This window comes from Brevundimonas sp. TWP2-1, assembly GCF_049897645.1.
Taxonomy (GTDB): Bacteria; Pseudomonadota; Alphaproteobacteria; order Caulobacterales; family Caulobacteraceae; genus Brevundimonas.
Map to the genome: position 1 here is coordinate 1,898,873 of NZ_JAFCWR010000001.1, position 111,908 is coordinate 2,010,780.

Genomic DNA, 111,908 nt, shown 5'->3' on the forward strand with positions numbered 1-111,908 from the left:
CCAGCGTCGCGCCGTGGCGGATGTATTCGTCTTTGTCGACCGTCACGTCGCCCTTGCGGCCTGGAATGACCACGGGAACGATCTCGTCGTCGAACTTGCCGGCGTTCTGGGCCGCCTCGGCCTTGTGCTGGCTGGCCAGGCCGAATTCGTCTTGGGCCTCGCGGCTGATCGACCATTTGTCGGCGATGTTCTCGGCCGTCTGGCCCATGTGATAGCCGTTGAAGGCGTCCCACAGCCCGTCCTTGACCATGGTGTCGACCAGGGCGACGTCGCCCATCTTGTGACCGTTGCGCAGGGCCTGGGCGTGCGGCGCCTGGCTCATGCTCTCCTGTCCGCCGGCGACCACGATCTTCGCATCGCCCAGGGCGATCTGCTGGGCGGCGATGGCGACGGCGCGCAGGCCCGAGCCGCAGATCTGGTTCAGGCTCCAGGCGGCGGCTTCCTTGCGCACCCCGGCGCCGACGGCGGCCTGGCGCGCAGGCCCCTGTCCGGCGGCGGCCTGAAGCACATGGCCCAGGATCACCTCGTCCACCTCATCGCCCGAGACGCCGGCCCGCTCCAGCGCCGCCCTAATGGCGATCTCGCCCAGTTTCGAGGCGGGCAAGGACGACAGGGCGCCCAGGAAAGAACCGACCGGCGTGCGCGCGGCGGAAACGATGACGACGTCGGTCATGGGATTTCACTCTCTGCTGAATAGGTCTGCGTGGCCGTTTTGCCGCATCGCAGCGTCTTCGTCACCTGCGACGATAGGAGCCCGGCCGGATTCAGCCAATCGTCATCCTGTCGGCGCATTATCCGGGAACGATAGACGCGATCCACGGATTGGAAGGGCCATGCTTCGCACGCTGAAACGTCTCGTCACCCACGTCTGCACGCCGGACGAGCTGGACATGATCGAGCACTATCCGACCCGCGCCGAGAAACTGGCGGACCTGTGGGTCCATGTCGTCGGCCTGATGCTGGCGGCGGTCGGCGGCATCATCCTGGCGGGTCTGGCGGGCGTCTATACCGGCATCGGCGGCGTCATGGCGACGGCCATCTATGCGTTGTGCCTGGTCGGCATGCTGACGGCCTCGACCATCTACAACTGGACCAATCCCTGCGCCGCGCGCCCCGTACTGCGGCGGCTGGACGAAGCGGCCATCTTCCTGATGATCGCGGGCAGCTACACCCCCTTCACGACCCAGCGGTTCGAGGGCCTCTGGTCCGTCGGCTTCACCACCCTGATCTGGACCCTGGCCTTCATGGGCGCCGGGGTGAAGCTGTTCGCGCCGCGCATCTCGGACAAGTTCTGGAGCGGCGTCTATGTCGTCTTCGGCTGGCTGGCGGTCGCCGCCCTGAAGCCGATGGTCGAGACAGTGCATCCCGTCGCCCTGGCCCTGCTGGTCATCGGCGGCCTGATCTATACGGCCGGCGTCTTCGTCTTCGTCAGCCCGCGCGTGAAGTTCCGCCGCGCCATCTGGCACGGGTTCGTCGTCACCGGCGCGACCGTGCACTGGACGGCGGTGCTGGTGGGCGTCGTCCTGGCCCCGGCCATGAGCCACGGCTGATACGTCCGCACCCGGCGCATTGACGCGGTTCTCCGCCCCCTCTGGCGCTTCGCGGCGCAAGGGGGGATAGTGACGCGTTGCAACATCGCGAGAACAAGCGTGGCTGACGAAAAAACCAAGGGTGGAAACAAGAACGAGGCGAACGCGGTCGTCATCAAGAAGTATGCGAACCGCCGTCTCTACAATACGCGGACCAGCACCTATGTGACGCTGGAAGACTTGGCCGCCATGGTGCGCGAGGGCGTCGATTTCGTCGTCTATGACGCCAAGACCAACGACGACCTGACCCGCCAGATCCTGACCCAGATCATCTTCGAGGAAGAAAGTCGGGGCGAGGCCCTGCTGCCCGTCCAGTTCCTGCGCCAGCTGATCGGCTTTTATGGCGGGTCGATGCAGGGCGTCCTGCCCTCCTATCTGGAGATGTCGCTCGCCAACTTCGGCCGCCAGCAGGAACAGTTCGCAGACCAAATGAGCCGAGCTTTCGGCGCCGGCTCCGGCGCGACCCTGATCGAGGAGACGGCCAAGGCCAATATGGCCATGTTCGAGCGCGCCATGCAGATGTTCCCGGCCTTCGGCTATCCGCGCGCCGAACCGACGGCGACGCCTGAGGCCAAGCCGGACGCAGCCCCGCCCGCCGAGGCGCCCGACGCCCTGGACGAAATGCGCCGCCAGATGGACGAGATGCGCCGCCAGATCGACAAGCTGGCGGGCGCCAAGCCCAAATGACCGACCGGATCCAGGCTGTGGGCGGACCGGAGCGCGTGGATCGTCGCGAAGGCGACCGCCGCGAACGCGAACGGCGCGCCCAGTCGGCCTCGCGCGCCCTGGTGCCGGTCGATACGCCCGAGATCGTCGAGCCCCAGCCTGCCCCGGCAAGAGCTGCCGTCCTCCCGGCGATCGAGCCGGGCGCCGCCGCCTTCGTCGCCCAGCAAATGGGCCAGAGCGGGCAGAAGCGCGGCCTGCGCGGCGGCCCGCCGGTGCTGGATGCGGCGCGCTCCGCCTATCTCGGAACCGAATACTCCGGCGCGGCCGAGCGTCGTCCGGTTGCGGGCAAGGCGGCCAAGACCAAAATCTGATCCGGCGGCACGAGGTTTGCTGGAGGCGCGGCAGAACGCCCTCAGCCGGACCTGCCCATGCCCGCCGCCTTCGCCGCCAAATTCTTCGACGTCGCCGTGGTCGCCCTGATCTTCACGGCTTTTTCGTAGGCCTACCGGCCTTCGGCCTGCTTGAGGCCGAGAATCTACCCCAAGTTCGTCACCCTCGGGCTTGTCCCGAGGGCCTACGTTTAGGCAGGACGCGACGGATTAATGGGGCTCACAAGCCTCAATGCCCGTCCGTCCGTTAAGCGCCGCCGTAGGCCCTCGGGACAAGCCCGAGGGTGACGGGCATGATCAGGTTCCGAAATCGAAATCCTTGCGGGACGAGATGATCGTCACGATGAAGCCGGCCAGCACGTCCAGCAGGATCATGATCACGATCAGGAAGAAGGTCGAGGTCGCGAACCCCGGCAGCAGCAGGAACTCCACCAGCACGGCGATGAACAGGATCATAGACAGGGCGTGATTGATGATGGCGACCCGCTGGCTGGACGTCGACTTCACCAGCTCGAAGAACAGCAGGATCAAGCCGAGGAACAGGATCAGGTCGCCCGACCCGATGGTCCATTGCGCGCCCGAAGTCATGGTGATCGAGAACAGCGGATCGCGCAGCAAGGCGTCCGCCTGAACCACCGCGTCGTCGCCCGATCCGCCGAACAGGACCACGACATTGTAGAGCACCACGGGGATCAGCAGCAGCGGAATGGCGATCAGCATGGTCGGTCCCTCTTCGCGTCCGACCTGACGGCCACGCTTGTTCATCATGAATAGCGCCGTTCTTCGTCGCCCGCCATCGCCGGCTCAGTCCCTGGGGAAACCGCCCGCGCGGCTGAGCGCCGACGGCGCAGGCCGGCCGATGGCCTCACCGATCCAGCGCGCCGCAGCGATCAGGGCGTCCAGGTCATAGCCCGTCTCGAACCCACCCCGCGTCAGCATATAGACCAGGTCCTCGGTGGCGATATTGCCCGTTGCGCCCGGCGCGAACGGACAGCCGCCGATGCCGCCGACGGAGGCGTCCAGCACGTCGATCCCGGCCTCGACCCCGGCGTAGGCGTTGGCCAGGCCGGTGTTGCGCGTATCGTGGAAATGCAGGCGCAGGGTCGCGTTCGGCGCTGCGGCCCTGGCCGCCTCGACCTTCTTCGTCACCGCCCAGGGATCGCCCGCGCCGATGGTGTCGGCCAAGCCGATCTCACCTACGCCCATCTCGGCGATGGCTCCGACCATGTCCGCGACCTGATCGACCGAGACCTCGCCGTCGAACGGACAGCCCCAGACGCACGAGATCATGGCCGACAGCGACGGCGCGCCGTCGCTGGCTTCGGCGTTGTGCCTGCGCGCGACGATCTCGCCCAGCATCGCCAGCTGATCCTTCACCGCCAGCCCCTGGTTCTTCAGGCCGAAGCCGTCGGTGGCCGCGACCGAGACATTGACCTCGTCCACACCCGTCGCCAGCGCCCGGTCATAACCCTTGCCGTTCAGCACCAGGCCGATGCGGCTGCGGCCCGCCTCGTGCGGCAGGGCGGCCATGACCTCTTCGGCGCCGGCCATCTGCGGCACATATTTGGGATGGACGAAGGAGACGGCCTCGATCCGTTTCGCCCCCGCCCCTTCTAGCCGCCGCACCAGATCGGCGCGGACGGCGGGCTCCAGCACGGCCTTTTCGTTCTGCAGCCCGTCGCGCGGACCGACCTCGACGATCTGGATGAACCGGCCCATCACGAGCCTCCTGCGCCCGACCCGTTCCGGGGCGGCGGCGCATAGAGGGTCAGGTTGACCTCGTCCCCGCCCGAATAGTTGAAGCCGTTGACCGTCCCGACCGCGCGCCCCGACACGCCCAGTCGGGCCGCCGCCGCACGGAAGGCGTCGGCGTCGCGCCCCTCGACGATAGCGGGACGCCCTTCGGCCAGGGCCTGAGCGGCGCCTTGCGCGTCGGTCAGATCGGTGTCGCGCCCGGTCAGGAAGACGAAGCTGGGTTCATGGAAGCCGGTGATCGCCACCGGCCCCGGCGTGCGGCCCTGGCGCGGATGCAGGTCAGCCGCCTCCAGCGCCTTTTCAAGCTGCGGCGCGACAGCCAGCGGCCGAAGTTGCCGGATCGTGCCGGCCAGGGCCGCATGGGCCACGATGCCGAAGGCCAGAGACGCGACCAAGGCCGCGACGGGCGCCCGGTTCAGCAACAGGAAACCCCCCATCGCCCCCGCCGCCAGCGCCATGACCACCGTCAGCGCCGCCCAGGTCTGGGCCGTCGAGGTGCCATAGACCGTCAGGCCATAGACGGTGATGCCGATGACCAGCAGGGCCGCAAACGCCGCGAGCGCCGCGCCGGTGATCCTCGACACCTTGCCGATCGGCTGGGCCAGGGCGGCGGCGGCCAGCAGGGCCAGCGCCCCGAAAGTCGGCAGGGTGTAGTGCCACAGCTTGGTCGGGGCCAGTTCGAACATCAGCCAGCCGGGCACCAGCCAGCAGACCAGGAACCGGATCGCCGGCTCGGCCCGCCGGCTCCAGCCGGTCGCGACTGCGGCGGGCAGCAACAGGGTCGAGGGGAAGAACAGCAGAGGCGCCAGCAGCAGATACATGCCGGGGAAACCCGAATGGCTTTCGTGCGCGCCGGCGATCTTGGGCGCCAGGTCGCCGCCGATGGCCTCGCGCCAGAAACCGCCGTCGGTGGCGATGGTGATTGCGATGGCCCACGGCCCGACCATCAGGGCGACCAGCGGCAGCCCCCAGCCCCAGCCGAGGCGATAGAGCCATTTGACGTTCCGGTCCCAGATCGACAGGGCGATGATGGCCAGGGCGATGACCAGGAACCCGATCGGCCCCTTGATCAGGGTCGAGAGGCCGATGCCGATCCAGAACAGCAGCTTGTGCAGCCGGATTGGTCGTTCGCCCGCCCGTGTCGCCATATAGATGCGCGCCAGCGCCGCCATGGCCAGGGTGGTCGCCCCGCACAGCATGGCGTCGGTCTTGGCGATCCCCGCCTCGGTCGACAGCAGGAAGGTCGCCCCCATGATGGCCCCGCCGAAGAAGCCGACCCGGCTGCCCAGCATGGCCGACCCGGCCCAGGCCACGGCCCAAGCCGCCAGCATGGCGCCCAGCAGGGAGGGGATGCGATAGGGGGCGATCTCGCGGTCCTCGACATCCGAGGTCAGGCCGACGGCGACGGCCTGCATCCAGTAGATGCCGACCGGCTTCTTCCACCGCGGCTCGTCCTGATAGCGGATATCGACATAGTCGCCGCTTTCCAGCATCTGGGACGTGGCCTGGGCGAAGCGGCTCTCGTCGCGGTCCAGCGGCGGCAGCAGCAACAGGCCGGGCAAGCCCGCGATCAGCGTCAGCAGGGCCGCGAGGAGCGGGCCTCGCCAGCCGGCGATGCGGCCATCCAGATCAAAAGTCTTCATTCCAGACTCCTTACACGGCGACCGCGCCGTCGTCAGCCGTCTCCCCTAAGCCGTCGTTATCCTCTATGGAGCGGCGATGACCGTCGAGACACCCGAGATTTCCGTCGTCGTTCCCGTCCATGACGAGGCCGGCGCCGCCGTGCCCCTGGCGCGCGAGATCGCCGCCGCCTTCGACGGACGATCCTACGAGATGATCTTCGTGGACGACGCCTCCAGGGACGCCACCCTGGCCGAGCTGAAAGCCGCCATGGCCGAACTGCCGGCCCTGCGCGTCTTGGCCCACGGGACCAATGCGGGCCAGAGCCGCGCGGTCCGCACCGGCGTGCTGGCGGCCCGCGCGCCGGTCGTCGTGACGATGGACGGCGACGGCCAGAACCCGCCGGCCGACGCGCCGCGCCTGGTCGACGCCCTGCTGGCCGCCCCCGCCGACGTCGGCCTGGTCGGCGGCCGCCGCGCCAAGCGCCAGGACACCGAGGCCAAGCGCCAGGCCTCGATCTGGGCCAACCGCATCCGTCGCCGCCTGCTGGGCGACGACGCCGACGACACCGGCTGCGGGCTGAAGGCTTTCCGCCGCGACGTCTTCCTGCGCCTGCCCTACTTCGATCACATCCACCGCTACCTGCCGGCCCTGATGATCCGCGAAGGGTTCAGGAACCAGTACCTCGACGTGGACCACCGCCACCGCGAGGTCGGCCGCTCGAAATACACCAACTGGGGCCGGCTTCGGGCGTCCTTCTCGGACCTGCTGGGCGTCATGTGGCTGAAGACCCGCTCACGCCGGCCGGGCGCGATCTCGGAGTTTTGAGACAATAACCCTCACCTCCCCATCGGCGCAGGCCGATGGGGAGGACAGATCGCGTAACGATCAGGAGGGGGCGACTTGGACGGCAACGATCTCTCTGCCCGCTTCTGACACCCGGTCGCCCTCTCCTGGCGCTCGCTGACGCGACCGCCTGTCCTCTCCGTTCGCCTTCGCGAACAGGGAAGTGAGCCAAACAAAAAGGGCGGGGTCTCGCGACCCCGCCCTTCTGCATTTCAGCGTCGGCTGGCTTGGACTTAGAAGTCCATGCCGCCCATGCCGCCCATTCCACCCATGTCGGGGGCGCCGCCGGAGCCACCCTTCTTGGGAGCGTCGGCGACGGCCGCTTCGGTCGTGATCAGGATCGAGGCCACCGAGGCGGCGTCGGTCAGGGCGGTGCGAACCACCTTGGCCGGGTCGATCACGCCCATGGCGACCAGGTCGCCGTACTCTTCCGTCTGGGCGTTGAAGCCGTAGGTGGCGGAGCTGTTTTCCAGCACCTTGCCCACGACGATCGAGCCTTCGACGCCGGCGTTTTCCACGATCTGGCGGATCGGGGCCTGGATGGCGCGACGGATGATGGCGATGCCGGCGGTCTGGTCGGCGTTGTCGCCGGTCAGGCCGTCAAGCGCCTTGGTCGCCTTCAGCAGGGCGATGCCGCCGCCGGGGACGATGCCTTCTTCAACCGCTGCACGCGTGGCGTTCAGGGCGTCGTCGACGCGGTCCTTCTTTTCCTTCACTTCGACTTCGGTCGAGCCGCCGACGCGGATGACGGCGACGCCGCCGGCCAGCTTGGCCAGACGTTCCTGCAGCTTTTCCTTGTCGTAGTCCGAGGTGGTGTCCTCGATCTGGCGCTTGATCTGGCCGATGCGGGCCTCGATCTCTTCCTTGCCGCCGACGCCGTCCACGATGGTGGTGTCGTCCTTGGTGATGGTGACCTTCTTGGCCTTGCCGAGCATGTCGATCGTGACGTTCTCAAGCTTGATCCCCAGATCTTCCGAGATGACCTGGCCGCCGGTCAGGACGGCGATGTCCTCCAGCATGGCCTTGCGGCGATCACCGAAGCCCGGCGCCTTGACGGCGGCGACGCGCAGGCCGCCCCGCAGCTTGTTGACCACCAGGGTGGCCAGGGCCTCGCCTTCGATGTCCTCGGCGATGATCACCAGCGGACGGCCCGATTGCACGACGGCTTCCAGGATCGGCAGCATGGCCTGCAGCGACGACAGCTTCTTCTCGAACAGCAGGATCAGAGGCTCTTCGAGTTGAACCTCCATCTTGTCGGCGTTGGTGATGAAGTAAGGGCTCAGGTAGCCGCGGTCGAACTGCATGCCTTCGACGACGTCCAGCTCGGTCTCGGCGGTCTTGGCTTCCTCGACCGTGATGACGCCTTCGTTGCCGACCTTGGCCATGGCCTTGGCGATCATTTCGCCGACTTCAGCGTCGCCGTTGGCCGAGATGGTGCCGACCTGGGCGATCTCGGAGTTGTTTTCGACCTTCTTGGCCGAGGCCTTGATGTCGGCGAGGACGGCGGTGACGGCCTTGTCGATGCCGCGCTTCAGATCCATCGGATTCATGCCGGCGGCGACGGCCTTGAGGCCTTCCTGCACGATCGATTGCGCCAGGACGGTTGCGGTGGTGGTGCCGTCGCCCGCCTTATCGTTCGTCTTCGAAGCGACTTCGCGGATCATCTGGGCGCCCATGTTCTCGAAGGCGTCTTCCAGCTCGATCTCTTTGGCGACCGACACGCCGTCCTTGGTCGAGCGCGGGGCGCCGAAGGACTTCTGGATCACGACGTTGCGGCCCTTGGGACCGAGCGTCACCTTGACGGCGTTGGCGAGGACGTTGACGCCGCGCAGCATCTTGTCGCGCGCGTCGGTGTTGAACTGTACGATTTTAGCGGCCATGCGGGCAGCTCCTATCTAGATGGATTGATTGAAGAAACGCGAACGTCGGGTGCTTAGGACAGCACGCCCAGGACGTCGGATTCCTTCATGATGATCAGGTCGTCGCCGTCGATCTTCACTTCCGTGCCCGACCACTTGCCGAACAGGATGCGGTCGCCGGCCTTCAGCTCCAGGGCGTTGACCTTGCCGGATTCGTCACGAACGCCGGGGCCGACGGAGACGACTTCGCCTTCCTGCGGCTTTTCCTTGGCGGTGTCGGGGATGATGATCCCGCCCTTGGTCTTGGATTCTTCTTCAACGCGCTTAACAAGCACGCGGTCGCCGAGCGGACGAAACGCCATCGGTTCTCTCCTTATGTACCCCCGGACGGGGGCGACTTGAAAACGGTGGGTCAGCCTCTCTTCGATCACCGTTTTGGCAGCCGACCGTCGAGAGTGCTAACGCGAGCGGGAGGTAGTCAGAGCGCAGGGCGACGTCAAGCGCGCCGTCGCCGGCCGTCTGCGAAACTTCCGCGACAAATGAACCGAAAATGAATGGCGGGCTCCGGGGCTGTTCAAGCGGGGGCTGGCAGAACCGTTTCAACGCTGGAGGCATTTCCTCTCTCGGAAACGCCGAACCGGTCGGAAAATAAAAGGAGACGACCATGTCCAACTTGCTGAAGATCACCGCCGCCGTCGCCGCCCCGGTCGTCGCCATGAGCCTGATGGCCGCCCCGGCCTCGGCCCAATCGCGTGATCGCGACGACACTGGTCGCAACGCCCTGATCGGCGCCGCCGTCGGCGGTCTGGCCGGCGCCATCTACGGCAACGGCGACGGCCGCTACATCGCCGGCGGCGCCCTGGGCGGCGCAGCCATCGGCGCCGTGGCGTCGTCCTCAAACCGGGGTTCGGGCTGCGAATATTATCGCGGCGGCCAGTGCTACCGGAACCAGGGCCACTGGGAACGCGAGCACGGCATCAACAGCCGCGACTCGCGCTACGAACAGCGCCGCGACTACCGCGATTATCGCCGCGAGCAACGCTATGACCGCCGCGACGATCGCCGGGATTACCGCCACGACCGCCGCTGGTAGTCGCTCGACGGTTTGAAGACAATGAAGGGCTCGGCCGCAAGGCCGGGCCCTTTCTTGGTCAGCCCATCAGCCGCGTCATCAACCCCGCCGTGGACGGATCCAGGTCTGCGGACGGCCCCCCGGCGTCCACGTCCTTCAGGATCGCCTTGGCTAGGACCTTGCCCAGTTCGACGCCCCACTGGTCGAAGCTGTTGATGTCCCAGATCACGCCCTCGACGAAGGTCTTGTGCTCATAGAGGGCCAAGAGGGCGCCCAGGGTCTCGGGCGTCAGGCGGTCCATGACGATGGCCGTCGAGGGGCGGTTGCCGGTGAAGGTGCGGTGGGACGCCAGACGGGTCGCCTCTTCCTCCGACAGGCCCTGGGCCAGGCCCTCGGCCTTGGCCGCCTCGGTCGTCTTGCCCAGCATCAGAGCCTGCCCTTGCGCCAGGGCGTTGGACCACAGAGGGCTCTCCGGCGCGTCGGCATGGGTTTTGGCGACGATGACGAACTCGGCCGGGACGATCTGCGGTCCCTGGTGAATCTGCTGGAAGAAGGCGTGCTGGCCGTTGGTGCCGGGCTCGCCGAACACGACCGGACAGGTCTGACGCGTCACAGGCGTGCCGTCGCGATGCACCCGCTTGCCGTTCGATTCCATCTCCAGCTGCTGCAGGAAGGACGGCAGGCGGCGCAGGGCATGGGCGTAGGGGGCGACGGTGCGGGCCGGTCGGTTCAGGCCGTCGACGTTGAACACCTGGGCCAGGGCCAACAGGATCGGCGCGTTCTGCTCCAGCGGGGCCGAGACGAAATGGTCGTCCATGGCCGCAGCCCCGGCCAGCATCTGTTCGAACACGTCCCAGCCCAGGGCGATGCCGCACGACAGGCTGACCGCCGACCACAGCGAATACCGACCGCCGACCCAGTCCCGGAAGGCGAAGGTGCGGCCGCAGCCGAAGGCCGCCGCCTTGTCCGGCGCCGCCGTCACGCCGATGAAATGTCTGGTCATGCCCTCGGCTGGCAGGGACGCGGCCAGCCACGCCTTGGCCGCCTCGGCGTTGGCCAAGGTCTCCTGGGTGGTGAAGGTCTTGGACACGACCACCACCAGGGTGGTTTCGGGGTCCAGGCCGGTCAGGGCCTCGGCCATGTCGCGCGGGTCGATATTGGCGACGAACCGCAGGTCGATGGCCGGGTCCAGCGGGCGAAGGGCGTCCCAGACCACGCGCGGCCCCAGGTCCGATCCGCCGATGCCGACATGGACGATGGCCTCGAACTTTTTGCCTGTAGCCCCCGCCTCTGCGCCCGAGCGCACGGCGTCGGCATAGGTCTTCATGTCCGCCCGCACGGCGTCCACCTCGGCCGAGACCGGTTCGCCCAAGGCGTGAAAGTCGGCGCCCGGTGCGGCGCGCAGGGCCGGGTGCAGCACGGCCCGCCCCTCGGTCAGGTTGACCGCCTCGCCGGCGAACAGGGCCGCGCGACGTCCCTCGACGTCGGACGCCCGCGCCAGATCCAGACAGGCGTCGAAGGCGGCCTTGGTCCAGCTCTGTTTCGACAGGTCCAGATACAGGCCCGCCGCCTCGACCGACATCCGCGCCAGCCGATCAGGATCGGCGGCGAACTGATCCACGATCCGGGTCTGGCCCGCCTCGGCGGCGGTGCGATCGAATGTCTTCCAGGCGTCGTCGCGGCTCATGGCGTCCTCGGTCGATGATGTGGGCGTTGGAGAAGGTAAACACTCGTTTACGGGTCGGGGGTAAAGAGGTTCAACGTCCTAGCGGACGGTGAAACAGGAAGTCATCCCCATGTCTTGCGGCCTCGCGCTTTCGATCGCCCTGGCGATGTCCAATCCCGCCGTCGCCCTGGCGGCCGATCAGCCGCCGGCCGCCGTCGGCGCGCCGATCTCCGTGGCGGGCGAGCCCTTGTTCGCCGACATCATCTCGCGCTCGACCAGCCTGAAGGCCATGGTCGACGGCTGGGCGGCCGCCAAGGCCGCCGACGACGCCGCCTTCTTCACCAGCCAGGCCTTCACCGGCTTCAAGGCCCAGGCCGAACAGCTGGCCGCGCTCGACATGCAGGGCCACCTGATCCTGAAGGAACGCGGCACCGACGGCGACCTGAAATGCATCCTGCGCGGCATCTCCGAGGACATGCCCAAGAAGGTTCAGGCCGTTCAGGCCGCCGCCAACCCAGCCGAACGCGCCACAGCCCTGTCGGAACTGTCCTATCTGCTGAACGACAACGTCGAAGTCATCACCGCCCCGCCGCAGCCGGAAGTCTGACGCCATCTAAAGGGCGTTCAGCGTCTCCAGAACGCCCTTGCCGTAACGATCCAGCTTGGACTGACCGACGCCGGAGATGGCGCCGAGGCTGTTCAGGTCGCCCGGCTCGGCCTGGGCGATTTCCAGCAGGGTCTTGTCCTGGAAGATGACATAGGGCGGGACATGCTGTTCCGAGGCGCGGTCGCGGCGCCAGGCTCGCAGGGCCTCGAACCGGGCGCGGACGTCGGCGTCCATGGTCTCCAGGGCGGCGTTGCGGCCCTCGCCGGTGCGGTCGCGGCGATTGCGCGAATTGCCCGAGCGCGTGCCGGCGTCGAAGCCTGCGGGAACGCGCCGCACTTCGATCTTGCGTTCGGCCTTGTAGACGGCGCGCACCGCCTCGCCGTCGCCCAGACCGACCAAAGGCTTGCCGTCGTTGGCGTCCTCGACCAGCAGGCCTTCGAACAGCAGGTGATCGACGATGTCGCGCCAGCCGTTGGGCGAGATGTCGGCGCCGATGCCCCAGGTCGACAGCTGTTGCTCCCACGGCTGGACCGCTTTGGTGCGGCCGGTCAGGTGGTCGACGATCCGGCCCCGTCCGAACCGGCCGCCCAGCCGTTGGACCGCCGCCAGGGCCTTTTGCGCGGGGACGGTGGCGTCATAGAGCTGAGGCGGGTCGCCGCAGATGTCGCAGACGCCGCAAGGCTCCGCATCGGTCTCGCCGAAATAGCGGCGCACGGCCTGGGCGCGACAGACGGCGCCGTCCAGCATGGCGAACAGCTGGCGAGCCTTGCGCACCTGGACCTGTTTGACCTCCTCGGCCATCGGGCGGCTGTCCAGCCGACGCAGGGCCCAGGCGATGTCGGAGGGGCCATACAGGGTGATGCCCTCGGCCGGTTCGCCGTCGCGGCCGCCCCGGCCGATCTCCTGCCAATAGGCCTCGAGGCTGCCCGGCGGATCGGCGTGGATGACGAAGCGCACGTCGGCCTTATCGACCCCCATGCCGAAGGCGATGGTGGCGACCATGACGGCGCCCTCCTCGGCCAGGAACCGTTCCAGCCGGCGGTCCCGCTCCTTGTTGTCCATGCCGGCGTGATAGGCGATGGCGTTGGTCCCGGCGTCGCGCAGCGCCTGGGCCACGCGGTCGCAGCCGTCGCGGCTGCCGCAATAGACGACGCCCGGCTTGCCGCGCCGCTCGCGCACCAGTTCGATGACGCGGGCGTCGGTCTTGGCGCGCGAGGCGCTTTCCTTGCGCTCGGCCGACAGTTGCAGGTTCGGGCGGGCGAAGCTGTCGACGAAGACCTTGGCCTCTTCGAGCCGCAGCGAGCGCAGGATGTCGTCGCGGGTGCGGGCGTCGGCCGTGGCCGTCACCGCGATGCGCGGCACATGGGGAAACCGCTCGGCCAGCAGACCCAGGTTGCGATAGTCTGGGCGGAAGTCGTGGCCCCATTGCGAGACGCAGTGGGCCTCGTCGATGGCGATCAGGCTCAATGGCAGTTCGGCCAGCCGGTCCATCATGGCCCCGGCCGCCAGGCCTTCGGGCGAGACGTAGAGCAGGTCCAGATCGCCGGAGCGGGCGGCGGCCCAGATGGCCGACCGTTCGTCCATCGAGACGCCGGAATCCAGGCGAGCCGCAGCGACGCCCTGTTGTTTCAACGCCTCGACCTGGTCGGTCATCAGGGCGATCAGGGGCGAGACCACAAGGCCCAGGCCGGGGCGCAGGATGGCGGGGATCTGGTAGCAGACGCTCTTGCCGCCGCCGGTCGGCAGGACGGCCAGCACATCGCCGCCGGACAGGATCTGCTCGACCACCTGACCCTGCATGCCCCGGAAATCGGCGTGCCCCCAGACGCGCGACAGCAGGGCCCGCGCGTCGTTCAGGTCAGGCGTATCGGTCGATGAGAACTGGGGCTGCGTGGCCGGCATCCTTAAGCTGTGCACTCTTTGTTCCCGCAAGCGAAGTCCTACAGGCGGCGAGAGGCGGCCTGTGGTCTCATCGGATGGGGATTAATTCAGTGGCCCGTTCAGTGCGCGGGGGCTTCGGCGAACTGGCCGCCGACGCGGTAGCGCCACAGATAGGACGGGGCGATGGCCGCCATGCCGGCCGGATGATCGATGCCCAGGTCGCCGAGGCCCAGAGCGTCGGGGGCCACGACATTGTCCTTCTCCAGCATCAGCACCTGATCGCGGGTCAGCGGCGGGGTGACGCCGACGAACCGGCTCAGTTGCAGCAGCGAGCCCAGGGGCCTGGCGACGGCGAAGGGCACGGGGACCAGCATCCGGTCGCGCCCGGTCTCGCGGCGCACCAGCTCCAGCACTTCGCGGAAGGTGTAGAGGCTCGGCCCGCCCAGTTCGAAGGTGCGGCCCGCCGCATCGACGCGGGTCACGCCGCGCGCGATGGCTTCGGCGACGTCGCCGACATAGACCGGCTGAAACTGGGTCTCCCCGCCGCCGATCAGCGGCAGGACCGGCGACATCGTCGCCATGGACGCAAAGCGGTTCAGGAAGCCGTCGCCGGCGCCGAACACCAGCGAAGGCCGCAGGATCACCGCATCGGGATAGACGGCGCGCACGGCTTCTTCGGCCTTGGCCTTGGTGCGGCCGTAGGCCGAGGGGCTGGCGGCGTCGGCGCCGATGGCCGAGATCTGGACCAGACGCTGGACGCCCGCCGCCCTGGCGGCCGAGGCGATGGTCTTGGCGGCTTCAGTGTGCACGGCGTCGAAGCCGCGCTTGCCGCCCGCGTCGTGCAGGACGCCGACCAGATTGACCACGGCGTCCGCGCCGCGCACGGCGGCGGCCACATCCTCGGCGCTGGTGATGTCGCAGCGCATGAACTGGATCTGGCCGGGATCGCCCAGCGGCTGGATCTCGATGGCCAGGACCGGGTTGCGCACGGCCACGCGAATGCGCCAGCCGCGACGCGCCAGGGCGCGCACCGCCTGCGACCCGATAAAGCCCGATCCTCCGAAGAGAGTCACGACGCCGGGGGCGAGGTCAGCCATGGGGAAAGCTCCAGTCGAAATCCGTGTCGGCGGGATAGACGATAGGGCGCCGCACCGCAACGCGGGCGTTCACGGCGACGCTGGCGATCCGCCCGTCGTCGCCCATCTGATGTGTATGAAGCTTTTCACCATCGGTTACGAAGGCGCGACCCAGGCGGAGGTGATCGCGCGCTTGAAGACGGCGGGAGTCGAGACCCTGGTCGATGTCCGCGCCGTCGCCGCCTCACGCCGCGCCGGCTTTTCCAAGACGATCTTGGGCGAGAGCCTGAAGGCGGAAGGGATCGACTACCTGCACCTGCGCGGCCTGGGCACGCCCAAGGCCGGCCGTGACGCCGCGCGCAAGGGCCGGGTCGCCGAGATGCGCGCCATCTTCGCCGATCACCTGGCCGAGCCTCAGGCCCAGGTGGAATACGAGCGGGTGAAGGCGCTGGCGGGCGAGAAACGCGTGGCCCTGCTGTGCTTCGAGGCCAACCACGCCGGCTGCCACCGCGCCGTCCTGGCCGAGCGGCTGGTGGCCGAGGACGGCGCGACGGTGGTCAACCTATAGGATCAGAACCGGGCAGCCCCGAGCCGTCTCCTCCCCATGAAATGGGGAGGAGGCGCGGCGCGCCTTCGCGCCGTGACGGAGGGGCTATTCGACGCATCGCAGGCGTCCGTGGGACTTCAAGAGCCCCTCCACCACGCTGCGCGCAGTCGCCCTCCCCGCTTCGCAGGGAGGAGACGATTTCACTTACGGACGTCCCACCAGTTGATCGACCGAACCGCTGGTGACCGGGTGATACAGAGGCCGGGCCTCGGCGTAGATGCGGCGGGCGATGGGGCGGCCCCAGTCGCCTTCGTTCCACAGGGTCTGGAACAGGGGCAGGACGAACTTGCGGCGGCCCTGGCTGGTCAGGAAGGCGTCCGCTGTGGCGACGGCGGGCTGATAGCGATGCGCCAGGGCGATCTGAAGCCAGCCGAAGGTCAGTTCGGCATTGCCCTCGTTCGCCAGGTTCAGGGTGCGTTCCAGATCGGCCAGCTGCGCGTTGGTCAGCCAGTCGGCGCCGGCAGCCAGCCCCTCGGGACGCCAGCCCAGGAAACGCTGGCGCTGCTGGGTGTTCCAGTCGGCCCACGGGATGGCCGAGGCCGGTCCCTTGTCCTTGAAGAAGGCGACGGCGGCGGCATCGACGGGCGTGAAGGCGTTCGACACCGGGGCCATGGCGTTCGACGGCAGACCGGGCTGATAGACCCAGGAGTCCAGCTGCAGTTCGGATTCCAGGGCTGCGTCGCCGTTCACCAGATGGGTGCGGATGTCGGCCAGGAACATGGCCGTGGTCATCGGCCGATAGGCGTTGCGGTCGAAATAGCCGCGCAGCCAGGCGTCGAACCGCTCACGGCCGACGATGCGTTCGATGGTGCGCAGGAAGGCTGAACCCTTGTCATAGGCGATGGTGTTCATGCCGTCGTCGGGATCGCGACCCAGCAGGTTCAGGTGCAGCCGGGTGTCGTCGGCGGGCAGGGATTTCAGTTCGTCCTGAAACCCGTCCCAGCTCAGCACCTGTTCCTGAACCGCGCGATCATAGCCGTAGACCGACTCCATGATCCGGTTCTCGAAATAGGTGGTGAAGCCCTCGTTCAGCCAGAAGTCGTTCCAGGTGGCGTTGGTGACCAGATTGCCCGACCAGCTATGCGCCAGCTCGTGCGCCACCAGCGACACCAGCGACTGGTCGCCGGCGATGATGGTCGGGGTGGCGAAGGTCAGTTTGGGGTTTTCCATCCCGCCGAACGGGAAGCTGGGCGGCAGGACCAGCAGGTCGTAGCGGCCCCACCGATAAGGGCCGTACAGCTTCTCGGCCGCGTCCACCATTTCGGCGGTCGGCTCAAGCTCGGCGGCGGCGGCGCGCAGGCGGCTGGGCTCGGTCCAGACGCCCGAACGCTCGTCGAAGGGTGCAAAGGCGATGTCGCCGACGCCGATGGCGATCAGATAGGGCGGGATCGGATTGTTCATCCGGAAGCGCCAGGTCTTCATGCCGCCCCCTTCAGAATTGGGTGCAGCCGGCTCGCCCTTGGGCGTCAGCTGGTCGGCGCTCATGACCACGGTCAGGTCGGCGGGGGCGGTGATGCGGGCCGAATAGGTCTGGCGGATACCGGGGCTGTCCTGGGTCGGGACCCAGGTCCGGGTCAGGATCGCCTGGCCCTGGCTGAACAGATAGGGTTTCTGGCCGCCCGCCGTCTGGGTCGGGCTGAGCCATTGCAGGGCCGCCGCATCGGGACGGGTCGAGTAGCGGACGGTGATCTTGCGGCGTTCGTTGGCGGCGAAGGCGGGGAAATAGACGGTCAGGGGCTGGCCCTTGATGGCGTCGTTGTCGCCAACGACATAGCGCAGCGGCTGGCCGGCGGCGTCGCGCACGTCCTGGATGTCCAGGTTGCGGATGTCCAGGATCACCTCATTGGCGCCGGGGACGGCCAGGATGTCCAGGGTCGCCGTGCCCGACAGGGTCTTGGCCTCGAAGTTCGCGGTCAGGTCCAGCGCGACGTCGACGACGCGGGCGATCTCGGGCCGGGCGTAGGTGTGGCTGTCGACCGCATCGGGACCGGGCGCCGGAGCGACGGCGGGCGGCGTCATCGAGCCGCCCCCGGTCGTGGTGGAGCAGGCGCTCAGCCCCATTGCGGCGGCAAGGGCGAGGGCGGAGACGAGACCGAGAGCTTTGCGCTTCATCGAGGCTTTCCTGGGCTGACCGTAACGATTGGCCGGAGAACGCGCGGAAACGCCGAAAAGATCAAGTCTCGGTCAAACCGACCTCATGCCGCAGCAGCAGGCGGCAGATAATGGGAGCGGAACAGCCGTCCCCGCTCGGCGAACAGCACCCAGCCCAGGGCGATCAAACCAAAGACGGTGAAGCCCACCGACATCGGTATGGTCGTGCCGTTGAACTGTTGGCCCACTGCAAAGCCCAGCAGCGAGCCGACGATGGTGGAGATGAAGCCCTGGATCGAGGCGGCGGTGCCGGCGATCTTGCCCATCGTCTCCATGGCCATGGCGCCGAAGTTGCCGGCCAGCAGGCCGAAACAGAACATGGTCAGGGTCTGCAGCACGGCGAAGGTCCAGATCGATTCATGCCCGCTGATCGCTACGCCGGCATGGACGGCGGAAATGGCGGTGAAGCCGATCAGGGCCGTGTGCGAAATCTTGCGCGAGCCCAGTTTCACCACCAGCCGCGCATTGACGATTGAGGCCACGGCGATGCCGCCCGCGATCAGGGCGAAGATGGCCGGAAACGCCGCCTCGGCCTGGAAGACATCGGCGAAGATCTGCTGCGACGAGTTGATGAAGCCGAACAGGGCCCCGGTGATCGCCGTCATGGCCAGGGTGTAGCCGATGGCCGTGCGGTCGGTCAGGGCGATCTTGTAGGCCGCCGTCAGACGCTTGAACTGGATCGGCAGGCGATCCTCGGGCTTCAGCGTCTCGGGCAGGCGCAGGGTCGCCCACACGATCAACGCCACGCCGATCAGGCCCAGGCCCGCGAAGATCCAGCGCCACGGCCCGACCAGCATGATCAGTTGTCCCAGCGACGGCGCCAGGATCGGCACGCCCAGGAAGACCAGGAAGCTGAAGGACATGACCCGCGCCATGGTGCGGCCCTCATAGCGGTCGCGCACGATGGAGACGGCCAGCACGCGGGTGCAGGCGCTGCCCAGGCCCTGGCCGATGCGGGCCAGGATCAGCATGTCGAAGGTGGGCGCCAGGGTCGCCAGCAGGCTGAACAGCACATAGACGCCGACGCCGAACAGCAGGACGGGCTTGCGTCCGAACCGGTCCGCCAGCGGGCCGTAGAACAGCTGGGCCCCGCCGAACCCGAGCAGATAGGCGGTCACGACCCACTGGCGGTCGTTGTCGGTCGCCACATTCAGGTCCGCGCCGATGTGCGGCAGGGCCGGCAACATCGAGTCGATCGCCAGGGCGTTCAGCGCCATCATCAGGGCGATGAGACAGACGAACTCGACGAAGCCGAGCTCCTTCTTGGCGGGCGCTGACGCGAGGGAAGAAGACATTTGGGCCAGATGCGCCGTCACGCCCCGATCCGCAACCGCAGCCCTGTCACAAATTGCTGCAATGCAGCGAAGTCGGGGCAGCGAAATCAAGCTTGAACGCCAGGCGCCTCGCCAAAGCCAAGAAGCTTCGCTAGAGGAAGTCATGACAGAACAGATGACAGCACAGGCGGCGCTGGACCGCCTCGAAACCCTCTACACCCAATCCGTGACCAACCTGCGCGACGCCGTGCGGGATTTCGTCAACACCGGCGCGCGGCCCGATCCGCTGAAACGCGCCGAAGGGGTGTTCGCCTATCCCGAACTTCGCATCCGCTGGGACGGGGATCGCCCCCAGGACCTGGAGCCGCGCGCCTATGCCCGGCTGTCGAAACAGGGAACCTACGCCACCACCATCACGCGGCCGGACCTGTTCCGCCCCTATCTGACCGAACAGCTGGGCCTGCTGGAGCAGGAGTATAATGCGACCTTCGAGGTCGCGGTGTCCAAGCAGGAGATCCCCTTCCCCTATGTGACGGACGGGCTGGAGGTCGCGCTGGACCGGTCGATGACGGCCGCCCTGGCGCGCTGGTTCCCGACCACGGACCTGGCCCATATCGGCGACGAGATCGCCGACGGCCTGTTCGAGATGGGCGGCGACTTCCCCCTGTCGCACTTCGACGGCTTGCGGACCGACTTCTCGCTGGCGCGGCTGAAACACTACACCGGAACGCCGGTGGACGACGTTCAGTCCTACGTCCTGTTCACCAACTACAATCGCTATGTCGACGAGTTCGTGCGCTGGGCCATCGAACAGCTTCAGACGCCGGGTTCGCCCTACGAGACGCTCTCCTGCGCGGGCGGCGTCGTTATCACGCGCGACACGCCGAACCCCGAGGCTGCGATCAGCGACACGGCCTGGAAGAAGCACCAGATGCCGGCCTATCACCTGACCGCGCCGGGCCATAAGGGCGTGACCCTGGTCAACATCGGCGTCGGCCCGTCCAACGCCAAGACGATCACGGACCACCTGGCCGTCACCCGCCCGCACGTCTGGCTGATGATCGGTCACTGCGGCGGCCTGCGCGCCAGCCAGACCATCGGCGACTATGTGCTGGCCCACGCCTATCTGCGCGACGACCATGTGCTGGACGCGGTCCTGCCGCCCGATATCCCCATCCCGTCGATCGCCGAGGTCCAGCGCGCCCTTTACGACGCCACCAAGTCCGTCAGCGGCATGCCGGGCGACGAGGTCAAACTGCGCCTGCGCACCGGCACCGTGGTCACCACCGACGACCGGAACTGGGAGCTGCGCTATTCCAAGTCGGCGCTGCGCTTCAACCAGAGCCGCGCCGTCGCCATCGACATGGAAAGCGCCACCATCGCCGCGCAAGGCTATCGGTTCCGCGTGCCCTACGGGACCCTGCTTTGCGTGTCGGACAAGCCGCTTCACGGCGAGATCAAGCTGCCGGGCCAAGCCAACCGTTTCTACGAAGGCTCGATCTCCGAACACTTGCAGATCGGCATCCAGGCGGTGGACCTGATGCGCAAGGAAGGCCCGCGCCTGCACTCGCGCAAACTCCGCGCCTTCGACGAGCCGCCGTTCCGTTAAGGCTTGGCGTCGGGAAGAAAGGCCTTTTCCAATGCGCCCGGCTCGACAGGGCTGGGCGCGGTGGCGGCGTTTCGGGTGTCCTGACGACGCGGCAGTCGCCAGACCTGGTGCGAGCGATAGCTGGCTCCGTCCCAGGCCAGGGCCGTGACCGTGATCGTCTTGGCGTCCCAGTCGATCTGGTTGAAGCCTGGGGGCGCCCCCCGCTCGCGGTGCGACAGGGTTCCGCATCCGACTGCGTAGGAGCAGCGGTCGGCCAGAGGGATCGGCATGGCGAAGGGCACATGGACGTGGCCCGTCATGATCAGATCAACGCCGGCTTCAGCGAAGATCAACGCGGCCTCGTCGCCGCGCTTGACGTCGCCGGTCATCGGCGTGCCGACCATCTCGATCAACGGATGGTGGCAGGCCAGAATTCTCAGCGTGCCGATCGGCGCCTGACGCAGGGCCTCGGCCGCACGCCGCGTCTGGTCCAGGTCGATGACGCCCTTGGACCAGTTGGGTCGGGCCTGCCAGCCGCGCGCGGTGACCACGCCGCGGACCATGACGTCCTTGCCCAGGAACTGACCGTCGTGGGCGGGAAAGCCCGTCGCGGTCTCGAAGGCGCGCCACGGATGAAGCACCCGCGCGACGGCGTCCCAATAGGGCACGTCATGATTGCCCACGATGACGAAGCGCGGCTCGGGCATGGCCCGCATCCATTCGCCGGCCGCCGTGAACTCGTCCGGGAACCCCTTTTGCGTGATGTCGCCGGTGATCAGAACCAGGTCGTTGGGCGTGGCGTGGGCGTAGTCCAGGGCGGCGGCGCAGGCGTGTTTGTGTTCGCAACCGAAGTGAACGTCGGAAAACTGGAGAATACGACCCACTAGATGCTGTCCTCGGCCGACGGCGGTCGGGGCGCCAGGGCCTTGAAGGCCTTGGGCACGAAGCGGATGACGGCCTCGGGCTTGAGCAGCAACGGCTCGCCGTCGATCACGGCGGGGATCTTGGAGCGGGCGCGCACCTCGATCAACTTGGCCGGCCGGGTCGAAACGGCCGGATCCTGGCGCCAGTCGCTGAACAGCGCCGTGGCGGCGAGACGGAAGGCCTGGGTCGTGTCGCTGGGGTCCATGGCGGCCGCCTCCAGCCCAATGGGATCTTCCATCGCCTTGGAGATCATCGGGCTGATGAGCACAAGCGCCTCGGTGCGACGTTTCTCGCCGCCGTCCAGGGTGAAGCGCAGTCGGCCCGAGAAGGCGCGTTTCAACGCGCGCCGCCCATATTGCCAGGCCAGCTTGATCTTGCCGGTCCGCATGGCCTCGCGCGCCGGCGCCCACAGGGCGGGCGATCCCAGGATGGCGGCGCAGTAGAAATATTCGCCCTGGACCTCGCCGCCCGAGACGGCCTGGGGCTCGCCCTCCTCCAGCGCGCGCTTCAGGGCCAGCTTCCAGTCGGCCGTGCCATACAGCGCCTTGGGCAGCATATTCATGGTCCCGCCCGGCAGGGGGGCGATCATCGGACCGTTGGGGCTGGCCTTGGAGGCCACCGAGCGCGCCGTGCCGTCGCCGGCCAGAACGAAGATCACGTCAGGCTTGGCCGCAAAGGCGTCGGCGATGATTTGATCGAAGTTCCCGCCCTCGAACGTCATGATCTGTGCCTTCAGATTATAGCCGGCCAAGATCGTCTCGGCCTCGGCCGCAGCGCGTGGCCCGACACTGCCGGACAGCGGATTGACCAGCATCACGGCGTGTCTGATCTGGGCATGAGGCGTCAACGCAGGGCGTTCGTCGGCGTCGGAAAGGGTTTGAGTGACATCGGTCATGGCGGCCGAACGCCTCGCGGACGCCGCCGTTCCGTCCAAGCGTCACCATATTTGTGCACACAGCTGCGCGATGCGGAACCTAAGCCGCGAGGATACGTTTGCTGCCCACAGGGGCGAACACCCAGGGACAAAGGATTTCACCATGAACAAGGCGATTATCGCAATTGCCGGCGCCGGCCTTCTGGCTTCGGCCTGCGCCAGCGACCCGTACGGCTATAACAACGGCGGCACCAACCAGACCGTCCGCCAAGGCGCCATCGGCGCCGGCCTCGGCGCCGTCGCCGGCGCCATCATCGGCAACAACGTCGGCGGCGGCAACGCAGCCACCGGCGCCCTGATCGGTGGCGCCCTGGGCGGCGCAGCCGGCGCGGTCCGCGGTTCCAACCAGGACCGCAACAACCAGCAGCGCTACCGCGACAATCAAGGCCGTTACTACTACTGCTACGATAATCGTCAGGACGAGTGCTATTGGGACAACGGTCAGCGCCGTTATTGATCAATGATCAGTTGCCGGTCGCGAAAGTCAGCGACCGGCGCTAGGTTGAAGGGGCGGTTTGTCGAAGGACGGGCCGCCTCTTTTGCGTAATGGGCCGGCAAAGCCGGGGAGGGCTGTGATGAAGCGATCGACTGGGCTGGCCATATTGGCGATGGGACTGCTGGCGGCGTGCGCGCCGACGCCGAAGCGCGAGGCGCTGGTGGTGGGGGAATCGCCCTGCGTCTCGGGCCGGTTCGACGTCTATTTCGTCGAGAACCAGGCGCGACTGACCGACGCCGCCACCGTGCTGCTGCAGACCGCCGCCGAAAAGGCCAAGGAATGCCGCGTGAACCATGTTCGGGTGCTGGGCTTGGCCGATGCGACCGGCACGGTCGAGGCCAATCTGAGCCTGTCGCAACGCCGTGCGCTTGCCGTGGCCGACGCTTTGACCCGCGCGGGCATGCCGGCGCCGGCTTTTGAAGTGAACGCCGCCGGCGATGCGGGCGCCGTCAACGCCTCGGGCGCGGACGAACTGCTGCGCCGCCGCGCCGAGGTGTTCATCGAGACGTCGCCGCGTTGATCTGCGACGACTGATCTGCGGCGATGAGGTGATGGCGCGGGGGCGACCGAGGGACTAGGTTGCGGCCGCCTGCAACGTCGGAAATCGCCCTTTGCGCCCCCTCGCCTTTCTCGCCGGTCTGTTGCTGTGCCTGCTGTCGCTCTCGACGGTTCAGGCCCAGCCGGTCCAGAGCCAGCCTTCCGGCCTCGTCGCCTTCGGCCCGCAAAGGACCGAGCGGATCGAGGCCGAACTGGTCCCGATGTCGCAATGGGTCGCGCCCGGTTCGACCACCGTGGTCGCCGTGCGCCAGAAGATCGCGCCGGGCTGGCACACCTATTGGCGCAATCCGGGCGACAGCGGCGGGGCGACCAGCCTGGTCTGGACCCTGCCCGACGGCGTCACGGCCGACCCCATCCTGTGGCCCCTGCCCAGCCGCCAGCGGCTGATGAGCCTGATGAACTACGGCTATTCGGGCGCGGTCCTGCTGCCCGTGCCGATCCATGTGCCGGCCTCGGCCCGGCCGGGCGAGGTGCTGACCCTGACCACGGATGTGCTGTTCCTGGTGTGCAGCGACCAGATGTGCGTGCCCGAGCCGCTGACCCTGTCGCTGGCCCTGCCGGTGCGCGAGGGCGCTGCGCCGCTGGCCAAACCCTGGGGCGCCGAGATCGAGCGGCTGGTCGAGACCGCGCCCCGCCCGGCCGGGATCGAGGCGCGCGTCGCGGTCGAGGCCGGCAAACTGGTCCTGACCGCGACGGGCGGACCGCTGGCCGGCGCCGACATCGGCCAAGTCTATTTCTATCCTTACGAGGGCGGACGGATCGACCATGCGGCGGTGCAGCCGGGGACCAAAGGGCCGAATGGCGTGAGCGTGACGCTGACGCCCGGTCGAGAGGCGGCGACGGCGCCGCTGGCCGGCGTCCTGGCGACCGACAGGGGCGCGTGGGAAATCACGGCCCAGCCCGGTCCGCCGCTAGCGGGCGCGCAGGGACAGGGCGCATTGGCGCCGCTGGACGAGGCGACATCGGCGCCGGCCAGGACAGGCGTGCTGGTCTTTCTTCAGGCCTTGGGTCTGGCCCTGCTGGGCGGGCTGGTGCTGAACCTGATGCCCTGCGTCTTCCCCGTCCTGGCGATGAAGGCGGCGTCGCTGTCGGCGGCGGCGCACGATCCGGCGCGGGCGCGGCGTGACGGCCTGGCCTTCACCGCCGGGGTGCTGGTCAGCTTCCTGGTGCTGGCGGGCGCGCTTCTGGCGCTGAGGGCGGCCGGTCAGGCGATCGGCTGGGGGTTCCAGCTTCAGTCGCCGGGCGTGGTCGCGGCCCTGGCCCTGATCATGCTGCTGGTCGGGCTGAACCTGTCGGGCGTCTTCCATGTCGGGGCAGGGATGCAGAACGCCGGGTCGGGGCCGCTGTCGCGCCTGCCCGGCGCGGCCGGCGCCTTCTTCACCGGCGTTCTGGCCGTGGTGGTCGCGGCGCCCTGCACCGCGCCCTTCATGGCGGCGGCCCTGGGCGCGGCGTTGGTCCTGCCGTGGCCAATGGCCTTGGCGGTCTTCCTGATGCAGGGCCTGGGTCTGGCCCTGCCCTATTTGGCGATCAGCCTGTCGCCGGGCCTGCTGTCGCGCCTGCCCCGGCCGGGCGTGTGGATGGAGCGGCTGAAGGGTCTCCTGGCCTTTCCCATGTACGGGGCGGCGCTGTGGCTGCTGTGGGTGTTCACGCGACAGGGCGGGGTCGATGCCCTGGGTCTGTTGCTGACGGCGGCGCTGCTGCTGGCTTTCGCCGCCTGGCTGCTGGGGCTGGCCCAGGCCGCCCGCCAGCGGGGCGAGCGGCCCGTGCTGGCCACGATCTGCGCGACTGTCGCCGGCGTCATGGCCATCGGGTTGGCCGGAGCTGCGGCCGGCGCTGCGCGGGATGCGGACGCCGCGCCCCAGGGCGAGAGCGGACCCCTGGCCGCCCAGCCCTGGTCGGTTGAGGCGGTGGCGCAAGCGACGGCGGCGGGACGGCCGGTGCTGGTCAACCTGACCGCCGACTGGTGCGTGACCTGCAAGATCAACGAGCGGGCGGCCCTGTCTTCGCCCCGCGTCGCCAAGGCGATGACGCAGGCGAACGCGGCCTATCTGGTCGGCGACTGGACCCGTCGCGACGACGCCATCACGCGCGAACTGCAGGCGCACGGCCGCTCGGGCGTGCCGCTGTATCTGCTGTATCGACCGGGTCAGGCCGAGCCGGAAATCCTGCCGCAACTGCTGACCGAGGGCGTCGTGATCGACGCGCTGACGGAGTAACGAGTCAGCTCAGGAAGCGCTGAACCGCCGCCAGGAAGCGCTGCGGCTGTTCGATCATCACCTGGTGCTGGGCGCCTTCGATCCGTTCGAACCGGGCGGTGCGCGGCAGGCCCTGGAAGCCGTAGCGATAGAGGCCCTCCAACCGATTGCGGGGACTGTCGGCGTCGCGGGTCCAACCATAGACCACCGTCACCGGGGCGTTGATCTGGGACAGGCGCGGGCGCAGGTCCACGGTCAGGGCTTCATAGAGACCCTGGGCCAGGACGCGCCGGTCGCCGCCCTGAAGGCCCAAGCCCTGAAACACCATGTCGCCGGCCAGCCCCATGTCCACGCCGAAGGCCGCGACCTGGGACTTCAGCGCCTGGTCGCCGAACAGAAGCAGGGCCTGATAGCCCAGCCGGGCCAGGGGCTCGACCTGGGCCGAGGTCGCGCGGGCGTCCACCAGAGACGGGAAGAAGGGCGAGGAATCGACCACCATCACCCGCCCGATCCGGTCGCCCATATCGGCGGCGACGCGCAGCGCGATCTGACCGCCCAGCGAATGGCCGATCACGGCGGGGCGGTCGATCCGCTGCTCGCGGATGTAGCGGTCGATCTCGCTGGCGGCCGGCCCGGCGAGACCCCCGCCGACATTGTCGCCGATATCGGTTTCGCCGAAGCCGCGCAGGGTGACCAGATGCACGCGGTAGCGATCATCCAGCCGATCCGCCGTCGAGCGCCAGGCCGACCCCGTCGAGCCCAGGCCGGGGATGAAGATGATGTCCGGCCCGGTCCCGCGCGTCTCGACGATGATGCGGCTGGAACTGAAGGCCGGCACCTGTACCGGCAGCCGACCTTGGGCCTGGGCCTGGGCCGCAGGGACGAAAACGAACAGGGTCGCCACAAGCGAAACGAAGAGACGGGTCATCATTCGTCCCTAACGCCCGATCACGGCGATCGGTTGACGGCGCGCTTGCGGCTTATCGCCCCTTGAAGTCCGGTTTGCGCTTTTCGACGAAGGCGGACATGCCCTCCTTCTGGTCCTCGAAGGCGAACAGGGAGTGGAACAGGCGGCGTTCGAACTGGACGCCTTGCGTCAGGGTGGTCTCCAGCGCGGCGTTGACCATCTCCTTGTTGGCCATGACCGCCAGCGGGCTTTGCGAGGCGATCTTCGCGGCGATCTTGCGGGTTTCCTCCAGCAGGGTGTCGTGCGGGAAGACGCGCGAGGCGAGGCCGGCGCGCTCGGCTTCCACCGCGTCCATCATGCGGGCGGTCAGGACCATGTCCATGGCCTTGGACTTGCCGACGAGGCGGGTCAGGCGCTGGGAGCCGCCGATGCCGGGGGCGACGCCGAGGTTGATCTCGGGCTGGCCGAACTTCGCCTTGTCCGACGCGACGATGAAGTCGCACAGCATGGCCAGCTCGCACCCGCCGCCCAAAGCAAAGCCGTTGACTGCGGCGATGATCGGCTTGCGGAACCGGGTGATACGGTCGTGGCCGAGGGCGAAATAGTTGCCCGTGTACATCTGGGCGTAGGTCTGATCCGCCATCTCCTTGATGTCGGCCCCGGCGGCGAAGGCCTTTTCGCCCGAGCCGGTCAGGATGAGGCAGCGCACGCTGTCGTCGTGCTCGACGCTGTCGAGGAAGTCGGCGAGGTCCTTGAACAGGGCCGAGTTCAGGGCGTTCAGCGCCTCGGGCCGGTTCAGGGTCACCACCGCATAGCCGTCGGCGTGGCGTTCGATCAGCAGGTTGGAATAGGTGTCGGCCATGGTCGGTCTCCTTTGACGGCGGTCATACAGGGGCGAAGGCGACCCGACTAGCGCATGGACTATCGTCGGGGCATCAACGCCAGGGTCAGGCCCGCCCGCACCAGTTCGGCGACGACGACCATGGCCAGCAGCAGATTGGCGGCGATCACCTGACCCCGCGCGCCCGACAGGTCCAGCGTCCAGCCGAAGACGGACGACAAGGCCAGAACCAGGGCCGCGAGCAGGATCAGGCCGACCAGCAGCATCAGGGCGACATGCCCCGCCTTCAGCGCCGCCTGAAGCGTCGGCCCCTCGTCCAGCACGCGGGCGCGGCGGCGGAACAGGCGCGCGATCAGGCCGGTGGCGGCGGCCTCGGCCACAGCGGCGACGATCAGGGCGGCGACGAACCACCATACCAGACCGCCCAGGTCGCCGGCGCGCAGCCCCTGAACGAAGTGAAGGAAATAGGCGCCCCAGACCAGGACGCCGACCACCAGACTGATCCAGAGATGGATCTTGCGCATCGCTCAGCCCTCCAGCCCGACCATGGCGGCCAGCTTCTGCACCGTGTTCCAGTTGCGGCCGGTGCCGACGCCGATCAGGCGCGGCTGGGCCTTTTCCGCCATCTTCGACCGACCGAGGCCTTCGGGATGCCAGAAGAACAGGTCGCCGCCGACGGGTTCGACCCGTTCGTCGCCGGCCGCGAAGCCGCGCAGCGCCTCGACCGCTCCGTCCTTAATTCCGGCCTTCATCACCATGACCAGCAGTTTGGACCCGTCGAGACCGGCTTCGTCCGTGAACGGATTGGCGGCCATCAATGCCGACCACTGCTCGGGCGTGCGTACGATCACGTCGATGGGGCGGCCGAAATGAGCGGCGATCCCTCGCTCCAGCCGCGCCTCGACATCGGCCGGTCCGGCGTCGCTCTCGACCACCAGATTGCCGCTGGCCAGCAGGGTGCGTGGATCACCGAAGCCGGCCTCGACGGCGATGGCCTTCAGCTCGGCCATCGGGACCTTGACCCCGCCGACATTGACGCCGCGCAACAGACAAATGCGGTCGCTCATGGCGTCACGCCTTCTGGCAGGAGGGGCAGTAGAAGGTGGAGCGGCCGCCCTGGACGATGCGGGCGACGACGCCGATGCATTTCTCGCCGCGACACGGCTCGCCCTCGCGGCCATAGACGTCGAACCGGTGCTGGAAATAACCCTGGCCGCCCTCGGCGTTGGCGAAGTCACGCAGGGTCGAGCCGCCCGCCGCGATGGCGTCGTTCAGCACGTTGCGGACTTCGGTCGCCAGACGCTCCAGCCGGGCCTTCGACACCTTGCAGGCTGCGACCAGGGGCGAGATTCGGGCTCGATATAGCGCCTCGCACACATAGATATTGCCCAGGCCGGACACGATCCGCTGATCCAGCAGACTGACCTTGATGTTCTGCTTCTTGCCGGAGAAGGCCTCGACCAGATGGGCGCCGGAAAAACCGTTGCCGAGGGGTTCGGGACCCAGGCCGGCGAACCAGGGATGGGTCTCGACCTGGTCGGTGGGGATCAGGCCCATGAAGCCGAACCGGCGGGCGTCGGCATAGCCGATGCGGGTCGCGGCGCCGTCGCGGATGGCGCAGCCGCTGAAATGTTCGTGCTTGCCGGCGATGGGCGCGGCCTCCTCGAACTCGCCCAGCAGGGTTCCGTCCAGGGTGAAGCGGCCGGTCATGCCCAGGTGCGTGATCCAGGTCTCGCCGATCGACAGGGGCATGAGCAGATATTTGGCCCGGCGGTCGATCTGCTGGACCGTCGCCCCCTCCAGCCGTTCGACGAACCGCTCGGGGAAGGGGAACCGCAGGTCGGGCCGGTTGATCCGGACCCGCGACAGCCGCGCGCCCTCCAGCACCGGCGTCAGGCCGCGTCGGACGGTTTCGACCTCGGGAAGTTCAGGCATGAGCGGTCCTAGCCCGCCCGTGCGGCCCCGCCAAGCCAGGTCGCACATCATGGGGTCGTCGCAAGATCGACACGGCGCCGACACGCCTAGAGGGCATGGAGGGCGGACGACGATCCGGGGGGACGATCATGACGGACTTCACCGCCGACGCCATCCCGCCGACCCATCGAAAGCCTGTCGCCTTTCGATGGCGGATACGGCTGTCCAGCGAGGAGACGGCCATCCTCGCCGCCGCCGCCATCGTGGGACTGAGCGCCGCCTTTTTGCTGTTCCCCGGCGTGGACCTGGCGGTCAGCGGCCTGTTCCACCGGGCGCGCGACGGTTTCTATCTGTCCCACGATCCGATGCTGCGCGCCCTGCGCAAGAGCTCGACCCTGGTGATGTCGATGATGCTGCTCGCGGCGGTGGGGCGGTGGATCTGGCGGTTGCTGCGGCGGCGAAAGGCCGATCTGGCGGGGCGCAGGGCGTTGTTCGTGATCGCGGGTCTGGCCCTGGGGCCGGGACTGGTGGTCAACGGCCTGTTCAAGGACATCTGGGGTCGGGCGCGGCCGATCGACGTGCGGGTCTTCGGCGGCGACGAGGTCTTCACCGCCGCCTGGCTGCCCAGCACGGCCTGTCAGTCCAACTGTTCCTTCATCTCGGGCGAGGGGGCGGGCGCGGCCTGGATGGTGGCGGCGGCCCTGGTGCTGGCGCCGCGTCGCTGGCGGCCTGTCGCGGGAGGGCTGGCCCTGGCCTACGCCGTCAGCCTGTCGGCCAACCGCATCGTCTTCGGCGGCCATTTCCTGTCGGACGTTCTGCTGTCGTGGGCGGTGACGGCCCTGGTGCTGGCCCTGCTTTATCGCGGCCTGAAGATCGCCTCGGCGGCGCTTCGGCGACGCAAGCTCCGCGTCCTGAACATCGCGATCGCCTGAGACCCGTTGCCGCCTGCGACATAATGCGCTTACGTCCGCGCGAACGTGGGAATTCGCCGATGACAGACGCTGCCGCCGCCCCCAAGGGTCGGCTTGAACTCACCCTCCGCGCCCTGGTGCTGGGCGTTTTGCTGGCGGTGGTCTTCACCGCCGCCAACACCTATCTGGGCCTGAAGGTGGGCCTGACCTTCGCCTCGGCCATTCCCGCGGCGGTCATTTCGATGGCGATCCTGCGCGGTTTCCGCACCTCGACCATCTGGGAGAATATGACGGTCCAGACCGTCGCCTCGGTCGGCGGCGCCATGAGTTCGATCATCTTCGTCCTGCCCGGCCTGGTGATGATCGGCTGGTGGCTGGAGTTTCCGTTCTGGGAATCGACCCTGATCTGCATCTTCGGCGGCATCCTGGGGGTGACCTTCTCGATCCCGCTGCGACGCGCCCTGGTGACCAACGGCGGCCTGCCCTACCCCGAGGGCGTCGCCGCCGCCGAGGTGCTGAAGGTCGGCTCGCGCGGCGCCGAACAGACCGAAAGCGCCCTGCGCGAGAACAAGTCCGGCCTGTGGGTCGTGGTCGCGGGCGCTGTCGTGTCGTCGGGCTATGCGTTGCTGGTCGCGGGCCGCGTCTTCGCGGGCGAGGCGGCCAAGTTCTTCAAGCTTCCGGCCGCCTTGGGCGGCGGCGCGACCGGCGTCGGCTTCGGCATGCAGTTTGCGCTCTTGGGCGCCGGGCACCTGATCGGCCTGACGGTCGGCCTGGCGCAACTGTTCGGCCTGATCCTGGCCTGGGTCATCGCCGTGCCGATCCTGACCAGCCCCGACACCATCGCCTGGCTCACGTCGCACGGCCTGCCCTCTATCGCCGCAACATTGCCCGCCGGAACGCCTGCCGAAGAACTGGCCATGACGGTCTGGAGCCGCGAGGTCCGTTTCATGGGCGCCGGCGTCATCGGCGTGGCGGCCATCTGGACCCTAATCAAGCTGGCCGGACCGCTGATCGGCGGCCTGACCTCGGCCCTGGCGGCCCAGTCCAAACGCTCGCACGGCGAGGTGCTGGAACGCGCCGAGCAGGATATTCCGATCAAGATCGTCGGCGCCGTGTCAGTGGCCGCCCTGATCGCCATCGCCGGCCTCTTGACCTGGATCGCGTTGGCGTCGCCGACGCTGGCGGCGTCCGCCCCCCTGCTGGTCATCGGCGGCCTGGTCTATGTGGTGCTGATCGGCTTCGCGGTGGCAGCCATCTGCGGATACATGGCCGGGCTTATCGGCTCTTCGAACAGCCCGGTGTCCGGCGTCGGCATCCTGGCCATCATCGTCGCCTCGCTGCTGATGCTGGGCGTGATGAAGATCGCGGGCGTGCCGGCCGACGGCTCCATCATCGCCTTCGCCCTGATCGTGACGGCCGTGGTGTTCGCCGTCGCCGTCATCGCCAACGACAACCTTCAGGACCTGAAGACCGGCCAGCTGGTCGATGCGACGCCGTGGCGCCAGCAGTTGGCCCTGATCGTCGGCGTCATCGCCGGCGCCCTGGTCATCCCCTTCATCCTGAACAAGCTGAACGGCGCCTTCGGGTTCGAGGGCGGCCCTCCCGGCATCGCCAACGAGCCGCTGGCGGCGCCCCAGGCGACGCTGATCTCGGCCCTGGCGCGCGGCGTCATCGGCGGCGACCTGCGTTGGGACCTGATCGGTCTGGGCGCGGTGATCGGCGTGATCATCATCGTGCTGGACGCCGTCGTGTCCAAGTCGACCAAGGGCAAGGTCAAGTTGCCGCCTCTGGCCGTGGGCATCGGCTTTTATCTGCCGGCGGCGGTGACGACCATGCTGGTCATCGGCGCCGTGGTCGGCTGGGTCTATGACAAGGCGGTCAAGACGACCCGGTTCGCCGATGTGGCGCGCCGCATGGGCGTGCTGCTGGCGTCCGGCCTGATCGTGGGCGAGAGCCTGTTCGGCGTCTTCTACGCCAGCGTCATCGTCGGCACGAACAGCGAAGCGCCCTTCGCCATGATCCCCGAAGGCTCCGGCTGGCCCGCCATGCTGGCCGGGATCGTCGTCTTCGCGGCGGCGGTGTTCGGCCTCTACAGCTGGACCCGCAAACGGGCCGAGAAGGTCTGATTTTCTCCCTCCCCTTCATGGGGAGGGACGATCGCGAAGCGATCAGGGTGGGGCTGGATAGGGCGAGCGCAACGTCCTGACGACCCCACCCGGGCTCCGCTCCGCTTCGCCGTCCCTCCCCATGAAGGGGAAGGAGAGGACCGGGTCAGCCCCGCGTAGCCACCATCATATAGTTGATGCCCGCGTCGTCGGTCTGGCTCCAGCGGTCGTGAAGCGGGTCGTAGTTCAGGCCGTAGGGCCCCTCGACCGTAACCGGCTCGGCGGCCAGCATCGCGCGGATCTCTTCGGGCTTGAGGAATTGACGCCAGTCGTGGGTCCCGGCCGGCACCCAGCGCAGGATATATTCCGCCGCGACCTTGCCCAGGGCCAGCGACTTCAGCGTGCGGTTCAGGGTGGCGACCATCATGATCCCGCCCGGCCGAACCAGGCGCGAACAGGCGCGCACGAAGGCCTCAGGGTCGGCGACGTGCTCGATCACCTCCATGGTCAGGACCACGTCGAACGGCCCCGCGCCCTCGGCCTCGATCTGTTCCACCGTGGCGGCGCGATAGGCGATGTCCAGGCCGACCATCTCGGCATGGGCGCGCGCCGTGCCGATATTCTCGGACGAGGCGTCGATGGCCGTGACGGTGAAACCCATCCGCCGCATCGGCTCGGCGATCAGTCCGCCGCCGCAGCCGACATCCAGCAGGGTCAGGCCCTCGAAGGGCGCACGCGCCTTGGGATCGCGGCCAAGGCGGGTGCAAAGCTGGTCGCGGATCAGGGCCAGACGCGCCGGATTGAACCGGTGCAGAGGCGCGAACGGCCCCTTAGCGTCCCACCATTCGGCCGCCTGGGCCGAAAAGCGGGCCACATCGGCGGGGTCGATCGATGCGCCGAACGCGCCTTCGGACGAATTTTGCGGAAAACCATGCCCTTCGCGGGGTAGGCGAGACGGTGCGGCGTCGCTAGAAGCGGTCATGCGCGAGGGATGAACCTTCGCGCCCTTTCACGCAAGCAGGGGGCGGAACGCCACGATGACGCGGCCCGATACGACACGACTGGTGATGAAGTTCGGCGGCACCTCGATGGGCGACCTCGAACGCATTCGTCGCGCGGCGCGGATCGTCGCCGCCGAGGCCGCCTCGGGCAAGAAGATCGCCGTCGTCGTTTCCGCCATGGCGGGCAAGACCAACGAACTGGTCGCCTGGACCGACGGCGCGGGACCGGCCGCCGCCGGCCTGCCGCTGAGCGATGACGAATATGACGTGGTGGTCGCCTCGGGCGAGCAGGTCACCGCTGGTTTGCTGGCCCTGACCCTGCGCAACATGGGCCTCAACGCCCGGTCGTGGATGGGCTGGCAGGTGCCGATCATCACGGACGACGCCCACGCCCGGGCCCGCATCGTCGACATCCCCGGCGAGAAGCTGGGCGCGGCCGTCGATTCGGGCGAGATCGCCATCGTCCCCGGCTTCCAGGGCGTGACGACGGACGGCAAGATCACCACCCTGGGCCGAGGCGGCTCGGACACATCGGCGGTCGCCGTGGCGGCGGCCCTGGGCGCGCCGTGCGACATCTATACCGACGTGGACGGCGTCTATACGACCGACCCGCGCATCGAGAGCCGCGCGCGCCGCCTGGCCAAGGTGTCGTACGAAGAGATGCTGGAGATGGCGTCCCTGGGTGCCAAGGTGCTGCAGACCCGCTCGGTCGAGCTGGCCATGGCCAAACAGGTGCCGGTGCGCGTGCTTTCAAGCTTTATCGAACCCGACGCAAATGGCGTCATGCCCGACAAGGGTGGAACCCTGATCTGCGACGAGGAGGAGATCGTGGAAAAACGTATCGTGTCCGGTGTGACCATGAGCCGTGACGAGGCCCGCATCACCCTGCTGGGCCTGTCCGACCGCGTGGACGCCCCCGCAGACGTCTTCACGCGCCTGGCCGAGGCCAACGTCAATGTCGACATGATCGTGCAGAGCCAGTCGCGCACGGCCGGCACCGTCAACCTGACCTTCACCACGGGCCGCCGCGACGCCGTGCGCGCCGCCGAGCTGATGACGGCCAGCCAGGCGCAACTCGGCTTCGAGGAAATCCGCATCGACGAGGACGTGGCCAAGGTGTCGGTCGTCGGCGTCGGCATGCGCAGTCATGCGGGCGTCGCCCAGCTGATGTTCCGGGCCCTGGCCGAAAAGGGCGTCAAGTTCCAGGCCATCTCGACCTCCGAGATCAAGATCAGCGTCCTGATCGACGCCGCATACGCCGAACTGGCGGTTCGGGCGTTGCATTCGGCTTACGGCCTGGACGCGGTATAGGTGATCTGAACAGGGCGCCTATATCCACGAAAAGGGCGCGGGAGACATGATGCCGGCAGGCGGCGCGATGACCAGGGGACCTCGGATCCTCCTGCGCCAGATCCGCGAGGCTCTGGGCGGGGCCGGCGCGGGCGCGACCCCCGCGCAGGACCGCCTGAACATGGTCGTCAGGATCATCGCCCGGTCGATGGTCGCCGAAGTCTGCTCCATCTATCTGCGCCGCGCCTCGGGCGAGCTTGAGCTGTTCGCCACCGAAGGCCTGAACCCCGACGCCGTCCACAACACCCGCCTGCGCCCCGGCGAGGGCCTGGTGGGCGAGGTGGCGCGGATGGCCCAGCCCATCAGCCTGTCGGACGCGCCGTCGCACCCGTCCTTCTCCTATCGGCCGGAAACGGGCGAAGACCCCTATCACGCCTTCCTGGGCGCCCCTTTGCTGCGGGGCGGCCGGGCCATCGGCGTCCTGGTCGTCCAGAACCGCACCGAGCGGCGCTATGACGAGGAAGAGGTCGAGGACATCCAGACCATCGCCATGGTCCTGTCCGAGACGGTGTCCTCCGGCGAACTGCTGGCCCTGGACGAGTTGCGCGACGTCGAACTGGCGCCCCACCGGCCCGAGCGGCTGAAAGGACAGAAGTTCTCGGACGGTCTGGCCTTTGGTCATGTGGTGCTGCACGAGGCGCCCCTGCCCCCCGAAAAGCTGCTGTCCGAAGACCCGGCGATGGAGGAGGCGCGGCTGAAGCTGGCGCTCGCCACTCTGAAGACCGGCCTGGATGTCATGCTGGACAAGGGTCAGGGCCTGGCCGGTCCCTCGTTCGAGGTGCTGGAGACCTATCGCATGTTCGCCGACGACCGGGGCTGGAACCGGTCGCTGGAAGAGGCGGTGCGCAACGGCCTGACGGCCGAGGCGGCGGTGGACCGGGTCAGGAACGAACACCGCGCCCGCTTCGCCCAGGCGCGCGACCCCTATATCCGCGAACGGCTGCACGATTTCGAGGACCTGGCCAACCGGCTGCTGCGCGTGTTGGCGGGCGACAAGCCGGGCGAGCGCGAACTGCCCGACGACGCCATTCTGGTGGCGCGGAACCTGGGGCCTGCCGACCTGCTGGAGTATCCGCGCGACAAGCTGAAGGGCCTGTTGCTGGAAGAAGGTTCGGCCGCCAGCCACGCCGCCATCGTCGCGCGGGCTCTGCAGATCCCCTGCGTCGGCCGCCTGATGGGCCTGCGCGACCGGCTGTCGGAAGGCGACATGGTCATCGCCGACGGCGAGACCGGCGAGACCTATCTGCGGCCCCGCCCCGACATGCTGGAGGCCGTGCAGTCGCGCATGGCCGTGCGCGAACAGCGCCAGGCCGAGTTCGCCCAGCTGCGCGACGTGCCGGCCGTCACCCTGGACGGTCAGCGGATCACGGTCCTGACCAATGCAGGTCTCGCCGTCGATCTGGAGAACATGGCCGAGACGGGCGCCGAGGGCATCGGCCTGTTCCGCACCGAGTTCCAGTTCATGGTGTCGGACGAACTGCCCCGGCTGAACGCCCAGACGGCGCTGTACAAGCTGGTGCTGGACGCGGCCGGCGACAAACCCGTCACCTTCCGCACCCTGGACATCGGCGGCGACAAGGTCCTGCCCTATCTGGAAGCCGAGCGCGAAGAGAACCCGGCCCTGGGCCGCCGCGCCATCCGCCTGGGCCTGGATCGGCCGTCGCTGCTGCGAATGCAGCTTCGTGCGCTGCTGGCGGCGGGGGCCGGGCGCGAGCTGCGGGTCATGTTCCCGATGATCGCCACGGTCGATGAGTTCCGGGCCGCGCGCGAACTGGTGGACATCGAATGCGCCTGGGCCAAGCGTCGCGGGCGCGCCCTGCCGGCCCTGCTGCGCGTCGGGGCCATGGTCGAATGTCCGTCGCTGCTATGGCACTTGGACGCCCTGTTGCCGCTGACGGACTTCGTCTCCATCGGCACCAACGACCTGTTCCAGTATATGTACGCCGCCGACCGCACCAATCCGCTGGTCTCGGACCGTTACGACCCCCTGTCGCCGCCGACCCTGCGCGCGCTTCAGTCGATCCAGAAGGCCTGCGCCGACACCGGCACGCCGGTGTCGATCTGCGGCGAGCTGGCCGGACGTCCGCTGGAGGCCTTCGCCCTGATCGTCTTGGGCTTCACGCGTCTGTCGGCGCCGGCCGGCGGGGTCGGGCCGGTCAAGCGGATGATCCTGTCGGCGGACCTGAGCGCGGCGCGGCGCGGCATGGCCAATCTGCTGAACCTGTCCACCGGCTCGGTGCGCAACGAGATCGAGTCCCTGGCGCGCAAGCTGAACGTCGCGGTCTGACCAGCGCCCGATGGCCCAAGCGCGGCGTTGCTGGCAGGGCCGCAATCGTCTATCTGCGGCGACATAGACGGCGCTCGGGCGCAGTGTTTTCCCGAACATGGGGTCAGGCCTAATGGCGCTGAATGCGGGGGCCGCCCCCGACGCGATCAAGACCATATCGGACGGGCAGGATCCGACGGCCGAGTTCGCCGGCGCCGCGAGCCTGGGCGAGGGCCTGCGTCATACGCGCGAGCGGTCGGGCAAGTCCCTGGCCGAGCTGGCCGCCGAGACCAAGGTGCATCGCCGCTTCCTGACCGCCCTGGAACAGAACGACTGGTCGTCCCTGCCCTCACGCGTCTTCGCCCTGGGCTATGTGCGGGCCTACGCCTCGGCCCTGTTTCTTGACGAGCAGCTGGCGGTCGAGCGGTTCAAGCGCGAAAGCCCCGACACCTCGGTGCCGCTGAAGGCGCCCATCGGCATCGCCTTCGAGGACGTGAAACGCCATTCGCCGCGCATCGTCGCCGGCGTCGTCGCCGTGGTGGTCGCCGTCATCGGCTGGAACGTGTTCCAGCGCGCCAGCCTGCATCAGGCGGCGCACCCGTCCGACATCGCTGCGGTGCCCAAGACCTGGGTCAGCGGGGTCGATCCCGATCCGCAACTGGCCCTCAGTGCGCCCATGGCGGCGCCGCCCGACCAGACCACGCCGCAGCTCTACATCACGCCTGGCCTGGAGGCCCAACTGACCGGCGTCGATCCGACCGATCCCGCCGTCATCGCCGCCGCCGCCAATCCCGAGCCGGTGCAGAAGGCCTTCAACCCGCGCGGCGCCGTCTATGGCGCCCCGGCCAACGCGTCGATGGTGGTGATCCAGGCCAAGACGGCCGGCGCCCTGGTGGTGCGGCTGGGCGACGGGCAGGCCCTGTTCGCGCGCCAGATGGCGCCGGGCGAGGCCTGGCGCGCGCCGATCGGCGTGGCGGCGACGGTGGACGTGTCCGACCCGGCCGCCTTCGACGTCTATCTGAACGGCGAGTACGGCGGGCCGCTGGCCGGCGTGCTGACGCCGCTGGCCCAGCTCAACAGCCGCGCCGACCAGGCCGCCAAACAGCTGGCGGCGACCCAGGCGCGCGCGCAGGTCGAGGCCCAGGCGGCTCAGGCCCGAACCCAGGCCCAAACGCAGACGTCCGCCCCGTCTCCCACGCCCACGACGCCGAACTGAAACGTCGGCCGTGGTCCCGCCGTCATCATCGGCCTATATGATGCTTCCATGAGCGATCACACGCACGTCCGACCCTGGCGCCATATCGAGCGTCGCAAGAGCCGCCAGATTCGTGTCGGCTCCGTTCTCGTGGGCGGCGACGCCCCGATCAGCGTCCAGTCGATGACCAATACGCCGACGACCGATGCGGCGGCGACGATCGACCAGATCCGCCAGCTGGAAGAGGCCGGCGCCGACATCGTGCGCGTCTCCTGCCCCGACGTGGAATCGACCGCCGCCTTCAAGACCATCGCCCGCGAGGCCAAGGTCCCCTTGGTCGCCGACATCCATTTCCACTACAAGCGCGGCATCGAGGCGGCCCAGGCCGGCGCCGCCTGCCTGCGCATCAATCCGGGCAATATCGGCAGCGCCGACCGCGTCCGCGACGTCATCCAGGCCGCCAAGGACCACGGCTGTTCGATGCGGATCGGCGTCAACGCCGGGTCGCTGGAAAAGGAGCTGCTGGAGAAATACGGCGAGCCCTGCCCCGACGCCATGGTCGAGAGCGCGCTGAACCACGCCCGCATCCTGCAGGACCACGACTTCCACGAGTTCAAGATTTCGGTGAAGGCGTCCGACCCCTTCCTGACCGTCGCCGCCTATCAGCAGCTGGCCGAGGCCATCGACTGCCCGCTGCACCTGGGCGTGACCGAGGCGGGACCGCTGCGCACCGGCACCATCAAGTCGGCCATCGGCATGGGCAATATGCTGTGGTCCGGCATCGGCGACACCATCCGCGTGTCGCTGGCCGCCGATCCGGTCGAGGAGATCAAGGTCGGCTTCGACATCCTCAAGTCGCTGGGCCTGCGTCACCGGGGCGTGAACATCATCGCCTGTCCGTCGTGTGCGCGTCAGGGCTTCAACGTCATCGAGACCGTGACCCTGCTGGAAGAAAAGCTGGCCCATATCTCGACGCCGATGAGCCTGTCGGTCATCGGCTGCGTCGTGAACGGCCCCGGCGAGGCCCTCTATACCGACATCGGTTTCACCGGCGGCGGCAAGGGGGCGGGCATGATCTATCTGAACGGCAAGATCGCCCACAAACAGGCCAACGACGGCATGATCGACCACATCGTCGACCTGGTCGAACAGAAGGCCGCCGAACTGGACGCCGCGCGGGCGGCGGAGCTTCAGGCGGCCGAATAGGCCTGCACCATCCGCCGAGGCGGCGCGTTAAACTTCACCGTTCCGTGATTGACGCTCGATAATGAACGTGCAACCTAGGCTATAGGTCCGCCTGGGGAGGCCGGACCCTATTTCATCGAGGGTTCAATGATTTCCAAAACTGTCGCGCGCTTTGGCGCGCGTGCGTTCACGCTGGTCGGCGTGGCGCTTTCTCTGCCTGCGTGCGCCACCATGACGCGCGGCACCACGCAAGAGTTCACCGTCGAGAGCACGCCGCCCGGCGCTCAGGCGACCACCTCGAACGGTTTCGAGTGCGCCGCGACACCTTGCACCTTCCGCATGTCACGCAAGGACGCGTTCAACATCACCGTGTCCAAGGAAGGTTATGTTTCTCAGACGCACGAAATCACCAGCAGCATGTCCGGCGCCGGCGGCGCGGCCCTGGCCGGCAACGTCCTGATCGGCGGAATTATCGGTGGGGCCGTCGACGCGTCGTCCGGCGCCCTGAACGATCTGAAGCCCAATCCGCTGACCGTCGTCCTGCGCACGCCTGCCGAGGAAGCGGCGGCTGCCCGCACGCCCGCCGCAACTCCGGCCGGTGGCGAATGATGATCCGCCGCATCGCAGTTGCTGGCCTGCTTGCTGCCCTCATGGGCGTCGCGGCCTGCGCCACGCCGTCGAACCCCGCCATGATGACCCTCTCCGCCACGCCGGGCCTGACGGCCTCGGCCGGGGACCTGGGCTATCGCTCGGTGACGAACGTGAACGTATCCGGAGGTCAGAGCACCAATCCGCTGTGGACCTCGCAGGTCTCCAATGCGGACTTCAAGACCGCGCTCGAAGGCTCCCTGGCCGCAGCCGGCTATATGGGAACCGAAGGCCAGCCCATGAGCGTTTCGGCGTCGTTGATCAACCTGAAGCAGCCGCTGGCCGGCTTCGACATGACGGTCACCAGTCAGGTTCGCTACACGGTCGCCCGTGGCGAACGCACCGTCTTTGACGAAACGGTCTCTGCGACGGGAACGGCGACGATGGGTCAGGCCCTCGTCGCCGGTGAGCGTCTACGTATAGCCAATGAGGCGGCGATCCGCGAGAACATCAAGGAATTCCTGACCCGCTTCCGCGCCCGCGCGCGCTGAGCCCCAGAACATGACAATGAAGCGGCGGGTGTGAACCCGCCGCCGATTTTCATTTCAGATGATCTTGAACAGCCGCAGGGCCTGATAGCCGGCGGACAAAAGCACCACGGCGCCGACGCCGTAGGTCAGCACCCGGCGCGGGGCGATGCGGGCGATGATCCCGGCGAAGGGGGCCGCGATCAGGCCGCCGAGGATCAGACCCAGAACCGCCATCGCATGGCTCGAAATGCCCTCGGCCTCCTGCCAGTGGCCGGTCAGCAAGGCGGCGAGGAAGGTCGCGGAAATGGCCGAGGTGACGAAGAACTCGGCCGTGTTGGTGGTGCCGATGGACACGCGGGGATCCTGACCCGTGCCGACCAGGGTGGTGGTGACCGTGGGCCCCCAGCCGCCGCCGCCGACCGCGTCGAAGAAGCCGCCGACCAGACCCAGAGGTCCGGCGAATTTGCGCGGGAAGATGCGCTCGCGCGTCTGACGCGTGGCGCGCCAGATGATCACCAGACCCATGACGGCCAGATAGGCGGTGATGAACGGTCGGATCACGTCGCCGTCGATACTGGTCAGGACGAAGGCGCCGAGGCCGCCGCCCACCACGCCGCCCAGGGCCAGGGGCACGAACAGCTTCCAGTTCACGTTCTTGTTGACCGTATGCGATCCGGCCGAGGCCGCCGTGGTGAAGACCTCGGCCGCGTGGACGCTGGCCGACGCCGTCGCGGGCGGCACGCCGAAGGACAGCAGCACCGTCGAGGAGATGACGCCGTAGGCCATGCCCAGCGCCCCATCCACGACCTGGGCCAGGAAACCGACGAGGAGGAACAGAAGGAAGTCTTGCATGGGCGGCCCCTGAAACGCGGACGAACGGTGCGGTTTATTTCCCTAGTCGGTCAATAGGAGAAGAATTGGCGGCGGCTTGCAGAAGGGTTCGCGCCTCGAACACGGCCGCGATGGCGTCGCGACCGTCCTGAAGCACGGGCTGAAGCGGACAGGTCTCGACATCCGGGCAGGTCTCGCAGGGGCCATAGGCGGTGCGGGAGGCGCAAGGCGCGAGAGCCAGCGGCCCTTCCAGCGCCCGGATCACGTCGGCGAAGCTGATGGCGTCGGCAGGCGCGCCCAAGGCATAGCCGCCCGCCCTGCCCCGTTTGGACACCAGCAGGTGGTGACGGCGCAGGTCCAGCAGGATGGCCTCCAGGAACTTGCGCGGGGCCGCCGCAGCATCTGCGATCTCGGCGATGGTCGCGGGCCCGCCGCCGGGCAGACCCGCCAGATGGACCATGGCGCGCAGGGCGTAGCGGGACCGGTTCGACAGCATGGTCCGTGATCGCCCGCCCGGAGGCCGGACGCAAGACGCCGTTCGCCGGTGGGGACGCTCTCAGGCCGAGCGGCCCAGCCGGGCCACGGCCTCAAGGATCTGGGCGCCGTTGTAGGGTTTCAGCACCAGGGCCTCGGCCATGTCGGCGTTTCGGGCGGCGGCGGCGACGTCGCCGGAGATGAAGATCACCCGCACGTCCCAGCGCCCGGTCAGCACCTGGGCCAGCTCGACGCCGGTCATCTCGCCCGACAGATTGATGTCCAGCAGGGCCGCGTCGATGCTGTGCAGCGCCGCAGCCGCCTCGGCAGCCGCCGCGTTGTGGAAGGGGCCGACGACGCTGTGGCCCGCCTCGGTCAGCAGTTCGGTCAGGGAGGCGGCGGCGTCGGGATCGTCCTCGACCACCAGCAGGGTCAGGGCCTCGACATCGGTCGGCGGCGCGGCATCGAGCGGCGCCTGGCGGGTGACGACGGCGCGCAGGTCGCGCCAGACCTCGGTCGAGGGGCGGTCGGTGTCCAGATCGTAGATGGCGGCCATGGCGTTCAGCTCCCGGGCGTCTTCAGGTGAGAGGTCTCCGCCGGTCTCGACCAGGCGGGTGTCGTACAGGCGGCAAAGGCGTTCGACGCTGTCGGCGACAGGGTCGGTTTCGGGTTGAGCCCTATGGGGTCCAGACGGGGGCGGGCGGTCGAACATGGCGTCCTCCTCACGGTTGCCTATTCAGGGTTCTGGGCGCCAGCTAAACGGTTGCACCCCTCTTTCGTAACCGCACCTGACGCCATCGTGACCCTGGCGTCATCGCCGATCACAAGCGCGGCGCCCGGCGCTCGCAGCGGCTTGCAATCGACACGACCGCCCCCGCCGGGTAAGGACGGCCCCTCTCGTTTCTTCAGGATATTTCTGTCTTGCGACTGCCCCAGGCCCGTCTCGATCAAGTGCTCGACCGCTTCCATGAGGTGGAGGCGCGAATGAGCGCGGCGACCGACGGCGTCGAGATCGTGCGCCTGTCCAAGGAACATGCCGAGCTGAAGCCGGTCGCCGACGCGGTTCAGGGCCTGGCCCGCGCCCGCGCCGAGATGGCCGATCTGGAAGCCATGACGGCCGATCCCGAGATGGCGGCGATGGCGCAGGACGAGCTGCGAACGCTGGGCGAGCGCCTGCCCGATCTGGAGCGCGAGGTCGCCCTGCTGCTGGCGCCGCGCGACGCCGACGAGAACGCCTCGGCCGTGCTGGAAGTGCGCGCCGGCACCGGTGGCGACGAGGCGGCTCTTTTCGCCGGCGACCTGTTCCGCATGTATTCGCGATACGCCTCCACGCGCGGCTGGCGGGTCGAGCTGGATTCGGCGACCGAGGGCGACGCCGGGGGCTACAAGGAAATCATCGCCACCGTCACCGGCGACGGCGTGTTCGGCCGGCTGAAGTTCGAGAGCGGCGTCCACCGGGTGCAGCGCGTACCGACGACCGAGTCGCAGGGGCGCATCCACACCTCGGCGGCGACGGTCGCGGTCCTGCCCGAGGTCGAGGACGTCGAGATCGAGATCCACGACAAGGACATCCGCATCGACACCTTCCGCGCCTCCGGCTCGGGCGGCCAGCACGTCAACACGACCGATTCCGCCGTGCGCATCACCCACCTGCCCACCGGCATCATGGTGACGTCGTCGGAGAAGTCCCAGCACGTGAACCGCGACAAGGCGATGAAGAACCTGCGCGTGCGCCTGTACGACATGCAGCGTCAGGCCAAGGACCTGGCCCGGTCCGATACGCGCAAGTCCCAGGTCGGATCGGGCGACCGGTCGGAACGGATCCGCACCTACAACTACCCGCAAGGCCGGGTCAGCGATCACCGCATCAACCTGACCCTGCACAGCCTGCCCCAGATCATGGAAGGCGACATCGACCCCCTGCTGAACGCCCTGATCGCCGAAGATCAGGCGGCGCGCCTGGCAGACCTGGAAGCCGAGTTCGGCTGATCAGCCCAACACGCCGGCGACCGGCAGCCACATCACCAGGCCGGTGGCGGCGGTGTAACCCGCAAAGGCGTGAACCGAACGCTGTCGGCCGGAGGCGACGGGATCGTTCAGATCGGAACGGTTAGCCCAGAGCAGATAGGCGGCCTGGATCGCCCATCCCGCCAGGAAGGCGACGACCGCCCAGGCGCTGAGCGCCGCCAGCGCTGCGCCGGACGCCAGGACCAGCAGCCCGCCCAGGGCGATCACGCCGTCAGCGACCTGTTCAGTCATGGGAACGGAGATCAGGCCGGACAAGGCCCGTTGCAGACGCCAGTTGAGCCAGGCCTGATACAAAAGCATCAGTCCGCCCAAGACGTAGAACATCCCTATCGCGCGCGCCGCCCACTCCATGGCAGGAATAAGGCACCATTTTCGGCCGTTGTAATCGCTGAAAATGCCGGGCGATTCGGATCGTTAACGACCGGCGCAAAATAGACACAACCGATGGTCTTCGAGCGCGCCCGCTAGGCCTTGGCGGCCAGGGCGCGCTGGACGGCGGGACGGGCCTGCATCCGTTCGAAATGGGCCTGGACCCTGGGAAACTCGGCGATGTCGACGCCGTCGGTTTCCAGCCAGCCTGCGAAGGTGAACAGATAGGGGTCTGCGACCGTATAGGCGTCGCCCATAACCCAGTCGCCGGTCAGATCCGCCTCGATCAGGGCGAAGCCCTCGCGCATGTTCTGCGTCACCTTGGCCGCCATCGACGCCTGGGCGGTGGCGTCATCGCTCCAGCGCGAGGCGCGACGACCATGGGCATGGGCGACGTGGACCGTCGTGGCCAGATAGAGGTTGAAGGCCTGCATCCGGGCAAAGGCGAAGGGGTCGGCCGGCGCCAACAGGCCCGGCGGCGCAAGCGCGGCGATATAGGCCAGTATGGCCGGGCTTTCGGTCAATACGCCAAGATCGGTCGCCAAGGCGGGGACGCGCCCCTTGGGATTGATCGCAAGATAGGCGGGCTGACGTTGGTCCGACTTGGCGAAATCGACCAGATGAACCGCATACGGCAGGCCGGACTCTTCCAGCGCGATATGGCTGGCCCGGCTGCATGAGCCAGACGACGTATACAGGGTCAGCATCGGCGAACCTCGGGTCAAAGAAAAAGGCGGCGAGATCGTCGCCGCCTTTCAGGGTCTTTACAGGTCGAGCAAGGCCCGCGCCGGATCTTCCAGCAGTTCCTTGACCCGGACCAGGAAGGTCACGGCTTCCTTGCCGTCCACGATGCGGTGATCGTAGCTGAGGGCCAGATACATCATCGGGCGGATCTTGACCTCGCCGTTGATGGCCATCGGGCGCTGGACGATGTTGTGCATGCCCAGGATGCCCGATTGCGGGGCGTTCAGGATCGGCGTCGACATCAGCGACCCATAGGTGCCGCCGTTGGTGATGGTGAAGGTGCCGCCCTGCATCTGGTCCATGGTCAGGGCGCCGTCACGGGCGGCCTTGCCCAGGGCGCCGATGCCCTTTTCGATGCCGGCGAGGCTCAGGGTGTCTGCGTCGCGCAGGACCGGAACCACCAGACCCTTGTCGGTGCCGACGGCGACGCCGATGTCATAGTGGTTCTTGTAGATGATGTCCGTGCCGTCGATCTCGGCGTTGACGGCCGGGATCTCGTGCAGGGCCGCGACGACGGCCTTGGTGAAGAAGGACATGAAGCCCAGCTTCACGCCGTGGCGCTTCTCGAACACGTCCTTGTACTGGGCGCGCAGGGCCATGACGTTGGTCATGTCCACCTCGTTGAAGGTGGTCAGCTGGGCGGCCGTGTTCTGCGATTCCTTCAGGCGACGGGCGATCGTCTGACGCAGGCGCGTCATCTTCACCCGCTCTTCGCGCGGCTGATCGGCGCGCGGGGCGGCAGGCGCAGCGGCGGCGGCGGCCGGAGCAGCAGCCTGGCCGATGGCGGCGATGGCGTCGGCCTTGGTGATGTTGCCCTTGGGGCCCGTGGCGGTGATGGCCTTCGGGTCCAGGTTGTTCTCGCCGACGACGCGGGCGACGGCGGGCGACAGGGTTTCGTTCTTGGCGCCCGAGACCTGGGCCGAGCCGGTGTTGGCCGGGGCGGCGGCGGCAGGCGCCGGAGCAGCAGCCGGTGCAGCGGCGGCCGAGCCGGAACCCGAGATCGAGCCGATCTTCTGGTTCGGGGTGACGGTCGCGCCTTCGTCGGCGGCGATGGTCAGGACGCCGTCAGCCGGGGCCGACACCTCGACCGCGACCTTGTCGGTCTCGATCTCGACCAGCAGTTCGTCCTTCTTGACCGCATCGCCGGACTTCTTGAGCCACTTGCCCATCGAGCCTTCGGCGACGCTCTCGCCCATGACCGGCACCATGATGTCGATAGCGGCGGCGGCAGGGGCGGCGGCGGCGGCGGGAGCCGACTTGGTCTCGGCCTTGGCGGCGGGTGCGGCCTTTGCCTGAGCGGGGGCGGAAGCCGGAGCGGCGGCGGACGCGCCTTCGGTCACCGAACCCAGGATCGTGCCGGGAACGACATTGTCGCCCTCGGCCGCCTTGATATCGCCCAGCACGCCGTCGGCGGGCGAGACGACTTCCAGCGAGACCTTGTCGGTCTCCAGCTCGACCAGCAGTTCGTCCTTCTTGACCGGATCACCGACCTTCTTGGTCCACTTCGCGATGGTGGCTTCGGTGACGGATTCACCGAGGGCGGGGGTCAGGATATCGGCCATGTCAGGTCCAGCTCGTCTCTAGGTCGGTCTTTTATACGTGTATCAGGCGAAGGCTTCGGTCGTGAAGGTGTCGAGTTCCTTCAGGTGCCGGCTCATCAAACCGGCGGCGGTCGAGGCGGAACCGGGACGGCCGACGTAGCGGGCGCGCTTGGAGGCGACGTCCAGCTTGTCGAGCGTCAGCTCCAGCCACGGATCGACGAAGGTCCAGCCGCCCATGTTCTTGGGCTCTTCCTGGCACCAGACGACCTCGGCCTTCGGGAAGCGGGCCAGTTCCTTGCGCAGGGACTGGATCGGCCACGGATAAAACTGTTCCAGACGCAGGATGTAGACGTCGTCCACGGCCTGGCCGTCCTTGGCCTTCTTCTCGCGGGCGTCCAGCAGGTCGTAATAGACCTTGCCCGAGCACAGGATGACGCGGCGGATGTCCTTGTCCGCCTTGATCGTGATCCCGGCGATCTCGGGACGCGTCTGGGCGTCGTCGTGCAGGACGCGGTGGAAGGCCGAACCCTCCGCCAGGTCCGCCATCGACGAGACCGCCTTCTTGTGACGCAACAGGGACTTGGGCGTCATCAGGATCAGCGGCTTGCGGAACGGCCGGTGCATCTGGCGACGCAGGATGTGGAAATAGTTGGCCGGGGTCGTGCAATTGGCGACCTGCATATTGTCTTCGGCGCACTGTTGCAGGAATCGCTCCAGACGGGCCGAGGAGTGTTCCGGTCCCTGGCCCTCGTAGCCGTGCGGCAGCAGCATGGTCAGGCCGCTCATGCGCAGCCATTTGCGTTCGCCCGAGCTGATGAACTGGTCGATCACCACCTGGGCGCCGTTCACGAAGTCGCCGAACTGGGCTTCCCACATGACCAGCGTATTGGGATCGGCCAGCGAATAGCCGTACTCGAAGCCCAGCACCGCCTCTTCCGACAGGGCCGAGTCGATGACCTCGAAATTGGCCTGGCCTTCGCGCAGGTTGTTCAGCGGGATGTAGCGCTCTTCGGTCGTCTGATCGATGATGCCCGAGTGGCGCTGAGAGAAGGTGCCGCGCACCGAATCCTGGCCCGACAGGCGGATCGGGAAGCCTTCGTCGACCAGCGAGGCGAAGGCTAGGCTCTCGGCCGTGGCCCAGTCCAGGCCTTGGCCCGAGGTGATGGCCTCGCGGCGACCGTCGATGACGCGTTTCAGCGTCTTGTGCATGTCGACGCTGTTGGGAATGGTGGTCAGGCGGTGGCCCAGGTCGGTCAGCTTGGCCAGCGGCACGGCGGTGTCGCCGCGCAGCTCGTCCTTGGGCGCCTGGAAGCCCTGCCATTGGCCGTCCAGCCAGTCGGCCTTCTCGGCGGACCAGGTCTTGCCGGCCTCGAACTGCTCGTCGAGGAATTTCTCGAACCGCTCGACCTCGGCGTCCACGTCGGCCTGGGTGATCACGCCTTCGGCGACCAGACGCTGCGAATATAGTTCGCGGGTCGAGGGCTGGGCGCGGATCTTCGAATACATCAGCGGCTGGGTGAAGGTGGGATCGTCGCCTTCATTGTGGCCGAAGCGGCGGTAGCAGAACATGTCCACCACCACGTCCTTGTGGAACTTCTGGCGGTATTCGGTGGCCACCTTGGAGGCGAAGACGACCGCTTCGGGGTCGTCGCCGTTGACGTGGAAGATCGGCGCCTGGACCATCAGGGCCACATCCGACGGATAGGGCGACGAGCGCGAGTTGCGCGGGCTGGTGGTGAAGCCGATCTGGTTGTTGATGACGAAGTGAAGCGTGCCGCCGGTGCGGTAACCCTTCAGCCCCATCAGGGCGAAGCACTCCGCCACCACGCCCTGGCCGGCGAAGGCGGCGTCGCCGTGGATCAGCAGGGGCACGACCTTGGAGCGATCCAGCGCCCACTGGCCTTCCGGCACGCCTTCGTTGGCCTCGCGGATGTCGAACGCCTGTTTGGCGCGCGCCTTGCCCAGAACCACCGGGTTGACGATTTCCAGGTGCGACGGGTTGGCGGTCAGCGACAGGTGGACGTGGTTGCCGTCGAACTCGCGGTTCGAGCTGGCGCCCATATGATATTTGACGTCGCCCGATCCCTCGATGTCGCTCGGCACGGCCGAACCGCCCTGGAACTCGTGGAAGATGACCTTGTAGGGCTTGCCCATTACGGCAGCGAGCACGTTCAGGCGGCCGCGGTGGGCCATGCCGAGAACAACCTCGTCGACGCCCAGCGAGCCGCCGCGCTTGATGACCTGCTCCAGCGCCGGGACCATCGCCTCGCCGCCGTCCAGGCCGAACCGCTTGGTGCCGGGGAAGCGCTTGTGCAGGAAGCGTTCGAAGCCCTCGGCCTCGACCAGCTTGGACAGGATGGCCAGCTTGCCTTCCTTGGAGAAGGCGTTCTGCTCGAACTTGTCGGGCCCCTCGAACCGCTGCTGCAGCCAGGATTTCTCTTCCGGCTCGGCGATATGCATGAACTGGATGCCGACCGTGCCGCAATAGGTGCGCTTCAGGATGTCCAGAACTTCGCGGATCGTGCCCGTCTGAAGGCCCAGGACGCCGTCCAGGAAGATCGGACGGTCCAGATCGGCGCCGCTGAAGCCGTAGAATTCCGGCGTCAGCTCGGGGTTCTCGACCGGTTGTTCGATGCCCAGCGGGTCCAGCTTGGCCTGCAGGTGGCCGCGCACGCGATAGCTGCGGATCAGCATCAGGGCGCGGATGGAATCATGGGCGGCGGCGCGGATGACGTCGGCCGAGACATCGGCGGGCACAGCCTTGGCGGCCGGAGCGGCAGGCGCGGCGCCGGGCTTCTTGGGATCGGGCTTGGGGGCAGGCCAGCGGCCGTCGAAGACGCCGGTCTCCTCGGTGGGCTCGGTCGCCGTGCCGCGGCCCCAGCCGCCGGCCTCGGCGGAGGCGGTCACCAGCGCGGCGTTGTCGCGCAGTTGGTCGAAAAAGGCTTTCCATTCGGCCGAGACGGAGCCGGGGTCTTTCGCCCACTTCTCCTGCAGCTCCTCCACATAGGCCGCATTGGACCCGTAGAGGAATGAGGTCTCGGCAAAGACCTGGTTCAGCCGACCGGCATCGTCCGCCATCGTTTCGCAATCCCTGGGCCCCGACGGACACATCTCCGTGAGGGGCGCGCCCGTCATATAGGCGTCGTTTCCTTATGGGTCATGACCGAAACGGGGCAATTCGGTGAGAAATTGGTCGCAGGCCCAAAGAAAAACGCCCCCGGCCTGAGCCGAGGGCGTCCATTCCTGCGTCACACGGCATTTTTGATGCCGAAAGGCGCTCAAGTCGCGAGCCAGAGCCTGTCCTCCGGCTGATCGAAGATCAGGCCGGGGGCGCGGCGAGCATAGCGCCCGCGCGCAGCGCGAAGGATCAGCCCTTCAGCACTTCGACCAGGGTCTTGCCCAGGCGAGCCGGCGATTCCGACATGCGGATACCGGCAGCTTCCATGGCGGCGATCTTGGATTCCGCATCGCCCTTGCCGCCCGAGACGACGGCGCCGGCGTGGCCCATGGTGCGGCCCTTGGGCGCGGTGCGTCCGGCGATGAAGCCGGCCATCGGCTTCTTGCGGCCCTTCTTGGCTTCGTCGATCAGGAACTGGGCGGCCTCTTCTTCGGCGCCGCCGCCGATTTCGCCAATCATGATGATCGAGGTGGTTTCCGGATCGGCCAGGAACAGCTCCAGCACGTCGATGAACTCGGTGCCCTTGACCGGATCGCCGCCGATGCCGACGGCCGTGGTCTGGCCCAGGCCTTCGTTGGTGGTCTGGAACACGGCTTCATAGGTCAGGGTGCCCGAACGCGACACGATGCCGACCGAGCCCTTCTTGAAGATATTGCCCGGCATGATGCCGATCTTGCACTCGTCCGGGGTCAGGATGCCGGGGCAGTTCGGACCCAGCAGGCGCGACTTGGAGCCTTCCAGGCGGCGCTTGACGTTGACCATGTCCATCACCGGGATGCCTTCGGTGATGCAGGTGATGAAGGGGATCTCGGCGTCGATGGCTTCGATGATGGCGGCGGCCGCGCCCGACGGCGGGACGTAGATCACCGAGGCGTCGGCGCCCGTGGCGTCGCGGGCCTCGGCGACCGAGGCGTAGATCGGCAGGGTTTCGCCATGCGAACCGGTCCAGCTGGTGCCGCCCTTGGTTGGGTGCACGCCGGCGACCATCTTGGTGCCGTGATAGGCCAGGGCCTGTTCGGTGTGGAAGCCGCCGGTCTTGCCGGTCAGGCCCTGGACGATGATCTTGGTGTCTTTGTTGACGAGGATGGACATGAGGTCTCGTTTCGCTTGCTAGACTTGGGGGTTAGACGGAAAGGAAAGGGTTTTCGACCCGGACCGACCCGTAGGTCTGACCGTGATTGAGGTCTTCGGAATAGAGGATTTTCGCGCCAATCTTTTCAGCGGCGGCGATGATGGCGCCGTCCCAGTAGGACAGCTGATAGCGGCGGGCGTTGTCGATGCCGGCCAGGACAACTTCAGGCGTCACCGGCTGGCAAGGCTTCAAGGCGACGACCCGCACCCACTCGCGCGCTTTGTCCGGAGACAGCGGCGCTTCGCCCTTCCTGATGGCGTTGTTGTAGAACTCGGCCAAGACCTGCCCCGAGGTGCAATAGTCCTCGGTCAGCACGATCTCGCGCGCACGCTCCCACCTATGCCCCGCATGGTCGCGACCAAGAGCGGCGTAGAGCAGAATATTGGTGTCGAGAAAGACCTCAGAACTCGCGATCAAACCGAGGTTCCCCGCTGTAGGTCTCTTCGCGCGTAGGCGGACGCCAGCCTTCGCCGCCCCGGCCCTCGGATTCGTCGATCAGCTTGAGCAGCGCCTCGCGCGCCTCGTCCTTGGAGGTTTCCTGCTCGACCAGCCGGGTCAGGAAGCCGCGCACCATCTCGTTGACGCTGGTCCGCTTCATGGCCGCCAGCACCCGCACCTTGTCGAGCAGGTCGTCGTCGATGGCGAGGGTCAGGTTGCGGGTCACGCGCGGCGCTCTACACGGGTTATGTGTAACACATAGCCCGTGGGCCCGGGTTAGTCGAGCCTCGGCAACATATAGATCAGCGTGGATCCGGGGCCCGTCCGGTCCAGCCCGAGAAGCCGCATTTGCCCTGTTCGAGCCATCGCCACGAACTGGGCGTCAGAAAGGCTTCGCGCCGGCGCCCGGCCCTCGGGGGTCTGCAGCCAAGCATAGGCGTCAAAGCCGACCGTATTGATGGAATCGAACTTCATGAGGTCGCTCAGCCGTTGGGCCAGGGCGCGATGATCGGTGGGGCGGACGGCGACCCCGCAGAAATCCAGCACAATCGTCTCGCGCCCGACCCGTCGCGTCATCCGGCCCGTCATGACGATGCTCATGTCGGTGGCGTTGGTGCGCATGAAGCCTGCGCGTTCCGTGGCGTTGCGAAGTCGCGGCGTCATGCTTTCCGGCACCGGCGAAAAGCCGGCTTCCGCCGCCAAGGCTGCAGCCTGGGCGCGGTCGCCCTGCGCCGCGACACAGATCGCGTTCAAAGTCGCAATGATGTCGGTGGGTTCAGGCGCCACTACAGACTGCGCCGCCACAGACTGCGCCGACAGCGCAGGGGGCGCACACAGCAAGACCAACGAGGCCGTCAAGGCCTGAATAACCCGATGAGCGCCCATAGAGAACACGGTTCACCAGGGTTGCGGCCGTGTCAACCATTCCCCCCTGAACGCGTCAGGGAGGAATGCTGGAGCCGAGGGTGAGCCCTGCGCCGCCCAAAGGCGGCGCCGACCTACACGAGCGTGGTTAGCCGACCGCCGCGACGATCTTCTGGGCGGCGTCGTCGAGGTCGTCGGCGGCCGTGATGGCCAGGCCCGACTCGTTCAGGATTTTCTTGCCCAGTTCGGCGTTGGTGCCTTCCAGGCGCACGACCAGCGGCACCTTCAGACCCACTTCCTTCACCGCGGCGACAACGCCCTCGGCGATGACGTCGCACTTCATGATGCCGCCGAAGATGTTGACCAAGATGCCCTGGACGTTCGGGTCGGCGGTGATGATCTTGAAGGCCGCAGCGACCTTCTCCTTGCCGGCGCCGCCGCCGACGTCGCAGAAGTTGGCGGGTTCTTTGCCGTACAGCTTGATGATGTCCATCGTCGCCATGGCCAGGCCCGCGCCGTTGACCATGCAGCCGATGTTGCCGTCCAGCGAGACGTAGGCCAGGTCCCACTTGGAGGCTTCGATTTCCTTGGCGTCTTCCTCGGTCTCGTCGCGCAGGGCCTTGATGTCGTGGTGGCGGAACAGGGCGTTGCCGTCGAAGCTGACCTTGGCGTCCAGGACGCGCAGATGGCCGTCCTTCATGACGATCAGGGGGTTCACCTCCAGCATGTCCATGTCCTTCTCGACGAAGGCCTTGTACAGCGCCGGGAACAGGGACTTGGCGTCTTCGGCGGCGGCGCCGGTCAGGCCGTAGGCGGCGCTGATGGCGGCGACGTCGGCGTCGGTCACGCCCGAGTTCGGGTCGATGACGATGTTCTGGATTTTCTCGGGCGTGTCATGGGCGACGGCCTCGATGTCCATGCCGCCCTCGGTCGAGACGACGAAGGCGATGCGGCCGTATTGGCGGTCGACCAGCAGCGAGCAATACAGTTCGCGGTCGATGTCGGCGCCGTCCTCGATGTAGAGGCGGTTGACCTGCTTGCCGGCGTCGCCCGTCTGGGCGGTGACCAGGGTGTTGCCCAGCATTTCCTTGGCGTGGGAGACGGCCTCTTCGACCGAGAAGGCCAGGCGAACGCCGCCCTTGGCCTCGGCCGGCAGTTCCTTGAACTTGCCCTTACCGCGTCCACCGGCGTGGATCTGCGACTTCACGACATAGAGCGGGCCGGGCAGGGATTTTGCGGCCGCCTCGACCTGATCGACCGACGTCACCGCGACGCCTTCGGCGACCGGGGCGCCGAAACCTTTGAGGACCTGCTTGGCCTGATATTCGTGGATGTTCATGAGGGACCGTCGCAACCGCTGCTGGGAGAGTTGCGGGGCTTATAGGCCCCGTCCCTTCGCGGGTGCAACCGTCCACAGCCTCCCTTTAGTCGACCCAGTCCCGCTTCAGCGTCCGCGAGGCCCCGATCAGCAGGATCGCCGCCAGCACATAGAAGCCCATGCCGGTGTAGATCGCCCACCTCAGGCTCTCCTCCCCGAACCGCGGCGACAGCAGGTCGCTCATCCAGCCGAAATAGTAGAAGCCGACCGCGATCCCCAGCAGATTGTTCAGCAGCAGGAACAGGGCCGAGGCGGTGGAGCGCATGGCCGCCGGGACCAGATGCTGGACCGCCGCCGTGATCGGACCCAGCCAGGCTAGGTTCAGTCCGGTCGGCAACAGGAAGATCAGGAAGGCCAGCACCAGCTGCTGGGTGTTGCTGCCCCCGCCCGGCAAGACCAGGCCGATCAGCCATGGCGAGTTCATCGCCAGGATGAAACAGGGCGCCGAGATCAGGAAAGCGATGGCCGGCGTCATCGGATAGGCGCCCTTGCCCTTCTTCGACAGCTTGTCGGCGATCATGCCGCCCAGCCAGATGCCCAGGATGCCGCCGATCAAAGCGATGCCGGAATAGTAGATGCTGGTCTGGCGCAGGGTCAGGTCGAAGCTGCGCATGAAGAACAGGGGCAGCCAGCCGGCGACGCCGTAACCGCACACCGACGACGAAGCCGCGCCCAGGCCCAGCAGCCAAAAGCTGGGCTTACGGATCACCACCGAGGCCGTGCGGCGCGCGATCATCAGCGATATGCCGATCACCACCGCCAGAAGGCCGCCGAAGGCCAGCACCAGCGGATTGCCCAGCGATGTGCCCATCAGCCAGCTCAAGCCTCCAAGGATCAGCAGGCCTATCCCCAGTCCCAGCATGATCTGGGCGGCGATCTTGCCCGCCCGGTCCGTGCCGACGGGGGCGGCGGCCAAGGCCGCGACCTGGGCCTCGGTCTTGATCGCATCGGTCCCTCCCCGCTTGGGGTCCTTCACCGTCAGCCGCAGCAGCGGCGCGACCAGCACGCCCAGCAGGCCGACAACGATGAAGGCCGTGCGCCAGCCGTATGTCGCAGCCAGCAGGCCGCCGACCAGGGTGCCCGCCGCCATGCCCAGTGGAATGCCGAAGGCGAAGGCGGCCATGGCGCGCGCCCGCTGATGCGGCGGGAAATAGTCGGCGATCAGCGAATAGGCCGGGGCCACGCCCCCCGCCTCGCCGATGCCCACGCCCATCCGACACAGGAACAGCTGTCCGAAGGAGCCCGCCATGCCGCACAAGGCGGTGAAGCCCGACCAGACCGTCAGGGCGCCGGTCATGATCCAGACCCGGCTGTAGCGGTCGGCCAGCCAAGCCAAGGGAATGGCCAATGTCGAATAGACCGAGGCGAAGGCGATGCCGCCCAACAGGCCGAACTGGCTGTCGGACATGCCGAACTCTTCCTTCAGCGGCGCGGCCAGGATGCCGATGATCTGGCGATCCAGGAAGTTCAGCATGTAGATCAGAATCAGGACCGCCAGCACATAGTAGCGGTAGCCGGGCCGTTCCGGCCGCTCGGGCCGCACCTTGTCCTCGACCGTCAGCATATCCGTCGTCATCGGCGTTTCCCTCGGCGTCTTTTTTATTCGTTGAGGCGAGCCTAGCCGCAACTCTGCTCACTGCAAACAAAAGGGGCGGCGGCCCGGAGACCGCCGCCCCTCGTCGTCAGGCGTATCTGATCGGGATCAGAACTTCAGACCCAGGGTGGCCGTGACCGTGCGCGGCGGGCCGTAAAAGCCGATGATCGAGTCGCCGGTCAGGGCGCCGGGGAAGGTGTAGCCACCGACCTTGTAGCGCTCGTCGCCCAGATTCTTGCCGTGGACGCCGAAGGTCAGGCGGTCGTCGGACGAGGTCCAGACGATGCTGGCGTCATACATCCAGTAAGCGTCCTGATCGAGCAGAGGCGCCGCTGTCTCGAACTGCTGATAGGCGCCGCGATAGGCCACCGATGGAATGAAGGCGATCGACGAACCGTTCTCCATGAACCAGTTGTAGGTGGCGCCGATCGAGCCGGTCCATTCGGGGGTGTTCTGGAAGTCGCGCTGCGACGACACGTCGACGAAGCAGCCGACCGCCGTGGGGCAGGTCGTGTTCAGCGGGCCGGTCGGGATATAGGCCAGGAACTGGTCGAACTGGGCGTCGATATAGCTGAGCGAGGCGTTGATCGTCAGGGCGCTGGTCGCGCGCAGACGGCCCTCGAACTCCCAGCCGCGGATCGACGACGACCCGACGTTGTCCACCACCGAGGCGATGGTCGTGCCGGCCGGATACTGGGTCGTGATCTGCTGGTCTTCGTAGCTGGAATCGAAGATCGCCGTAGCAAACGTCAGGCGACGATCCAGCAGCGAACCCTTCAGCCCGATCTCATAGGTCTCGACGGTCTCGGGCGCATAGCCGTTGACGGTGGCGGGATACAGGACCGCATCGCCGCGCATGTCGAAGCCGCCCGACTTGAAGCCCTCGCCCCACGAGGCATAGGCCGTCAGATCCGGGCCGAACTTGTAGTTGACCGAGACGCGCGGGGTGAACTTCTCGAACTCGCGGGTGCGGGTGTAGTTGGTGCGCGGCGCGCCCAGCGGCACGGCGGCGTTGTTGCCGAAATAGGGGCTGCGGATGCCCAGATACTGCTGGCGGAAGACCGTGCCTTCCTTCTCGTCCTTGGTGAAGCGACCGCCGACCGAGACCGACAGGGCGTCGGTCACGTCGTAGCTGAAGTCGGCGAAGGCGGCGTAGCTCTTGGTCGCCACCGAACCCGAGGTCAGGGTGGTCAAATTGGCCAGGCCCACGACGGTGTCGAAGGCGCCCGAGGCGTTGGCGTCCATGTAGAAGACGCCGGCGACGCCGTTCAGGCGGCCCGCGCTGACCAGAACCTGGAACTCCTGGCTGAACTGATCGTCGTCATAGGCGGCGGGGATGTCGAGGATCGGCCCCGGCAGGTTGTCGAAGTCGATGTTGCCGCGCGTGAAGCCGTCGCGATAGGCGGTGATCGACTTGAAGGTCAGCAGGTCGCTCATCTCCCATTCGCCGGTCAACGACACGCCGCGCGTCTGGACGCGGTTCTTGTCGCCCGCGCCGGCGTTGGTGTCGTACGGATCGGCCGGCGACGGGGCGAACTCGCGGTGGCCGTGCCGGGCGTTGGAATCGTCGTTCACCAGATCGCCGGCCAGACGGAAGAACAGGCTGTCCGTCGGGGTCCATTCCGCACTGGCGCGGAAGGCGGTGACGTCCTTGTTGTAGTGTTCGTTGCCGGTGTTCAGGTTCTTGCCGTAGCCGTCGCGCAGATAGCGGGCCAGGGCGGCCGAGACCTTGAATTCGTCGCTGAAGGGCAGTTGGGCGCTGGCGATCACGTCGCGCTGGTTATAGCTGCCGTAGGAGGCGCGCAGGCGACCTTCGGGCTCGTCCGCGTCGATGCGGCTCGTGACGTATTTGATCGCGCCGCCGATGGTGTTGCGGCCATAAAGGGTGCCTTGCGGTCCGCGCAGAACCTCGACCCGCTCCACATCGAAGATGTCCAGAACGGCGGCCTGCGGACGGGCCACATAGACGTCGTCGATATACAGACCCACGCCGGGATCGAAGCCCCACAGCGGGTCCTGTTGGCCCACGCCGCGGATGAAGGAGATCAAGGTCGAGTTGGAGCCCCGCGCGGCGTTCAGCGTCAGGCTGGGCGTCGAGCGCGCCAGTTCGGTGATGTCCAGGGCGCCGCGCGCCTCAAGCTGTTCGCCGCTGACGGCGGTGACGGCGACGGGCACGTCCTGCAGGCTTTCCGCACGACGACGCGCGGTGACGACGATGTCATCGACGGTGGCGGCATCCTGATTGTTGGCGGCCTGAGCGGCGGCCTCCGCATCCTGGGCGACCGAAGCCCCCGCAAGCACGCCCCACGCCGCGCCGGCCAGCAGCGCGCACTTCACATGACGGTTCATGATCCTAGACCCCTTGTTGTCGTTTCCAGCCCGTTGACGCTTTTATTCAGCGTTCAATGATTTTCGTGAACCTACCCGGTTTCGCCCGGCTGTCAAACGCCGTGCTGACGCAGCGTCACATCAGGCGTCCAGCGTGGCGCCGTTGCACCGGCCCCGTTGCACCGGGGTTGGGTCGCGCCTAAGCCTTGCCGCATGAGCAAGCCGGACGCCGCCCTCCCGACACCCCGCCCCGTCGCCGCCGCGCGTCGCAAGGCGGCGGGCGCGGCGCCGGCCCGCCGGGGCCGTCCGCCCAAGGCCCAGGCCAATGCGGCGGGCGAGACCCGCGAGCTGATCTTGGACGCCGCCGAGGACCTGTTCTCCAAACACGGCTTCTATGGCGTGACCATCCGCGAGGTGGCGCGCGAGGCGGGCGTGGATACCGCCTTGGTCCACTATTATTTCGGGGCCAAGCGCGACCTGTTCGACGCCGTCTTCCTGCGTCGTGCGGCGGTGTGGAACGACGAACGGGTCGCAGCCATCGACCGCTATGCCGAGACGGCGGGCGAGGCCATGACGCTGGAGGGGCTGCTTGAGGCCTTCCTGCGGCCGCCGTTCGAATGGTCGCTGAAGGGCGGGCCGGGCTGGAAACACTATGCCGCCCTGGTGGCCCAGACCAACGCCAATCCGACCTTCGGCGGCGAGACCATGGCCCGCTATTTCGACCCGGCGATCCACCGGCTGATCGAACTGATCGCCGTGGTCCTGCCGGACGCCAGCGAGGTCGATCTGTACTGGGGCTATCACAATCTGTCGGGCGCCCTGACCCTGACGCTGGGGGAGACGGGGCGGCTGGACCGACTGTCGAACGGACAGGCGCGGTCGGGCGATCTGGAGACGGCGGGCGACTATATGGTCCGGTTCGCGGCGGCCGGATTCCGCGCCGTGGTCGGGATGTCGCCGCGCCAGCCTTAACCGAAGAAGATCGCCCACATCAGCCGGCCGGGCAGGAAGGTGAAGGCGCCGGCGACGATCAGGCCGCCGACGAACATCCCCGTCATGGCGCGCCGGTGGTCGGCGATGCGGTGGCGACGCGCGGCATGGACGGCCATCGGCAGGGCGATCACGGTCCAGCCGGTGAGCAGGTGGATCAGGGAGAAGCCGCCCGGACCGCCCGGATTGAGCCGGTGGATGAAGAAGGAGCTGACCGCCGTCGTCGCCATGGCCAGCACCCAGATCCAGCCCAGGGTCCGATGCAGCCGGCTTCCCTTCACCCCCATCAGCAGGACGATGCCGATCGCCAGGGCCGTCAGGGCGGCGGCGACATGGACCTGGATCGCCGGCGGCGAAGTCAGCAGCAGCCGCCAGTCGGGGGCGTGCGGCGTGAATCCCATCCGCGCCAGCCGCCCATCATCGACCGCCAGATAGGCGACGACGGGGACGATCAGCAGAGCGAGGGCCAGGACGGACGGCAAGTGGCGAGACAGGCGAGGCATTGAGTTTCTCCGTTTCCCCGCTCCTGCCGCAGCGCCTCGCCGGCGGCATCCGAGCTTTCGCCAACGGCCATCTCGGCTGCGTCAACGCCCACCTGTCTTTCGCCCGCCTCCTTTCACCGGGCGGAAAATCATGGTCTCAAGTGGCGATCTTCCGATGCCGAAAGCCGCCATGACGCCCCTTGCCGCCGACCGCCGCCGCACCTTCCTGCGCGGCCTGATCGTCGCCGTTCTGGGCGGCGTCTTCCTGGCGGTCACCGGGGCGTTCGGGACGGCGGGAGCGAGCTTGGGACCCCGGATGGCCTATTGGGTCATGGTCATGGTGCTGGGGGGTCTGTGGGGTCATCTGTGCGGCGCATGGGTGAGCCGATTTTTGGACGTGGGCCAGCGGCCGTGGCTGACCATCGCGGTGATGGTGGTGGTGATCACGGGACCGCTGTGCGTCATCGTCTGGGCGGCGACGGGCCTGTTCTTCGCCCAGAGGCTTTATCCGCTGGGCGTCCTGCCCCAGCTGATCGTGCCGGTCGTGGTGATCACGGCGGCGGTGACGACGCTGAACGTCTTCCTGGGGCGCGCGCGGCCGGTCCAGACCCATGCGACGCCGCCCGAGACCGCGGCCCGGCCCGTGCGGTTTCTGGAGCGCCTGCCGATGAAGCTGAGGGGCGCGGCGATCCGGGCGGTGCAGGCCGAGGACCATTATCTGCGCATCCACACCGATCGGGGATCGGACCTGATCCTGATGCGGCTGTCGGATGCCGTCGAGGAGCTGGAAGGGCTGGAAGGCGCCCAGACGCATCGCAGCTGGTGGGTTGCGCGCGACGCGGTGCGCGGGGTCGAGCGCGGCGACGGCCGGGCGACCCTGACCCTGGACGGCGGCCTGTCGGCGCCGGTCAGCCGCCGCTACGCCCGGATGCTGCGCGACGCCGAATGGTGGTGAGCGATCAGGGCGCCGGCTGGGCCGTCAGCATCGACGCCGGGGCCGCGCAGCCGGTCAGGGTGTCGTCGCCGATCTCGACCTTGGCCGTCAGCGGATAGGTGCGGTCGCTCATGCCGTCCGAGCATTCGGTGGCGATCAGGACGACGTTCAGGGCCTGGTTCAGGTCGGTGGAGCTGGCGAAGTTGGCGACCGTGCCCTGAACCGTCGCGCCGCGATTGGGCGCGCGCTGGGTCGGCTGATCGACACGGGTGTAGATCAGGGCGTCGGGCGTGATCTCCACGCCCCAGAAGGGTTCTGTGCCGAGCGCCCGAACCGGCTTGCCAAGATCGACGCCGCCCAAGGTCGCGGCGGCCTGCGGCTCGGGCGCGGACTGAGGCTTGGCGTCGTTGCGGTCATAGCAGCCGGCCAAGGCGGCGCTGGCCAGCAGAACGGGCAATATGAAACGCATGGACGGCCTCCCTTTCGTCCCAGCGCAGGTGTGGTCGCGTGCGGCCTCGGTCAAGGGCGGAGCCTGGGTTATGCTGGCGGGATGTCGATTCGCCTTAGCGCATACGAGTTCTTCGCCGGGGGCGGTCTGGCGGGTCTGGGCCTGTCGGCTGCGGGCATAGACACGGTCTTCGCCAACGACATGGACGCGGCCAAGGCGCAGGCCTTCACAGCCAACCATCCGCAGACGCCGTTTCGTCAGGGGGATGTCTGGGGCCTGACCGTCCAGGATTTGCCGGGACGGCCGGACATGGCCTGGGCCTCGTCGCCCTGTCAGGACGTCAGTCTGGCGGGCGCGCGGGGTGGGCTGGAGGCCGGAAGATCCGGCGCCTTCTGGGGCTTCTGGCGGTTGATGCAGGGTCTGGCGGCCGAAGGACGCGGCCCGCGCGTGATCGTGCTGGAGAATGTGATCGGCCTGCTGACTTCAGGTCACGGACGGGACTTCGCGGCCGTCTGTGCGGCCATGGCCGATGCGGGATACACGGTTGGGGCGCTGGAGATGGATGCGGCCCACTGGCTGCCCCAGTCGCGGCCGCGCCTGTTCGTGGTCGCCGTTCGGGGCGAGACGCCCCACGCGCAAGGGCTACAAACGGCGGGACCGGTCGCGCCCTTCCATTCGCCGCGCCTGATCGCCGCCCATGCTCGCCTGCCCGAGGCGGTGAAGGCGGCCTGGGCCTGGTGGTCCCTGCCTACGCCGCCGCAACGCAATCTGGACCTGGCCGCCGTGCTGGAGCCGGACGACGCCGTGACCTGGTTGGAGGATGCGGACGCCATCCTGGCCCTGGCCGGGCCGCTTCACCGCGCGCGGATCGCGGCGGCGCTGGCCTCGGGCCGGCGCTGCGTCGGGGCCGCCTATCGCCGGGTGCGGACCGAGGACGGCGAGAAGGTCCAGCGGCTGGAGGTGCGGTTCGACGGCCTGGCCGGATGTCTGAGGACGCCGGCCGGCGGGTCGTCGCGGCAGTATGTGGTTGTGTGCGATCAGGGCCGGGCGCGGGTGCGGCGCCTGACCGGTCGCGAGGCGGCGCGGCTGATGGGGGTGGGCGAGGACTATCGCCTGCCGTCCAGCGAGAGCGCGGCGCTGAAGCTGATGGGCGACGCCGTCGCCGTGCCGGTAGTGCGGGCGCTGGCGGAGGGGCTGTTGCTGCCCGCGCTGTCGGATCGGCGCGCGGCGGCCTGACCCGGCGCGGCTAAACTCCGGCGGATGCCGTTCGTCGCCGCATCCGCCACAGGCCCTCGGGACAAGCCCGAGGGTGACGGTCTTTTAGCTTAGCGCTGGACCCACTGGCCCTGGGCGTTGCGGTACCACTGGCCCGAGGAGATGCGGGGCAGGAGCTGGGATTCGAACATCCGGGCGCCGGCGACATCGGCCGAGGTGCCGGCGTCGGTCGCGCTGCGGGTGTAGGCGGCGCGGCGGCCGGCGTTGGTGGCGTCGACGGCGGCGCGCAGGCCGGCGTCCGAGGTCGGAGTGCGGAAGCCCAGGTAGCCGTCGGCCTGTTCGCCGACGACGCCGGCGGCCTTGGCCTGGTCGATCTGGGCCTTTTGGGCGCCGGTCTGGGCGATGGCGGCGCTAGCCACGCCCATGGCGGCGACGGCGGCGCCGATGACGAAGAGTTTGCGGAAGGTCATGTCAGCCTGTCCCTTTCAGAAGAGAAGCGGGAGATCAGAAGAGGTTGGGGTTCTGCTGGAGGAGGGTTTGCAGTTCCTGGTCCAGACGGACGCGCACGTCGGCGTCCAGCTTGGCGTAAATCTGGATCGGCGCGACCTCAAGACGGATGGTCGGGGCGCAGGCCGCGAGGGCGACGACGACCGCTCCGAAGCCGAGGCCGGCCAGTTGGCGCTTGTGAATCATGACGTGGGCTCCGGTTCGGCCGAGAATGATGGCTCTAATAGCACGTCGCCAAGTGAACGCGCGCTGAATGGTGAAGTTCAATCGACGGTGGCAGGCGCCGGCGTCGGTGCAGGCGTCGACTCCGGCTCCTGCTGACCCTGCCGCGCCCGATTGACCGCCAGCAGGTCCGAGATCAGTTGGTTGGCGTTCAGGGTCGTGTCCAGCGTCAGGTCGATCTGGGTGTTCGACGGCAAGGGCAGTTTGCGGTTCAGGAACTCGCGGCTGATCAGCTCGGCGATCGTCAGGCGCAGCTCCTGGCGCTGGGGCGGGTCGTGACGACCGCGAATGCGGAACAGCACCGAGACCCGGCCGCCGTCCAGACTGTTCACATCGGCGCTGAGCACGTCGAAGGACAGGTCCTCCATCGCCTGATAGGCCAGATCCTCGACCATGCCGGAGGGCAGTTCCTCGCCGCCGCCGCCCGCATTGACGTCGGTCAGGACCTCGCGCTTGATCGACAGACGGCCCGGCTGGACCGCACCCAGGGTCCCGGCGGTGATGCGCAGGCCGGTCTTGGGATCCATGATGAAGGGCAGACGGCCCGAGACCACGGCGTCCAGCGTGACCTTGTCGTCGAAGCCGGTGTCGGCGACGATGTCGCCCAGTTGCACCCGGTCCAGCACGATGACGCCGCTGTAGGGCTGGGTGGCGTCCAGCGGAACGGTGAAGGGCTCGACCGAGACGGTTCCGCCGCCGGCGGCGACCTGGGCGCCGTCGATCAGGACGCCGGATTCGTTGACCGAGAAGGTCACGTCCAGGGCCGTCACCGCCGTGCCGATCGCCAGACTGTCGGCCGTCAGCTTCTGGTTCGGAGCCGTGATCAGAGGCGTCAGGCTGCTGAAGGCCACGTCGCCGCGCAGGCCCTTGACCGCGCCCGCCGGGCTGACGAAATCCAGGCCGGGCGTGATCAGACGCCCGCTTGAGGTCGGCTCGGCGTCCTTGGTCCAGTCGAAGCGGCCGTCGAAGCTGACGGCCCCCGTCACCGGCGACTGGAGGAAGGCGGCGGCCAGGGGGCTGAGCATGGCCGGCTGGAGGCCGTTCTCGGCGAAGGTCACGTTGGGGGCGGAGATGACGATGCCGCCCGAACCCGTGCGGCCGTCGTGCGCCAGGGTCAGGCGGCCTAGCGTATGCGCCGCCGCCTCGCCCGTGCCCTTCAGGTCGAAGGCGCCGCTCCAGCGTTCATTGGCCAGGGTCGCGGAGCCGGTCGCGGCCAGGGGTTCGAACCGCGCAGGCGTCAGGGCGTCGATGGCGCGGGCGGCCGTGACGTTCGCCGTCAGGCCGACGCCCGCCTTGGTTCCATCGACCGTGACCCGGCCAGACGCGTCGGCGAACCGCATGCCCAGGAAGGGCGCCTGGGCCGAAACCTGATCGAAGGCGCCGACGACGCGCCAGACGCCGTCCTTCGATGTCAGCAAGGGACCGCCGGCGGGGCACAGTTCGCCGGCGACCTGATGCACGTCGTTCTCGTCCAGTTCCAGCCGCTCGACGGTCAGGTCCACGCAGTCCGGCGTCGCATAGGTCAGTCGGCCGTCGCTCATGGCCAGGACGCCGCGCGTCTTGGCGTCGATGCCGCGCGCCAGGTCGAAATCCAGACGGGCGCGGCCGTCCAGGGTCGCCTCGAAACCGGTCTGGGTCAGCCGCCAGTTCGGCACGGCGACGGCCATTTCCGGCAGGCCCTTGCCGCGTGTGGCGGTGACACTCAGCGCGCCGCCGCCCAGGCGGCCGGCCTCGGCCTGATAGGCGCCCTCCCCGGCCTGGGCCACCGTCAGGACGCCGCCGTTGGCCGGGGTCAGGGTCACGGGACGCGCCAGGGCGACCGTCGTGCCCGCCGTGCCGGTCGCGAACCGGATCGCGGGGGCGTGCAGGGCGAAGCTTCCCAGCGCCCGCTTCATTTCGGCCAGTTCGGCGATGTCGTCGGGACCGGCAGGCCCGAACAGGGGCCAGGCGCCGTCGGCGGCGCGCAGAGACCCGTCGGCGCCGATCTGGATCACGCCGTCGCTGACGACATCCAGGTTCAGGTCGGCGCGTCCACGTTTCAGCGCCAGGTCGCCGAAGCCGAACTGGTCGAAGGTCGCGCTGACCGGGCCGGTCGCCTCGAAGGCCGCGTCCTTGCCGCCTAAGCTGAGGGCGCGCGAGGTCAGCGACAGGCGGCTGATATTCGTCTGGCCCATGCGACCCGAGCCGGCCGTCAGGGACAGGGGCGCCTGCACGCTCCAGCGCAGGGCGTCGTCGCGCGAGACGGTCAGCTTGGCCTGGGTCGCCTTCGCCGCGACATCGGCGATGCGCAGGTCCGCGCCCTGGACCGCCGCCACCTTCAATGCGGTCGTCGCGGCACCCTCCAGACGGAAGGTCTCGATCCAGCCGGAGACGACGCCGTCAAACTGGGCCGTCACGTCGGCGTTGCGGGCGCCGAGGGTTTCGGTCCCCAGGCTTTCGCCGGTCAGACGGCCGTCCAGCACCACCCGGCCGTCGCCGCGTCGGGTCTTCAGATCGGGATAGGGCAGGTCGCCGGTCAGGGTCAGATTGGCCCCCTGCCCTCTTGCGGCGGGTGTCGCAAAGGCGTCGGCCGCCGCCAGCAGGCGCAGCGCCACCCGGTCGCCCGTGGTGGTCAGGTCCAGCGTGGCGGACAGGCCTCTCGCCTCGACCTCGCCGCTCTTCAGCGCCGCAGACGGAAGGCGCGCCACCAGCCGCATCAGCTTGCCGTCGTCGATCCGCGCATCGGCCAGGATCTCGACCGGGCCATATTCAGTGTCCAGCCGTCCGCGACCGCTCTCGACGATGACCAAAGGACTGCGCTGGTCCGGGCGCGGCGGGCCGCCGGTGAATTCCTTGACCAGCGGGTCCAGCGAACTCAAGGACAGCTTGCCGCCCTTCCAGCTGGCCCGCACCACCGGCCGGACCAGACGGATGCGGCTGGGCGTGACGCCCAGGCCGGTCTTGGACCACGGCAGGGCGACGGCGTAATCGACCTCGGCCCGCTCGACCACGACGTCGGGATTCTTGGGATCGCCGATGCGGATGCGGCCGACGAAGCCGTCGATCTCGACCCGCTCGACCTCGACATCGGCCTGGATGCCGCGCTGGTCCAGCCAGCCGACCAGCACGTCGCGCGCCACCGCCCGGCGATTGAGATAGAGCAGCGCCGCCGCGATCCCGACCAGCAGCACCGCGATCAGCACGACGACCGCAACGACGCGCAGAACACGGCGACGCGGCGGCGTCCTGGACGACGGAGAAGGCTTCGTGGGGGTGTCGGTCAAGCGGATCGATCGCGTGATTGAAACAGGTCGCCGATCACCTTCGTTATCCTGATCCCAAGCACAAGATCAAAGCGTCACCGGCGGCATTCAAAGGCGCGTTCCTTGACGGTGAAGCTGGGCGATAAAGGGGCGCAGGCGCAGGCGTCCGTCCACAGCGGATTACTGCTCCCGATTCGGACGTTAACCGTTTGTAACGGTCTGTCTTCCCAAAGTGAGACAGGCAAGCTATAGGACCGCCCTCGCGCCATGGGCGATCGGCGCGAACTTCGAGAACGAGTAACGCTTTGGCGCCGCAGGCGTCGCAATACGACGGGGACCGATGGCTCAGTTCGACCCACGCCGCCAGCCTACACGGCTCGCGCCGCACATGCTGACTGCGGTAGCCGCAATCTCGGTGGCGATGTTCGCCGGTAGAGCCTATCAACCCGCTCAGGCCGAAGAGGTTCCCGCGCTGACCTCGGCCCAGATGGCCGCCATGGAAGCCCAGGCCTTCGCCTCCGCCAACGCCCCCGCCGGCATGACCGCGCCCGAGGCCGTCAACGTCCAGATTCGCCGCGGCGAAACCTTCGAGCAGGCCGTCGCCCGCACCGGCGTCGCGCCGGAAGAAGCCAGCGCCGTCGCCGCCACCGTCGCCAACGCCTTCGACCTCGCCGACCTGCGCGCCGGTCTGAAGTTCGAGACCGCCATCGCCAAGCCGCGCGACGGCCGGGGCGACGCCCGCCTGATCGGCCTGACCATGCGCACCGGCCCGGCGTCGCAGCTGACCGTATCGCGCAGTTTCGACGGCGCCCTGCGCCTGCGTTCGCTGGAAGAAAAGGTCACCCACGAGACCGTCGTGCTCAAGGGCGACGTCGAGCGGTCCCTGTCCGCCAGCGCCCGCGAACTGGGCGCCACCGCCTCCATCGTCCGTTCCGCCAGCCGCCTGTTCGCCACCAAGTTCGACATGCAGCGCGACATCCGGTCGTCTGACGAGTTCACCATGGTCTTCGACCGTGAAGTGACCGAGGCCGGCCGCACCGTCGATGTGGGCGACCTGATGTACGCCGAACTGCGCGGCGTCACCTTCTATCGCTTCAAGGCGGCCGGCGCGAAAGAGGCCCAGTTCTTCGACGCCAACGGCAAGAACCTGCGTTCGGCCATGATGCGCACCCCCCTGCAGAGCTTCCGCCGGGTGTCGTCCAGCTTCGGTTTCCGCACCCACCCGATCTCGGGCTACAAGAAGATGCACCAGGGCATCGACTTCGCCGCCGGAACCGGCACGCCGGTCGTGGCCCCCGCCGACGGCGTGGTGGTCGAGGCCCGCCGCTGGGGCGGCTATGGCAACTGGTTGCGCATCCGTCACAACAACGGCCTCGAAAGCGGCTACGGCCACCTGTCGCGCTATGGCTCGGGCATCCGCGCCGGCCAGCGGGTCAGCCAGGGCCAGATCGTCGCCTATGTCGGTTCGACCGGCGCCTCGACCGGTCCGCACCTTCACTATGAGCTGTGGCGCGGCGGCCGACGGATCAATCCGGCCGGCGTACGCACCCAGGAAGGCACCGAACTGTCGGGCGCCGATCTTGCCGCCTTCCGCGCCGAGAAGGCCCGCATCGACCGCATCATCGCCTCGGGCGGTCAGAAGCGCCCGGCGATGCAGCAGGCCTCGGCCGAGGGCCTGCGCCCCGCGCACGGCTGAGGTCTCAAGGCTGAGTTCAGCCGACAAGGCGCGGCGTCGATCGCCCTTCGCTCGGGCATGACAGGCCGTGAACCGCTACATCGGCCTCGCCAAGCCTGAGCCCCAGCACATCCAGCACCGGGTTCAGCACGCCGTCCAGCACCGGCCCCAACGGCTCCAGCAGCCGACCCAGAGCCTTGGTCAGGTCGCCGAGACCCAAGCCCAGTCCGACCACGTTCACATCCACGTCCAGCCGACCCAACAGGCTGGACACCAGACCGCTGGCGAAGCTGCGCGAGGCCACGGTCTTGATCCGCTGCGCCTCGATGTCGGCGTCGTCGAACCTCAGCGGTTTGAACCCGGCATCGGCCGCCTCCACGTCCGCCTTGCCGGTGATGCTCACCAAACCCAGGACCGACAGCAGGGTGGCGCGTTGCGGCGACAGACCCGTCTTGAAGTCGTCCAGCTTCGCCTCGTCCACGGAGCCGATCGAGGCGCGCGCCAGACCTGGCCGCACCTCGACCTCGACCGACCGCGCGGGATCGCAGGACAGGGATTTCAACCGCGCCTCGGACGCCGCCAGCTCGACCAGAATCGGCAGTTCGACCCGCGTCAGGCCAGACAGGGCCTGTGCCGTCCGCGCACGGACATAGAGCCGCGCCTGGGCCGTGCGGATGATCGGCTGGCCATCCGCCGTCACCGTCAGCCAGGGCGAGCGGTTTGGCCGTTCGCCGATGGCCAGGCTGGTCTTCAGATCGGCCAGGCCGGCGGGCACGCCCAGGTTCAGCGCGATCTGGCGGTCCCCGCCTCCGACCTCCAGCATCGCCATGGCCAGGTCCATGGCCGAGACGGACGCATCCAGACCCTCGCGGATTCCTTGCGGCGACTGGGCCTCGACGCCGATCAGGTCGCCCAGCTTCACCTTCTTCCCGACCGAGGCCGAGGCCAGCCGGCCCAGGGCGCCGCCGTCGTCGCCGCCCGCCAGCCGTTCCAGCACCTTCAGCGCCCGCGCCGCATCGACATCGGCCGCCACCAGCCGGTCGTAGTCGCCGATGGCGATGTCCAGATCCGCCGCCAGGGCGTCGGTGAAGCCCAGCAGATTGACGTCCAGGTCCGCCAGCCGGCGATAGTCCATGAGGCTGAGCGAAACCTTCGAGCCCGTCAGGCCGCTCAGGACCTGGTTCGCCACCCCGTCGTCCAGCCGCACCAGACGCGATCCGATGGAGAACATGGCCTTGGGTGGCGCGCCGGTCGCGATCGAGGCCGTGGCGCGTCGCGTCACCCGCACCTCGTCCTTGCCTAACAGCAGGTGGGTGAAGAACAGGGGTGCGCGGCTGGTCACCTGAACCCGCGCAGCGTTGGGCGTCTGACCCCCTGCCGTGAATCGCTCGTCGCGCGCCCTGGCCGGGTCCGGCGCATAGACGCCGAGCGTGGTCGCCACGGTGACAGAGAGATCCGGGGCCACATTGGCCTGGACCGTCGCTTGGGCCGCGCGGCCGACAACGGCTTCGCCCTGGCCTAGACTGTGCGCCGCCGACAGGGCCGCCAGATCCGCCGCACCCTGGACCCGGCGCGTGTGCAGCACGAGCATGCCCAGATCGATGGTCACGGCCGTCACGATGCACAGCAGGCCGCCGGCGACGGCTGCGATCACGGCGACCGCCCCACGCCGATCCGCGCCGAAGCGGCCGATCCAGCTCCTCATGCGCCGGGCGCTCACGAGTATTCACCCACATGGATCACCGCCGAGCGCCGGATCACGACCGGCGGACGAGGCAGCATTCCCCCCAGCGCCATGACCAGACTGTCGCCGGTGTCATAGACGACCACGACCCGCAGCCGCCCGGCCTCCTCCGCAACCTCGATCGTGGTTCTATCGGGATCCAGCGCCACGCCCCGGACGGCCGCCGTCACCTCGCGCCGCGCCAGCGAATCGCGCTCGACCGCGTCCAATCCGCCGACCGCCGCCCGCGCCCCCTCCGACGCCAGGGCCTGAACCGACTGCGCCATCAGGAACCAGCCGCCATAGACGACGATGCCGATCAGCAGCAACACCAGGATCGGCCCCACTAGGGCGAACTCCACCGCCGCCGCACCTTCGCGACCGCGCCGGTTTTTCTGAAGGATGGGGCCAAACGTCCGCATGGCAACCTCACAGCTACTCGCCTGGGTTGTATATCATCGCAGTTAAAGGATCGTGTAGCCGCCACGCCGTCTCGCGAGACCCTTCTCCGCCCGAACCGGGCGCCGCATTGATGGCGTGATCAGTCGAACAATATCGTTGGGAGAGCGGCGCGTCCGGAGCCATTCGAGCGCGATGCCAGATTCGCCGGCTGGCGCAAGCGCATCCTGCAATCCGTCGCTTCCCACTGGAACTGTGTAACGTCGCCATTGAGCGCCAGCGCCGATTCGTGACTGACCGACCCTGCATGTGGTGGGTCATGATGAGAGAAAGACGCTGACCGTGGCTGTTGCGGCCGCTATTCGAGAGCCCGAAGCCGGGCGGCGCGAAGCTGCTTGATATAATCCATCACCGCCGTCGGCTCATATGGGCGCTTCAGGTGCGGCCCCGTTTCGCACAGGTCAGCGGCGGTCTTGACCGCGCCTTCAAGAGTGCCCGAGAGTCGGACCTCTAGGCCCGGCCGATTTTTGCGCACCCACCGAGCGAGTTCGAACCCTGAGCGGACGCCGAGCGCGGCGATATCGCAGACGATCACGTCAATGCCGAGAGCGGCTTCCTCAAGCGCCGTCATGGCTTCGTCCGTGCTGGCCGCCTCGACGACGACATAGCCGCAACGCCTCAAATAGTCGGAGATGGCATGCCGAGAGATAACGTCGCCATCGACGATGAGGACGGCCTGGGCGGGCGTTACCGGGTCAGTACGCAGGCTCATTCGGCTGCCTGCAGAACAGCCTGTATGGCGAGGACGACCTCATCCGACGTGCAGGGTTTGGGCAGGAAGGCGGCCGCGCCGCCGACATAGGCCTTTGCGGGATCCAGATGACCCGAGGTCATCACCACCGGCAGGTGCGGCTGCACCCGCTTGATGTAGGCGAAAGCGCCACCGCTTCCTCGCCGTTGCACGCCTCGACGACCATGTATCCCGACTCGCGCAGATGGCCGGCCAACAGCATTCGGATCAGAAACTCGTCTTCGACGAGAAGGACGCCTCGCGGCGTTTCAGCCACGGCGACCGGATTTACCATTGATGTCAAATGCCTGTCCCCGTCTCAAGTCCAACCAAACGGACCCCCGATGGTTCCGCATTCAATCCGCCCAATCACGCACTGTGCGAGACAGAGATCACACCTCGCAAGCTCACGCCCTTCGCCCGTGTGTCCAAACGCTGAAGCTCAGAGCTCGGGTTTGGGACAACTGTTGCGTCAGGTTCCTCTGCATGAAGCTGAAACTGATCCGACCGAATAGATTGGTCGGCCCGATAGGCCCTGGCCGGGCGCCTGCGGTTGACTCCGTTTCCCCGAACGGTATGGCTTGGCTGTCAAGTAGGGGTGCGTTCGCAAGATGCAGGATAGGGCTTCGGTCACAGATGAGGCCCTGGCCAGGGCGCACGCCCGCCTTCTGAAGGACGATTCCCTCCAGTTCGACCGCATCGGCTTTGATCGCCCGGACATCAAGACGCCCGGCTGGCTGCACTGGATCGGCGATGTCCTTCAGTTCATCGCGCCGGTGCTGCAGTGGGTGTTCTGGATCGGCCTGGCCCTGGTCGCCGGTTTGATCCTCTACGCCATCGTCCGCGAGATTCTGCGGATGCGCGCGCCGCCGGCCAAGCCCGTGAAGCCCAGGATCGTCGCCGAGGCGCAATGGCGGCCGGACGAACAGGTGGCGCGCGATTTGCTGGCCGACGCGGACGCCCTGGCGGCGCGAGGCCTCTATGCCGACGCCGCACACCTGCTGCTGCTGCGCAGTGTGCAAGACATCGAACAGCGCCAGCCGCGCGCGGTGCGCGTCTCGCTGACGACTCGCGAGATCGCCCGGCTGAAGGCTTTGCCCGAAGCCGCCCGTCCCGCCTTCGACCTGATCGGCCGGATGGTGGAACGCAGTCTGTTCGGCGGCGCGCCGGTCGGCGCCCAGGAGTTCGCCGATTGTCGTCAGGCCTATGAGGCCTTTGCCCTCCCCGAGGGCTGGCGCGCATGAGTCGATCGAGCAAGGCCGGCGACGGCGGCTTCTCGCCTGTCACCATGATCGTCGTCCTGCTGGTCGGGGTGGTGGCGCTGGCGGGGCTGGGGGTCCTGTCCGCCTATGCGCCGGAACTGCGATCGGGAAACGACGGCGGCGGCCATGCCCTGTCGCGGTCGTCCACCGGCTTCGGCGGCCTGCCTTTGCTGTTGCGCGGTGTGGGCGTGCCGGTGGTGCTGAACCGGGGCGTCCTGACCGAGGCGTCGGACGAGAGCCTGCTGATCCTGACGCCTTCAGCCCAGACCGAGCCCGAGCAGATCGACGATATCGAACATTACGGCGCCACGCTGGTCGTCCTGCCGAAATGGACATCCATGCCCGACGCGGACCGCCCCGGCTGGGTGCGCACGATCGGCGTCCAGCCGCCGCCGCTGGTGCTGGCGTCCCTGCCGGACGACCTGCGCAAGGACCTGAAACTGATGGAGCGCAAGGGTCGCGCCACCGTGACTCTGCGCGGTCCAAACGGTTTGCCCTTCGGCAAACCGGTCCAGATCGAAAATCTGCGCACGCTGGGCGGTCCCGACTGGATTCCCATGGTCCTGGACGATCAGGGCCGTGCGGTGCTGGCGATGCACCGAGAGCTCCGGACCTATGTTCTCGCCGATCCCGACCTGGTCAGCACGGCGGCGCTCAAGACCCTGAACGGCGCGACCACCGCTGTCGCCCTGATCGACATCGTGCGCGCCGACGACTCGCCCGTGGTGTTCGACCTGACGCTGCATGGCTTCCAGCGGACCCGCAATCTGCTGCGGCTGATGCTGGAGCCGCCGCTGGTCGGAATGACCCTGGTGCTGGTCGCTTTGGCCGCCTTCGCCGGTTTCCAGGCCGCCGTCCGGTTCGGCCCGGCGCGCGAAAAGGGGCGGGTCATCGCGCTGGGCAAGCGCGGGCTGGCGGACAATACCGCAGGCCTGGTCCGGTTGGCGCGGCGCGAACATCGCATGGCGGCGCCCTATGCCCTGCTGGTGCGCGCCGCCGTGGCCCGCGCCATCGGCGCGCCGCGCAATCTGGACGAGGCCGCGCTGGACGCCTTCCTCGACCGCGTCGGCCGCACCGGCGGCGCGACCGAATCCTACACCGCCCTGGCCGAACAGGCCCGGGCCGCCAAGTCGCCGGCCGATCTAATGCGGGTCGCCGGCGCCCTTCATCGCTGGAACCAGGAGCTGACCCGTGCACGTCAATGAGGTGAAGACGATCGCCGAGCGCATCCGCGCCGAGATCGCCAAGGCCGTGGTCGGCCAGGAGGACGCCGTCGACATGCTGCTGACGGCCCTGTTCGCCGGCGGCCACGTCCTGCTTGAAGGCCCACCCGGAACGGCCAAGACCCTGCTGGCCCAGACGTTCGCACGGACGGTGGGCCTCGACTACGGCCGCATCCAGTTCACGCCCGACCTGATGCCCGGCGACATCATCGGCTCCAACCTGTTCAACTTCCAGACGTCCAGCTTCACCCTGACGCGCGGGCCGATTTTCTGCGAACTGCTGCTGGCGGACGAGATCAACCGCACCCCGCCCAAGACCCAGGCCGCCCTGCTGGAGGCCATGCAGGAACGCCAGATCACCATCGACGGCGAGGCCCATGCGCTCAGTTCGCGCTTCACCGTCGTCGCCACCCAGAACCCCATTGAGCAGCAAGGCACCTATCCGCTGCCCGAGGCCCAGCTGGATCGCTTCCTGTTCAAACAGGTGCTCGACTATCCCAGCCTGGAGCAGGAGCGCGCCATCGTCGCCGCCCACGGCTCGCGCACCGGCCTGATGGACCCCATCGCTCTGGGGGTCGAGGTCGTCGCCGACGCCGCCGTCATCGATGCGGCGGTGAACACCGTCGCGGACGTGCGCCTGACGGATGAGGTGATCGGCTACATCACGGGCCTGGTGCGCGCCACCCGGACCTCGGCCGACGTCGAGACCGGCGCCTCCCCGCGCGCCGGGGCCATGCTGGCCGTCGCGGCGCGCGCACGCGCGGCGCTGGACGGTCGCGACTATGTCATTCCCGACGACGTAAAGGCCCTGGCCATTCCGGCCCTGCGTCACCGCCTAGTTCTGTCGCCGGCGGCCGAGATCGAGGGACGCCGGGTCGAACAGGTGCTGGCCGGCCTGGTGGATCAGGTGGCGGCGCCCCGGTGATCTATCCCACCCGACGTGCGGTGACGGCGATGGCGGCGGGCGTTCCCGTCGCCCTGCTGGCCGGCGTCCTGACGCCTCTGGGCTGGATCGCAGGCCCGGTCTGGATCGCCGTCCTGCTGTTGCTCGCCGCCGTCGATGCTCTGTCCGGCGGATCGAGACGTGGGCTTGAGCTGGACGAACCCAAGCCCATGCGCGCCGCCGTCGGTCGGTCGGACATGGCCGGGCTGAGGGTGCGGTTTGGCGCGAAAGGCCCCGTTCCCAAGACCGTCGAGGCCGCCCTGTCGGGCGACGCCCGGCTGGGGCTGGACGATGCGACGCGCCAGGCGACGGTGTCGGATCGCGGCGCGGCCCTGGCCTTTCCCTTCACCCCCAATCGCCGGGGCGCCGCCGGCCTGGACGCCCTGTGGGTGCGCTGGCGCGGGCCGATGGGACTGGTGTGGAAGCAGAAGACCTTCGCGCTGGACATCGCCGCCCCTGTCCTGACCGACCTGAAATGGGTCCGCGATCAGGCGGTGCGCCTGTTCGCCCGCGACGCCCTGTTCGGCGCCAAGACCCAGCTGGAGATCGGCGAGGGGTCCGAGTTTCAGGCCCTGCGCGACTTTCAGGCGGGGATGGATCGCCGCTCCATCGACTGGAAACAGTCGGCCCGCCACGCCGCCCTGCTGGCCAAGGAGTTCCGCACCGAGCGAAACCACAACGTCATCATGGCGCTGGATTGCGGCCGGGCGGCCTGCGAGCCGGTCGGCGGCATGCCGCGCATCGACCGTTTCATCCATGCGGCGCTGCTGCTGTCCTACGCCTGCCTGCGTTCGGGCGACCGGACGGGAATCTTCGCCTTCGATTCCCAGCCGCGCGTGACCACCGGCGCGGTGGGCGGGCTGGACGCCTTTCGCACCATTCAGGCCGTGGTCGGCCGCATCGACTATTCGACGCACGAGACCAACTACACCCTGGCTCTGGCGACCCTGTCGGGCCAGCTTCAGCGCCGCTCGCTGATCGTGGTCTTCACCGACTTCACCGATTCCACGGCCGCCGAGCTGATGATAGAGTCGCTGGGACGGCTTCTGCGGCGTCACTTGGTCCTGTTCGTCGTCCTGCGCGACGACGAGCTGGAGGGCCTGACCGCCGCCGATCCCCAGACGCCCGATGACGTGTCCCGCGCCGTGGTCGCTGGAACCCTGCTGCGTGAGCGCGAGACGGTGATCGGGCGATTGCGGCGCATGGGGGCGCACATCGTCGACGCCCCCGCCGAGCGTGTGGGGGTCGAGGTGGTGAACGCCTATCTGAACCTCAAGCGGAGGGACCTGCTGTGACCGACGTGCGCCCCTCCAGCCTGCTCAAGAGCCAGCGTTTCCGCCAGGCCCGCGAGGAGGACTGGCGTCGTCTGGAACGGCTGATGGACAAGGCCGAGAAAGGCTCTGCTTCCAAGCTGACCGACGCCGAGATCCTGGCCGTGCCGGTACTGTATCGTTCGACCCTGTCGGCCTTGTCGGTGGCGCGCGAGACCTCGCTGGACCAGGGTCTGATCGACTATCTGGAAACCCTGTCGGCGCGGGCCTACTTCTTCGTCTATGGCTCGCGGGCGACGATCCAGGACAGGTTGGTCGCCTTCTTCCGCACCGACTGGCCCGCTGCGGTGCGCGGCCTGTGGCGCGAGACACTGATCTCGGCGACCCTGATGCTGCTGGGCGCCCTGGTCGGGGGCTGGCTGGTGATGCACGAGCCGGAGTGGTTCTACGCCTTCGTTCCCGCCGATCTGAGCGGAGGGCGCGATCCCGCCGCCTCGACCGAGACCCTGCGCGCCACGCTGGACGGCGCGGACGACGCCCAGGGCCTGTCGGCCTTTGCAGCCTACCTGTTCACTCACAATGCCCAGGTCGCCTTGCTGGCCTTCGCCCTGGGGTTCGCCCTGTGCCTGCCGACGGGCCTGCTGATCCTCTACAACGGCGCGACCCTGGGGGCCTTCTTCGCCCTGTTCGCCAGCCGGGGGCTGGGGTTCGAGCTGGGCGGCTGGCTGCTGATCCATGGCGTGACCGAACTGTTCGCCGTCATCCTGGCGGGGGCGGCGGGATTGCGGATCGGCTGGGCCGTCGCCTTCCCCGGCCAGAGACGACGGATGGACGCCGCGGTCGAGGCGGGACGCACTGCAGCCATCGCCATGGGCGGGGTGGTGGTGATGCTGATGTTCGCCGGCCTGCTGGAGGGTTTCGGTCGTCAGCTGATCGTCGATACCGGCCTGCGCTACGCCGTGGCGGCGGCGACCGCCGTGATCTGGGGTCTCTATTTCTACGCGCCAAGACCAGGGGTCGCCCATGTCCGCTGAACCCGTCGCGCCGCGCACCGAACGCGCCTTCGTCACGCCGGAGGGCGTGGACCTGCGCCTGAACATCGGCGACGCGGGCCAGAGGGCGGGGGCCTTTCTGCTGGACGCCGCCATCATCATCGGCGTGCTGATCGCCTTCACCATCGCTTCGATCTTCGCGTTCAGCGCTGGGGCGTCCATGGTCGGCGGTGAGACCGGCGCCGAGATGATCGCGGTGATCTGGCTGATCGTCTTCTTCCTGCTGCGGAACTTCTATTTCACCGCCTTCGAGCTGTCGGCGGCGGCGGCGACGCCAGGCAAGCGGGTGATGGGCCTGCGGGTCGCCTCGCGGGACGGCGGACGGCTGAAGGCCGAGGCCGTCTTCGCCCGCAACGCCATGCGCGAGCTGGAGGTCTTCCTGCCCCTGTCCATCCTGGTCGCCCGCAGTCAGGAGGGCGGCGTCGAGGGCTGGATGTATCTGCTGGCCTTCGTCTGGGCGGCGATCTTCGTCTTCTTCCCCCTGTTCAACAAGGATCGGCTGCGCGTCGGCGACCTGATCGGGGGGACCTGGGTGGTGCGCACGCCGCGTCGCAAGTTGATCCGCGACATGGCCGACGACGGTGCGGGGCGGATGGCGGCCTACGACTTCACGCCGGCCCAGGTGGACGCCTATGGCGCCAAGGAACTGCATGTTCTGGAGACGGTGCTGCGTCAGGGCGACCGCAAGACCCAGCGCGACGTCGCCGACCGCATCGCCAAGAAGATCGGCTGGACGCGCAGCCCGCAAGAGGCGGATCGCGACTTCCTCAGCGCCTATTACGCCGCCCTGCGCGGCCGATTGGAACAGAAGCTGCTGATGGGCGTCAGACGTCGCGACAAGCACGACGTCTGACGTCGCAGGCGATCAGTCGAAGATCGAGGCCAGTTCCTCTGACCCGACACCTTCCTTGGCCGAGCGCAGTTCGTAATAAAGCGACGCTACGCCTGCCGAGGCGACGACGCCGGACAGGATGCTGACCAAGGGTTCGGTGATGAGGTTGACCATCAGGTTCGGCGTGCCGCCAGTGAAGGTTCCGCCGGTCGCCAGGCTGAGGCCGCCGATCGCCGCCCCGATGATCCACGACAGGATCACATAGATCACCAGCAGGCCGAACACCGACCAGCGATAGCCTTTGGTCAGTTCACGGCTGCGCTGCAGGCTGGCGAAGACGCCGCGTTTCTCGACCACGACGGCCGGTGAGCCGACGGACCACATGACCGCCAGGATCATGCCCGGCACGAGCAGTAGAACGAAGCCCAGCATCATGCCGATGGAGGCGATTATGGCCAACCCAAGCAATGGCAGGAAGTTCTGGATCCCGATACTGAAGGCGTCACCGAAGGCGGTATTCTTGCCGTTGAAGCCGTTCACGGCCGCCTTCACCACCATGCCTTGCAGAAGATAAAGTCCGACGAAGTTCAGCACCGCGCCGACCATCATCATTATTACGCCCGGACCAAAGTCGTCGCTCCGCATCGCACTCTGGCCCACAGCCGCGAGAATGCTGGGCAAGCCGACCAAGATCGCGGCCGCGCCGAAGAATATGGCCGCATTCTGCTTGATCGCGGCGAACGTCCGCTGGATCACGCGCCCCAGGTCGAACACGCCGCCGCCTCGGCCGCCGTCGGGCGTCCCACTCGTGATCAGCGGCGGTCGCATGGCGATGATCTGCTGGGCGCGCCAGTCTTTCTCGGCGATGAAATCGACCCTCTGGCTGCGTTCCAGAACCGAAGGCGGCTGGACGTCCTCCTTCGTGAACGAATACCGCGCGCCGTCGTCGCCGAGGATGAACCCCAATCCGGTCGCCTGGTCGAACGTCAGAACCTCACCCCGCAAACCCGCCTCCCGACATACATGCAGAACGATTGTAGAAGCCGGGGCGCAGCCTCGCCAGTTCCATTTCTGCAACTGACGATCGAATCAGCCTGCCGGTCTATTGCCCGCGCTGACGTTCGAGAAGAGCGCGGGTCACCACGTTCGTCCACCCGAGTCCGTCCTGAATCGGGTATTCGCCGCCGCCCAGGCGCTGGTCGTCGATGTCGTATTTCTCAAGCATCTTGCCCCGCTCGCGGTAGACGCAATCTACGAGGTCTTCAGTTTGGGCTTTCGATCTGTAAGCCGCTGATATCCGTGTGACCGCCCCTCCTCGATCCCGCCATCCATGTGGACGGCAAAGGCTGCGCTTGGTGCACTCAAGACGAAGCCGCTTCAAGGCGGTTCCATGGAAGACACCCTCGCGGAAGGTGTTCCGCAGCGTTTTCCACGATGTCTGGAAAATGGCGCACCCGGAGCGATTCGAACGCCCGACCCCCAGATTCTTAGTCTGGTGAAAAACTCTTTTATTGCAGTTCAGTATGTCTTTTCCGCTGTAACATTCCAGGCTTATCGATTGCTAGCGATGACGGGCGTTACGAAACGGCGATGGCTTAGGTCGACGCGTGGACAGCCCTGCCGATCGAGCGCCCTGAGACCAGGATCAGGTTACAGCAGGCTCAGTGCGCAAGGCCTCTCTGAGACGATCAAGACGCGCGCGATACCCGTCCGCATCGCCGTAATCGACGAAGGCCTGGTAGCGTTTGTGGGGGTTTGTGATCTTCAGGGCGTGCTTGATCGGGCACCAGTACTGCTCGGTCCGGCTGGCGATTTCGCGAACGTAGGCGGCGACGCCGTTTGCGTATTCGCAGAACCAGCAGTTCAGGCGCTCGATCCAGTTGAGATAGGCGAGCGCTTCACGGTCGAAAACGAGGTAGTCGCTCCTTCGTACCCGAGGCAGGCGGTAGGCCCTAAAACAGATCGCCTGATAAGCCGACGCCCACAAGTCGATCAGCGCCAGCGGTAGGATGAGGGAATAGATCACCGGGGCTGTCAGGACAGTCGCGGGCGGCGCGCCGGCTATAAAGGCGGCGGCGCTAAGTTTCAGCCGACGATGCTCCGCTACGAGCCCATGTTCGAACTCAACAAGCCCCTCATGTACCCGCCAGCCGAGCGCATCTCGGCGTCTGAAAATCTCCCGATCCAGTTCCCCCTGCAGGCGGACGATTTCGGATGCGATCTCGTCGATGCGCGCGTGGACCGGCGAAGGCGCCGTCATCCTGAAACCGCCATCGACCCTGTGGCCACATACCGCGTATGCCAGGACAGGGCTTCGTTCAGGAGCATGGGGGTCTGAAGCCCGTAGGAGCCTGTGAGGGCCCTCTGGTGATAGTCGGCCAGCATCGGCCGATAGACCGGATGCGCGCAGGTCTCGATGACGGCCTTGGCCCGCTGCTTGGGCGACAGGCCGCGCAGATCGGCGAGGCCCTGTTCGGTGACGATGACCTGGACGTCCTGGTTGATGTGATCGACGTGGGAGGCGCAGGGCACGATGGTCGAGATCGCCCCACCCTTGGCTGTCGAGGCGCTCATGAAGATCGAGATATAGGCGTTGCGGGCGAAATCGCCCGAGCCGCCGATGCCGTTCTGGATGCGTGAACCCATGACGTGCGTCGAGTTGACGTTGCCGTAGATGTCGGCCTCGATCATGCCGTTCATGGCGATGACGCCAAGGCGGCGGATGATCTCCGGGTGATTGCTGATCTCCTGGGACCGCAGGATGATCCGGTCACGGTACTCGCCCATGCGCCGGTTGACGCTCTCGCTGAGGTCGGGACTGAGGCTGAGCGCCGTGGACGAGGCGAGGCGCAGCTTGCCGCTGTCCATCAGCGCCATCATCCCGTCCTGGATGACCTCGGTATAGGCGGTCAGATTGTCGAACGGCGCGTCGATCAGGCCCGTCAGGACCGCGTTGGCGGTGTTGCCCACGCCGGATTGGAGCGGGAGTAGCGAGGGAGGCAGACGCCCTCGTTTGACCTCGTGTTCCAGAAATTCCAGCAGGTGGCCGGCGATGGCCAGGTCGTCGGCGCCGGGTGTCGTGAAGCCGGCGTTGCGGTCGGGCCGGTCGGTCTCGACGATGGCGACGATCTTGTCGGGGTCGCATCGGAAGCAGGGCTCCCCGATACGGTCGCCGGGATGGATCAGGGGTATCGGCACCCGGTTCGGCGGCAAGGCGGCGCCGTAGTAGATGTCGTGCATGCCCAGCAGTTCGGGGTTCTGCCAGCGATTGACCTCCAGGATCACCTGACCGGCCCGGTCCAGCCAGGTCTTGTTGTTGCCGACCGACGAGGCCGGGATCAGGGCCCCGTCTTCCCGGATGCCGGTCACCTGGATGATCGCCGTGTCGAGCGGGCCCAGAATGCCCTGCCAGGCGGCGGGCGCCACCGGGCTCAGGTGCATGTCGAAATACTCCATCTGGCCGCGATTGATCTTGTCGCGGCAGGTGGGGTCGGAGTTGTAGGGCAGTCGGAACTCGATCCCGTCGGCCTTGGCCAGGGCGCCGTCCAGCTCCGGCCCGGTCGAGGCTCCGGTCCAAATCCGCAGCTTGAACGGCCGCCCCGCCGCATGCTCGGCCTCGATCCGGGCGGCGAGCGCCAACGGCACGGCCGTCGGATAGCCGGACGCGGTGAAGCCGCTGAGGCCCACAGTCGTGTTCGGTGCGATCAGCAGGGCCGCATCCTCGGCCGACATGATCTTGGCGCGATGGCCGACGCTGCGAATACGTGTGTCGTTCATGGGCTAATCTTGGTCCAGTCGACCGCGAGCACAGGCAAGCTGAGCCTTCACCGAAAAGGAAGCCCTCCGGGTCAATGGCTCAGCAACAGGCAGACGGGCGACCGTTCCAGCAGGCCGTGGGTCACGCCGCCCATCACCCATTCGCGCAATCGGGCATGGCCGTAGCCGCCGGCGACGATCAACCCGGCCCCATGGTCCTCGGCGAACGCGACGATCTGATCTGACCTCGGGCCGCCGTCGCCCTGCACGGTCTGGGCGCTGGCGACGATGCCGTGGCGACCCAGGAAGATCGCAACATCAGAAACGCGGTCACGGGCGTCTTCAGCCTGTTCGGCCGTGCAGACCTCGATGACGTGGACGATCGACGAGGCGCCCAGAAGCGGCAAGGCCGCCGCGACAGCCCGCTGGGCTTCGCGACAGTCTTTCCAGGCGATCACGGCGGGCGTTCCCAAGGGGCCGATGGCGATCGCAGGCGGCGCGATCAGCACCGGGCGGCCGGCGGCCATCAGGACGTCCGCCGGGTCGGGCGACCGCGCCGGTGACCGCGCAGGATCGCGCCGCCCCAGGATCACGAGATCGGCGGCTCTCAGGGCCTGAACCACGAGATCGGATGGGTAGCCGACGTCACCGCGCCATTCGGCATGATCGGCGGTCTCGCCGACCACATCCCAAAAAAGCGTCCGAGCCCGGCCGACGTCCGTCTCGGCCATGTCCCGGAACAGGCCCAGCGTTTCGCCCAGCATGGCCCCACCGGCATAGGGATCGACCTGGGGGACATCGGGCATGCTGGCGGCGATGCCGATCAGATGTGACTTGAAAAGCCCGGCGATTTCGCCGGCCAGGGCGATCCGCGTGCGGGCCTCTGGGCCTTCATCCGTATAGACCAGCAGACTGGCGAAGCGCATGGCGACGTATCCCGTTCACCGCGATCTAATCACCGCGCCATGTCGGGCGCCTTGATCAGGATCAACGATCCCATCGCGCGGAAATGGGAGGGTTGGCGCCCACCAGGAGCCCGCTCATGAAACGCCTCGTCGTGTTCGCCGCCCTTCTGGCTCTGGGTGGATGCAAGAGCCTTGATGTCGAGGCTCCGGCCAAGCGCGCCGAAGTCCACCAGATCGGCCTTTCCGGAGAGACCTTGGCCACGGAGCGGGGCGCCGCCTACGCGCAAGCCAAATGCGCCGGTTGTCACTCTGTCGGCCGGACCGGCGACAGTCCCCTTGAGGCGGCCCCCCGACTCAGAGCGTTGGGCGTCCTGTATCCGATCGAAGACCTGGCCGAGGCCTTTGCCGAGGGTATCGACACCGCCCACCCGGCGATGCCCGAGTTCGTCATGTCCTCGCGCGAAAACGCCGATCTGATCGCCTACATGAAAAGTATCCAATCATCGGCGATTCCGTAAACTTCAAGCGATGTAAAGATTTCAGTCCGCAGGGCCTATTGCGCTCATTTGATCCAGATCAATAAACAGACTCGGTAATCGGGCGAGACGGGCGCATGCTGGGTCATGTTCGTCGCCACAAAACTTCAGCTTGCGCCGCGATCACATCCGCCTCCCGGATGTATCGATCGACCAAAGAGCAACGACTGCAACAGTTGCGGCGCGCGCGCCCTGACCGTCTGCGGGGCTGTGGACGCGCCCGATCTCCAGCGCCTTAGCGACATGGCCGAGGTCGTCACCCTGAAAACAGGAGCCGTCCTGGCAAGGGAAGGCGATGCGGCGCCCCATGTGTTCAGCATCTCTTCGGGTTCGCTGAGGGTCTACAAACTCCTCCCGGATGGTCGCCGCCAGATCACCGGCTTCCTTTTCGCAGGGGACTTTCTGGGCCTGGCCATCGGCGACGATTATGTGTTCTCGGCCGAAGCGATGGAACCCTCGACCGTCTGCCGGTTCCGCAAAGGTCCGTTTCGCGCCCTCGTCGAGCAGTCGCCGCCGCTCGAACATATGCTTCTCCATCGGACGATGCACGAATTGGCGGCGGCTCAGAACCAGATGTTGTTGCTGGGGCGCAAGACTGCGATCGAGCGGATGGCGTCCTTCCTGCTTGATCTTCCCGGCCACGACCCGGCGCGACCCAGCGCGCCCGGTCATGTCCGACTGCCCATGAAGCGTGCGGAGATCGCCGACTACCTGGGCCTGACCATCGAGACGGTCAGCCGGGTCCTGACCCGAATGAAGCTGCAAGGGCTGATCTCGACGCCGTCGCCAAGCCACCTCGTCGTCGAGCGCCCCGACAGATTGCGCCAGTACGCGCTCGGCGAGGTCTGACCCGCCATTGCGCCAGATCAAGACCGAGTGCTTCTCTCTGCGTGACGCCGCCGACACGCCGACTTCGGGTGTCGCGCGTGGGGCGGCCCCCGGCGCGGTCAGCGCCGAGGCCCGTCTGTTCTGATTTCAGGACTGCGAAAGGCGCGTCAGTCCAAACGTCACCGCCAAGGCGACGACCAGGCTGAGGACGAAGCTGGAACCGAGGTTCGTGGCGACGGGGTGATCCCGCACCGTGGCGGACAGGTGTTCGCGGGCATTTGCGGCTGAGGTCTCTGCTTCGTCTCGCAGACGATCGGCCGCCCGTGAGATGGCCTTGGTCGATCGCGCGACGGCGTCTGTCGCTTCCGTGCCGGTCTTCTTCGCCGCGTCCTTCAGGTGATCGGAGGCTTCGTCGGCGAAGGCGTGCAGGTCGTGGCTCAGGGTCTTCAGGGCGGTGTGCGTCATGGCAGGCTCCTTTGGATGACGCGCGCATCCAACAGCACCCGGCATCGCCAGTCGGTGATCTGGATCAACGCCTGCGCATCCCGGCAGCTCTAGGGTCTGGATACCGCGACGAGATCGGGCCCGCCGGGCTTTTCTCGTCGGCCTTTCTGGAGAGGCCCACCATGCCGATGAAAGCCCTCGCACCGCCTTCGGACATTGCCATGAACCTTGCTCTGTCCCTGATCGCCGCCTCTGTTGCGCCCGTTCTTTTACTGGACGAGGACCTGACGGTCATCGCGGCCAGCCAGTCCTTTCTCGAAGGCTTCGATGTCGGTCTCGAAATCATCCCTGGCGCGCGACTGGCCGATCTCGGCGACGGCGAATGGAATACGCCCCAGCTTTGGTCGTTGCTGAAAGCCACCGCCTACGGCCAGGCCGCGATCAAGGCCTACGAGATGGATCTCCAGTCCAGGCGAGGGGTCAGACATCTCGTGCTCAATGCCCAGTGGCTGGACAACGGGATCGCGCAAGGCATCCGCCTGCTGCTCTCGATCCAGGACGTCACCGAAGCGCGGGCAAGCGACCGCGAAAAGGACGCCCTGATCCGCGACAAGGCGGTCCTCGTCCAAGAAATGCAGCATCGGATCGCCAACAGTCTTCAGATCATCGCCAGCGTCCTGATGCAGAGCGTGAGCAAGGTGGGCTCCGACGAGAGCAGACATCATCTGCGCGACGCGCACCAACGGATCATGTCGGTCGCTGCGGTCCAGCGTCAGCTCACGGGGTCCACGCTCGGCGACGTCGAACTGCGCGGCTATTTCACAGACCTGTGTCGCAGCATCGGCGATTCCATGATCCGCGATCACGACCAGCTTTCGCTGACGGTCACCGTGGACGACAGCATCGCCTCGTCGGGCAAGGCCGTCAGTCTCGGCCTGATCGTGACCGAACTGGTGATCAACGCCCTCAAGCACGCCTTCCCCGACGACCGCGATGGGCAGATCATCGTCGATTACCGGGCGCATGGCGAAGGCTGGACCCTCACGATCTGCGATGACGGCATGGGCCTGCCTTCCGGCGGCGGCGCTGCCAAACCCGGTCTGGGCACCGGCATCGTGAAGGCCCTGGCCAGTCAGCTCGGCGCCGTCATCGCCATGGCGGACGCCAAGCCCGGCCTGCGCGTGTCGATCACCTGCGACCCTCAATCCTCCCCCGCAATCTGAAAGAACCCATCCTGTGGTCAACAAAATCCTCTCCCCCGATCATCAAGCCCTGGTCGAGGAGCACAAGGCGCAACCCGCCATCCACCACACGCCGCACGGCTTCTCGGACCGGTTCGCGCTGGGGTTCACCAAACTGCTGCGCTTCTGTGCCGACACCTTCTTCGCCAAACGCTACGGCCACCGCGCCATCGTGCTGGAGACGGTCGCCGCCGTGCCGGGAATGGTCGGCGCGACCATCCAGCACCTGACCTGCCTGCGTCGGATGAAGGACGACGACGGCTGGATTCGCACCCTGATGGAAGAGGCCGAGAACGAGCGTATGCACCTGATGACCTTCATCGAGGTGGCCAAGCCGACCTATTTCGAGCGGCTTGTGATCCAGCTCGCGCAAGCGATCTTCTACGTCGGCTTCTTCCTGCTCTATCTCGTCTCGGCCCGCACCGCACACCGCGTCGTCGGCTATTTCGAGGAAGAGGCCGTCATCAGCTACACCCTCTACCTCAAGGAAATCGACGAGGGCCGCTCGCCCAACGTCCCTGCCCCGGCCATCGCCAAACATTATTGGAAGATGGCGCCCGATTCGACGCTGCGGGATGTCGTCTTGCTCGTTCGCGCCGACGAGGCTCACCACCGCGACGTCAATCATGGCTTCGCCAGTTCGTTGAATGGTGAGACGATCGACCGGACGCTGTCGGCGCCCTACCCCGCCCACGCCGCTGAAATCCGCGCCTAAGGACCCGAGCCGATGATGGGACGTCTTCACACCGAACGTCATCTGGTCGGTCGGGTGGGCTGGCTGCGCGCCGCCGTGCTGGGCGCCAACGACGGGATCGTCTCGACCGCGAGCCTGATCGTCGGCGTCGCGGCGGCCGAGGCGGGCCGGAGCGGCGTCCTCGTGGCCGGGGTCGCGGGTCTGGTCGCCGGCGCCATGTCGATGGCGGCCGGCGAATACGTCTCCGTCAGTTCCCAGGCGGATGCCGAAAAGGCCGACCTCGACCGGGAACGCGGCGAACTGGCGGCGTCTCCAGAGGCCGAACTGCGGGAACTGGCGGGCTTCTATGTCGCGCGCGGGCTGAGCCCGGCCCTGGCAGGCGAGGTTGCGGTCCAGTTGACGGCGAAGGACGCCCTGGGGGCTCACGCCCGCGACGAGCTGGGCATCTCGGCTCATACGACCGCCCGCCCGATCCAGGCGGCCCTGGCCTCGGCGGCGGCCTTCTCGGTCGGCGCCGCCGTGCCTTTGCTGATGGCGGTCGTCGCCCCGGCGTCGATGACGGTCGTCGCGGTGACGGGGGCCGCCGTTCTCAGTCTCGCGATCCTTGGCGGGGTCGGCGCGAAGGTCGGCGGGGCGAAGATGCTGACGCCCATCGTTCGCGTCACCCTCTGGGGCGTCCTGGCCATGGCGATCACCGCCGGAATCGGCCGCCTGTTCGGAGCCGTCGTATGACTGATCAGAAGAGCCGTATCGCGATCATCGGGGCAGGCCACGTCGGCGCCACAGCGGCCTATGCGCTCATGCTGCGCGCCCTCGTCCCCGAGATCGTGCTGGTCGACAGCAACCGCGCCCTGGCAGAGGCCGAGGCCGCAGACATCGCCGACGCCAACGCCTTGGCCCGACCCGCCCGTGTCTGGGCGGGGGACTATGCCGACGCGGCCCGTGCGAGCATCGCCGTCATCACCGCCGGCGGCGCGACCCATGGCTCGCAGGACAGGCTCTCGGTGGCGGCAGCCAGTGCGGCGATCGTCACCGACTGCGTGGACAGGCTGATCGGGGCCGGCTTCTCCGGCGTTCTGGTGGTCGCGGCGAACCCCGTCGATCTGATGACCCTCGTGGCCTTGCGTCGATCCGGCCTGCCCGTCTCGCGGGTCATCGGCACGGGAACTCTGCTGGACACCAGCCGCCTGAAGCAGGCCCTGTCCCAGGCGCTCGGCGTCGCCCCCACTTCGATCGAGGGCTATGTCCTGGGTGAGCACGGCGACAGCGAGGTCGCCGCCTTTTCGACCGTCCGGATCGGCGGCCAGACGTTAGACCCGTTCCGCAAAGGGCAAGATCGACCTGATCTGGACGCTATCGGGCGTGAGGTCAGGGACGCGGGTTACGCCATCGTAGAGGGCAAGGGTTACACGTCCTTCGGCGTCGCCACGGCCATCGTGCGCATCTGCGAGGCCATCCATCGAGACGAGCACGCTGTGCTTCCGGTCTCCACCTTGTTGACGGGCGAATATGGGCAATCGGATCTGTGCCTGAGCCTGCCGTGCATCCTGGGCGCCGGCGGCGTCGAGCGCGTCCTTACGCCCGATCTGGCCCCACACGAGATGGACGGTTTGGCGGCGTCGGCCCTTGTCCTGAAGACGGCCCTTGCCAGCTTGGCTTGACGGCCCAGGCGCCAGATCGTCCCCGATCCCCTTTCGACTTCAACCTCATGGAGAGGAGAAGCCAAGACCGGTAGAGGCCTAGCCAACCCGGCTGAGCCTCAGACTGTCGTGGTGGAAATTTCCGTTTCGATTCAAGACTGAAATCGCTGTCGATCGACGCGTTGCAGCCGACAGAACCTTGGGCCAGCCATATAGCCGACGGCATCCTGTCGAATTTTGTAAAGAAATGGCGCACCCGGAGCGATTCGAACGCCCGACCCCCAGATTCGTAGTCTGGTGCTCTATCCAGCTGAGCTACGGGTGCGGCTGCCTTGCGGCGAGGGCGGGTCTTTAGCTCGCGGATCGGGCGGACGCAAGCGGGGGAATGCAGTTTTGCGCAGATAGAGCGGTTGGCGCGGCGCGCGCGACGGATTAGGCCTTTGGGACGTTCTCGCCGCCCCGGATAGTCCATGCGCTCGTTTCGTCGTCAGATCGCCGCCCTGCTCGTGCCCGTCGTCCTGGCGGGGTGTCAGACGGGGGCAGGGATGGATGCGGCGGCGACGCCGCAGACCCTCGTCGGCGTTCCGGCGCAATCCCCGGCGTCACTCCCGGCGCGGGGGCCATTCGTGACGGCGGCCAATCCGCTGGCGGTCGAGGCGGGGATGACCGTGTTGCGGCGCGGCGGGTCGGCGGTCGATGCGGCGGTGGCGATCCAGGCGGTGCTGGGGCTGGTGGAGCCGCAGTCGTCGGGTCTGGGCGGCGGAGCCTTTTTGATGAGCTATGACGCCGAGACCGGGACGGTGACGGCCTATGACGGGCGCGAGACGGCGCCGGCGTCGGCGACGCCCGAGCTGTTCTATGAGGACGGCAAGCCCCTTCCCTTCATCGACGCAGTCCTGTCGGGGCGGTCCACGGGCGCGCCGGGGGCGGTGGCCATGCTGGCCATGGCGCAGAAGGATCACGGCAAGCTGGCGTGGGGCGAGCTGTTCGGGGACGCCGAACGGCTGGCCCGCGACGGATTCACGGTAAGCCCGCGTCTGGCCGGCATGATCAACGGACGGTTTCCCCAGGCGCGGACCCGCTGGGCGACCGCTTATTTCACCAAGCCGGACGGGACGCGTTATCAGGCGGGCGATACGCTGAAGAATCCAGCCTATGCCGACACGGTCGCGCGTCTGGCGCAGCAGGGGCCGGGCGTCATCTATGGCGGGGCGATCGGGGGCGAGATCGCCGCGACCGTGCGTCAGGGACCGCGTTTCGGAGCCCTGACCGAGGCGGACATCGCCGGCTATCGTCCGCTGCGTCGTGACGCCCTGTGCCGGCCCTATCAGGCCTATGTCATCTGCGTGCCGCCGCCGCCGTCCAGCGGCGTGGCCCTGTTGCAGTTCCTGGCCATGGCCGAGGCGACGCCGGATCTGGACAAGGGCGCGGCGAGCCCCGAGGCCTGGGTGGCGTTCGGGCGGTTGCAGCGGCTGATGTATGCCGACCGCGACCGCTATGTCGGCGACAACGACTTTGTCGGCGTGCCCATCGCAGGCCTGCTGGATCCCGACTATGTCGCCGCCCGCGCCGCCCTTGCGCCCCAGGTCAACGGACCGGTCGAGGCGGGCGCCCCGACGGGGTCGCCGCCGCGCGGAACCGACCAGACGGCCGAGCCGGGCGGCACCTCGCACATGGTCGTGGTGGATGCCTGGGGGAATGCGGTCAGCATGACCACGACGGTGGAGAGCATCTTCGGCAATGGGCGGATGGTCGGCGGCTTCTTCCTGAACAACCAACTGACGGACTTCTCCTTCACGCCGCGCGAGGACGATCATCCGGCCGCCAACGCCGTGGCGGCCGGCAAGCGGCCGCGGTCGTCGATGACGCCGGTATTGATTCTGGATCGACAGGGCCGTCTGGTCGGGGCCATCGGTTCGCCGGGCGGGTCCAGCATCCTGGCCTATGTGGCCAAGGCGCTGGTCGGGACGATGGATTGGGGCCTGTCGATGCAGGACGCCATCGCCCTGCCCAATCTGGTGGTGCGGGGCGACATGATCGGCGCCGACACCGACATGATCGCGCCGGAGATCCGCGACGCCCTGGGCGCGGCGGGCATGGCGTTGAGGCCCAACGCCACCGAGACTTCGGGGCTGCATGGAGCGATCTGGCGGGACGGCCGGTGGGACGCGGGGGCCGATCCGCGTCGTGAAGGCGTGGCGGTATCGGAGGTTCGCTGACGGATCAGCGGCTGGGACGAAGGGTCAGCTGAAAGGCGACCAGACCCTCGTCCAGATCAGTGTCCAGGCCGTTCATGCCGCGCAGCCCTTTGCCCGCGTCGATCTCGCGATAGACCACCCCGACCGAGGTCTGCAGGTCGCCCCGGCGATAGGCCACGCCGATCGAGGCGTCGCCCAGGAAGCTGCCCTTGTCCTGGGTATAGCCGGAGCGGGCGTAGTCGCCGTCGCGGGTGCGGGCGAAGTTGTAGCCCACCGCGCGGCCGGAACCGGCGGCGTACAGATACCAGCGCGGCCGTTCGCCGAACCGTTCGCGGCCGTCAGGCGCCAGACGGTCCAGCCCCTCGCCGATCTTGAGCGTGACGCCCGCCTCGGCCGAGCGGCCCTCGCTGCCGACGCCCAGGCCGGCGTGGGGCGTCAGGCTGACTTCCAGGCCCGAGGCGGTGTGTCCGCGCGCGCCGCGGAAACCGCGCACATAGCGCAGGTCATAGGCGTCGGGGTCCAACTCGGCCCGGTCGACGGGGGTGACCGGAAGGGGCGAGCCGTCGGCGCGACGAAGCCGCCCTGCGGTTTCCAGCGTCACCCGGTCGGTGAAATCAGTGCGATCGATCCAGACGTCGCGGCGGGTGCTGGCGGACAGGCCCGATCCGTCCTCGGGGCGGAAGGCCGTCGGGATTTCGATCTGGGGGCCGAAACGAGCCTCGGGCGCGACGCGGAAGCTGGTCTGGTCGGTCAGGCGGGCAGTGACGGCGGCGGCGGCGTCTGGCCCAGCTCCTGGCGCAGCGTCAAAGGCGTTGGGGGCCCAAGTCTGTGCGGAAACGGCGTTCACACCGGCCATCGCCAGCGCGCCCCCCACACCAAAAATCCAGGCCTTAAAACGCATCTGGTCTCCCCACCGATCCGCTGACCTCACACTGCAACCACCCGGCGCAGGAGTCCAACAGGATTTCGACATGGTTTTGTCGCTTTTCAACGACGACGACCGGCGGGGGTTCCCGAATGCAAAAGGGCCCCGCTGTCGCGGAGCCCTTCAGGGGTCTTCAGTGCTGGAGCCTTACTGGCAGGCCAGGCACTCGTCGTAGTCGGTCTTGGGCATGGAGAAGAGGTCGGGCTGGTTCGGGTCGATGACCGCCTCGGCCTTGTCCTGGGCGCCGGCGAAGGCCGCCCGCTGCACCGACTTGGAGCGCAGATAATACAGCGACTTCACGCCGCGCTCCCAAGCGGACCAGTGCAGCATGTGCAGGTCCCACTTGTTGACATCGCCGGGGATGAACAGGTTCAGCGACTGGGCCTGGCAGATCTCCGGCGCGCGGTCGGCGGCCAGTTCGACCACCCAGCGCTGGTCCAGTTCGAAGGCGGTCTTGAAGATGCCCTTCTCGTCCTCGTCCAGTTCGTCGAGGTGCTGGACCGAGCCTTCCTGTTCCAGGATGGAGCTCCAGACGGCCTCGGTGTTGATCCCCTTTTGGTCGAGCAGGCGCTCCAGATAGGGGTTCTTGACCGCGAACGAGCCCGACAGGGTCTTGTGCGTATAGATGTTGGCCGGGATCGGCTCGATGCCGGCCGAGGTGCCGCCGCAGATGATGCTGATCGAGGCGGTCGGGGCGATGGCCAGCTTGTGGCTGAACCGCTCCATCACGCCGCGTTCCTCGGCGTCCAGGCAGGGGCCCTTTTCTTCAGCCAGCAGGCGGCTGGCCTTGTCGGCCTCGCGACGCAGGTGTTTGAACAGGCGCATGTTCCACGACTTGGCCATGGCGCTTTCGAAGGCGACGCCTTGGCCCTGCAGGAAGGAGTGGAAGCCCATCAGGCCCAGACCGACCGAACGTTCGCGCTTGGCCGAATAGACGGCGGCGGCCATGGCGGGCGGGGCGCGGCGGATGAAGTCCTCCAGGACGTTGTCGAGGAAGCGCATGATGTCCTCGACGAACTTGGGCTCCTCGCGCCATTCCAGGAAGGTCTCGGCGTTGACCGACGACAGGCAGCAGACGGCGGTCCGGTCCACGCCCAGGTGGTCGCGGCCGGTGTGCAGCATGATCTCGGCGCACAGGTTGGACTGTTTGACCTTCAGGCCCAGCTCGCGCTGGTGCGGCGCCATCTGGCGGTTCACCGTGTCGGAGAAGATCATATAGGGCTCGCCGGTCTGCATCCGGATGTCGAGCAGCTTGGTCCACAGCGAACGGGCGTCGACGGTCTTCATGACTTCGCCGTTCTTGGGCGACTTCAGATCGAAGGTCGCGCCGACCTTCACCGCCTCCATGAACTCGTCGGTGATGTTGATGCCGTGGTGCAGGTTCAGGGACTTGCGGTTGAAGTCGCCCGAGGGTTTGCGGATTTCGAGGAACTCCTCGATCTCGGGGTGGTGGATGTCCAGATAGACGGCCGCCGAGCCGCGACGCAGCGAGCCCTGGCTGATGGCCAGCGTCAGCGAGTCCATCACGCGGATGAAGGGGATGATGCCCGAGGTCTTGCCCGCGCCCTTGACCTTTTCGCCGATGGAGCGGACCCCGCCCCAGTAGGTGCCGATGCCGCCGCCGTTGGAGGCCAGCGAGACGTTCTCGTTCCAGACGTTCTGGATGCCTTCCAGGCTGTCGCCCACGGCGTTCAGGAAGCAGGAGATGGGCAGGCCGCGATCCGCGCCGCCGTTCGACAGGACCGGGGTCGCCGGCATGAACCACAGGCGGCTCATATAGTCATAAAGACGCTGGGCGTGTTCGGGGTCGTCCGAGAAGGCGGTCGACACGCGAGCGAACATGTCCTGATAGCTCTCGCCCGCCAGCAGATAGCGGTCTTCCAGGGTCTTCTTGCCGAAATCGGTCAGCAGGTCGTCGCGCGACCGGTCCACCTGGACCGATTTCACCACCGTCAGGTGGGGGCGTTCAGGCGTCTGCGTTCCCGCAACACCTTGGAATTCCGTCGTCTTCAATGCCTCGCCGCCAGCCATGGTCATCCGCGTCCTGAACAGAAAAAGCCTAGAGCCACCTGCGCCGTAACCACATCATCTTGTGGCCTCTGCGCTCCCCGAGCCCACATATAGGGCGCATATGCCTAATGACCCGTCAACGGGCTTGACGGACACTTAGTGGGCGAATCGCTTGGACAAGTCGCCCAGGCCTGGGGAAAAGCCAGTGCGCAAGCCAGCGCAGCCTCGCGCAACCTTCGCAGCCGCGAGATCACGAACGCGTGATCGGAACATAGGGCGAGCTTGGCCGTTTGGCCCGTCCATGACCCTGTCTGATCTTCGTCCCTTTTTGATACGCGTCCTGACGGTCGCCCGCACGGAGATCGCGGCGCTTGCCGCCCTCTTCGTCGTCGCCGCCGGCGTCCTGAGCTTCGTCGAACTGGCGGACGACATGACCGAGGCCGACGGCATCGCTTTCGACAATCACATTCTGTCGTTGATGCGGCCCTATGCCGACGATCCCGGCCGACCATGGGGACCGTGGTGGCTGAAGGAGGCGGCGGCCGACCTCACCTCGCTGGGCGGCATATCGGTGCTGGGCTTGTTCGCGCTCATCGTGATCGTCTTCCTGCTGAGCCAGAGAAAATGGCTGTCGTCGCTGCTGCTGGTCGTGGGCCTGGCCGGGGGCGTCGCCCTCAGCGAAGGACTGAAGGCGGTCTTCGAGCGCGCCCGGCCGCCAGCCGCCATGCAGGCGGTGGAGACGATCAACGCCAGCTTCCCCTCGGGTCACGCCCTGCTGTCCACCGTCTTCTATCTGACCGTCGCCGTGATGCTGACGCGCGCCTTCCCGCGCGAGCGGTTCAAGGTCTTCGTGCTCGGGGTGGGAATCCTGATGGCCCTGCTGGTCGGCCTGACCCGCATCTATCTGGGCGCCCACTGGGCCACCGACGTCTTCGCCGGCTGGGCGGTCGGCGCGGCCTGGGCCATGGCCCTGTGGCTGGTCGCCTATGGGGTGGCGCGTTGGCAGAGGCGGCATCGTGCGCCGTTGCAGGACGAGCCGTCGCCGATCGAGGTCGAGACGACGATCGCCGCGACCAAAGTCTAGGCCCGCGGCGCCGTCCGCGACAGGCTAGTCTGGCTGAACGCCGCGAGAGATGAGCCATGGACCACGCCGCCCTATACGCCGAACGCCTGAAGACCCCCGATCAGGCCGCCGCCCTGATCCGCTCGGGCGCCAAGGTCGCCATGGGCCTGGGCGTGTCCCAGCCGCCGGCCCTGCTGAAGGCCCTGGCCGAACGCGCCGAGCGCGGCGAGGTGGAGGATGTGAACCTCTACTATCTGCTCTCAACCGCCATCGCGGGCGACACGGTGCTGCGCTACGAGTTGATGGACCGGATCCAGCCATGGAGCCTGTTCCACAGCGCCATCGAGCGGCGGCTGGAACAGCGGGCGCGCGAGGAGGGTGGGCCTAATCCGGTCCAGTTCATCCCGACCGGCTTTCAGCAGTCGCCGCGCCTGCTGTGTCACGAGGTTGGGGTGGACACTCTGGTCTGCACCGTGTCGCCGATGGATGAGGACGGCTTCTTCTCCTTCGGGACCAACACCGACTATTCCAGGCCGGTGTCGCAGACGGCGAAAACCGTGATCGTCGAGGTCAATCCGCACATGCCGCGCGTGTTCGGCGACTGCACTGTCCATGTGTCCAAGGTCGCCGGCATTGTCGAACATTCCGCGCCCCTGCTGGTCGTGCCGCGCGCCGAGCCTCAGCCGGCGGACCTGATCATCGGCCGGATCATCGCCGACCTGGTAGAGGACGGCGCCACGCTGCAGATGGGGATCGGCGCCCTGCCCAACGCCGTCTGCGACGCCCTGAAGGACCACCGCGACCTGGGCGTCCACACCGAGATGCTGACGCCGGGCCTGGTCGAGCTGATGCAGGCCGGGGTCGCCAATCACGCCCGCAAGACCCTGCATCCCGGCGTCGGCGTCTTCGCCTTCTCGATGGGCGACCTCAACACCTATGAATTCCTGGACGGCAATCGGGGCATGGAGGCCCATCCGGTCTCCTATGTGAACGACCCCGCCGTGATCGCGCGCAATGCGAGGATGATCTCGGTCAACGCCACGCTTCAGATCGACCTGACCGGCGCCTGCTGTTCGGAGTTTCTGAACGGGCGCCAGTTCACGGCCGCCGGCGGCCAGCTGGACTTCGTGCGCGGGGCCTATGGATCGCAGGGAGGCAAGTCGATCATCGCCTGCCACTCCACGGCGGCGAAGGGCACGGCGTCACGCATCGTGGCGCGGCTGGACGGGCCGGTCACCACGCCGCGCAACGACACCCATATCGTCGCCACCGAACACGGCTGGACCAATCTGAAGGGCAAGTCGTCCAGCGAGCGCGCCCGCGCCCTGATCGCCCTGGCCGCGCCCGAGTTTCGCGACGGGCTGACGACCGCCGCGCGGGAGCAGGGCCTGATCTGACCTCCGACAGCTTGACCTACGGCTTGATCTTCGGCCGCCGGTCGGGACTTCTACCGCCATGAAAACCGCCCGCCTGCTGGCCCTGCTCGCCCTTCTCGTCGCCGCGCCCGTCAGCGCCAGCGCGGCCCAGGGCGCCTATACGACACAGGGGGACTGCGGCGGGCGACCGATGACCGGCGTGCGGATGGCGCCGGGCTATTGCCTGGGGCTGGTGTGGCAGGGGTCGGGCGCCGAGGGGCCTCGGATGCCGCGCGGCCTGTTGGCGCTGTCCGGCGGCGACTGGTTGGTGACGGACCTGGGCAACTGGTATCCGGGCAACGGCGCGATCTGGCGGCTGTCGTTCGGCCCCGACGGCGCGCCGCGCTGGCGACGGCTGGCCCAGGGGCTCAACATGCCGCACACGGCGGCGCGCGGGCCGGACGGGCGCCTCTATGTGTCCGAGATGAACCGGATCCTGACCCTGGATCCCGACGCGGCCGATCCGGCGGCGACGGTGCGGACGGTGATCGGCGACCTGCCGGACAACCGGCTGCACGCCAACCGCCATCCTCTGTCCAGTTTCGTGTTCGACGGGAATGGCGATTTGCTGGTCAATGTCGGCGCCCCCAGCGACCGCTGCGTGGATGCGCGGGGCCGGGCGCGCATGGATGCTTCGGGCGCCTGCGTCGACAGCGCCGCGACGGCCCAGGTGCGCCGCCACGCCTATCTAGGGAACGGTCGTTGGGCCGAAGACAGCACGGTCTTCGCCTCGGGCCTGCGCAACTCCATCGCCCTGGTGCGGCACCCGTCGGGGACCATCCTCCAGGGCGAGAACTCGATCGACCTGACCACGCCCGACCATCCCTATGACGAAATCAATGTGCTGCGTCAGGGCGGACATTACGGCTGGCCCTATTGCGTGGACCTGGCGACGCCCCTGCCCGGCTGGAGCGCGGCTCAGGCGCGGTGCGGACAGCGCGATCGCCCGCTGGCCCTGCTGCCGCCGCACGCCGCGCCGCTGGACCTGATCTATTACGAGGGGGCGATGTTCCCCGAACTGCGCGGCCGGCTGCTGATGAGCTGGCACGGCTATCGTCGCGCGGGCGGTCGGATCGTGGCGGCCGAGACGGACGCCCATGGCCGTCCCCTGACCGACACGGGCGGACGCTACGCCATCTATCCGCGCGGCTCCCTGCCCTATCCGGCCGGCGCGCCCAGCATACGCGGCAAGGTGCTGACGCCGGGCTGGGACACGGTCGCAGGCCGCCAGCCGCGTGGCGCGCCGGTGGTCCTGGCGGTCGCCGCCGACGGCGCGATCTGGGTCACGGACGACCGCAACCGGGCGATCCTCAGGATCGCCCGGTCCGACGTCGCAAACTAGGCCTTGCGCGCGTCGCGCTTGGCCAGGACGCGCAGGCGGAGCGCGTTCAGCTTGATGAAGCCCTCGGCGTCGTGGTGGTCATAGGCTTGGACGCCTTCCTCGAAGGTCACCAGGTCCTGATCGTACAGGCTGTTGGGGCTTTCGCGGCCTATGATCGAGACATTGCCCTTGTAGAGCTTGACCTTGACCGTGCCGGAGACCTTCTTCTGGCTGAGGTCGATGGCGGCCTGAAGCATCTCGCGCTCGGGCGAGAACCAGAAGCCGTTGTAGATCAGCTCGGCGTATTTCGGCATCAGCTGGTCCTTCAGGTGCATGGCGCCGCCGTCCAGGGTGATGCTTTCGATGCCGCGGTGGGCCGCGATCAGGATGGTGCCGCCGGGCGTCTCATAGACGCCGCGCGACTTCATGCCGACGAAGCGGTTCTCGACCAGATCCAGACGGCCGATGCCGTTGTCGTGTCCGTACTGGTTCAGGGCGGTCAGGATGGTGGCCGGGCTCATGGCCTCGCCGTTGATCGAGACGGCGTCGCCTTGCTCGAAGCCGATCTCGATGACGGTGGCCTTATCCGGCGCGTCCTCGGGCGAGATGGTGCGCTGGTGGACGAACTCGGGGGCCTCGACCGCCGGGTCTTCCAGCACCTTGCCCTCTGACGAGGAGTGCAGAAGGTTGGCGTCGACGCTGAAGGGCGCCTCGCCGCGCTTGTCCTTGGAGATCGGGATCTGGTTCTTCTCGGCGAACTCCAGCAGGGCCTCGCGGCTGCGGAACTCCCACTCGCGCCAGGGGGCGATGACGCGGATGTCGGGCTCAAGCGCATAATAGCCCAGTTCGAAGCGGACCTGGTCGTTGCCCTTGCCGGTCGCGCCGTGACAGACGGCGTCGGCGCCGACCTGACGGGCGATCTCGATCTGACGCTTGGAGATCAGCGGCCGCGCGATGGAGGTGCCCAGCAGATAGTCGCCCTCGTACTGCGCATTGGCACGGAACATCGGGAAGACGAAGTCGCGTACGAACTCTTCGCGCAGGTCGTCGATGAAAATGTTCTCGGGCTTGATGCCCAGCTTCAGCGCCTTCTCGCGCGCCGGGCCAAGCTCCTCGCCCTGGCCCAGGTCGGCGGTGAAGGTCACGACCTCGGCGTTATATTCGGTCTGCAGCCACTTCAGGATGATCGAGGTGTCCAGACCGCCGGAATAGGCGAGGACGACTTTCTTCACGGGCTTGTCGGCGGGGGCGGACATGGCGGCTCTTTCGGTAAACTCAGCAGCAGGGATCGGGGAGTTGACGCGCGCATAAGACCGGGGGTCCGGCGATGCAACCTTTTCCGGGAAGCAGGCTCGCCAACATGAACCTTTGGTCATGTTTCATTCCGTCGCGTTGCCACACGGCAGACCAGCGTTATGGTCCGTACCAACTGCAATCCTGAGGATCTCGCATGCGCCGCACCGGCTCTCTCGTCGCCGCCGCCGCCCTTCTGGCGGTTTCAACCCCTGTCTGGGCCTCTGTCGCGCCCGCCCCGGCCGCTCAGGCGGCTGCGCCCGCCGTCCAGGCCGCGCCGGTCGCCGATCTGGTCGCCGAAGTCGATATTCCCTACACCAAATTCACCCTGGACAACGGCCTGACCGTCCTGGTCCACGAGGACCACAAGGCCCCGGTCGTCGCCGTGTCCGTCTGGTACAATGTCGGCTCCAAGGATGAGCCGGCCGGCAAGACCGGATTCGCCCACCTGTTCGAACACCTGATGTTCGGCGGGTCCGAGAATGCGCCGGGCAGCTATTTCACCCCGATGCGCAACATGGGCGCGACGGACATGAACGGCACGACCTGGTTCGACCGCACCAACTATTTCGAGACGGTCCCGACGCCGGCGCTGGAACAGGCCCTGTTCATGGAAAGCGACCGCATGGGCTACATGCTGGGCGCCATCAGCCAGGAGACGCTCGATCTGCAGCGCGGCGTGGTCCAGAACGAAAAGCGCCAGGGCGACAACCAGCCCTATGGCCTGAACCAGTACAAGCAGCTGGAGGCCCTGTTCCCCGAAGGTCACCCCTATCGCCATTCGACCATCGGCTCGATGGCCGATCTTGATGCGGCGTCGATGCAGACGGTGCGCGACTGGTTCACCTCCAACTACGGCCCCAACAACGCGGTGCTGGTGCTGGCCGGCGACATCACGCCCGCCAAGGCGCGTGAACTGACCGAGAAATATTTTGGCCCCATCGCCAAGGGTCCGGTCAACACCCCCGCCCAGGCGCCGATCCCGACCCTGCCGGCGCCGGTCAACGAAACGACGCACGACCGCGTCTCCAACGCCCAGGTCGAGATCAGCTGGGTCGTGCCCGGCATGCTGGACGCGGATTCGGTGCCGCTCAGCGTCGGCGCCTCGGTGCTCGGCGGTCTGGCGTCTTCGCGCCTGGACAATGAGCTGGTGCGCGGCGACCAGAGCGCCGTCTCGGTCAGCGCCTCGAACGGCGCCTATCACCGCGTCGGCATCTTCGAAATCTCCGCGACCGTGAAGCCGGGCGAGGATCCGGCCGCCGTCGAGGCCCGCACGCGCGAGATCCTGAACGGCCTGATCGCCAACGGCCCGACGCAGGACGAGATCAACCGCGTCGTGACCCAATACGCCTCGCGTCGCATCCAGGGCCTGGAACAGGTCGGCGGCTTCGGCGGCAAGGCCACGGCCCTGGCGGAAGGCCAGCTCTATGCCGGCGATCCCGAGTTCTACAAGAAGCAGCTGGCCGCCTATGCGGCGGTGACGCCGGCCCAGGTCCAGGCGGCGATGCAGAAGTGGCTGACCCGTCCGGCCTATACGCTGACGACGCTGGTCGGCGAGCGTGAAGCCTATGCCGAGGCGGCCGAGGCTCCGTCGGGCGCCAACCATACGCCGGCGCCGGAAATCCAGCGCGTCGCCCGCATGGCCAAACCCGAGATCGGCCAGGTCGCCAACGTCGACTTCCCGGCCGTCGAACGCGCCCGCCTGTCGAACGGCATGGAGGTGATCTACGCCCAGCGCGACGCCGTGCCGGCGACCAAGATCGCCATCGACTTCGACGCCGGTCTCGCCGCCGACGACCGGGCGAAACTGGGCCTTCAGACCCTGATGCTGGACCTGATGGACGAGGGCACCCGCACCCTGAACGCCACGCAGTTGGCCGAGGCCCAGGAAGCCCTGGGCGCCAGCATCACCACCGGCGCGACCATGGATCGCTCGGTCGTGCAGCTGTCGGCGGTCACGCCGAACCTCAAGCCGTCGGTCGACCTGCTGGCGGACGTGGTGCGCAACCCCGCCTTCGCCTCGGCGGAGCTGGAGCGTCTGCGCGCCACCCGCCTGTCGCGCATCGCCGCGGAGCGCACCCAGCCGGCCGCCCTGGCCAGCCGCGCCCTGCCGGAACTGATGTACGGCGCGGACAGCCCCTATGGCCGTCCGTTCAGCGGCAACGGCGACGAGACCAGCGTCAAGGCCATCACCGAGGCCGACATCCGCACCGACTACGCCCGCTGGATCCGTCCGGACAACGGCAAGATCTTCGTCGTGTCGGACCGTCCCCTGTCCGAGATCACCCCGGTCCTGGACGCCGCCTTCGGTCAGTGGGTCCCGCCCGCATCCGCCAAGGCGGTCAAGGACTTCTCGGCCCCGATCCCGGCCGCGACGCCCAAGATCGTGCTGATCGACCGTCCGCAGTCCCCGCAGTCCTACATCATGGGCGGCGAGGTTCTGGCGGCCTCGGGCACGGACGATCTGCTGATGCTGAACGCGGCGAACAATGTGCTGGGCAACGACTTCCTGTCTCGCATCAACTCCGACCTGCGTGAGACCAAGAGCTGGTCCTACGGCGTCAACGCCTCGGTCGCCGGCTTTGCGGGACGTGTGCCCTATCTGGTCACCGCCCCGGTCCAGGCCGACAAGACCGGCCCCGCCATCGAAGCCCTGAACCTTCAGTTCAACGACTTCCTGAAGGGCGGCAAGGGCGTCACGCCCGCCGAGCTGGAGCGGACCATCAACGGCAACACCCGTCGTCTGGCCGGCAGCTACGAGACCTCGGCGGCCGTCCTGGGCGCATTGCGCAGCAACGACCTGCTGGGTCGTCCGGACGACTATCCGGAAACCATCGCCGCCCGCACCAACGCCCTGACGGCGGCGCAACTGGACGAGGCCGCCAAGGCCGCCATCGACCCGTCCAGATTCGCCTGGGTCGTGGTCGGCGACGCCTCGGTGGTCAAGCCGCAGCTGGACGCCCTGGGCATCCCCGTTGAGGTCCGTTCGGCGACCGGCGCCGCCCAGTAGGGGGACGACAGTCCAGAACGACGAAGGCCCGGAGAGCGATCTCCGGGCCTTTTTCGTGCTTCCCTTATCCCGTCATCCTCGGGCTTGACCCGAGGATCGGACGTGGGTGGAGCGCGTGCGTCTTCCTTAAGCACAATGCGGCGGACCATCCGGCCCTCGGGTCAAGCCCGAGGGTGACGGGAGGGGGTTTCTAGTCGGTCGTCGCGCCGGTCGTGCGCATGATCTCGGCGCGCAGTTCGGGCAGGCCCAGGCCCTTTTCCGACGAGGTCAGCAGCACCACGGGGAAGGCGGCGGGACGTTTGGAGATGGCCTTCAGCGTGGCCTCTTGAACGACCTCGCCCTCGCCCTTCTTCAGCTTGTCGGCCTTGGTCAGGACGATCTGATAGCTGACGGCGGCCAGGTCCAGGGCGTCCAGCGCCTCCTTGTCCACGCTCTTCAAACCGTGACGGCTGTCGATCAGCAGATAGACCCGCTTCAACGTCACCCGGCCGCGCAGATAGTCGCGGCCCAGATCCTGGAACTTCTTGACCGTGGTCTTGGACGCCTTGGCCCAGCCGTAGCCGGGCAGATCGACCAGACGCATCCGGCCGTCCAGGTCGAAGAAGTTGACCTCGCGCGTCCGGCCCGGCTCGTTGGAGGCGCGCGCCAGCTTGTGCATGCCGACCAGGCCGTTGATCAGGCTGGACTTGCCGACGTTGGAGCGGCCGGCGAAGGCGATCTCGGGCAGGTTCGGCTCGGGCAGTTGCTCGATCTTGGCCGCGCCCATGATGAAGGTCGCGGGCCGCGCGAACAGGACCCGCGCGGCCTCGATTTCCTCGGGCGTGAACTCGGTTTCGTCGATCACGCCGGTGACTTCTTGAACCGGGCGAAGAAGGTGTCGATCGGGTTCTCGGCCTTGTAGCGGTGCATGATGATGTACTGCTGCAGGATGGTCAGGACGTTGGACCAGGCCCAGTAAATCAGCAGGCCGGCCGCGAACGGCGCCATGATGAAGGTGAACAGCAGCGGCATGAACTGGAAGATCTGACGCTGGATCGGATCGGTCGCCGGCGGGTTCATCGCCGTCTGCAGCCACATGGTCAGGCCGTAGGCGATGGCCAGCAAGCCCAGGTGCAGCGGGCCGGCCAGCAGGCCGCCGATCAGCGGCGCCATGGACGGATCCCACGGGATCAGGCCGAACAGGTTCCAGATCGACGACGGATCGCGCGCCGACAGGTCGTTGATGAAGCCCAGGAAGGGTTGGTGACGCATTTCGATGGTGACCGTCAGCACCTTGTACAGGGCGTAGAAGACCGGGATTTGCAGCACCAGCGGAAGACAACCCGCGACCGGATTGATCTTTTCCTTCTGATACAGGGCCATCGTCTCCTGCTGCTGCTTCTGCGGGTCGTCTTTGAACTTCTTCTTGATCTCCTCCATCTTGGGCTGGAGGTTCCGCATCTTGGACATGCTGGCGTAGGCGTTGTTGGCCAGCGGGAACATCACCAGCTTGACGATGACGGTCAGGGCCAGAATGGCGACGCCGAAGCTGCCGACCACGCCATAGACGTTTTCCAGGATCCAGAAGATCGGGCGCGTCAGGAACCAGAACATGCCCCAGTCGATCGCATAGACGAAGCGCGGCAGGCCCAGGCTTTCCTCATAGGACTTCAGCACCTCGGCGCGCTTGACCCCGGCGAACAGGCGCTGGGTCTCGGTCGCGGTGGCGCCGGGCTGGATGGTGCGGGTCGTGCCGAGGACATTGGCTTCCAACTGCTGCGCGCCGTTCAGCTCGCGAACGCGGAATTCGGTTTCGACCGCCTCGTCCTGCTGGGGCAGCAGGGCCGCCAGCCAGTATTTGTCGGTGATGCCCAGCCAGCCGCCGGTCGAGGCGTTCTCGATACGGGGCTCCTTCAGCCAGTCCTTGTACTTCTTCTGCTCGGTCCGATATTCGCCCGGCTTGCCGAAGGTGCCGATCGCGCCCTCGTGGACGATGTGCGACGAGCCGGCTGCGGGCGGGACGCCCTGGCGCTGCACGCTGCCGTAAGGCGCGATGGTGATGGCTTGCGTGCCCAGGTTCTGGACCGTGTCCTGAACCGAGAAGACATATCGATCATCGACCGACATCACGCGGGTGAAGCGCAGGCCCTGGCCGTTGTCCCAGGTCAGGGTGATCGGCGTGGTCGGCGTCAAGGACGACCCGTTCGTCAGACGCCAGACGGTGTTGGGTCCGGGCACGCCGCCGGCGACGTTGGGACCGGTCCAGCCGAACTGGGCGAAATAGGCGTTCTGCATCCCCTGCGGGCGGAATAGCTCGACCGGCTGCGGCTTGTCCTGAACCTCGCGGTAGTCCGTCAGGAACAGGTCGTCGATGCGGCCGCCCTGAAGCGACAGCGAGCCCTTCAGCGTGCCGGACTGGATCGGCACGCGGGCGGCGGTGCTCAGCGCCTGGCTGCGATCGGTGACGAAGGTGGGGCCCTGAGGGCTGAGCGCCGTGCGCGCAGCGTTGTCGGCGGTCTGCGACTGCTCGGCCTGGGCCTGCTGCTGCACCGCGCGACGCTCGGCCTGCGGACGCAGCACGGCGAAATAATAGATCCCCATGATCAGGGCCGAGCACACGATGAAGATGATCGTGTTGCGCGTGTTCTCGTTTTTCATGGATTCTGGCGGTCCTGGCCGGATGGGGCGCGGGCGGGCGAGGGCTTGGCTGCCCCCCGATCATGTCGCGGTGTCGCCAGCCTTGTAAGCGTCGATTTCACGTCGTCAAGCAGACGGTCCCACGCACGCTCGGTCGTGCCCATGCGGGCGATGAAGACATAGTCGCTGCCGGGCACGCCGTGTTGGGCCAGCATGGCCCGTGCGGCCTCGCGCAGACGGCGTTTGGCGCGGTTTCGAACCACCGCGCCGCCGACCTTTTTCGTGGCGGTGAAGCCCAGGCCGATGTGCGGCGAACCGTCGCCGCGCTCCAGCCGCTGAATCACCACGGCGCCGCGCGCCTCGGAAACGCCTTTGGCGGCCGCCAGAAACTGGGGCCGCCGCAACAGACGTTTGATCTGTAAAAGGTCGCTCATGCGTCCAAATGGTCCGGACGCTGAAAGCCGCTTACGCCGTCAGGCGCTTGCGGCCCTTGGCGCGACGGCGCGCAACAATCTTCTGGCCGTTCTTGGTGGCCATCCGGCTGCGGAAGCCGTGACGGCGCTTGCGCACGAGTCGCGACGGCTGATAGGTCCGCTTCACGGTCGGCTCCTGACGTTAAAAGGTTGGGCGACGGGGCAAGAGGCGTCCGTCGCAGGAAGGGCGGGCGTATAAGTCGCATGTCCGCGTGAGTCAACGCTCGGACGGCATTTCGGGAACGATGAACGTATGGCGAAACGAACGGCGAAGGAATGGAGCCTGCGGCTGCTGCCGCTCGCGGCCATCGCCGGCCTGGTGGCCGTCTTCTTCGCCCTGGGCTGGAACCGCTATCTGTCGATGGACCTGATCCGCGAGCACGGGCTGAACCTTCAGGCCTATGCGCGCGCACACTGGTGGACGGCGCTGGCCGCCTTCATCGCCGTCTATGCCCTGGCGACCGCCTCGACCATCCCTGGGCCGGTCTTCCTGACCCTGCTGGGGGGCATGATGTTCGGACCCTATGTCGGCGCCCTGGCCCAGGCGACGGGGGCCACCATCGGCTCTGTCGTCATCTATTATGTGTACCGCACGGCAATTGGCGCCTGGCTTCGCGCCAAGTTCGAGGCCGACGCCGGTTTCATGGATCGGCTGGCCAAGGGGATCGACCGCAACGCCTTCACCACCCTGTTCACCCTGCGCGTGATCCCCAGCGTGCCCTTTGTCCTGGTCAACGCCACGGCGGGAATGATGGCGGTGCCGCTCAGGCCCTATGTGATCGCCACCTTCATCGGCCTGTTGCCGTCCACCTTCATCTACACCTGGATCGGCTCGCAACTGGGCGACCTGCTGCGCGCCGGCGTGCGGCCGGACCTGCCCATGCTGCTGCAACAGTTCTTCTGGCCGCTGATGGGTGTGGTCTTCCTGTCCCTGCTGCTGCCCATCGGCATCAAGCTGTTCCAGATGGTCCGCGCGCGACATAACGCAGGGGCGCCGGCATGAGCGCCCTGTTCGACCGGATCGCCACACGGCTGAACCTGACGCCGGAACAGGCGACCCTGTGGCGCGAACGTCTGACGCCGCGCGCGCCGGACGGCCTGTCGGCGCGCCTTTTGCTGCTGACGGTCGCCTTCACCCTGGCGGTCGAGGCCCTGATCATGGGGCCGAACCTGGCCGCCTTCCACGAGCGCTGGCTGCGCGACCGGCTCCAGGCCGCCGAACTGGCCTCGGTGGGCGTCGAGGCCCTGCCCTACAGTGCGGTCGAGGACGACACCGCCGCCGAACTGATGCGGATCGGCGGGGTCCAGGCTGTGGCCCTGACCGAACAGGGTGTGCGCCGCCTGCTGCTCCAGGCCCCCAACCTGCCCCGTGCGCCCGAACTGATCGACCTGCGGCGTCAGGACAGCTGGGGGCGGCTGACGGACCCCTGGCGCACCCTGTTCGGCCACCCGGATCGCTCGCTGCGGGTCCAGGCCAAGCCGCGCTATCGCTCGGGCGACTTCATCGAGATCGTCACCCCGGCCCAGCCGCTCAAACTCGAACTGAAGGCCTTCCTGCTGAACAGCCTGATCGTCTCTCTATTGGTGTCCCTGACGGCGGGCGCCCTGCTCTATGGCGGTCTGGCGCTGCTGGTGCTGCGTCCCCTGCGCCGCGTCACCCGCTCCATGGAACGGTTCGCCGCCGATCCCGAGAGCGAGGCCGAAACGCCATCGGATCGGCACGACGAGATCGGCCGGGTCGAGCGCGAACTCAGCCGCATGCAGGAAGAGGTGCGCCATTCACTGCGTTCGCGCGCCCGTCTGGTCGCGCTGGGCGAGGCGGTGGCCAAGATCAATCACGACCTGCGCAACATGCTGACCTCGGCCCAGATGGCGTCCGAGCGGCTGGCGACATCCGCCGACCCCCAGGTGGCCAAGGCCCTGCCCCGGCTGGAGCGGGCGCTGAGCCGGGCCGCCAACCTGTCGCGCAATGTGCTGGAATACGGCCGCAGCGAAGAACCTGCCGCCCAGAAGACCCGCGTCGTCCTGACCAAGGCCCTGACCCTGGCGGCCGAGGATGCGGGGCTGGAGCCGGAGGGCGTGGCCTTAGTCAAGCAACTGCCGCCGCGCTTCGCCGTCGAGGCCGACCCGGACCAGCTGTATCGCATCCTGGTCAATCTGATGCGCAACGCCCGCCAGGCCATCGAGGCCGATCCCGGCCGCCCGCCCGAACGGCGCGGCAAGGGCGCGATCACCGTCAGCGCCTTCGGCGAAGGCGGCTTCTGCGTCGTCCGCATCGCCGACGACGGCCCCGGCATTCCGCCGCGCCTGGCCGAGCGCCTGTTCGAACCCTTCGTGAGCTCCAAGAGCTCGGACGGCTCGGGCCTGGGTCTGACCATCTCGCGCGAACTGGCCGCCCTGAACGGCGGCGATCTGCGACTGATCGAGACGGACGGCGCAGGCGCGGTGTTCGAACTGCGCCTGCCCGACTGACAGGCCTTATTCCAGTCCGTCGTCCGACACGACGAAGGGGCGGTTCTCGGCCTTGGCCTGGGCCGCCAGCTCGTCCTGGACCAGATGCCAGCGCCGCAGTCGTTCGTAGTCGATGGCGTGTTCCGGCGAGGAGTCCAGCCAGTGGCGGAAATCCTCGATCTGAAGTCGGGCGTTGGGCGCGGCGGCATCCGGCAGGGCCGGCACGTTCGGCAACTGGCGCGCGACATCGGCGGGAATGGGGAAGTCGCCGGACGAGGTGCTGAGGATCATCAAGTCTTCTCGGATGCGGAAACGGTCGGGGAGGTTGAGACCATGCCGTGAAGCTCGGCCGCGCGCCACCTTTTCATGACTACGGCGTTTTGCAATGGAGCGGCTTATGGCCAAGCTCGGTCCGACAGCGGCCCGCATTCAGGAGACACGTCCATGATCGTTCGCACTTCCTTCGCCGTCATGATGCTGGCGGCGGCGCTGGCGAGCCCGGTTCAGGCGCAGACGACCCCGCCCACGGCGCCCGATCCCTATCGCGATCAGCGCGCCCTGCCTGATCCGGCTGACCCTGCCACCCGTGACGCCCTGCTCAAGGCGCGGGGCGAAGCCTACCACCGCGCGAGCGACGATCAGCAGACGCAAGAAGAACTGCGCACCACCCGCGCCCTGAACGACGAGATCGCCGCCCAGAACGCCTTAGCGGACAAGGCCGACGAAGCCGCGCGTCTGGACTACGACGCCGCCCTGGCCCGGCATCAGATCGAGGTCAGCCAGGGCGAGGAACGGGCCCGCGCCGCCGCCGAGAGCGCCCGCGCGAGCCAGGCGCAATACGACAACGATTACGCCGCCTGGCAGGAGCAGGTGCGACTGTGCCGCTCAGGCTTCCGCGAGGCCTGCACCGCACGGCCGGCCTGGGTCAGGCCGGCGCAATGACCGAGGCCGGCCGCTACCCCTCCTCAGCCTTCGCATCGGCGATCAGCGCGTCGTCGATCGCTCGCGCACTGACGGCCGCCGGACGCGCCGCAATCCGCTCGGCATAGGCCTGGAAGGCGGGGCGGGCAGGCAGGCTCTTGAACATCAGGCCCCAGGCGATCTGGCTGCCGACATAGACGTCGGCGGCGGTGAACTGTTCGCCCAGCAGCCACGGGCTCTTGTCCAGCGCGCGCTCCAAGCCATCGACGACCTGATCGAAGGAGCCGTAGCCGACCATGGCGGCCTTTTCGGCGGGCGGCAGTTGTCCGAGCGACTTGGCCGTCACCGCCGCCTCGACGGGGCCGGCGGCGAAGAACATCCAGCGATAGTACAGGCCCCGCAACGGGTCGTCGGTCGCAGGGGCCAGACCTGCCTCTGGAAAGGCGTCCGCCAGATAGGCGCAGATGGCCGCGCACTCGGTCACGACGACGCCGCGGTGCGTGATCGCCGGCACCTTGCCCATCGGATTGATCGCCAGATAGTCAGGCGACTTCATTCCCGCGTAATCGACCACGACGGTGCGATACGGCTGGCCCACCTCCTCCAGCATCCAGCGGACGATCCGTCCGCGAGACATGGGGTTGGTGTAGAAGACGATCTCGTCGGTCATGGCGTAAGCTCTCCCTTTCGAGAGAGCTTACGCCCCTGCGGGAGAAAGTGTCAGCCCGCGACCAGGCTCATGTCGCGACGCGCCATCATGCGGTCGAACTCGGTCCAGACGCCCTCGACCCCGTGCCAGTCCCCTTGCGTCGCCGCCTTGGAATATTCGGTGGCGCGGGCCTCGAAGAAGTTGGCGTGTTCGACGCCCGACAACAGCGATTGCAGCCAAGGCAGCGGGTTTTCCTTCACGCCGAACACTTCCGGCAGCTTCAGCTGACGCAGGCGCCAGTCGGCGATGAAGCGGATGTATTGCTTGATGTCCTCGGGCGTCATGCCCTGGACCGAGCCCATCTCGAAGGCCAGGTCGATGAACTTGTCCTCCATGTTCACCACCGTCTTGCAGCAATCGACGATGTCGTCCGCGACCGACTTGGTGACGGCCCCTGTCTCCTTGTTGAAGGCGTGATACAGTTTGATGATGCCTTCGCAGTGCAGGCTTTCGTCGCGCACCGACCAGGACACGATCTGGCCCATGCCCTTCATCTTGTTCTGACGCGGGAAGTTCATCAGCATGGCGAACGACGCGAACAGCTGAACGCCTTCCGAAAAGCCGCCGAACATGGCCAGGGTCCGGCAGATGTCGGCGTCGGAATCGACCCCGAACTTGCCCATATAGTCATGCTTGTCCCGCATGGCTTCGTATTCCATGAAGGACCCGAACTCGCTCTCGGGCATGCCGATGGTTTCGAGCAGCAGGGCGTAGGCCGCGATATGGATGGTCTCCATATTGCCGAAGGCGGCCAGCATCATCTTCACCTCGGTCGGTTTGAAGACCCGGCCGTAGCGCTCCATGTAGTTGTCCTGAACCTCGATGTCCGCCTGGGTGAAGAAGCGGAAGATCTGGGTCAGCAGATTGCGTTCGCCGTCGTTCAGCGTCGAGGCCCAGTCCTTGACGTCTTCGCCCAGCGGCACCTCTTCGGGCATCCAGTGGACCTGCTGCTGCTTCTTCCACATGTCGAACGCCCACGGATAGCGGAACGGCTTGTAGGCGGCGGAAGGGGTCAGCAGGCCGGCGGCGCCGGGACGGATGATCGGGGTGATGGCGTTCATCGAACTGGACCTGAAGCGATTCCGGAGAGGCGTTCACCATGCGACTCTCGAACCCAGGCGCCAAGTCGAATTTGGTCTATGTTGCGTCACATTTTCTGACAGACGCTATATCTGGTAGATTTGCATCAGGATTCTGGGGAGGGAGCTGGGGACGAATTCACATCCTCCAGCCACGCTTGCGTCTCAGGCGGCTTGGGCGGCGTCCACCCGATCGGCGACCGCATCGAACACGGCCTCGATGGCGGCGTAGAGTTTGGCCTGGGTGACGGGCTTGGCCAGATGGCCGTCCATGCCGGCGGCGATGCAGCGCGCGGCGTCTTCGGGCATGGCCTCGGCGGTGACGGCCAGGACCGGCACGTCGCGCAAGGGGGCGTCCAGGGCGCGAATGGCGCGGGTGGCGGTCATGCCGTCCATCACCGGCATCCGCACGTCCATCAGCACCAGGTCGAAGGGCTGGACCGCCAGCGCCGCCAAGGCCTGTTGGCCGTCCGCCGCCTCTGTGGTCTCGCAATCGGCGGCCTGGAGCATGATCCGCAGCAGGTCGCGATTGGCCGGATGATCGTCGACGATCAGGATGCGCGTCCGGCGGCTGTGCAGCGGCGCGGACTCCGGCCCCTCGACAGCCTCGACCACCGCAGCGGGGACCGTCAGGGTGAAGGTCGAGCCGCCCCATTGGGTGCTTTCGACCACGACGGCGCCGCCCAGACAGACGATGTGGTTTTTGGCCAGGGCCAGGCCCACGCCGGCGCCTTCGTGGGCCCGGCTGGTCGTGGCGTCCCCCTGTTCGAACAGGCCGAAGACGCCGGCGCGAGTGTGCTCGTCCATGCCGCAACCGGTGTCTGAAACGATTATGGAGAGGCCGTCTTCGACCCGATCCACCACCACCGTCACGTTGCCACGGCCGGTGAATTTGACGGCGTTGTTCACCAGGTGATGCACGGATTGGCGCAGACGCCGGGCGTCGATCATCACCTGGCCCTCGGCCTCGGGCGCGATGGTGAGGGCGAACTCCAGCCCCTTGATCACGGCCCATTCGCGCGAAGGGGCGACCGCTTCCTCGATCATCTGACGCACATCGCTGGCCTTGGGCGCCACCTCGGCCCCGCCGCGCGACACCTCCAGCAGATCCTCGACCAGACGCAGCATGGTCTCGCCGCAATGCCGGACGGCGTCGACCTGGCGCAGGCCTTCGTCGTCCATGCACGGACGCCGCGACAACAGATCCGCATAGCCGGTGATGCCGGTCAAGGGCGTGCGCATCTCATGGCTCATCATGGCCAGGAACCGCCCCTTGACGGCATAGGCCGCCTCGGCGCGCTGACGGGCCGACAGAGCCGCCTGCGTGCGCGCCTTCAGCCGCTCCACCAGGCGACGGCGCTCGGTGGACAGGGTGGTTATCGGCAGGGCCGTGCCGACCACGCACAGCAGGAACAGATGAAAGACGTTCATCTGGCGCATGACCGTGGGCAGAGCGTCCAGAACCGGGTCGTGCGTCAGACGGGTCAATACGATCGGTCCATGACCGCTGAGCGTCGCCACGCCGCCGATAGCGGCGACCATCACAACCGCACCCGCCGTCATCGGGGGACACAGGCGGAAGGCCAGCAGGATAAGAGGCGGGAAGATCGCAAACATGATCGGCGCCGAGGACTGGGAGAAGACCCACACGCTGACGCCCCCGACCAACGCCAGCAGGGCGGCGGCCTCGGTCAAGGTGGCCTGGGCGTCGTCCCGGAAACGGTGGTTGCGGGCCAGCAGCAACAGGGAGGGCGTGACGATCATCATCGCCAGCATCTCCATGTCGAACAGGTGGTGCATGCGGAAACCCAGCGTGCCCGGCACCTTCCAGCTCATCAGGATAGCGACCCCACCCGCCAGCAGGGTGCTGAGCAGGACCGCAGGGGCGGCGGCACCGACGGCGAAACGGAACAGGCGCCAGGGCCTGCGCATATCCAGCGCGGCGCCGCAGAAGCGGCGCGCCAAAAGGACGGCGACGACGACCTGGGTCAGGTTCAGGGCGACATTGGTGAACATCATCACGACAGGGCCGCCCCGCACGATGTTGCCGATCAGATTGATGGCGGCGCAGGCGGCCATGACGGCGACAGCCGGGCGGCGATGAAGTTGCAGAACAGCGGCCAGAAGCACGGCGTTGGCTGGCCACAGGACGGTGGCGCCGAAGGTGTTCATGCTCCACTGACCCGCCGCCAGGCACAGGACGAACAGCGCGACATAGGCGTAAGGCGGCGGTCCTGCCGCCCTGCCGGCTTCATGGCGGAAGAACCGCCAGCGCCCGCCTTCTGCGTTCACCCACTTCAATCCCATGACCGAACAGTGACATTCAGGAGTTAAGGATCCCGTAGCGACCGGACTAGGTAGTAATGCGGAACCGCCGTTCAGCGTCGCCGTTTCCTTGCCCTCGCAGGAAAGGCCCGAACCGATGTCAGACGTGATCGCCGAACCGACGTTCGAACCGCCTGCGGACGCACTGGCCTTCTATGAAGAAAGCCTGCGCCTGCTGAAGGAAAGCGGCATCCCCTTCCTGCTGTCAGGCACCTATGCGGTGACGGCCTATACGGGCATCCGTCGTCCGACCAAGGATCTGGACGTCTTCTGCAAGCCCGGCGACTATCCCCGCATCCTGGCCTTCTTCCAGAAGCACGGCTACCGCACCGACGTCGAGGACGAGCGCTGGATCGCCAAGGTCTGGAAGGACGAGAAACACTTCTTCGACGTCATCTTCGCCATGTCCAACGGCACCATCGCCGTGTCCGACAGCTGGTTCAGCGAGGACCGGATCACCGTCTATGGCCATCAGGTCCAGATCACCCCGCCGACGGCCCTGATCCTGTCCAAGGTCTTCATCCAGGACCGCTATCGCTACGACGGCGCCGACGTGAACCACGTCATCCTGAAACAGTCCGACGCCATCGACTGGAAGAGCCTGCTGGACCAGATGGACCTCTATTGGGAGGTGCTGGCGGCGCATCTGCTGAACTTCCGTTTCGCCTATCCGACCGAGCGCGACCGGATTCCGCGCTGGTTGATGGAAGAGCTGGTCGAGCGGCTGACGGCCCAGATCGACCTGCCGGCGCCGCGCGTGAAGGTCTGTCGCGGCCGTCTGTTCAGCCCGCGCGACTATGTCGCCGACGTCGCCGAATGGGGCTTTGGCGACGTGGTCGGCAAGGGGCTGGAGGAACGCCACGACCCCGTCAACCTGGGCCACTAAAGGAGGCCAGAATGACCGACGCCATCCCGGACCCGCAGACCACCCAGCCCGGCCTGGAGCCCGGCCCCGCCAGGAAGATGCGCGTCGCCGCCGTCGGCGACCTGCATGTGGGCGAGGCCACCGAGCACAGCTATCGCGACCTGTTCGAACGGGTGTCGGACGATGCGGACGTGCTGTGCCTGTGCGGCGACCTGACAAACTACGGCAAGACGACCGAGGTCGAGCGGCTGCTGGAAGACCTGAAGCTGTGCAAGATTCCGATGGTCGGCGTGCTGGGCAATCACGAGCATGAATGCGGCCAGCCGGACGTAGTCACCAGGATGCTGGCCGACGCCGGGGTGAGAATGCTGACCGGCGAGGCCTATGAGATCGACGGCGTCGGCTTCGCCGGCGGCAAGGGGTTCGTCGGCGGTTTCGGCCGCTACATGCTCAGCTCGTTCGGCGAGGCCTCGGTTAAGCGGTTCGTGCAAGAGGCGGTCGAGGACGCCAATCTGATCGAGAACTCGATCCGCAT

General features: G+C 67.5%; 105 protein-coding genes and 2 tRNA genes (2 of these 107 running past the window's edge). 46 read left to right on the top strand and 61 right to left on the bottom strand.

Annotation, left to right across the window (positions count from 1 at the left end):
* Nucleotides 1-673, bottom strand: partial view of an acetyl-CoA C-acetyltransferase gene (locus tag ACP7BH_RS09400; RefSeq protein ID WP_425981728.1) — the 5' portion only. Its footprint begins 503 nt before the window's first position; 673 of the gene's 1,176 nt are visible here — the first part of the coding sequence; its start codon is at nt 671-673; the stop codon falls past the left edge of the window.
* 160 nt (nt 674-833) lie between these two features.
* Here ACP7BH_RS09400 and trhA point away from each other — a divergent pair, with 160 nt between their 5' ends.
* The 3 genes from trhA (at nt 834) to ACP7BH_RS09415 (ending at nt 2,626) form a co-directional block, all read left to right on the top strand.
* Nucleotides 834-1,550: a PAQR family membrane homeostasis protein TrhA gene (gene trhA / locus ACP7BH_RS09405; RefSeq protein WP_409716698.1), complete on the top strand. Its 717-nt coding sequence runs from the start codon at nt 834-836 to the stop codon at nt 1,548-1,550.
* 99 nt (nt 1,551-1,649) lie between these two features.
* Nucleotides 1,650-2,276 carry a polyhydroxyalkanoate synthesis repressor PhaR gene (phaR, locus tag ACP7BH_RS09410; protein WP_425981725.1) on the top strand — a complete coding sequence of 209 codons (627 nt, stop codon included), beginning with the start codon at nt 1,650-1,652 and terminating at the stop codon, nt 2,274-2,276.
* Nucleotides 2,273-2,626: a hypothetical protein gene (locus ACP7BH_RS09415; RefSeq protein WP_425981722.1), complete on the top strand. Its 354-nt coding sequence runs from the start codon at nt 2,273-2,275 to the stop codon at nt 2,624-2,626. The genes phaR and ACP7BH_RS09415 overlap by 4 nt, the downstream gene beginning before the upstream one ends.
* A 315-nt stretch (nt 2,627-2,941) precedes the next feature.
* Here ACP7BH_RS09415 and ACP7BH_RS09420 read toward each other — a convergent pair whose 3' ends face one another.
* The 3 genes from ACP7BH_RS09420 to ACP7BH_RS09430 form a co-directional block, all read right to left on the bottom strand.
* Nucleotides 2,942-3,364, bottom strand: coding sequence for a hypothetical protein (locus ACP7BH_RS09420; protein ID WP_425984758.1), 423 nt, complete (start codon nt 3,362-3,364; stop codon nt 2,942-2,944).
* Between the two features lie 84 nt (nt 3,365-3,448).
* Entirely contained in the window at nt 3,449-4,363 is a 915-nt protein-coding gene (locus ACP7BH_RS09425) for a hydroxymethylglutaryl-CoA lyase (RefSeq protein ID WP_425981719.1), read from the bottom strand.
* Nucleotides 4,363-6,042 (bottom strand): ArnT family glycosyltransferase, encoded by a 1,680-nt coding sequence (locus ACP7BH_RS09430; protein ID WP_425981716.1) that lies wholly within the window; start codon nt 6,040-6,042, stop codon nt 4,363-4,365. Before ACP7BH_RS09430 ends, ACP7BH_RS09425 begins: the two co-directional genes overlap by 1 nt.
* Before the next feature lie 76 nt (nt 6,043-6,118).
* Between ACP7BH_RS09430 and ACP7BH_RS09435 the strand changes: the two genes are divergently transcribed.
* Entirely contained in the window at nt 6,119-6,847 is a 729-nt protein-coding gene (locus tag ACP7BH_RS09435) for a glycosyltransferase family 2 protein (RefSeq protein ID WP_425981712.1), read from the top strand.
* A gap of 251 nt (nt 6,848-7,098) precedes the next feature.
* Here the strand turns inward: ACP7BH_RS09435 and groL are convergent, their stop codons facing one another.
* Nucleotides 7,099-8,745 (bottom strand): chaperonin GroEL, encoded by a 1,647-nt coding sequence (gene groL, locus ACP7BH_RS09440; RefSeq protein WP_135194468.1) that lies wholly within the window; start codon nt 8,743-8,745, stop codon nt 7,099-7,101.
* Nucleotides 8,746-8,798: 53 nt separating this feature from the next.
* Nucleotides 8,799-9,086, bottom strand: coding sequence for a co-chaperone GroES (gene groES / locus ACP7BH_RS09445; protein ID WP_008259448.1), 288 nt, complete (start codon nt 9,084-9,086; stop codon nt 8,799-8,801).
* Between the two features lie 302 nt (nt 9,087-9,388).
* On the opposite strand from groES, the gene ACP7BH_RS09450 reads away from it, so the two are divergent.
* Nucleotides 9,389-9,817: a hypothetical protein gene (locus ACP7BH_RS09450; RefSeq protein WP_425981711.1), complete on the top strand. Its 429-nt coding sequence runs from the start codon at nt 9,389-9,391 to the stop codon at nt 9,815-9,817.
* Nucleotides 9,818-9,875: 58 nt separating this feature from the next.
* On the opposite strand, the gene pgi is transcribed toward ACP7BH_RS09450, so the two are convergent.
* A complete protein-coding gene (gene pgi, locus ACP7BH_RS09455; protein ID WP_425981708.1) occupies nt 9,876-11,483 on the bottom strand; it encodes a glucose-6-phosphate isomerase in 1,608 nt (535 codons plus the stop codon).
* Between the two features lie 109 nt (nt 11,484-11,592).
* Between pgi and ACP7BH_RS09460 the strand changes: the two genes are divergently transcribed.
* Nucleotides 11,593-12,069: a hypothetical protein gene (locus tag ACP7BH_RS09460; protein ID WP_425981706.1), complete on the top strand. Its 477-nt coding sequence runs from the start codon at nt 11,593-11,595 to the stop codon at nt 12,067-12,069.
* 6 nt (nt 12,070-12,075) lie between these two features.
* Here the strand turns inward: ACP7BH_RS09460 and recQ are convergent, their stop codons facing one another.
* Both recQ and ACP7BH_RS09470 read right to left on the bottom strand, forming a co-directional pair.
* A complete protein-coding gene (gene recQ / locus ACP7BH_RS09465) occupies nt 12,076-13,971 on the bottom strand; it encodes a DNA helicase RecQ (protein ID WP_425981704.1) in 1,896 nt (631 codons plus the stop codon).
* A gap of 98 nt (nt 13,972-14,069) precedes the next feature.
* Nucleotides 14,070-15,047: a complex I NDUFA9 subunit family protein gene (locus tag ACP7BH_RS09470; protein ID WP_425981702.1), complete on the bottom strand. Its 978-nt coding sequence runs from the start codon at nt 15,045-15,047 to the stop codon at nt 14,070-14,072.
* Here ACP7BH_RS09470 and ACP7BH_RS09475 point away from each other — a divergent pair.
* Nucleotides 15,046-15,594 carry a DUF488 family protein gene (locus tag ACP7BH_RS09475; protein WP_425981700.1) on the top strand — a complete coding sequence of 183 codons (549 nt, stop codon included), beginning with the start codon at nt 15,046-15,048 and terminating at the stop codon, nt 15,592-15,594. The two genes, ACP7BH_RS09470 and ACP7BH_RS09475, sit on opposite strands and share 2 nt — an antisense overlap.
* 183 nt (nt 15,595-15,777) lie before the next feature.
* Here the strand turns inward: ACP7BH_RS09475 and ACP7BH_RS09480 are convergent, their stop codons facing one another.
* Nucleotides 15,778-17,745 (bottom strand): M1 family metallopeptidase, encoded by a 1,968-nt coding sequence (locus tag ACP7BH_RS09480; protein WP_425981698.1) that lies wholly within the window; start codon nt 17,743-17,745, stop codon nt 15,778-15,780.
* Between the two features lie 83 nt (nt 17,746-17,828).
* The gene (locus ACP7BH_RS09485) at nt 17,829-19,079 is read right to left on the bottom strand and encodes a multidrug effflux MFS transporter (protein ID WP_425981697.1); all 1,251 of its coding nucleotides are present in this window, start codon (nt 19,077-19,079) and stop codon (nt 17,829-17,831) included.
* A 142-nt stretch (nt 19,080-19,221) separates the two neighbouring features.
* Here ACP7BH_RS09485 and ACP7BH_RS09490 point away from each other — a divergent pair, with 142 nt between their 5' ends.
* Nucleotides 19,222-20,667 (top strand): AMP nucleosidase, encoded by a 1,446-nt coding sequence (locus ACP7BH_RS09490; protein ID WP_425981694.1) that lies wholly within the window; start codon nt 19,222-19,224, stop codon nt 20,665-20,667.
* On the opposite strand, the gene ACP7BH_RS09495 is transcribed toward ACP7BH_RS09490, so the two are convergent.
* Both ACP7BH_RS09495 and ACP7BH_RS09500 read right to left on the bottom strand, forming a co-directional pair.
* Nucleotides 20,664-21,530, bottom strand: a complete 867-nt coding sequence (locus ACP7BH_RS09495) for a metallophosphoesterase family protein (RefSeq protein ID WP_425981692.1) — start codon at nt 21,528-21,530, stop codon at nt 20,664-20,666. The genes ACP7BH_RS09490 and ACP7BH_RS09495 overlap by 4 nt on opposite strands.
* Nucleotides 21,530-22,465 carry a diacylglycerol/lipid kinase family protein gene (locus tag ACP7BH_RS09500; RefSeq protein WP_425981689.1) on the bottom strand — a complete coding sequence of 312 codons (936 nt, stop codon included), beginning with the start codon at nt 22,463-22,465 and terminating at the stop codon, nt 21,530-21,532. Before ACP7BH_RS09500 ends, ACP7BH_RS09495 begins: the two co-directional genes overlap by 1 nt.
* A gap of 142 nt (nt 22,466-22,607) precedes the next feature.
* On the opposite strand from ACP7BH_RS09500, the gene ACP7BH_RS09505 reads away from it, so the two are divergent.
* The 3 genes from ACP7BH_RS09505 to ACP7BH_RS09515 all read left to right on the top strand — a co-directional run bounded on the left by ACP7BH_RS09505 (nt 22,608) and on the right by ACP7BH_RS09515 (nt 25,774).
* Entirely contained in the window at nt 22,608-22,961 is a 354-nt protein-coding gene (locus ACP7BH_RS09505) for a glycine zipper domain-containing protein (RefSeq protein ID WP_135194456.1), read from the top strand.
* 118 nt (nt 22,962-23,079) lie between these two features.
* On the top strand, nt 23,080-23,520 hold the full coding sequence (locus tag ACP7BH_RS09510) for an OmpA family protein (RefSeq protein WP_425981686.1): 441 nt from the start codon (nt 23,080-23,082) through the stop codon (nt 23,518-23,520).
* Between the two features lie 91 nt (nt 23,521-23,611).
* Nucleotides 23,612-25,774, top strand: coding sequence for a protein-disulfide reductase DsbD family protein (locus ACP7BH_RS09515; protein WP_425981684.1), 2,163 nt, complete (start codon nt 23,612-23,614; stop codon nt 25,772-25,774).
* A 4-nt stretch (nt 25,775-25,778) separates the two neighbouring features.
* Here ACP7BH_RS09515 and ACP7BH_RS09520 read toward each other — a convergent pair whose 3' ends face one another.
* From ACP7BH_RS09520 to mutM, 5 genes are read right to left on the bottom strand one after another with little or no spacing between them, the layout of a single operon-like run.
* The gene (locus ACP7BH_RS09520; RefSeq protein ID WP_425981682.1) at nt 25,779-26,681 is read right to left on the bottom strand and encodes an alpha/beta fold hydrolase; all 903 of its coding nucleotides are present in this window, start codon (nt 26,679-26,681) and stop codon (nt 25,779-25,781) included.
* A gap of 52 nt (nt 26,682-26,733) precedes the next feature.
* Nucleotides 26,734-27,522 (bottom strand): enoyl-CoA hydratase-related protein, encoded by a 789-nt coding sequence (locus ACP7BH_RS09525; RefSeq protein ID WP_425981679.1) that lies wholly within the window; start codon nt 27,520-27,522, stop codon nt 26,734-26,736.
* 59 nt (nt 27,523-27,581) lie between these two features.
* Nucleotides 27,582-28,025 carry a hypothetical protein gene (locus ACP7BH_RS09530; RefSeq protein WP_425981677.1) on the bottom strand — a complete coding sequence of 148 codons (444 nt, stop codon included), beginning with the start codon at nt 28,023-28,025 and terminating at the stop codon, nt 27,582-27,584.
* A 3-nt stretch (nt 28,026-28,028) separates the two neighbouring features.
* Nucleotides 28,029-28,568 (bottom strand): DUF1697 domain-containing protein, encoded by a 540-nt coding sequence (locus ACP7BH_RS09535; protein WP_425981674.1) that lies wholly within the window; start codon nt 28,566-28,568, stop codon nt 28,029-28,031.
* Between the two features lie 4 nt (nt 28,569-28,572).
* The gene (gene mutM / locus ACP7BH_RS09540) at nt 28,573-29,436 is read right to left on the bottom strand and encodes a bifunctional DNA-formamidopyrimidine glycosylase/DNA-(apurinic or apyrimidinic site) lyase (protein ID WP_425981672.1); all 864 of its coding nucleotides are present in this window, start codon (nt 29,434-29,436) and stop codon (nt 28,573-28,575) included.
* Nucleotides 29,437-29,564: 128 nt separating this feature from the next.
* On the opposite strand from mutM, the gene ACP7BH_RS09545 reads away from it, so the two are divergent.
* Both ACP7BH_RS09545 and ACP7BH_RS09550 read left to right on the top strand, forming a co-directional pair.
* Nucleotides 29,565-30,347, top strand: a complete 783-nt coding sequence (locus ACP7BH_RS09545; protein WP_425981670.1) for a phosphatase PAP2 family protein — start codon at nt 29,565-29,567, stop codon at nt 30,345-30,347.
* Between the two features lie 59 nt (nt 30,348-30,406).
* Nucleotides 30,407-32,452, top strand: coding sequence for an OPT family oligopeptide transporter (locus ACP7BH_RS09550; protein ID WP_425981667.1), 2,046 nt, complete (start codon nt 30,407-30,409; stop codon nt 32,450-32,452).
* Between the two features lie 145 nt (nt 32,453-32,597).
* Here the strand turns inward: ACP7BH_RS09550 and ubiG are convergent, their stop codons facing one another.
* Nucleotides 32,598-33,413 carry a bifunctional 2-polyprenyl-6-hydroxyphenol methylase/3-demethylubiquinol 3-O-methyltransferase UbiG gene (gene ubiG / locus ACP7BH_RS09555; RefSeq protein WP_425981665.1) on the bottom strand — a complete coding sequence of 272 codons (816 nt, stop codon included), beginning with the start codon at nt 33,411-33,413 and terminating at the stop codon, nt 32,598-32,600.
* Nucleotides 33,414-33,468: 55 nt separating this feature from the next.
* Between ubiG and ACP7BH_RS09560 the strand changes: the two genes are divergently transcribed.
* From ACP7BH_RS09560 to ACP7BH_RS09585, 6 genes are all read left to right on the top strand, one after another.
* The gene (locus ACP7BH_RS09560) at nt 33,469-34,743 is read left to right on the top strand and encodes an aspartate kinase (protein ID WP_425981663.1); all 1,275 of its coding nucleotides are present in this window, start codon (nt 33,469-33,471) and stop codon (nt 34,741-34,743) included.
* A gap of 67 nt (nt 34,744-34,810) precedes the next feature.
* On the top strand, nt 34,811-37,069 hold the full coding sequence (gene ptsP, locus ACP7BH_RS09565; RefSeq protein WP_409719684.1) for a phosphoenolpyruvate--protein phosphotransferase: 2,259 nt from the start codon (nt 34,811-34,813) through the stop codon (nt 37,067-37,069).
* 112 nt (nt 37,070-37,181) lie between these two features.
* On the top strand, nt 37,182-38,264 hold the full coding sequence (locus ACP7BH_RS09570) for a helix-turn-helix domain-containing protein (RefSeq protein ID WP_425981661.1): 1,083 nt from the start codon (nt 37,182-37,184) through the stop codon (nt 38,262-38,264).
* Between the two features lie 48 nt (nt 38,265-38,312).
* Nucleotides 38,313-39,449 (top strand): flavodoxin-dependent (E)-4-hydroxy-3-methylbut-2-enyl-diphosphate synthase, encoded by a 1,137-nt coding sequence (ispG, locus tag ACP7BH_RS09575; RefSeq protein WP_425981658.1) that lies wholly within the window; start codon nt 38,313-38,315, stop codon nt 39,447-39,449.
* A 126-nt stretch (nt 39,450-39,575) separates the two neighbouring features.
* Complete coding sequence (locus tag ACP7BH_RS09580; protein ID WP_425981655.1) at nt 39,576-40,037, top strand: PEGA domain-containing protein; 462 nt, start codon at nt 39,576-39,578, stop codon at nt 40,035-40,037.
* The gene (locus ACP7BH_RS09585; RefSeq protein WP_425981652.1) at nt 40,037-40,567 is read left to right on the top strand and encodes a hypothetical protein; all 531 of its coding nucleotides are present in this window, start codon (nt 40,037-40,039) and stop codon (nt 40,565-40,567) included. Before ACP7BH_RS09580 ends, ACP7BH_RS09585 begins: the two co-directional genes overlap by 1 nt.
* A gap of 54 nt (nt 40,568-40,621) precedes the next feature.
* Here ACP7BH_RS09585 and ACP7BH_RS09590 read toward each other — a convergent pair whose 3' ends face one another.
* From ACP7BH_RS09590 to ACP7BH_RS09600, 3 genes are read right to left on the bottom strand one after another with little or no spacing between them, the layout of a single operon-like run.
* Nucleotides 40,622-41,398: a sulfite exporter TauE/SafE family protein gene (locus tag ACP7BH_RS09590; RefSeq protein ID WP_425981649.1), complete on the bottom strand. Its 777-nt coding sequence runs from the start codon at nt 41,396-41,398 to the stop codon at nt 40,622-40,624.
* 34 nt (nt 41,399-41,432) lie between these two features.
* Nucleotides 41,433-41,873, bottom strand: a complete 441-nt coding sequence (locus ACP7BH_RS09595; RefSeq protein WP_425981646.1) for an RrF2 family transcriptional regulator — start codon at nt 41,871-41,873, stop codon at nt 41,433-41,435.
* Nucleotides 41,874-41,933: 60 nt separating this feature from the next.
* Entirely contained in the window at nt 41,934-42,563 is a 630-nt protein-coding gene (locus ACP7BH_RS09600; protein ID WP_425981643.1) for a response regulator, read from the bottom strand.
* A 209-nt stretch (nt 42,564-42,772) separates the two neighbouring features.
* On the opposite strand from ACP7BH_RS09600, the gene prfA reads away from it, so the two are divergent.
* Nucleotides 42,773-43,840, top strand: a complete 1,068-nt coding sequence (gene prfA, locus ACP7BH_RS09605) for a peptide chain release factor 1 (protein ID WP_135194440.1) — start codon at nt 42,773-42,775, stop codon at nt 43,838-43,840.
* Here prfA and ACP7BH_RS09610 read toward each other — a convergent pair whose 3' ends face one another.
* From ACP7BH_RS09610 to ACP7BH_RS09660, 11 genes are all read right to left on the bottom strand, one after another.
* Entirely contained in the window at nt 43,841-44,203 is a 363-nt protein-coding gene (locus tag ACP7BH_RS09610) for a hypothetical protein (RefSeq protein ID WP_426043337.1), read from the bottom strand.
* Between the two features lie 140 nt (nt 44,204-44,343).
* A complete protein-coding gene (locus tag ACP7BH_RS09615; RefSeq protein WP_425981638.1) occupies nt 44,344-44,955 on the bottom strand; it encodes a glutathione S-transferase family protein in 612 nt (203 codons plus the stop codon).
* 57 nt (nt 44,956-45,012) lie between these two features.
* Entirely contained in the window at nt 45,013-46,554 is a 1,542-nt protein-coding gene (gene odhB, locus ACP7BH_RS09620) for a 2-oxoglutarate dehydrogenase complex dihydrolipoyllysine-residue succinyltransferase (protein WP_425981636.1), read from the bottom strand.
* A 42-nt stretch (nt 46,555-46,596) separates the two neighbouring features.
* Complete coding sequence (locus tag ACP7BH_RS09625) at nt 46,597-49,611, bottom strand: 2-oxoglutarate dehydrogenase E1 component (RefSeq protein WP_425981634.1); 3,015 nt, start codon at nt 49,609-49,611, stop codon at nt 46,597-46,599.
* A gap of 289 nt (nt 49,612-49,900) precedes the next feature.
* Nucleotides 49,901-50,803, bottom strand: a complete 903-nt coding sequence (gene sucD, locus ACP7BH_RS09630; protein ID WP_425981631.1) for a succinate--CoA ligase subunit alpha — start codon at nt 50,801-50,803, stop codon at nt 49,901-49,903.
* Nucleotides 50,804-50,834: 31 nt separating this feature from the next.
* The gene (locus ACP7BH_RS09635; protein WP_271165198.1) at nt 50,835-51,260 is read right to left on the bottom strand and encodes a PIN domain-containing protein; all 426 of its coding nucleotides are present in this window, start codon (nt 51,258-51,260) and stop codon (nt 50,835-50,837) included.
* A complete protein-coding gene (locus tag ACP7BH_RS09640) occupies nt 51,244-51,507 on the bottom strand; it encodes a ribbon-helix-helix protein, CopG family (RefSeq protein WP_271165197.1) in 264 nt (87 codons plus the stop codon). Before ACP7BH_RS09640 ends, ACP7BH_RS09635 begins: the two co-directional genes overlap by 17 nt.
* Nucleotides 51,508-51,557: 50 nt before the next feature.
* The gene (locus ACP7BH_RS09645) at nt 51,558-52,067 is read right to left on the bottom strand and encodes a hypothetical protein (protein ID WP_425981629.1); all 510 of its coding nucleotides are present in this window, start codon (nt 52,065-52,067) and stop codon (nt 51,558-51,560) included.
* Nucleotides 52,068-52,293: 226 nt separating this feature from the next.
* Nucleotides 52,294-53,484 (bottom strand): ADP-forming succinate--CoA ligase subunit beta, encoded by a 1,191-nt coding sequence (gene sucC, locus ACP7BH_RS09650; RefSeq protein ID WP_425981627.1) that lies wholly within the window; start codon nt 53,482-53,484, stop codon nt 52,294-52,296.
* A gap of 85 nt (nt 53,485-53,569) precedes the next feature.
* On the bottom strand, nt 53,570-55,099 hold the full coding sequence (locus ACP7BH_RS09655; protein ID WP_425981625.1) for a spinster family MFS transporter: 1,530 nt from the start codon (nt 55,097-55,099) through the stop codon (nt 53,570-53,572).
* A gap of 126 nt (nt 55,100-55,225) precedes the next feature.
* Nucleotides 55,226-57,466, bottom strand: a complete 2,241-nt coding sequence (locus tag ACP7BH_RS09660) for a TonB-dependent receptor (protein WP_425981623.1) — start codon at nt 57,464-57,466, stop codon at nt 55,226-55,228.
* 192 nt (nt 57,467-57,658) lie between these two features.
* On the opposite strand from ACP7BH_RS09660, the gene ACP7BH_RS09665 reads away from it, so the two are divergent.
* Nucleotides 57,659-58,417, top strand: coding sequence for a TetR/AcrR family transcriptional regulator (locus ACP7BH_RS09665; RefSeq protein ID WP_425981620.1), 759 nt, complete (start codon nt 57,659-57,661; stop codon nt 58,415-58,417).
* Here ACP7BH_RS09665 and ACP7BH_RS09670 read toward each other — a convergent pair.
* Nucleotides 58,414-58,938, bottom strand: a complete 525-nt coding sequence (locus ACP7BH_RS09670; protein WP_425981617.1) for a DUF2306 domain-containing protein — start codon at nt 58,936-58,938, stop codon at nt 58,414-58,416. The two genes, ACP7BH_RS09665 and ACP7BH_RS09670, sit on opposite strands and share 4 nt — an antisense overlap.
* Nucleotides 58,939-59,107: 169 nt before the next feature.
* On the opposite strand from ACP7BH_RS09670, the gene ACP7BH_RS09675 reads away from it, so the two are divergent.
* A complete protein-coding gene (locus tag ACP7BH_RS09675; RefSeq protein WP_425981615.1) occupies nt 59,108-59,872 on the top strand; it encodes a LytTR family DNA-binding domain-containing protein in 765 nt (254 codons plus the stop codon).
* Nucleotides 59,873-59,876: 4 nt separating this feature from the next.
* Here ACP7BH_RS09675 and ACP7BH_RS09680 read toward each other — a convergent pair whose 3' ends face one another.
* Nucleotides 59,877-60,320 (bottom strand): COG3650 family protein, encoded by a 444-nt coding sequence (locus ACP7BH_RS09680; RefSeq protein ID WP_425981612.1) that lies wholly within the window; start codon nt 60,318-60,320, stop codon nt 59,877-59,879.
* Between the two features lie 81 nt (nt 60,321-60,401).
* Between ACP7BH_RS09680 and ACP7BH_RS09685 the strand changes: the two genes are divergently transcribed.
* Entirely contained in the window at nt 60,402-61,535 is a 1,134-nt protein-coding gene (locus ACP7BH_RS09685) for a DNA cytosine methyltransferase (RefSeq protein ID WP_425981610.1), read from the top strand.
* Between the two features lie 89 nt (nt 61,536-61,624).
* On the opposite strand, the gene ACP7BH_RS09690 is transcribed toward ACP7BH_RS09685, so the two are convergent.
* From ACP7BH_RS09690 to ACP7BH_RS09700, 3 genes are all read right to left on the bottom strand, one after another.
* Nucleotides 61,625-61,984: a YdbL family protein gene (locus ACP7BH_RS09690; protein WP_425981609.1), complete on the bottom strand. Its 360-nt coding sequence runs from the start codon at nt 61,982-61,984 to the stop codon at nt 61,625-61,627.
* Nucleotides 61,985-62,018: 34 nt separating this feature from the next.
* Entirely contained in the window at nt 62,019-62,207 is a 189-nt protein-coding gene (locus ACP7BH_RS09695) for a YnbE family lipoprotein (protein ID WP_159847615.1), read from the bottom strand.
* A gap of 77 nt (nt 62,208-62,284) precedes the next feature.
* On the bottom strand, nt 62,285-65,506 hold the full coding sequence (locus ACP7BH_RS09700) for an intermembrane phospholipid transport protein YdbH family protein (protein WP_425981607.1): 3,222 nt from the start codon (nt 65,504-65,506) through the stop codon (nt 62,285-62,287).
* Between the two features lie 319 nt (nt 65,507-65,825).
* Here ACP7BH_RS09700 and ACP7BH_RS09705 point away from each other — a divergent pair, with 319 nt between their 5' ends.
* Nucleotides 65,826-67,181 (top strand): peptidoglycan DD-metalloendopeptidase family protein, encoded by a 1,356-nt coding sequence (locus ACP7BH_RS09705; RefSeq protein WP_425981604.1) that lies wholly within the window; start codon nt 65,826-65,828, stop codon nt 67,179-67,181.
* 16 nt (nt 67,182-67,197) lie between these two features.
* Here ACP7BH_RS09705 and ACP7BH_RS09710 read toward each other — a convergent pair whose 3' ends face one another.
* The 4 genes from ACP7BH_RS09710 to ACP7BH_RS09725 all read right to left on the bottom strand — a co-directional run bounded on the left by ACP7BH_RS09710 (nt 67,198) and on the right by ACP7BH_RS09725 (nt 70,245).
* Entirely contained in the window at nt 67,198-68,865 is a 1,668-nt protein-coding gene (locus tag ACP7BH_RS09710; protein ID WP_425981601.1) for a TadG family pilus assembly protein, read from the bottom strand.
* Between the two features lie 11 nt (nt 68,866-68,876).
* Nucleotides 68,877-69,305, bottom strand: coding sequence for a TadE/TadG family type IV pilus assembly protein (locus ACP7BH_RS09715; protein WP_425981599.1), 429 nt, complete (start codon nt 69,303-69,305; stop codon nt 68,877-68,879).
* A 335-nt stretch (nt 69,306-69,640) separates the two neighbouring features.
* The gene (locus ACP7BH_RS09720) at nt 69,641-70,054 is read right to left on the bottom strand and encodes a response regulator (RefSeq protein ID WP_425981596.1); all 414 of its coding nucleotides are present in this window, start codon (nt 70,052-70,054) and stop codon (nt 69,641-69,643) included.
* Complete coding sequence (locus ACP7BH_RS09725) at nt 70,051-70,245, bottom strand: hypothetical protein (RefSeq protein WP_425981593.1); 195 nt, start codon at nt 70,243-70,245, stop codon at nt 70,051-70,053. Before ACP7BH_RS09725 ends, ACP7BH_RS09720 begins: the two co-directional genes overlap by 4 nt.
* Before the next feature lie 438 nt (nt 70,246-70,683).
* Between ACP7BH_RS09725 and ACP7BH_RS09730 the strand changes: the two genes are divergently transcribed.
* From ACP7BH_RS09730 to ACP7BH_RS09755, 6 genes are read left to right on the top strand one after another with little or no spacing between them, the layout of a single operon-like run.
* Entirely contained in the window at nt 70,684-71,316 is a 633-nt protein-coding gene (locus tag ACP7BH_RS09730) for a DUF4129 domain-containing protein (RefSeq protein ID WP_425981592.1), read from the top strand.
* Nucleotides 71,313-72,539, top strand: a complete 1,227-nt coding sequence (locus ACP7BH_RS09735) for a DUF4350 domain-containing protein (protein ID WP_425981590.1) — start codon at nt 71,313-71,315, stop codon at nt 72,537-72,539. The genes ACP7BH_RS09730 and ACP7BH_RS09735 overlap by 4 nt, the downstream gene beginning before the upstream one ends.
* Complete coding sequence (locus tag ACP7BH_RS09740) at nt 72,526-73,482, top strand: AAA family ATPase (protein WP_425981588.1); 957 nt, start codon at nt 72,526-72,528, stop codon at nt 73,480-73,482. The genes ACP7BH_RS09735 and ACP7BH_RS09740 overlap by 14 nt, the downstream gene beginning before the upstream one ends.
* Nucleotides 73,479-74,795, top strand: coding sequence for a DUF58 domain-containing protein (locus tag ACP7BH_RS09745; protein WP_425981585.1), 1,317 nt, complete (start codon nt 73,479-73,481; stop codon nt 74,793-74,795). The genes ACP7BH_RS09740 and ACP7BH_RS09745 overlap by 4 nt, the downstream gene beginning before the upstream one ends.
* Nucleotides 74,792-75,805 carry a stage II sporulation protein M gene (locus tag ACP7BH_RS09750; RefSeq protein WP_425981583.1) on the top strand — a complete coding sequence of 338 codons (1,014 nt, stop codon included), beginning with the start codon at nt 74,792-74,794 and terminating at the stop codon, nt 75,803-75,805. Before ACP7BH_RS09745 ends, ACP7BH_RS09750 begins: the two co-directional genes overlap by 4 nt.
* Nucleotides 75,795-76,676, top strand: coding sequence for an RDD family protein (locus ACP7BH_RS09755; protein ID WP_425981580.1), 882 nt, complete (start codon nt 75,795-75,797; stop codon nt 76,674-76,676). Before ACP7BH_RS09750 ends, ACP7BH_RS09755 begins: the two co-directional genes overlap by 11 nt.
* Before the next feature lie 12 nt (nt 76,677-76,688).
* Here ACP7BH_RS09755 and ACP7BH_RS09760 read toward each other — a convergent pair whose 3' ends face one another.
* From ACP7BH_RS09760 to ACP7BH_RS09785, 6 genes are all read right to left on the bottom strand, one after another.
* On the bottom strand, nt 76,689-77,660 hold the full coding sequence (locus ACP7BH_RS09760; RefSeq protein ID WP_425981577.1) for a hypothetical protein: 972 nt from the start codon (nt 77,658-77,660) through the stop codon (nt 76,689-76,691).
* Between the two features lie 97 nt (nt 77,661-77,757).
* Nucleotides 77,758-78,036 carry a trehalase family glycosidase gene (locus tag ACP7BH_RS09765; RefSeq protein WP_425981574.1) on the bottom strand — a complete coding sequence of 93 codons (279 nt, stop codon included), beginning with the start codon at nt 78,034-78,036 and terminating at the stop codon, nt 77,758-77,760.
* Between the two features lie 65 nt (nt 78,037-78,101).
* Nucleotides 78,102-78,170, bottom strand: a tRNA-Leu gene (locus ACP7BH_RS09770).
* A gap of 130 nt (nt 78,171-78,300) precedes the next feature.
* The gene (locus ACP7BH_RS09775; RefSeq protein ID WP_425981571.1) at nt 78,301-78,915 is read right to left on the bottom strand and encodes a hypothetical protein; all 615 of its coding nucleotides are present in this window, start codon (nt 78,913-78,915) and stop codon (nt 78,301-78,303) included.
* Complete coding sequence (locus tag ACP7BH_RS09780; RefSeq protein WP_425981569.1) at nt 78,912-80,432, bottom strand: acetyl-CoA hydrolase/transferase family protein; 1,521 nt, start codon at nt 80,430-80,432, stop codon at nt 78,912-78,914. The genes ACP7BH_RS09775 and ACP7BH_RS09780 overlap by 4 nt, the downstream gene beginning before the upstream one ends.
* A 71-nt stretch (nt 80,433-80,503) precedes the next feature.
* Nucleotides 80,504-81,337 carry a universal stress protein gene (locus tag ACP7BH_RS09785; RefSeq protein WP_425981566.1) on the bottom strand — a complete coding sequence of 278 codons (834 nt, stop codon included), beginning with the start codon at nt 81,335-81,337 and terminating at the stop codon, nt 80,504-80,506.
* A 116-nt stretch (nt 81,338-81,453) separates the two neighbouring features.
* On the opposite strand from ACP7BH_RS09785, the gene ACP7BH_RS09790 reads away from it, so the two are divergent.
* Together ACP7BH_RS09790 and ACP7BH_RS09795 are read left to right on the top strand one after the other, a co-directional pair.
* On the top strand, nt 81,454-81,834 hold the full coding sequence (locus ACP7BH_RS09790) for a c-type cytochrome (protein WP_425981564.1): 381 nt from the start codon (nt 81,454-81,456) through the stop codon (nt 81,832-81,834).
* 261 nt (nt 81,835-82,095) lie between these two features.
* The gene (locus ACP7BH_RS09795) at nt 82,096-82,701 is read left to right on the top strand and encodes a helix-turn-helix domain-containing protein (protein WP_425981562.1); all 606 of its coding nucleotides are present in this window, start codon (nt 82,096-82,098) and stop codon (nt 82,699-82,701) included.
* Nucleotides 82,702-82,827: 126 nt separating this feature from the next.
* Here ACP7BH_RS09795 and ACP7BH_RS09800 read toward each other — a convergent pair whose 3' ends face one another.
* On the bottom strand, nt 82,828-83,145 hold the full coding sequence (locus tag ACP7BH_RS09800; protein ID WP_425981559.1) for a hypothetical protein: 318 nt from the start codon (nt 83,143-83,145) through the stop codon (nt 82,828-82,830).
* Nucleotides 83,146-83,345: 200 nt separating this feature from the next.
* Between ACP7BH_RS09800 and ACP7BH_RS09805 the strand changes: the two genes are divergently transcribed.
* Genes ACP7BH_RS09805 through ACP7BH_RS09820 form a run of 4 tightly spaced genes read left to right on the top strand, consistent with a single transcriptional unit; the run spans nt 83,346 to nt 86,720 of the window.
* Complete coding sequence (locus ACP7BH_RS09805) at nt 83,346-84,347, top strand: sensor histidine kinase (protein WP_425981557.1); 1,002 nt, start codon at nt 83,346-83,348, stop codon at nt 84,345-84,347.
* 13 nt (nt 84,348-84,360) lie between these two features.
* Nucleotides 84,361-85,080: an alternative oxidase gene (locus ACP7BH_RS09810; protein ID WP_425981555.1), complete on the top strand. Its 720-nt coding sequence runs from the start codon at nt 84,361-84,363 to the stop codon at nt 85,078-85,080.
* A gap of 15 nt (nt 85,081-85,095) precedes the next feature.
* On the top strand, nt 85,096-85,791 hold the full coding sequence (locus tag ACP7BH_RS09815; protein WP_425984756.1) for a VIT1/CCC1 transporter family protein: 696 nt from the start codon (nt 85,096-85,098) through the stop codon (nt 85,789-85,791).
* Nucleotides 85,788-86,720 (top strand): L-lactate dehydrogenase, encoded by a 933-nt coding sequence (locus ACP7BH_RS09820; protein ID WP_425981552.1) that lies wholly within the window; start codon nt 85,788-85,790, stop codon nt 86,718-86,720. Before ACP7BH_RS09815 ends, ACP7BH_RS09820 begins: the two co-directional genes overlap by 4 nt.
* A gap of 227 nt (nt 86,721-86,947) precedes the next feature.
* On the opposite strand, the gene ACP7BH_RS09825 is transcribed toward ACP7BH_RS09820, so the two are convergent.
* Nucleotides 86,948-87,024 (bottom strand) — tRNA-Arg (locus tag ACP7BH_RS09825).
* A 145-nt stretch (nt 87,025-87,169) separates the two neighbouring features.
* On the opposite strand from ACP7BH_RS09825, the gene ACP7BH_RS09830 reads away from it, so the two are divergent.
* Nucleotides 87,170-88,918, top strand: a complete 1,749-nt coding sequence (locus ACP7BH_RS09830) for a gamma-glutamyltransferase family protein (protein ID WP_425981549.1) — start codon at nt 87,170-87,172, stop codon at nt 88,916-88,918.
* A 4-nt stretch (nt 88,919-88,922) separates the two neighbouring features.
* On the opposite strand, the gene ACP7BH_RS09835 is transcribed toward ACP7BH_RS09830, so the two are convergent.
* Nucleotides 88,923-89,798, bottom strand: coding sequence for a lipid A-modifier LpxR family protein (locus tag ACP7BH_RS09835; protein WP_425981546.1), 876 nt, complete (start codon nt 89,796-89,798; stop codon nt 88,923-88,925).
* 171 nt (nt 89,799-89,969) lie between these two features.
* Entirely contained in the window at nt 89,970-91,859 is a 1,890-nt protein-coding gene (locus ACP7BH_RS09840) for a ribonucleoside-diphosphate reductase subunit alpha (protein WP_425981544.1), read from the bottom strand.
* Between the two features lie 274 nt (nt 91,860-92,133).
* Here ACP7BH_RS09840 and ACP7BH_RS09845 point away from each other — a divergent pair, with 274 nt between their 5' ends.
* Genes ACP7BH_RS09845 through ACP7BH_RS09855 form a run of 3 tightly spaced genes read left to right on the top strand, consistent with a single transcriptional unit; the run spans nt 92,134 to nt 95,652 of the window.
* A complete protein-coding gene (locus ACP7BH_RS09845; RefSeq protein ID WP_425981541.1) occupies nt 92,134-92,916 on the top strand; it encodes a phosphatase PAP2 family protein in 783 nt (260 codons plus the stop codon).
* Nucleotides 92,917-92,972: 56 nt separating this feature from the next.
* Complete coding sequence (locus ACP7BH_RS09850; RefSeq protein ID WP_425981539.1) at nt 92,973-94,292, top strand: acetyl-CoA hydrolase/transferase family protein; 1,320 nt, start codon at nt 92,973-92,975, stop codon at nt 94,290-94,292.
* A gap of 58 nt (nt 94,293-94,350) precedes the next feature.
* Nucleotides 94,351-95,652 (top strand): PQQ-dependent sugar dehydrogenase, encoded by a 1,302-nt coding sequence (locus tag ACP7BH_RS09855; RefSeq protein WP_425981537.1) that lies wholly within the window; start codon nt 94,351-94,353, stop codon nt 95,650-95,652.
* Here the strand turns inward: ACP7BH_RS09855 and ACP7BH_RS09860 are convergent.
* Nucleotides 95,649-96,887, bottom strand: a complete 1,239-nt coding sequence (locus ACP7BH_RS09860; protein WP_425981534.1) for an argininosuccinate synthase — start codon at nt 96,885-96,887, stop codon at nt 95,649-95,651. The genes ACP7BH_RS09855 and ACP7BH_RS09860 overlap by 4 nt on opposite strands.
* Before the next feature lie 194 nt (nt 96,888-97,081).
* Between ACP7BH_RS09860 and ACP7BH_RS09865 the strand changes: the two genes are divergently transcribed.
* On the top strand, nt 97,082-99,934 hold the full coding sequence (locus ACP7BH_RS09865; protein WP_425981531.1) for a M16 family metallopeptidase: 2,853 nt from the start codon (nt 97,082-97,084) through the stop codon (nt 99,932-99,934).
* 190 nt (nt 99,935-100,124) lie between these two features.
* Here the strand turns inward: ACP7BH_RS09865 and yihA are convergent, their stop codons facing one another.
* Genes yihA through rpmH form a run of 4 tightly spaced genes read right to left on the bottom strand, consistent with a single transcriptional unit; the run spans nt 100,125 to nt 103,150 of the window.
* Complete coding sequence (yihA, locus tag ACP7BH_RS09870; protein ID WP_425981529.1) at nt 100,125-100,778, bottom strand: ribosome biogenesis GTP-binding protein YihA/YsxC; 654 nt, start codon at nt 100,776-100,778, stop codon at nt 100,125-100,127.
* Nucleotides 100,775-102,571 (bottom strand): membrane protein insertase YidC, encoded by a 1,797-nt coding sequence (gene yidC / locus ACP7BH_RS09875; RefSeq protein WP_425981526.1) that lies wholly within the window; start codon nt 102,569-102,571, stop codon nt 100,775-100,777. Before yidC ends, yihA begins: the two co-directional genes overlap by 4 nt.
* Nucleotides 102,568-102,984 (bottom strand): ribonuclease P protein component, encoded by a 417-nt coding sequence (rnpA, locus tag ACP7BH_RS09880; protein ID WP_159847677.1) that lies wholly within the window; start codon nt 102,982-102,984, stop codon nt 102,568-102,570. The genes yidC and rnpA overlap by 4 nt, the downstream gene beginning before the upstream one ends.
* 31 nt (nt 102,985-103,015) lie before the next feature.
* Complete coding sequence (gene rpmH / locus ACP7BH_RS09885; protein ID WP_003164000.1) at nt 103,016-103,150, bottom strand: 50S ribosomal protein L34; 135 nt, start codon at nt 103,148-103,150, stop codon at nt 103,016-103,018.
* 126 nt (nt 103,151-103,276) lie between these two features.
* On the opposite strand from rpmH, the gene ACP7BH_RS09890 reads away from it, so the two are divergent.
* Both ACP7BH_RS09890 and ACP7BH_RS09895 read left to right on the top strand, forming a co-directional pair.
* Nucleotides 103,277-104,026, top strand: a complete 750-nt coding sequence (locus ACP7BH_RS09890; RefSeq protein WP_425981524.1) for a TVP38/TMEM64 family protein — start codon at nt 103,277-103,279, stop codon at nt 104,024-104,026.
* Entirely contained in the window at nt 104,023-105,495 is a 1,473-nt protein-coding gene (locus ACP7BH_RS09895) for a sensor histidine kinase (RefSeq protein ID WP_425981522.1), read from the top strand. Before ACP7BH_RS09890 ends, ACP7BH_RS09895 begins: the two co-directional genes overlap by 4 nt.
* Before the next feature lie 6 nt (nt 105,496-105,501).
* Here ACP7BH_RS09895 and ACP7BH_RS09900 read toward each other — a convergent pair whose 3' ends face one another.
* Nucleotides 105,502-105,765, bottom strand: coding sequence for a hypothetical protein (locus ACP7BH_RS09900; RefSeq protein ID WP_425981519.1), 264 nt, complete (start codon nt 105,763-105,765; stop codon nt 105,502-105,504).
* 153 nt (nt 105,766-105,918) lie between these two features.
* Here ACP7BH_RS09900 and ACP7BH_RS09905 point away from each other — a divergent pair, with 153 nt between their 5' ends.
* Nucleotides 105,919-106,416, top strand: a complete 498-nt coding sequence (locus ACP7BH_RS09905) for a hypothetical protein (protein ID WP_425981516.1) — start codon at nt 105,919-105,921, stop codon at nt 106,414-106,416.
* Between the two features lie 13 nt (nt 106,417-106,429).
* On the opposite strand, the gene ACP7BH_RS09910 is transcribed toward ACP7BH_RS09905, so the two are convergent.
* From ACP7BH_RS09910 to ACP7BH_RS09920, 3 genes are all read right to left on the bottom strand, one after another.
* Nucleotides 106,430-107,065, bottom strand: coding sequence for a glutathione S-transferase family protein (locus ACP7BH_RS09910; protein ID WP_425981513.1), 636 nt, complete (start codon nt 107,063-107,065; stop codon nt 106,430-106,432).
* 50 nt (nt 107,066-107,115) lie between these two features.
* The gene (locus ACP7BH_RS09915) at nt 107,116-108,165 is read right to left on the bottom strand and encodes a ribonucleotide-diphosphate reductase subunit beta (protein WP_425981511.1); all 1,050 of its coding nucleotides are present in this window, start codon (nt 108,163-108,165) and stop codon (nt 107,116-107,118) included.
* Between the two features lie 183 nt (nt 108,166-108,348).
* Entirely contained in the window at nt 108,349-110,475 is a 2,127-nt protein-coding gene (locus tag ACP7BH_RS09920) for a response regulator (protein ID WP_425981509.1), read from the bottom strand.
* A gap of 130 nt (nt 110,476-110,605) precedes the next feature.
* Between ACP7BH_RS09920 and ACP7BH_RS09925 the strand changes: the two genes are divergently transcribed.
* Together ACP7BH_RS09925 and ACP7BH_RS09930 are read left to right on the top strand one after the other, a co-directional pair.
* A complete protein-coding gene (locus ACP7BH_RS09925; RefSeq protein WP_135194406.1) occupies nt 110,606-111,394 on the top strand; it encodes a nucleotidyltransferase family protein in 789 nt (262 codons plus the stop codon).
* 11 nt (nt 111,395-111,405) lie between these two features.
* A protein-coding gene (locus ACP7BH_RS09930; RefSeq protein WP_425981506.1) for a metallophosphoesterase family protein crosses the window boundary here: on the top strand, nt 111,406-111,908 show its 5' portion. Its footprint extends 271 nt past the window's final position; the window shows 503 of its 774 coding nt (coding positions 1-503); its start codon is at nt 111,406-111,408; its stop codon lies off the right edge, out of view.

Coding starts and splice junctions, on each gene's coding strand:
- ACP7BH_RS09720 (WP_425981596.1), bottom strand. CDS start 70,054: ATGAGCCTGCGTACTGACCCGGTAACGCCCGCCCAGGCCGTCCTCATC.
- ACP7BH_RS09585 (WP_425981652.1), top strand. CDS start 40,037: ATGATCCGCCGCATCGCAGTTGCTGGCCTGCTTGCTGCCCTCATGGGC.
- ACP7BH_RS09710 (WP_425981601.1), bottom strand. CDS start 68,865: ATGAGGAGCTGGATCGGCCGCTTCGGCGCGGATCGGCGTGGGGCGGTC.
- ACP7BH_RS09550 (WP_425981667.1), top strand. CDS start 30,407: ATGACAGACGCTGCCGCCGCCCCCAAGGGTCGGCTTGAACTCACCCTC.
- ACP7BH_RS09560 (WP_425981663.1), top strand. CDS start 33,469: ATGACGCGGCCCGATACGACACGACTGGTGATGAAGTTCGGCGGCACC.
- ACP7BH_RS09775 (WP_425981571.1), bottom strand. CDS start 78,915: ATGACGGCGCCTTCGCCGGTCCACGCGCGCATCGACGAGATCGCATCC.
- ACP7BH_RS09730 (WP_425981592.1), top strand. CDS start 70,684: ATGCAGGATAGGGCTTCGGTCACAGATGAGGCCCTGGCCAGGGCGCAC.
- ACP7BH_RS09705 (WP_425981604.1), top strand. CDS start 65,826: ATGGCTCAGTTCGACCCACGCCGCCAGCCTACACGGCTCGCGCCGCAC.
- ACP7BH_RS09865 (WP_425981531.1), top strand. CDS start 97,082: ATGCGCCGCACCGGCTCTCTCGTCGCCGCCGCCGCCCTTCTGGCGGTT.
- ACP7BH_RS09845 (WP_425981541.1), top strand. CDS start 92,134: ATGACCCTGTCTGATCTTCGTCCCTTTTTGATACGCGTCCTGACGGTC.
- ACP7BH_RS09510 (WP_425981686.1), top strand. CDS start 23,080: ATGAAGCGATCGACTGGGCTGGCCATATTGGCGATGGGACTGCTGGCG.
- ACP7BH_RS09545 (WP_425981670.1), top strand. CDS start 29,565: ATGACGGACTTCACCGCCGACGCCATCCCGCCGACCCATCGAAAGCCT.
- groES (WP_008259448.1), bottom strand. CDS start 9,086: ATGGCGTTTCGTCCGCTCGGCGACCGCGTGCTTGTTAAGCGCGTTGAA.
- ACP7BH_RS09905 (WP_425981516.1), top strand. CDS start 105,919: ATGATCGTTCGCACTTCCTTCGCCGTCATGATGCTGGCGGCGGCGCTG.
- ACP7BH_RS09830 (WP_425981549.1), top strand. CDS start 87,170: ATGCGCTCGTTTCGTCGTCAGATCGCCGCCCTGCTCGTGCCCGTCGTC.
- ACP7BH_RS09910 (WP_425981513.1), bottom strand. CDS start 107,065: ATGACCGACGAGATCGTCTTCTACACCAACCCCATGTCTCGCGGACGG.
- ACP7BH_RS09500 (WP_425981689.1), bottom strand. CDS start 22,465: ATGACCGATGTCACTCAAACCCTTTCCGACGCCGACGAACGCCCTGCG.
- recQ (WP_425981704.1), bottom strand. CDS start 13,971: ATGCCGGCCACGCAGCCCCAGTTCTCATCGACCGATACGCCTGACCTG.
- sucD (WP_425981631.1), bottom strand. CDS start 50,803: ATGTCCATCCTCGTCAACAAAGACACCAAGATCATCGTCCAGGGCCTG.
- ACP7BH_RS09685 (WP_425981610.1), top strand. CDS start 60,402: ATGTCGATTCGCCTTAGCGCATACGAGTTCTTCGCCGGGGGCGGTCTG.
- ACP7BH_RS09915 (WP_425981511.1), bottom strand. CDS start 108,165: ATGAACGCCATCACCCCGATCATCCGTCCCGGCGCCGCCGGCCTGCTG.
- ACP7BH_RS09415 (WP_425981722.1), top strand. CDS start 2,273: ATGACCGACCGGATCCAGGCTGTGGGCGGACCGGAGCGCGTGGATCGT.
- ACP7BH_RS09450 (WP_425981711.1), top strand. CDS start 9,389: ATGTCCAACTTGCTGAAGATCACCGCCGCCGTCGCCGCCCCGGTCGTC.
- ACP7BH_RS09850 (WP_425981539.1), top strand. CDS start 92,973: ATGGACCACGCCGCCCTATACGCCGAACGCCTGAAGACCCCCGATCAG.
- ACP7BH_RS09900 (WP_425981519.1), bottom strand. CDS start 105,765: ATGATCCTCAGCACCTCGTCCGGCGACTTCCCCATTCCCGCCGATGTC.
- ACP7BH_RS09490 (WP_425981694.1), top strand. CDS start 19,222: ATGACAGAACAGATGACAGCACAGGCGGCGCTGGACCGCCTCGAAACC.
- ACP7BH_RS09835 (WP_425981546.1), bottom strand. CDS start 89,798: ATGCGTTTTAAGGCCTGGATTTTTGGTGTGGGGGGCGCGCTGGCGATG.
- ubiG (WP_425981665.1), bottom strand. CDS start 33,413: ATGACCGCTTCTAGCGACGCCGCACCGTCTCGCCTACCCCGCGAAGGG.
- pgi (WP_425981708.1), bottom strand. CDS start 11,483: ATGAGCCGCGACGACGCCTGGAAGACATTCGATCGCACCGCCGCCGAG.
- ACP7BH_RS09780 (WP_425981569.1), bottom strand. CDS start 80,432: ATGAACGACACACGTATTCGCAGCGTCGGCCATCGCGCCAAGATCATG.
- ACP7BH_RS09660 (WP_425981623.1), bottom strand. CDS start 57,466: ATGAACCGTCATGTGAAGTGCGCGCTGCTGGCCGGCGCGGCGTGGGGC.
- ACP7BH_RS09580 (WP_425981655.1), top strand. CDS start 39,576: ATGATTTCCAAAACTGTCGCGCGCTTTGGCGCGCGTGCGTTCACGCTG.
- ACP7BH_RS09755 (WP_425981580.1), top strand. CDS start 75,795: ATGTCCGCTGAACCCGTCGCGCCGCGCACCGAACGCGCCTTCGTCACG.
- yidC (WP_425981526.1), bottom strand. CDS start 102,571: ATGAAAAACGAGAACACGCGCAACACGATCATCTTCATCGTGTGCTCG.
- ACP7BH_RS09785 (WP_425981566.1), bottom strand. CDS start 81,337: ATGCGCTTCGCCAGTCTGCTGGTCTATACGGATGAAGGCCCAGAGGCC.
- ACP7BH_RS09895 (WP_425981522.1), top strand. CDS start 104,023: ATGAGCGCCCTGTTCGACCGGATCGCCACACGGCTGAACCTGACGCCG.
- ACP7BH_RS09525 (WP_425981679.1), bottom strand. CDS start 27,522: ATGGCCGACACCTATTCCAACCTGCTGATCGAACGCCACGCCGACGGC.
- trhA (WP_409716698.1), top strand. CDS start 834: ATGCTTCGCACGCTGAAACGTCTCGTCACCCACGTCTGCACGCCGGAC.
- ptsP (WP_409719684.1), top strand. CDS start 34,811: ATGACCAGGGGACCTCGGATCCTCCTGCGCCAGATCCGCGAGGCTCTG.
- ACP7BH_RS09925 (WP_135194406.1), top strand. CDS start 110,606: ATGTCAGACGTGATCGCCGAACCGACGTTCGAACCGCCTGCGGACGCA.
- ACP7BH_RS09475 (WP_425981700.1), top strand. CDS start 15,046: ATGGGGAAAGCTCCAGTCGAAATCCGTGTCGGCGGGATAGACGATAGG.
- ACP7BH_RS09800 (WP_425981559.1), bottom strand. CDS start 83,145: ATGACGCACACCGCCCTGAAGACCCTGAGCCACGACCTGCACGCCTTC.
- ACP7BH_RS09520 (WP_425981682.1), bottom strand. CDS start 26,681: ATGACCCGTCTCTTCGTTTCGCTTGTGGCGACCCTGTTCGTTTTCGTC.
- sucC (WP_425981627.1), bottom strand. CDS start 53,484: ATGAACATCCACGAATATCAGGCCAAGCAGGTCCTCAAAGGTTTCGGC.
- mutM (WP_425981672.1), bottom strand. CDS start 29,436: ATGCCTGAACTTCCCGAGGTCGAAACCGTCCGACGCGGCCTGACGCCG.
- ACP7BH_RS09420 (WP_425984758.1), bottom strand. CDS start 3,364: ATGCTGATCGCCATTCCGCTGCTGCTGATCCCCGTGGTGCTCTACAAT.
- ACP7BH_RS09715 (WP_425981599.1), bottom strand. CDS start 69,305: ATGCGGACGTTTGGCCCCATCCTTCAGAAAAACCGGCGCGGTCGCGAA.
- ACP7BH_RS09615 (WP_425981638.1), bottom strand. CDS start 44,955: ATGCTGACCCTGTATACGTCGTCTGGCTCATGCAGCCGGGCCAGCCAT.
- ACP7BH_RS09485 (WP_425981697.1), bottom strand. CDS start 19,079: ATGTCTTCTTCCCTCGCGTCAGCGCCCGCCAAGAAGGAGCTCGGCTTC.
- ACP7BH_RS09610 (WP_426043337.1), bottom strand. CDS start 44,203: ATGTTCTACGTCTTGGGCGGACTGATGCTTTTGTATCAGGCCTGGCTC.
- ispG (WP_425981658.1), top strand. CDS start 38,313: ATGAGCGATCACACGCACGTCCGACCCTGGCGCCATATCGAGCGTCGC.
- ACP7BH_RS09805 (WP_425981557.1), top strand. CDS start 83,346: ATGAACCTTGCTCTGTCCCTGATCGCCGCCTCTGTTGCGCCCGTTCTT.
- ACP7BH_RS09430 (WP_425981716.1), bottom strand. CDS start 6,042: ATGAAGACTTTTGATCTGGATGGCCGCATCGCCGGCTGGCGAGGCCCG.
- ACP7BH_RS09600 (WP_425981643.1), bottom strand. CDS start 42,563: ATGTTCGACCGCCCGCCCCCGTCTGGACCCCATAGGGCTCAACCCGAA.
- ACP7BH_RS09820 (WP_425981552.1), top strand. CDS start 85,788: ATGACTGATCAGAAGAGCCGTATCGCGATCATCGGGGCAGGCCACGTC.
- ACP7BH_RS09675 (WP_425981615.1), top strand. CDS start 59,108: ATGACGCCCCTTGCCGCCGACCGCCGCCGCACCTTCCTGCGCGGCCTG.
- ACP7BH_RS09570 (WP_425981661.1), top strand. CDS start 37,182: ATGGCGCTGAATGCGGGGGCCGCCCCCGACGCGATCAAGACCATATCG.
- ACP7BH_RS09680 (WP_425981612.1), bottom strand. CDS start 60,320: ATGCGTTTCATATTGCCCGTTCTGCTGGCCAGCGCCGCCTTGGCCGGC.
- ACP7BH_RS09590 (WP_425981649.1), bottom strand. CDS start 41,398: ATGCAAGACTTCCTTCTGTTCCTCCTCGTCGGTTTCCTGGCCCAGGTC.
- ACP7BH_RS09695 (WP_159847615.1), bottom strand. CDS start 62,207: ATGATTCACAAGCGCCAACTGGCCGGCCTCGGCTTCGGAGCGGTCGTC.
- rnpA (WP_159847677.1), bottom strand. CDS start 102,984: ATGAGCGACCTTTTACAGATCAAACGTCTGTTGCGGCGGCCCCAGTTT.
- ACP7BH_RS09860 (WP_425981534.1), bottom strand. CDS start 96,887: ATGTCCGCCCCCGCCGACAAGCCCGTGAAGAAAGTCGTCCTCGCCTAT.
- ACP7BH_RS09665 (WP_425981620.1), top strand. CDS start 57,659: ATGAGCAAGCCGGACGCCGCCCTCCCGACACCCCGCCCCGTCGCCGCC.
- ACP7BH_RS09655 (WP_425981625.1), bottom strand. CDS start 55,099: ATGACGACGGATATGCTGACGGTCGAGGACAAGGTGCGGCCCGAGCGG.
- odhB (WP_425981636.1), bottom strand. CDS start 46,554: ATGGCCGATATCCTGACCCCCGCCCTCGGTGAATCCGTCACCGAAGCC.
- ACP7BH_RS09435 (WP_425981712.1), top strand. CDS start 6,119: ATGACCGTCGAGACACCCGAGATTTCCGTCGTCGTTCCCGTCCATGAC.
- ACP7BH_RS09790 (WP_425981564.1), top strand. CDS start 81,454: ATGAAACGCCTCGTCGTGTTCGCCGCCCTTCTGGCTCTGGGTGGATGC.
- ACP7BH_RS09735 (WP_425981590.1), top strand. CDS start 71,313: ATGAGTCGATCGAGCAAGGCCGGCGACGGCGGCTTCTCGCCTGTCACC.
- ACP7BH_RS09690 (WP_425981609.1), bottom strand. CDS start 61,984: ATGACCTTCCGCAAACTCTTCGTCATCGGCGCCGCCGTCGCCGCCATG.
- ACP7BH_RS09505 (WP_135194456.1), top strand. CDS start 22,608: ATGAACAAGGCGATTATCGCAATTGCCGGCGCCGGCCTTCTGGCTTCG.
- ACP7BH_RS09670 (WP_425981617.1), bottom strand. CDS start 58,938: ATGCCTCGCCTGTCTCGCCACTTGCCGTCCGTCCTGGCCCTCGCTCTG.
- ACP7BH_RS09890 (WP_425981524.1), top strand. CDS start 103,277: ATGGCGAAACGAACGGCGAAGGAATGGAGCCTGCGGCTGCTGCCGCTC.
- groL (WP_135194468.1), bottom strand. CDS start 8,745: ATGGCCGCTAAAATCGTACAGTTCAACACCGACGCGCGCGACAAGATG.
- ACP7BH_RS09855 (WP_425981537.1), top strand. CDS start 94,351: ATGAAAACCGCCCGCCTGCTGGCCCTGCTCGCCCTTCTCGTCGCCGCG.
- ACP7BH_RS09795 (WP_425981562.1), top strand. CDS start 82,096: ATGGCCGAGGTCGTCACCCTGAAAACAGGAGCCGTCCTGGCAAGGGAA.
- ACP7BH_RS09530 (WP_425981677.1), bottom strand. CDS start 28,025: ATGCGCAAGATCCATCTCTGGATCAGTCTGGTGGTCGGCGTCCTGGTC.
- ACP7BH_RS09460 (WP_425981706.1), top strand. CDS start 11,593: ATGTCTTGCGGCCTCGCGCTTTCGATCGCCCTGGCGATGTCCAATCCC.
- ACP7BH_RS09815 (WP_425984756.1), top strand. CDS start 85,096: ATGGGACGTCTTCACACCGAACGTCATCTGGTCGGTCGGGTGGGCTGG.
- ACP7BH_RS09595 (WP_425981646.1), bottom strand. CDS start 41,873: ATGCTGTCGAACCGGTCCCGCTACGCCCTGCGCGCCATGGTCCATCTG.
- ACP7BH_RS09480 (WP_425981698.1), bottom strand. CDS start 17,745: ATGAAGCGCAAAGCTCTCGGTCTCGTCTCCGCCCTCGCCCTTGCCGCC.
- ACP7BH_RS09470 (WP_425981702.1), bottom strand. CDS start 15,047: ATGGCTGACCTCGCCCCCGGCGTCGTGACTCTCTTCGGAGGATCGGGC.
- ACP7BH_RS09840 (WP_425981544.1), bottom strand. CDS start 91,859: ATGACCATGGCTGGCGGCGAGGCATTGAAGACGACGGAATTCCAAGGT.
- ACP7BH_RS09625 (WP_425981634.1), bottom strand. CDS start 49,611: ATGGCGGACGATGCCGGTCGGCTGAACCAGGTCTTTGCCGAGACCTCA.
- ACP7BH_RS09535 (WP_425981674.1), bottom strand. CDS start 28,568: ATGAGCGACCGCATTTGTCTGTTGCGCGGCGTCAATGTCGGCGGGGTC.
- ACP7BH_RS09425 (WP_425981719.1), bottom strand. CDS start 4,363: ATGGGCCGGTTCATCCAGATCGTCGAGGTCGGTCCGCGCGACGGGCTG.